120 protein-coding genes (2 of these 120 running past the window's edge) are annotated in these 115,343 nt (G+C 45.7%); 46 read left to right on the top strand and 74 right to left on the bottom strand.

All coding sequences use genetic code 11. The annotated features are described in order from the left end of the window. The 5 genes from KN811_RS14790 to KN811_RS14770 form a co-directional block, all read right to left on the bottom strand. On the bottom strand, positions 1–70 hold the beginning of the coding sequence (locus KN811_RS14790; protein ID WP_187966973.1) for a glycoside hydrolase family protein. Its footprint begins 1,055 nt before the window's first position; only the first 70 of its 1,125 coding nucleotides appear in the window; it begins with the start codon at positions 68–70; the stop codon falls past the left edge of the window. Between the two features lie 16 nt (positions 71–86). Beyond that, on the bottom strand, positions 87–1,145 hold the full coding sequence (locus tag KN811_RS14785) for a carbohydrate-binding family 9-like protein (RefSeq protein ID WP_247716503.1): 1,059 nt from the start codon (positions 1,143–1,145) through the stop codon (positions 87–89). A 142-nt stretch (positions 1,146–1,287) separates the two neighbouring features. Next, a complete protein-coding gene (locus tag KN811_RS14780; RefSeq protein WP_187966971.1) occupies positions 1,288–2,253 on the bottom strand; it encodes a glycoside hydrolase family 130 protein in 966 nt (321 codons plus the stop codon). A 44-nt stretch (positions 2,254–2,297) separates the two neighbouring features. Further along, positions 2,298–4,175: a sodium:solute symporter family protein gene (locus tag KN811_RS14775; RefSeq protein WP_187966970.1), complete on the bottom strand. Its 1,878-nt coding sequence runs from the start codon at positions 4,173–4,175 to the stop codon at positions 2,298–2,300. Between the two features lie 4 nt (positions 4,176–4,179). After that, entirely contained in the window at positions 4,180–6,459 is a 2,280-nt protein-coding gene (locus KN811_RS14770) for a GH92 family glycosyl hydrolase (protein WP_187966969.1), read from the bottom strand. Between the two features lie 318 nt (positions 6,460–6,777). Between KN811_RS14770 and KN811_RS14765 the strand changes: the two genes are divergently transcribed. Then, on the top strand, positions 6,778–7,866 hold the full coding sequence (locus KN811_RS14765) for a sensor histidine kinase (RefSeq protein WP_187966968.1): 1,089 nt from the start codon (positions 6,778–6,780) through the stop codon (positions 7,864–7,866). Between the two features lie 97 nt (positions 7,867–7,963). Continuing rightward, positions 7,964–8,692 (top strand): LytR/AlgR family response regulator transcription factor, encoded by a 729-nt coding sequence (locus KN811_RS14760; protein ID WP_187966967.1) that lies wholly within the window; start codon positions 7,964–7,966, stop codon positions 8,690–8,692. Between the two features lie 49 nt (positions 8,693–8,741). Here KN811_RS14760 and KN811_RS14755 read toward each other — a convergent pair whose 3' ends face one another. Both KN811_RS14755 and KN811_RS14750 read right to left on the bottom strand, forming a co-directional pair. Beyond that, positions 8,742–9,191, bottom strand: coding sequence for a hypothetical protein (locus tag KN811_RS14755; protein ID WP_187966966.1), 450 nt, complete (start codon positions 9,189–9,191; stop codon positions 8,742–8,744). A 63-nt stretch (positions 9,192–9,254) separates the two neighbouring features. Then, positions 9,255–10,772: a helicase HerA-like domain-containing protein gene (locus tag KN811_RS14750; RefSeq protein ID WP_187966965.1), complete on the bottom strand. Its 1,518-nt coding sequence runs from the start codon at positions 10,770–10,772 to the stop codon at positions 9,255–9,257. 82 nt (positions 10,773–10,854) lie between these two features. Here KN811_RS14750 and KN811_RS14745 point away from each other — a divergent pair, with 82 nt between their 5' ends. Further along, on the top strand, positions 10,855–11,487 hold the full coding sequence (locus KN811_RS14745) for a 7-carboxy-7-deazaguanine synthase QueE (RefSeq protein ID WP_187966964.1): 633 nt from the start codon (positions 10,855–10,857) through the stop codon (positions 11,485–11,487). Positions 11,488–11,559: 72 nt separating this feature from the next. Here KN811_RS14745 and KN811_RS14740 read toward each other — a convergent pair whose 3' ends face one another. Further along, positions 11,560–12,528: a GlxA family transcriptional regulator gene (locus KN811_RS14740; protein WP_187966963.1), complete on the bottom strand. Its 969-nt coding sequence runs from the start codon at positions 12,526–12,528 to the stop codon at positions 11,560–11,562. Positions 12,529–12,767: 239 nt separating this feature from the next. Between KN811_RS14740 and KN811_RS14735 the strand changes: the two genes are divergently transcribed. The 8 genes from KN811_RS14735 (at position 12,768) to KN811_RS14700 (ending at position 18,527) form a co-directional block, all read left to right on the top strand. Further along, positions 12,768–13,316, top strand: a complete 549-nt coding sequence (locus KN811_RS14735; RefSeq protein WP_187966962.1) for a DinB family protein — start codon at positions 12,768–12,770, stop codon at positions 13,314–13,316. A gap of 23 nt (positions 13,317–13,339) precedes the next feature. Further along, positions 13,340–13,795 carry a VOC family protein gene (locus KN811_RS14730; RefSeq protein WP_187966961.1) on the top strand — a complete coding sequence of 152 codons (456 nt, stop codon included), beginning with the start codon at positions 13,340–13,342 and terminating at the stop codon, positions 13,793–13,795. Between the two features lie 115 nt (positions 13,796–13,910). Continuing rightward, positions 13,911–14,345, top strand: coding sequence for an SRPBCC family protein (locus KN811_RS14725; RefSeq protein ID WP_187966960.1), 435 nt, complete (start codon positions 13,911–13,913; stop codon positions 14,343–14,345). Positions 14,346–14,390: 45 nt separating this feature from the next. Then, positions 14,391–15,827, top strand: coding sequence for an MATE family efflux transporter (locus KN811_RS14720; protein WP_187966959.1), 1,437 nt, complete (start codon positions 14,391–14,393; stop codon positions 15,825–15,827). A 99-nt stretch (positions 15,828–15,926) separates the two neighbouring features. Next, positions 15,927–16,430 carry a DinB family protein gene (locus KN811_RS14715; RefSeq protein ID WP_187966958.1) on the top strand — a complete coding sequence of 168 codons (504 nt, stop codon included), beginning with the start codon at positions 15,927–15,929 and terminating at the stop codon, positions 16,428–16,430. Between the two features lie 72 nt (positions 16,431–16,502). Further along, on the top strand, positions 16,503–17,306 hold the full coding sequence (locus KN811_RS14710; RefSeq protein ID WP_187966957.1) for an SDR family NAD(P)-dependent oxidoreductase: 804 nt from the start codon (positions 16,503–16,505) through the stop codon (positions 17,304–17,306). 84 nt (positions 17,307–17,390) lie between these two features. Further along, positions 17,391–17,810, top strand: a complete 420-nt coding sequence (locus KN811_RS14705) for a DoxX family protein (RefSeq protein ID WP_187966956.1) — start codon at positions 17,391–17,393, stop codon at positions 17,808–17,810. Between the two features lie 72 nt (positions 17,811–17,882). Beyond that, positions 17,883–18,527, top strand: a complete 645-nt coding sequence (locus tag KN811_RS14700; RefSeq protein WP_187966955.1) for a DinB family protein — start codon at positions 17,883–17,885, stop codon at positions 18,525–18,527. Between the two features lies 1 nt (position 18,528). On the opposite strand, the gene KN811_RS14695 is transcribed toward KN811_RS14700, so the two are convergent. Together KN811_RS14695 and KN811_RS14690 are read right to left on the bottom strand one after the other, a co-directional pair. After that, positions 18,529–19,182, bottom strand: a complete 654-nt coding sequence (locus tag KN811_RS14695) for a DUF2461 domain-containing protein (RefSeq protein WP_187966954.1) — start codon at positions 19,180–19,182, stop codon at positions 18,529–18,531. A gap of 79 nt (positions 19,183–19,261) precedes the next feature. Further along, positions 19,262–20,176, bottom strand: a complete 915-nt coding sequence (locus KN811_RS14690) for a DUF6268 family outer membrane beta-barrel protein (RefSeq protein ID WP_216334865.1) — start codon at positions 20,174–20,176, stop codon at positions 19,262–19,264. Positions 20,177–20,422: 246 nt separating this feature from the next. On the opposite strand from KN811_RS14690, the gene KN811_RS14685 reads away from it, so the two are divergent. The 3 genes from KN811_RS14685 to KN811_RS14675 all read left to right on the top strand — a co-directional run bounded on the left by KN811_RS14685 (position 20,423) and on the right by KN811_RS14675 (position 22,950). Then, positions 20,423–21,448 (top strand): sensor histidine kinase, encoded by a 1,026-nt coding sequence (locus KN811_RS14685; protein ID WP_187966953.1) that lies wholly within the window; start codon positions 20,423–20,425, stop codon positions 21,446–21,448. Positions 21,449–21,451: 3 nt separating this feature from the next. Then, the gene (locus tag KN811_RS14680) at positions 21,452–22,192 is read left to right on the top strand and encodes a LytR/AlgR family response regulator transcription factor (protein WP_187966952.1); all 741 of its coding nucleotides are present in this window, start codon (positions 21,452–21,454) and stop codon (positions 22,190–22,192) included. 134 nt (positions 22,193–22,326) lie between these two features. Beyond that, complete coding sequence (locus KN811_RS14675) at positions 22,327–22,950, top strand: response regulator (protein WP_216334864.1); 624 nt, start codon at positions 22,327–22,329, stop codon at positions 22,948–22,950. Between the two features lie 48 nt (positions 22,951–22,998). On the opposite strand, the gene KN811_RS14670 is transcribed toward KN811_RS14675, so the two are convergent. Both KN811_RS14670 and KN811_RS14665 read right to left on the bottom strand, forming a co-directional pair. Next, a complete protein-coding gene (locus tag KN811_RS14670; protein ID WP_187964783.1) occupies positions 22,999–25,050 on the bottom strand; it encodes a sensor histidine kinase in 2,052 nt (683 codons plus the stop codon). Positions 25,051–25,371: 321 nt separating this feature from the next. After that, positions 25,372–26,184, bottom strand: coding sequence for a hypothetical protein (locus KN811_RS14665; RefSeq protein WP_187964782.1), 813 nt, complete (start codon positions 26,182–26,184; stop codon positions 25,372–25,374). A 215-nt stretch (positions 26,185–26,399) separates the two neighbouring features. On the opposite strand from KN811_RS14665, the gene KN811_RS14660 reads away from it, so the two are divergent. From KN811_RS14660 to KN811_RS14630, 7 genes are all read left to right on the top strand, one after another. Further along, positions 26,400–27,761 carry a hypothetical protein gene (locus KN811_RS14660; protein ID WP_187964781.1) on the top strand — a complete coding sequence of 454 codons (1,362 nt, stop codon included), beginning with the start codon at positions 26,400–26,402 and terminating at the stop codon, positions 27,759–27,761. Positions 27,762–28,104: 343 nt separating this feature from the next. After that, positions 28,105–28,716 carry an SRPBCC family protein gene (locus tag KN811_RS14655; protein WP_187964780.1) on the top strand — a complete coding sequence of 204 codons (612 nt, stop codon included), beginning with the start codon at positions 28,105–28,107 and terminating at the stop codon, positions 28,714–28,716. 8 nt (positions 28,717–28,724) lie between these two features. Then, a complete protein-coding gene (locus KN811_RS14650; RefSeq protein ID WP_187964779.1) occupies positions 28,725–29,165 on the top strand; it encodes a DUF2062 domain-containing protein in 441 nt (146 codons plus the stop codon). After that, positions 29,165–29,956, top strand: coding sequence for an SDR family NAD(P)-dependent oxidoreductase (locus KN811_RS14645; protein ID WP_187964778.1), 792 nt, complete (start codon positions 29,165–29,167; stop codon positions 29,954–29,956). Before KN811_RS14650 ends, KN811_RS14645 begins: the two co-directional genes overlap by 1 nt. A 3-nt stretch (positions 29,957–29,959) precedes the next feature. Further along, the gene (locus KN811_RS14640) at positions 29,960–30,943 is read left to right on the top strand and encodes an NAD-dependent epimerase/dehydratase family protein (protein WP_187964777.1); all 984 of its coding nucleotides are present in this window, start codon (positions 29,960–29,962) and stop codon (positions 30,941–30,943) included. A 166-nt stretch (positions 30,944–31,109) separates the two neighbouring features. Then, the gene (locus tag KN811_RS22030; RefSeq protein WP_187964776.1) at positions 31,110–32,153 is read left to right on the top strand and encodes a histidine kinase; all 1,044 of its coding nucleotides are present in this window, start codon (positions 31,110–31,112) and stop codon (positions 32,151–32,153) included. Beyond that, a complete protein-coding gene (locus tag KN811_RS14630) occupies positions 32,134–32,883 on the top strand; it encodes a LytR/AlgR family response regulator transcription factor (protein WP_187964775.1) in 750 nt (249 codons plus the stop codon). Before KN811_RS22030 ends, KN811_RS14630 begins: the two co-directional genes overlap by 20 nt. A gap of 21 nt (positions 32,884–32,904) precedes the next feature. On the opposite strand, the gene sigZ is transcribed toward KN811_RS14630, so the two are convergent. Beyond that, on the bottom strand, positions 32,905–33,447 hold the full coding sequence (gene sigZ, locus KN811_RS14625; RefSeq protein WP_187964774.1) for an RNA polymerase sigma factor SigZ: 543 nt from the start codon (positions 33,445–33,447) through the stop codon (positions 32,905–32,907). 528 nt (positions 33,448–33,975) lie between these two features. On the opposite strand from sigZ, the gene KN811_RS14620 reads away from it, so the two are divergent. The 3 genes from KN811_RS14620 to KN811_RS14610 are packed head-to-tail and all read left to right on the top strand — an operon-like array spanning position 33,976 to position 35,068. Beyond that, a complete protein-coding gene (locus KN811_RS14620) occupies positions 33,976–34,539 on the top strand; it encodes an RNA polymerase sigma factor (protein WP_187964773.1) in 564 nt (187 codons plus the stop codon). A 3-nt stretch (positions 34,540–34,542) separates the two neighbouring features. Then, a complete protein-coding gene (locus KN811_RS14615) occupies positions 34,543–34,845 on the top strand; it encodes a hypothetical protein (protein WP_187964772.1) in 303 nt (100 codons plus the stop codon). After that, positions 34,835–35,068: a hypothetical protein gene (locus KN811_RS14610; protein ID WP_187964771.1), complete on the top strand. Its 234-nt coding sequence runs from the start codon at positions 34,835–34,837 to the stop codon at positions 35,066–35,068. The genes KN811_RS14615 and KN811_RS14610 overlap by 11 nt, the downstream gene beginning before the upstream one ends. Before the next feature lie 122 nt (positions 35,069–35,190). Here the strand turns inward: KN811_RS14610 and KN811_RS14605 are convergent, their stop codons facing one another. The 4 genes from KN811_RS14605 to KN811_RS14590 all read right to left on the bottom strand — a co-directional run bounded on the left by KN811_RS14605 (position 35,191) and on the right by KN811_RS14590 (position 39,457). Then, on the bottom strand, positions 35,191–36,084 hold the full coding sequence (locus tag KN811_RS14605; RefSeq protein WP_187964770.1) for a bifunctional 5,10-methylenetetrahydrofolate dehydrogenase/5,10-methenyltetrahydrofolate cyclohydrolase: 894 nt from the start codon (positions 36,082–36,084) through the stop codon (positions 35,191–35,193). Positions 36,085–36,205: 121 nt separating this feature from the next. After that, the gene (ffh, locus tag KN811_RS14600; RefSeq protein ID WP_187964769.1) at positions 36,206–37,543 is read right to left on the bottom strand and encodes a signal recognition particle protein; all 1,338 of its coding nucleotides are present in this window, start codon (positions 37,541–37,543) and stop codon (positions 36,206–36,208) included. 262 nt (positions 37,544–37,805) lie between these two features. Beyond that, complete coding sequence (locus KN811_RS14595; RefSeq protein ID WP_187964768.1) at positions 37,806–38,738, bottom strand: DUF4382 domain-containing protein; 933 nt, start codon at positions 38,736–38,738, stop codon at positions 37,806–37,808. Between the two features lie 38 nt (positions 38,739–38,776). Further along, positions 38,777–39,457: a hypothetical protein gene (locus KN811_RS14590; protein ID WP_187964767.1), complete on the bottom strand. Its 681-nt coding sequence runs from the start codon at positions 39,455–39,457 to the stop codon at positions 38,777–38,779. 332 nt (positions 39,458–39,789) lie between these two features. On the opposite strand from KN811_RS14590, the gene KN811_RS14585 reads away from it, so the two are divergent. From KN811_RS14585 to KN811_RS14575, 3 genes are all read left to right on the top strand, one after another. Next, a complete protein-coding gene (locus tag KN811_RS14585; RefSeq protein ID WP_187964766.1) occupies positions 39,790–40,302 on the top strand; it encodes an RNA polymerase sigma factor in 513 nt (170 codons plus the stop codon). A gap of 207 nt (positions 40,303–40,509) precedes the next feature. Further along, positions 40,510–41,424 carry a FecR family protein gene (locus KN811_RS14580; RefSeq protein ID WP_187964765.1) on the top strand — a complete coding sequence of 305 codons (915 nt, stop codon included), beginning with the start codon at positions 40,510–40,512 and terminating at the stop codon, positions 41,422–41,424. Further along, positions 41,408–43,948 carry a TonB-dependent receptor gene (locus KN811_RS14575; protein ID WP_187964787.1) on the top strand — a complete coding sequence of 847 codons (2,541 nt, stop codon included), beginning with the start codon at positions 41,408–41,410 and terminating at the stop codon, positions 43,946–43,948. Before KN811_RS14580 ends, KN811_RS14575 begins: the two co-directional genes overlap by 17 nt. Positions 43,949–44,147: 199 nt before the next feature. Here the strand turns inward: KN811_RS14575 and KN811_RS14570 are convergent, their stop codons facing one another. The 3 genes from KN811_RS14570 to KN811_RS14560 are packed head-to-tail and all read right to left on the bottom strand — an operon-like array spanning position 44,148 to position 48,021. Next, positions 44,148–45,362: an HmuY family protein gene (locus tag KN811_RS14570; protein ID WP_187964764.1), complete on the bottom strand. Its 1,215-nt coding sequence runs from the start codon at positions 45,360–45,362 to the stop codon at positions 44,148–44,150. A 7-nt stretch (positions 45,363–45,369) separates the two neighbouring features. Beyond that, entirely contained in the window at positions 45,370–47,529 is a 2,160-nt protein-coding gene (locus KN811_RS14565) for a TonB-dependent receptor plug domain-containing protein (protein ID WP_187964763.1), read from the bottom strand. Between the two features lie 42 nt (positions 47,530–47,571). Then, entirely contained in the window at positions 47,572–48,021 is a 450-nt protein-coding gene (locus tag KN811_RS14560; protein WP_187964762.1) for a DoxX family membrane protein, read from the bottom strand. Between the two features lie 150 nt (positions 48,022–48,171). Between KN811_RS14560 and KN811_RS14555 the strand changes: the two genes are divergently transcribed. Beyond that, positions 48,172–49,068 (top strand): DUF6607 family protein, encoded by an 897-nt coding sequence (locus KN811_RS14555; RefSeq protein WP_187964761.1) that lies wholly within the window; start codon positions 48,172–48,174, stop codon positions 49,066–49,068. Positions 49,069–49,183: 115 nt separating this feature from the next. Here the strand turns inward: KN811_RS14555 and argS are convergent, their stop codons facing one another. Then, the gene (argS, locus tag KN811_RS14550) at positions 49,184–50,965 is read right to left on the bottom strand and encodes an arginine--tRNA ligase (protein WP_187964760.1); all 1,782 of its coding nucleotides are present in this window, start codon (positions 50,963–50,965) and stop codon (positions 49,184–49,186) included. A 255-nt stretch (positions 50,966–51,220) separates the two neighbouring features. On the opposite strand from argS, the gene KN811_RS14545 reads away from it, so the two are divergent. Further along, complete coding sequence (locus KN811_RS14545) at positions 51,221–51,646, top strand: hypothetical protein (protein ID WP_187964759.1); 426 nt, start codon at positions 51,221–51,223, stop codon at positions 51,644–51,646. A 50-nt stretch (positions 51,647–51,696) separates the two neighbouring features. Here the strand turns inward: KN811_RS14545 and KN811_RS14540 are convergent, their stop codons facing one another. Next, on the bottom strand, positions 51,697–52,815 hold the full coding sequence (locus KN811_RS14540; protein ID WP_187964758.1) for a family 20 glycosylhydrolase: 1,119 nt from the start codon (positions 52,813–52,815) through the stop codon (positions 51,697–51,699). 132 nt (positions 52,816–52,947) lie between these two features. Between KN811_RS14540 and KN811_RS14535 the strand changes: the two genes are divergently transcribed. Next, positions 52,948–53,172 (top strand): hypothetical protein, encoded by a 225-nt coding sequence (locus KN811_RS14535; protein WP_187964757.1) that lies wholly within the window; start codon positions 52,948–52,950, stop codon positions 53,170–53,172. A 30-nt stretch (positions 53,173–53,202) separates the two neighbouring features. Here the strand turns inward: KN811_RS14535 and KN811_RS14530 are convergent, their stop codons facing one another. The 40 genes from KN811_RS14530 to rpsL form a co-directional block, all read right to left on the bottom strand. Next, positions 53,203–53,838: a phosphoadenosine phosphosulfate reductase domain-containing protein gene (locus tag KN811_RS14530; RefSeq protein WP_187964756.1), complete on the bottom strand. Its 636-nt coding sequence runs from the start codon at positions 53,836–53,838 to the stop codon at positions 53,203–53,205. A 4-nt stretch (positions 53,839–53,842) separates the two neighbouring features. Beyond that, positions 53,843–54,079 (bottom strand): DUF2061 domain-containing protein, encoded by a 237-nt coding sequence (locus tag KN811_RS14525; RefSeq protein WP_187964755.1) that lies wholly within the window; start codon positions 54,077–54,079, stop codon positions 53,843–53,845. A 75-nt stretch (positions 54,080–54,154) separates the two neighbouring features. Further along, positions 54,155–54,565, bottom strand: coding sequence for an RrF2 family transcriptional regulator (locus KN811_RS14520; RefSeq protein WP_187964754.1), 411 nt, complete (start codon positions 54,563–54,565; stop codon positions 54,155–54,157). Positions 54,566–54,673: 108 nt separating this feature from the next. Continuing rightward, complete coding sequence (ctlX, locus tag KN811_RS14515; RefSeq protein ID WP_187964753.1) at positions 54,674–55,612, bottom strand: citrulline utilization hydrolase CtlX; 939 nt, start codon at positions 55,610–55,612, stop codon at positions 54,674–54,676. Positions 55,613–55,706: 94 nt separating this feature from the next. Continuing rightward, a complete protein-coding gene (locus KN811_RS14510) occupies positions 55,707–56,621 on the bottom strand; it encodes a dimethylarginine dimethylaminohydrolase family protein (RefSeq protein ID WP_187964752.1) in 915 nt (304 codons plus the stop codon). Between the two features lie 100 nt (positions 56,622–56,721). After that, positions 56,722–58,005 carry a citrate synthase gene (locus KN811_RS14505; RefSeq protein WP_187964751.1) on the bottom strand — a complete coding sequence of 428 codons (1,284 nt, stop codon included), beginning with the start codon at positions 58,003–58,005 and terminating at the stop codon, positions 56,722–56,724. A gap of 354 nt (positions 58,006–58,359) precedes the next feature. After that, positions 58,360–59,649 (bottom strand): phosphopyruvate hydratase, encoded by a 1,290-nt coding sequence (gene eno / locus KN811_RS14500; protein WP_187964750.1) that lies wholly within the window; start codon positions 59,647–59,649, stop codon positions 58,360–58,362. 101 nt (positions 59,650–59,750) lie between these two features. After that, positions 59,751–60,875 carry a glutamine-hydrolyzing carbamoyl-phosphate synthase small subunit gene (carA, locus tag KN811_RS14495; protein ID WP_187964749.1) on the bottom strand — a complete coding sequence of 375 codons (1,125 nt, stop codon included), beginning with the start codon at positions 60,873–60,875 and terminating at the stop codon, positions 59,751–59,753. 203 nt (positions 60,876–61,078) lie between these two features. Further along, positions 61,079–61,666, bottom strand: coding sequence for a 50S ribosomal protein L17 (gene rplQ / locus KN811_RS14490; protein ID WP_187964748.1), 588 nt, complete (start codon positions 61,664–61,666; stop codon positions 61,079–61,081). A gap of 71 nt (positions 61,667–61,737) precedes the next feature. After that, positions 61,738–62,730 carry a DNA-directed RNA polymerase subunit alpha gene (locus KN811_RS14485; protein WP_187964747.1) on the bottom strand — a complete coding sequence of 331 codons (993 nt, stop codon included), beginning with the start codon at positions 62,728–62,730 and terminating at the stop codon, positions 61,738–61,740. Positions 62,731–62,751: 21 nt separating this feature from the next. Further along, a complete protein-coding gene (gene rpsD / locus KN811_RS14480; protein ID WP_187964746.1) occupies positions 62,752–63,357 on the bottom strand; it encodes a 30S ribosomal protein S4 in 606 nt (201 codons plus the stop codon). A 171-nt stretch (positions 63,358–63,528) separates the two neighbouring features. Next, entirely contained in the window at positions 63,529–63,918 is a 390-nt protein-coding gene (rpsK, locus tag KN811_RS14475; RefSeq protein WP_187964745.1) for a 30S ribosomal protein S11, read from the bottom strand. A gap of 120 nt (positions 63,919–64,038) precedes the next feature. Continuing rightward, a complete protein-coding gene (gene rpsM, locus KN811_RS14470) occupies positions 64,039–64,413 on the bottom strand; it encodes a 30S ribosomal protein S13 (RefSeq protein WP_187964744.1) in 375 nt (124 codons plus the stop codon). Between the two features lie 2 nt (positions 64,414–64,415). Next, on the bottom strand, positions 64,416–64,532 hold the full coding sequence (ykgO, locus tag KN811_RS14465) for a type B 50S ribosomal protein L36 (RefSeq protein WP_074978891.1): 117 nt from the start codon (positions 64,530–64,532) through the stop codon (positions 64,416–64,418). 76 nt (positions 64,533–64,608) lie between these two features. After that, complete coding sequence (infA, locus tag KN811_RS14460; RefSeq protein WP_011710675.1) at positions 64,609–64,824, bottom strand: translation initiation factor IF-1; 216 nt, start codon at positions 64,822–64,824, stop codon at positions 64,609–64,611. Positions 64,825–64,905: 81 nt separating this feature from the next. Further along, positions 64,906–66,249, bottom strand: a complete 1,344-nt coding sequence (secY, locus tag KN811_RS14455; protein WP_187964743.1) for a preprotein translocase subunit SecY — start codon at positions 66,247–66,249, stop codon at positions 64,906–64,908. A gap of 13 nt (positions 66,250–66,262) precedes the next feature. Continuing rightward, positions 66,263–66,715 (bottom strand): 50S ribosomal protein L15, encoded by a 453-nt coding sequence (gene rplO, locus KN811_RS14450; protein WP_187964742.1) that lies wholly within the window; start codon positions 66,713–66,715, stop codon positions 66,263–66,265. Positions 66,716–66,807: 92 nt separating this feature from the next. Then, a complete protein-coding gene (rpmD, locus tag KN811_RS14445; RefSeq protein WP_187964741.1) occupies positions 66,808–66,990 on the bottom strand; it encodes a 50S ribosomal protein L30 in 183 nt (60 codons plus the stop codon). 12 nt (positions 66,991–67,002) lie between these two features. After that, a complete protein-coding gene (rpsE, locus tag KN811_RS14440) occupies positions 67,003–67,527 on the bottom strand; it encodes a 30S ribosomal protein S5 (RefSeq protein ID WP_187964740.1) in 525 nt (174 codons plus the stop codon). A gap of 6 nt (positions 67,528–67,533) precedes the next feature. Continuing rightward, positions 67,534–67,890, bottom strand: a complete 357-nt coding sequence (gene rplR / locus KN811_RS14435; RefSeq protein ID WP_187964739.1) for a 50S ribosomal protein L18 — start codon at positions 67,888–67,890, stop codon at positions 67,534–67,536. A gap of 11 nt (positions 67,891–67,901) precedes the next feature. Continuing rightward, positions 67,902–68,444, bottom strand: coding sequence for a 50S ribosomal protein L6 (rplF, locus tag KN811_RS14430; RefSeq protein ID WP_187964738.1), 543 nt, complete (start codon positions 68,442–68,444; stop codon positions 67,902–67,904). 19 nt (positions 68,445–68,463) lie between these two features. Beyond that, positions 68,464–68,862, bottom strand: a complete 399-nt coding sequence (gene rpsH, locus KN811_RS14425; protein ID WP_187964737.1) for a 30S ribosomal protein S8 — start codon at positions 68,860–68,862, stop codon at positions 68,464–68,466. A 65-nt stretch (positions 68,863–68,927) separates the two neighbouring features. After that, positions 68,928–69,197 (bottom strand): 30S ribosomal protein S14, encoded by a 270-nt coding sequence (gene rpsN / locus KN811_RS14420; protein WP_187964736.1) that lies wholly within the window; start codon positions 69,195–69,197, stop codon positions 68,928–68,930. A 2-nt stretch (positions 69,198–69,199) separates the two neighbouring features. Then, a complete protein-coding gene (rplE, locus tag KN811_RS14415; RefSeq protein ID WP_187964735.1) occupies positions 69,200–69,751 on the bottom strand; it encodes a 50S ribosomal protein L5 in 552 nt (183 codons plus the stop codon). A gap of 2 nt (positions 69,752–69,753) precedes the next feature. Further along, entirely contained in the window at positions 69,754–70,068 is a 315-nt protein-coding gene (gene rplX / locus KN811_RS14410; protein ID WP_187964734.1) for a 50S ribosomal protein L24, read from the bottom strand. A gap of 14 nt (positions 70,069–70,082) precedes the next feature. Continuing rightward, positions 70,083–70,451: a 50S ribosomal protein L14 gene (gene rplN, locus KN811_RS14405; protein ID WP_187964733.1), complete on the bottom strand. Its 369-nt coding sequence runs from the start codon at positions 70,449–70,451 to the stop codon at positions 70,083–70,085. A gap of 2 nt (positions 70,452–70,453) precedes the next feature. Further along, positions 70,454–70,714, bottom strand: a complete 261-nt coding sequence (gene rpsQ / locus KN811_RS14400; RefSeq protein ID WP_187964732.1) for a 30S ribosomal protein S17 — start codon at positions 70,712–70,714, stop codon at positions 70,454–70,456. Between the two features lie 17 nt (positions 70,715–70,731). Continuing rightward, positions 70,732–70,923, bottom strand: a complete 192-nt coding sequence (gene rpmC / locus KN811_RS14395; RefSeq protein WP_187964731.1) for a 50S ribosomal protein L29 — start codon at positions 70,921–70,923, stop codon at positions 70,732–70,734. 15 nt (positions 70,924–70,938) lie between these two features. Beyond that, positions 70,939–71,358, bottom strand: a complete 420-nt coding sequence (gene rplP, locus KN811_RS14390) for a 50S ribosomal protein L16 (RefSeq protein WP_187964730.1) — start codon at positions 71,356–71,358, stop codon at positions 70,939–70,941. Between the two features lie 20 nt (positions 71,359–71,378). Beyond that, positions 71,379–72,089 carry a 30S ribosomal protein S3 gene (gene rpsC / locus KN811_RS14385; RefSeq protein WP_187964729.1) on the bottom strand — a complete coding sequence of 237 codons (711 nt, stop codon included), beginning with the start codon at positions 72,087–72,089 and terminating at the stop codon, positions 71,379–71,381. Between the two features lie 7 nt (positions 72,090–72,096). Continuing rightward, on the bottom strand, positions 72,097–72,504 hold the full coding sequence (gene rplV, locus KN811_RS14380; protein WP_187964728.1) for a 50S ribosomal protein L22: 408 nt from the start codon (positions 72,502–72,504) through the stop codon (positions 72,097–72,099). 10 nt (positions 72,505–72,514) lie between these two features. Next, positions 72,515–72,793 (bottom strand): 30S ribosomal protein S19, encoded by a 279-nt coding sequence (gene rpsS, locus KN811_RS14375; RefSeq protein ID WP_112369858.1) that lies wholly within the window; start codon positions 72,791–72,793, stop codon positions 72,515–72,517. A gap of 12 nt (positions 72,794–72,805) precedes the next feature. Then, on the bottom strand, positions 72,806–73,630 hold the full coding sequence (gene rplB, locus KN811_RS14370; RefSeq protein ID WP_187964727.1) for a 50S ribosomal protein L2: 825 nt from the start codon (positions 73,628–73,630) through the stop codon (positions 72,806–72,808). 12 nt (positions 73,631–73,642) lie between these two features. Continuing rightward, positions 73,643–73,933: a 50S ribosomal protein L23 gene (gene rplW / locus KN811_RS14365; RefSeq protein WP_187964726.1), complete on the bottom strand. Its 291-nt coding sequence runs from the start codon at positions 73,931–73,933 to the stop codon at positions 73,643–73,645. A 6-nt stretch (positions 73,934–73,939) separates the two neighbouring features. Then, on the bottom strand, positions 73,940–74,569 hold the full coding sequence (gene rplD, locus KN811_RS14360; protein ID WP_187964725.1) for a 50S ribosomal protein L4: 630 nt from the start codon (positions 74,567–74,569) through the stop codon (positions 73,940–73,942). After that, positions 74,569–75,186, bottom strand: a complete 618-nt coding sequence (rplC, locus tag KN811_RS14355) for a 50S ribosomal protein L3 (protein ID WP_187964724.1) — start codon at positions 75,184–75,186, stop codon at positions 74,569–74,571. Before rplC ends, rplD begins: the two co-directional genes overlap by 1 nt. A 292-nt stretch (positions 75,187–75,478) precedes the next feature. Further along, on the bottom strand, positions 75,479–75,784 hold the full coding sequence (gene rpsJ / locus KN811_RS14350; protein ID WP_072318085.1) for a 30S ribosomal protein S10: 306 nt from the start codon (positions 75,782–75,784) through the stop codon (positions 75,479–75,481). 11 nt (positions 75,785–75,795) lie between these two features. Next, positions 75,796–77,922, bottom strand: coding sequence for an elongation factor G (gene fusA, locus KN811_RS14345; RefSeq protein ID WP_187964723.1), 2,127 nt, complete (start codon positions 77,920–77,922; stop codon positions 75,796–75,798). A gap of 20 nt (positions 77,923–77,942) precedes the next feature. Then, positions 77,943–78,419 carry a 30S ribosomal protein S7 gene (gene rpsG, locus KN811_RS14340; RefSeq protein WP_187964722.1) on the bottom strand — a complete coding sequence of 159 codons (477 nt, stop codon included), beginning with the start codon at positions 78,417–78,419 and terminating at the stop codon, positions 77,943–77,945. Positions 78,420–78,495: 76 nt separating this feature from the next. Continuing rightward, positions 78,496–78,876 carry a 30S ribosomal protein S12 gene (gene rpsL / locus KN811_RS14335; protein WP_187964721.1) on the bottom strand — a complete coding sequence of 127 codons (381 nt, stop codon included), beginning with the start codon at positions 78,874–78,876 and terminating at the stop codon, positions 78,496–78,498. A gap of 643 nt (positions 78,877–79,519) precedes the next feature. Here rpsL and KN811_RS14330 point away from each other — a divergent pair. From KN811_RS14330 to KN811_RS14320, 3 genes are all read left to right on the top strand, one after another. Next, positions 79,520–82,711 carry a SusC/RagA family TonB-linked outer membrane protein gene (locus KN811_RS14330; RefSeq protein ID WP_187964720.1) on the top strand — a complete coding sequence of 1,064 codons (3,192 nt, stop codon included), beginning with the start codon at positions 79,520–79,522 and terminating at the stop codon, positions 82,709–82,711. A gap of 12 nt (positions 82,712–82,723) precedes the next feature. Further along, on the top strand, positions 82,724–84,172 hold the full coding sequence (locus KN811_RS14325) for a SusD/RagB family nutrient-binding outer membrane lipoprotein (protein ID WP_187964719.1): 1,449 nt from the start codon (positions 82,724–82,726) through the stop codon (positions 84,170–84,172). Positions 84,173–84,924: 752 nt separating this feature from the next. Further along, entirely contained in the window at positions 84,925–86,964 is a 2,040-nt protein-coding gene (locus KN811_RS14320; RefSeq protein ID WP_187964718.1) for a M3 family metallopeptidase, read from the top strand. A 41-nt stretch (positions 86,965–87,005) separates the two neighbouring features. Here KN811_RS14320 and KN811_RS14315 read toward each other — a convergent pair whose 3' ends face one another. Further along, positions 87,006–87,389 carry a rhodanese-like domain-containing protein gene (locus KN811_RS14315; RefSeq protein ID WP_187964717.1) on the bottom strand — a complete coding sequence of 128 codons (384 nt, stop codon included), beginning with the start codon at positions 87,387–87,389 and terminating at the stop codon, positions 87,006–87,008. A gap of 2 nt (positions 87,390–87,391) precedes the next feature. Further along, a complete protein-coding gene (locus tag KN811_RS14310; RefSeq protein WP_187964716.1) occupies positions 87,392–88,246 on the bottom strand; it encodes a UbiA prenyltransferase family protein in 855 nt (284 codons plus the stop codon). 217 nt (positions 88,247–88,463) lie between these two features. Here KN811_RS14310 and gcvP point away from each other — a divergent pair, with 217 nt between their 5' ends. The 3 genes from gcvP (at position 88,464) to KN811_RS14295 (ending at position 93,085) form a co-directional block, all read left to right on the top strand. Then, positions 88,464–91,316 (top strand): aminomethyl-transferring glycine dehydrogenase, encoded by a 2,853-nt coding sequence (gene gcvP, locus KN811_RS14305; RefSeq protein WP_187964715.1) that lies wholly within the window; start codon positions 88,464–88,466, stop codon positions 91,314–91,316. Positions 91,317–91,499: 183 nt separating this feature from the next. Next, a complete protein-coding gene (locus KN811_RS14300) occupies positions 91,500–92,558 on the top strand; it encodes a 3-oxoacyl-ACP synthase III family protein (protein WP_187964714.1) in 1,059 nt (352 codons plus the stop codon). Between the two features lie 2 nt (positions 92,559–92,560). Continuing rightward, positions 92,561–93,085 carry a methyltransferase domain-containing protein gene (locus tag KN811_RS14295; protein WP_187964713.1) on the top strand — a complete coding sequence of 175 codons (525 nt, stop codon included), beginning with the start codon at positions 92,561–92,563 and terminating at the stop codon, positions 93,083–93,085. A gap of 39 nt (positions 93,086–93,124) precedes the next feature. On the opposite strand, the gene KN811_RS14290 is transcribed toward KN811_RS14295, so the two are convergent. Beyond that, entirely contained in the window at positions 93,125–93,838 is a 714-nt protein-coding gene (locus KN811_RS14290; protein ID WP_187964712.1) for a class I SAM-dependent methyltransferase, read from the bottom strand. 41 nt (positions 93,839–93,879) lie between these two features. Continuing rightward, positions 93,880–94,386 carry a GNAT family N-acetyltransferase gene (locus KN811_RS14285; RefSeq protein ID WP_216334863.1) on the bottom strand — a complete coding sequence of 169 codons (507 nt, stop codon included), beginning with the start codon at positions 94,384–94,386 and terminating at the stop codon, positions 93,880–93,882. Positions 94,387–94,545: 159 nt separating this feature from the next. On the opposite strand from KN811_RS14285, the gene KN811_RS14280 reads away from it, so the two are divergent. Beyond that, on the top strand, positions 94,546–95,400 hold the full coding sequence (locus KN811_RS14280; protein ID WP_187964711.1) for a glycosyltransferase: 855 nt from the start codon (positions 94,546–94,548) through the stop codon (positions 95,398–95,400). A gap of 158 nt (positions 95,401–95,558) precedes the next feature. Here KN811_RS14280 and rsmG read toward each other — a convergent pair whose 3' ends face one another. Continuing rightward, entirely contained in the window at positions 95,559–96,182 is a 624-nt protein-coding gene (gene rsmG, locus KN811_RS14275; protein ID WP_187964710.1) for a 16S rRNA (guanine(527)-N(7))-methyltransferase RsmG, read from the bottom strand. A gap of 207 nt (positions 96,183–96,389) precedes the next feature. Here rsmG and KN811_RS14270 point away from each other — a divergent pair, with 207 nt between their 5' ends. The 4 genes from KN811_RS14270 (at position 96,390) to porT (ending at position 100,486) form a co-directional block, all read left to right on the top strand. Next, on the top strand, positions 96,390–97,493 hold the full coding sequence (locus KN811_RS14270; RefSeq protein ID WP_187964709.1) for a fatty acid desaturase family protein: 1,104 nt from the start codon (positions 96,390–96,392) through the stop codon (positions 97,491–97,493). A 30-nt stretch (positions 97,494–97,523) separates the two neighbouring features. Continuing rightward, positions 97,524–98,711 (top strand): pyridoxal phosphate-dependent aminotransferase, encoded by a 1,188-nt coding sequence (locus KN811_RS14265; protein ID WP_187964785.1) that lies wholly within the window; start codon positions 97,524–97,526, stop codon positions 98,709–98,711. A gap of 184 nt (positions 98,712–98,895) precedes the next feature. Next, a complete protein-coding gene (gene ubiE / locus KN811_RS14260; RefSeq protein ID WP_187964708.1) occupies positions 98,896–99,624 on the top strand; it encodes a bifunctional demethylmenaquinone methyltransferase/2-methoxy-6-polyprenyl-1,4-benzoquinol methylase UbiE in 729 nt (242 codons plus the stop codon). Between the two features lie 145 nt (positions 99,625–99,769). Next, positions 99,770–100,486 (top strand): type IX secretion/gliding motility protein PorT/SprT, encoded by a 717-nt coding sequence (porT, locus tag KN811_RS14255; protein WP_187964707.1) that lies wholly within the window; start codon positions 99,770–99,772, stop codon positions 100,484–100,486. Here the strand turns inward: porT and KN811_RS14250 are convergent. Beyond that, positions 100,473–101,021, bottom strand: coding sequence for a 2'-5' RNA ligase family protein (locus tag KN811_RS14250; protein WP_187964706.1), 549 nt, complete (start codon positions 101,019–101,021; stop codon positions 100,473–100,475). The genes porT and KN811_RS14250 overlap by 14 nt on opposite strands. 128 nt (positions 101,022–101,149) lie before the next feature. On the opposite strand from KN811_RS14250, the gene xerD reads away from it, so the two are divergent. Further along, positions 101,150–102,076, top strand: a complete 927-nt coding sequence (gene xerD, locus KN811_RS14245) for a site-specific tyrosine recombinase XerD (protein WP_187964705.1) — start codon at positions 101,150–101,152, stop codon at positions 102,074–102,076. A 103-nt stretch (positions 102,077–102,179) separates the two neighbouring features. Here xerD and KN811_RS14240 read toward each other — a convergent pair whose 3' ends face one another. Continuing rightward, complete coding sequence (locus KN811_RS14240; RefSeq protein WP_187964704.1) at positions 102,180–103,469, bottom strand: NAD(P)/FAD-dependent oxidoreductase; 1,290 nt, start codon at positions 103,467–103,469, stop codon at positions 102,180–102,182. A 175-nt stretch (positions 103,470–103,644) separates the two neighbouring features. Here KN811_RS14240 and KN811_RS14235 point away from each other — a divergent pair, with 175 nt between their 5' ends. The 3 genes from KN811_RS14235 to KN811_RS14225 all read left to right on the top strand — a co-directional run bounded on the left by KN811_RS14235 (position 103,645) and on the right by KN811_RS14225 (position 106,413). Continuing rightward, on the top strand, positions 103,645–105,072 hold the full coding sequence (locus KN811_RS14235; protein WP_187964703.1) for an amidohydrolase: 1,428 nt from the start codon (positions 103,645–103,647) through the stop codon (positions 105,070–105,072). Between the two features lie 223 nt (positions 105,073–105,295). Then, positions 105,296–105,790, top strand: a complete 495-nt coding sequence (locus KN811_RS14230; protein ID WP_187964702.1) for a sigma-70 family RNA polymerase sigma factor — start codon at positions 105,296–105,298, stop codon at positions 105,788–105,790. Positions 105,791–105,801: 11 nt separating this feature from the next. After that, entirely contained in the window at positions 105,802–106,413 is a 612-nt protein-coding gene (locus KN811_RS14225) for a hypothetical protein (protein WP_187964701.1), read from the top strand. Between the two features lie 78 nt (positions 106,414–106,491). Here KN811_RS14225 and KN811_RS14220 read toward each other — a convergent pair whose 3' ends face one another. The 4 genes from KN811_RS14220 to KN811_RS14205 all read right to left on the bottom strand — a co-directional run bounded on the left by KN811_RS14220 (position 106,492) and on the right by KN811_RS14205 (position 113,818). Next, positions 106,492–109,050 (bottom strand): adenosylcobalamin-dependent ribonucleoside-diphosphate reductase, encoded by a 2,559-nt coding sequence (locus KN811_RS14220; protein ID WP_187964700.1) that lies wholly within the window; start codon positions 109,048–109,050, stop codon positions 106,492–106,494. Between the two features lie 395 nt (positions 109,051–109,445). Next, a complete protein-coding gene (locus KN811_RS14215; protein ID WP_216334862.1) occupies positions 109,446–112,226 on the bottom strand; it encodes an alpha/beta hydrolase family protein in 2,781 nt (926 codons plus the stop codon). Positions 112,227–112,338: 112 nt separating this feature from the next. Beyond that, complete coding sequence (locus KN811_RS14210; RefSeq protein ID WP_187966543.1) at positions 112,339–113,160, bottom strand: lysophospholipid acyltransferase family protein; 822 nt, start codon at positions 113,158–113,160, stop codon at positions 112,339–112,341. Between the two features lie 94 nt (positions 113,161–113,254). After that, positions 113,255–113,818, bottom strand: coding sequence for an NUDIX hydrolase (locus KN811_RS14205; RefSeq protein ID WP_345725294.1), 564 nt, complete (start codon positions 113,816–113,818; stop codon positions 113,255–113,257). A gap of 76 nt (positions 113,819–113,894) precedes the next feature. Here KN811_RS14205 and KN811_RS14200 point away from each other — a divergent pair, with 76 nt between their 5' ends. Next, a complete protein-coding gene (locus KN811_RS14200; RefSeq protein ID WP_187966541.1) occupies positions 113,895–114,638 on the top strand; it encodes a peptidylprolyl isomerase in 744 nt (247 codons plus the stop codon). A gap of 116 nt (positions 114,639–114,754) precedes the next feature. Here the strand turns inward: KN811_RS14200 and KN811_RS14195 are convergent, their stop codons facing one another. Beyond that, positions 114,755–115,343 carry the final stretch of a sodium:solute symporter gene (locus KN811_RS14195; RefSeq protein ID WP_187966540.1) on the bottom strand. The gene runs 1,034 nt beyond the window's last position, so 589 of the gene's 1,623 nt are visible here — the last part of the coding sequence; its start codon lies off the right edge, out of view — the gene reads right to left on this strand; the stop codon is at positions 114,755–114,757.

Here is a 115,343-nt window from a genome sequence, read left to right as displayed (position 1 = left end):
TCTTTTCCTGCTTCGAACAGGAAACCAGGCCTGCGAGAACAAAAACCAGGGTGAGTTTTAAAATTTTCATAATGATTGATTATTTGTTAGTTGTTTTTACTGATGAATTTTCCATCTTCTTTTACAGTCAGCAGCCGGCCTGTGAAAGGGCTGGTCGCTGTTAAGTTCCATCCCATGCTGTGTAATTCCAGGGCAATTTTTACCGGTTTTCCATCTATGACCACCGATTTTCCAACGAGCTCCCTTAACGAATTCATCCATTTGCCATGCTCCTGGAAATGTTGTTTTTGTTTTCTGTACAGTTCGTACAACTTCCATTTTATCTTCTCGTCCTGAGGAATACTGTGATCTTCCTTTCCGCCGGGTTTTTCCGGAGAGAAATACACATATCCCCACCATTCGGGTTCGTGCATATTGATCACCCATTGGGGTGACCATACCCAGTTGTATTCGGGCAGGTATTTGCCATCTTTGCCTTTTTTGCGTTGGTATTTGCCGTCGACCAGCTCAAAATCCCAGTTTACACGGGAGAAATTGATACGCCAGAATTCGTTTTCGGGGGTGGTTGGAGACACACGGCCGTGTGCCTCTACGAGCACATTCCAGGGCATGGCGACCTCTACGCTCCATCCTTTGTCGGTATCATTCGGATTGTTTAATGTACCGTCTATGTGTACTGCGGTCTTTATTCCCTGAATGTCCCAGCTATCTATGACCGGGGCGCTTTCCCTGTATGGTTTTACCAGGTACAGATCCCATATCGTGTTCAGGGCGTTCATTTCGAACTCCATATAATTATGGGTGTCTCCGTCCGGATCTATGAATATCTCGAAATCGTTGTTGTAAAAGATCACAGTGTCCCGCTGCTTCAGGGTGGCCCAGACATGTGGTTCCTCCATTTCGGCATAAAAATACAGGTATTCGTCATCCCACAACATCTTGACTTTGGTTTTATAGGCCGGGGTCTTGTCGCCTTCGATATCTATAAAATCCTCACTCCAGGCCGTCTTTTGCCAGGATGCTTCAGCGCCCTTACCGTCTATGGTTATCCTTTCGGATGTTTTTTGTGCAATGTATTGCCTCGGGGCAACGATGTTTTGCTGGGCAAACAATGTTCCCGTATACACAAAACATACAGCGGCCAACAGGCTGATTTTTTTTAAACGGTTACGGCAGGTAGAGACACACGGCTCCCGAAAAACCGGGACAGGCCGTGTGTCTCTACGAGGACAGGGTTCTATGGGGACGATGTAGTGTGTTTTGGTCATTGTTTTCCTTTTTGGCAGGTTACAGGCTGTTTTCCTTGATAAAACGGACAATCTCGCTGATATGGCCGAAGGCCATGGCCGTTACCGTGTCTGCTGCGCCGTAATACAGGGCCAGCTTGTCTTCTTCATGGGAATGTAATGCTGCACAGGGGAATACCACGTTAGGGACATCGCCTGTCAGCTCGTACGGTTCAGCGGGGCCTAACAGGTAGGGTTGTGTTCTGTACTTTACCTTGTCCGGTTCATTTTCGTCCAGCAAGGCGGCCCCTACGGAATAGCGGAAACCGTTACAGGTGTTGATCACACCGTGATAGAACAGCAGCCAGCCTTCATCGGTAAGGATAGGCACGGGGCCCGCCCCGATCTTGGTACATTGCCATGCACTGTCTTCGAACGGGGTTACTTTCATCACGCAACGGTGTTCTCCCCAGTATTTCATATCGGGGCTATAGCTGATATAGATATCTCCGAAAGGCGTATGCCCGTTATCGCTGGGCCTGCTGAGCATGGCATATTTTCCGTTGATCTTCCGAGGGAACAACACACCGTTGCGGTTAAACGGCAGGAAAGCGTTTTCGCACTGGTAAAATTCCTTAAAGTCAAAAGTATAACCGATCCCGATGGTAGGGCCGTGATAGCCATTGCACCAGGTAATCCAGTAGCGGTCTTCTATAAAGGTCACCCTGGGGTCGTATTTATAGTCGGAATCGATCATTTGAGTATTGCCCGGGGCAAAGGATATGGGTTGGTGTTCTATATCCCAGTTGACACCATCTTTGCTGAACCCGGCAAATATATTCATCTGTACGGCCTTGTTATCACAACGGAACACGCCTGCATAGCCGTCTCCGAAGGGTACTACGGCACTGTTGAAAATACTGTTGGACGTGGGTATGGCATACCTGTCGATAATGGGATTGGCGTTGTATCGCCACATTACATCCTTACAATTTTCCGGTTTGTCCTGCCAGGGGATACTATTCATAGATATCAGATGTTAGATGTTAGATTTGATATTTTGTTTGTTTTTTAATCTTTGTATTTTCTTACTTTATCCAGCCAGGTGAACTTGAGTATTGCCGAAGTTACGGCAAATATTGCGAACCATAACAGGGCTTTGGGATAATCCCGTACCATAAAGAACACGGGGAGGAGGATCATACTGGACTGCCATACGATACCTATGGCACAGTTGAGCATATCCATTCCGAAATCCTTATTCTTTTCTACTTCGGCCCCTTCTTCTCTCAGTTGTTTGTATACGGGTTTCCACCAGCCCCAGGGGCGTATGTTGCTATAAAAGTTCTTTAAGGTTTCCCTGTCGGTTGCGGGGGTCAGCAGGGTGCCGAGAAAACATCCGAGCAACGAGAACAGGAATATCACGGGAAACAGATAAATGGCGGGGATATTTGCCGCTTCGTACAGGAACGACCCGGCTTCAAAATTGCCCTTGTTCTGATCGAGTAAAAACTGCAGGGTGGCAATGATCAGCCCGGCCAGCATACCCCAGAAATAGCCCCAGCCGTTAAAGCGCCACCATATCCATTTTAAAAAGTTTGCCGCCACATATCCACCGTAAAGGGCACTGGTGATCCACAGGGTAATGGAATTGATGGAATCGGCAAAAAAGCCCATGATCACACCCAGTGTCACCACAAAAAAGGAAGCGAGATGACTGGCCCTGATATAGTGTTTGTTCGATGCTTCGGGCTTAAAATATTTTTTATAGATATCATTTACGATATAGGCAGGGCCTGAATTGACAAAAGCTGAAAAAGTGGACATAAAAGCCGCCAGAAGCCCGGCAAGCAGCAATCCCTTAATCCCTACAGGGACATGGTGATTGATGACCTTCGGGAGTATCATCTCCAGATCGTTGGATGTAACCGAACCGGACTCCGCCATAGCAGGAGCCACATATACCAATCCTATAACCACGATCCCGGCAATAAGCAGGTAGCGCGGAATAAAGAGCACCAGGTTGGTAAAACCGCTCATATAGGCCGCATCCTTTACCGTCCGGGTAGACAGGATACGCTGCATATCATAACTGGGTGTGGGCCCCGCCACACTGGCAAAGAAGCCTTTGAGCAGGGTCATCCCGATAAAGGCCCCGAACATTTTGTAGCCCTGGGTGTCTATCAGCTCGTTAAAGGTGGCCAGTTTCCCGTCCCAGAACCCCTGCAACTCGTTTCCGAAGAAAATATTCTTCCATTCGGCAGGGATCAGCGCAGTAATCTCGGCATCACTAACGGTAATAAAGGCATATATCGCAACCAGGAGCCCGGCGAGGACCATAATGAGGTATTGCAATACTTCTGTCGCCACTACGGAATACATTCCGCCTTTTATCGTATATATAGTGGTCAGGAAAATAATGATAAGGGCATATCCCTGTGCAGAGGTAAACAGGAGCGTTTGCCCCACCGTCCAGGACAGGTCCCACGGTAGTATGATGGTCATAAACTTGCCGACCCCTTCAAAAAAGTAGGCAATAAACCCCACGGCTGCCACTACGGCAAAGACGGCAACAATAAGGTGTGAGGCCCTTCCTGCCCTGTCGTCGCCGAAGCGGGTGAGTATCCATTCAGAACCGGTCATGATATTGGACCTGCGAATCCATGCGGCCAGGAAAACCATGACAAAAATCTGGTTCCAGATGGGCCACATCCACATAAACATAAAGCTCTTTATACCATAGAGGAACAGTATCCCCACCATCCAGGCCGTTCCGGAAACGTCAAACATTCCGGAGCCGTTGCTCAACCCGAGGTAATACCACTTAATACTATTGCCTCCGAGAAAATAACCGTCCAGGCCTTTGGAAGCCTTTTTGGACACCCATACCCCGATGGAAAGGGTCAGGATGATATACAGGGCAATTATAAGAACATCAATACTATCCATTTATTTACTTTTCAGCGTCAACACCCCAGTTCTTGTTCGGTTCCGGCCCCATGACAAATTTCAGTTCGCCCCCGTTTGTCATTTCTTCATGAGTGATATAGGTACGGTTGAGCGCCGCCCCGTTGAGCGTGGCGGACTGTATGTATATATTTTTATCCGATACGTTTTCTGCCTTTATGGTAAATGCTACACCATCGGCTATTTTTATCACTGACTTTTCAAACAGCGGACTCCCGATCTGGTAAGTCCCTGACGAAGGATTATACGGGTAGATCCCCATGGCACTGAAGACGTACCAGGCCGACATCTGTCCGCAATCTTCGTTGCCGCTCAATCCGGCAGGAGTGGTATCGTATTGCGTTTTCATAATCTCCCTGACCCAGTATTGGGTACGCCAGGGCTGTCCGGCATAATTGAACATATAGGCTATATGATGACTCGGTTCATTGCCATGTGCATATTGCCCTATCAATCCTGAAATATCCGGGGAAGCATCTCCTCCTTTGATTTCGGAGCTTTCCGTGAACAGTTGTTCCAACATCGCAGTAAAGGGAGTTTCCCCACCGTGCAGTGCTATGAGCCCGTCAACATCGTGAAGCACAAACCAGCTGTGCTGCCAGGCATTGCCCTCGGTATAGTCTGTTCCTTTTCGGTGAATGGAAAGTTTCGGGTCAAAAGGTTCGTGCCATTGTCCTTTATCAGATTTACCCCGCATAAAGCCGGTTTTCGGATCGTACAGATGTTTGAAAGCTCCGGAACGATCTGAAAAATAGTCGTAATCGTCCTCTTTCCCCAGGGTTTTGGCCACCTGGGCAATACACCAGTCATCATAAGCAAATTCCAGGGTAATGGTCACGGATTCATCGAGCAGGTTATAGGGGACATAGCCGTGTTCCTTGTAGAATTTTACCCCGCGGCTTTCGTCGTCCTTCATCATGGTGGCTTTCATGGCGTCGTAGGCCTTGTTAACATCAAAGCCTTTTATACCTTTTAAAATCGCTTCGGTGATCACCGGGATCGCATGGTTTCCGGTCATGGTGTAGGTTTCATTGCCATAGAGCGTCCACACCGGAAGGGTTTTGTTCTCTTCGTAATACACCAGCATGGAGTTGATAATATCCGATACGCGTTCCGGATCGAGCAGCGTCATCAGGGGTTGTTCGGCCCGGAAGGTATCCCAGAGCGACATGGTGGAGTGAGCGGTATAATTTGCCGCAGTAACGATGCTGTCGTTTTGCAGGCGGAACTGTCCGTTGGCATCGCTGAAGGTCACCGGGGCCAGCCGGGTGTGGTAAAGAGCGGTGTAAAAAATAGTTTTCAGCGAATCTACCGGGGTTTCGACCTGTATTTTACCGAGGGCGCCATTCCATATTCCGGCGGCATCTTCCTGCACCTTATCAAAGTTAAACCCTTCGCGTTCTTTCATGTTTTCCCGGGCGTTATCCACACTTACCGAAGACAAGCTGAGCTTCACCTCTAATGTATCGCTGTTTTTTTCGTCAAAGAACAGCTGTGCCGAGGTCCTGGTACCGGACACTTCTTCTATGCCCTCCTGTATCCTGGCATCGGCATAAAGGTTTTTGGACTGTATCGGCTTGGAGAATTTTGCCACATAAAACACCTTCTGGTTTTTGGCCCACCCGGTACTGTGCCTGTACCCGCTTATGGTCGTTTCATCCTCCACGGTGATCTTTGTATCGGTAGGCTTGTCCCAGTTGATGGCAAAACCCAGGTCGATCACTACGGCCTGCGGATCGTTTTCCTTATAGGTATAGCGGTGAAACCCGGTCCGCCGGGAAGCGGTCAGTTCGGCATTGATGTCGTGATCTTCCAGGTACACCTGGTAGTACCCTGGGGTTGCTGTTTCGTTTGTGTGAGAATATTTCGATTTGTAAGGATAGTCGTCCCTCGACTCAACAGGGACAGAAAGGTCCACCTCTTTGTTGACCGGCATAAAGAGCAGGTCGGCCAGGTCACCGATACCCGTACCGCTCAGGTGCAGGTGGCTGAACCCTACGGCGATGGAATCTGTATAGTGATAGCCGGAACACCAGTCCCATCCGTTGGTCCCGTTGTCCGGGCTCAGTTGGATCATGCCAAAAGGCACCGTAGCCCCGGGATAGGTATGCCCGTGGTCTCCTGTTCCGATAAAGGGATCTGCATACCGGGTAAGCGCCTGAGGTTCTTTCTTTTGCGGTTTATTTTCCTTTTTCTCCCCCCCGCCGCAAGAGGCCAGGACACATAGCATGCCCAGCAACGCGTAAGAAGTACATTTTTTTTTCATACAACAGTTTGTCAAGTCCGTCTTTATTCGTTAATTGCATCCCTTGAGCCTACTTACCATTAACCCGATACTTCTTCTATCAAGCGATCTTTATATGAATCTGGTGTAAATCAAATCCGCGGGGATGTTACCAAATATTTATATTTTTGATAACTTATAGAATAAATTTAGACCAACAACATTTTTTAAAAGCCAAACGTCAAAAAAAAGTACGAAGTACAAGGTACAAAGTATGAAGTAGAAGCGCAATGCATTGCGGTTGAAATACGAAGTAGAGATGCACTTCTGTGCGTCTCAAACGGGGCCAAGAAACAACAAATGATACAACAAAAACAAATAGGCAGGTTTCTCAATTTTAATTCCTCCACCAATTACCGGATCTCGACAAAGCACCACATTATTTTCTGGTTGGTATATTTTCTCTTCAATACCCTGCGATGGGGGAGTTATTATCACGATTACTGGTATTCTTTGAAAACGAATATCATAGGGTTTCCCATACATATGACCCTGTGTTATTTCAATATCTACTTCCTGATGCCAAAGCTCATATACCGGAAGAAATTCGTGTTGTATACGGCGGGGATCCTCCTGGCCATTTACCTGATGGTCCTGCTGAAATTTTACCTCACCTATTTCCTGATCAGTACCAACGTATGGCCGGAAGGCCCGGAAGAGACCACTACCCTGTCGTTGAACTACGTGGTGCAGATGATGCTGGGGGAACTCTATGTCGTATCGTTTGTCACTGCCATAAAGATCACGGCCAACTGGCTTCGCGAGCACAAGAGAGCCACCGACCTGGAAAAGGTGCAGCTCGAAACCGAATTGCGGTTTCTGCGAACACAGGTCTCTCCCCACTTCTTTTTCAACACGCTGAACAACATCTATTCCCTTTCTATGGAACAGTCGAAAAAGACCCCGGAAACCGTCCTGAAGCTCTCTGAACTCATGCGGTACCTGCTGTATGAAACAAAGCAACGCAAACAAAGCCTGTCCAAAGAAATATTGTGCCTTCAGAACTACCTCGACCTGGAACGTATGCGCTACGGGGATTCCCTGAATATAAACATGAATATTTCGGGCGACATCGAAGGGAAGAAAATCCCACCGATGCTATTGCTGTCCTTTATCGAAAACTGTTTTAAGCACGGGGCCAACAAAAATATCGATGAGGTAAAGATCGACATCGATTTTAATGTGGAGGGCGATTTCCTGTACTTTAAAGTGGCGAATACCCTGCCAAAGGAAGAGTTCAGGAACCATTCCGAAAAACCAGCGGGAGGGATTGGCATAAAAAATGTAAAGAAAAGACTGGCGTTGGGATATAAAGAGAACGAATACGACCTTGACATTTACGAAAAGGACAACAGGTATATCGTGGAACTGAGGATCAAAGTGAGTTAAATAGTATTCGATGATCGGTATTCGGTTTTGATCACTATTTACTGATCACCGATTACTGAATACCGATCACCGGACACCCCGGAAAAACAAGGTAAAAATGGCTATACGATGTATTGTAATCGACGATGAGCCCCTGGCCATCAATGTATTGAAGAACTATATCGCCCAGACAAAGGGACTGGAACTGCTGAGCACGTTCAGCAATGCCCTGGACAGTATAGAGTTTATGCGCAATAACGAGGTGGACCTTATATTCCTGGATATAAACATGCCTGTGCTGGATGGCCTTAATTTTCTGAAGAGCATTAATGTAAAACCTTTTGTTGTCATTACTACGGCCTATGAAGAACATGCCGTGGAGAGCTATGAGCTCGAAGTGCTGGACTACCTGGTAAAGCCCATTCCTTTTCACCGTTTTGTTATGGCGGTGAACAAAGCCTTCCGTATGCAGGCCATTCAGCAAAAAAGTGACCTCTCCGATATTGGGGAAAGAAAATTCATCTTTGTAAAGGTCGACAAGAAGAAGATGAAAAAAGTATTCCTGGACGAGATCACGGTGATCGAAAGCCTGAAAGATTATATAAAGATCAATACGTATTCCGGTAAATATATCGTACACCAGACCCTGGGTAGTTTTACGGATGAGCTCCCGGCAGACAAGTTTATCCGTATACACCGTTCCTATACTGTTTCGCTCAATAAAATAGAGGCCCTGGAAGGCAATAGCATTGAAATAGGCGGATACAGGTATACCATAGGGCGAAGCTATTTTAACGAGGTAAGGAGTAAAATACTGAACAAACCGTTGGAAGATGATGACCTATAAAAAAAGCCGGGGATTTTCCCGGCTTTCTAATTTTTTACAAGGGCTTTATTTAATCGTAATACCCCAGCCTGATACTTCCGTTCCTAAAGACGACCTCACCATCTATGGCAACACCTGCCCTCCTTCTGTATCTGTATGGTGATTCTTCATAATAGTCATCGTCATAATCGTAATCGTAATAAACCGGATAGCCTCTTCCTTTTCCAGCATGTTTGGCATATCGTTTATGCATCTTCCTTTCGTGCTTCAGCTGTTTTTCATAGGCTTTTCTTTGCCGTTTTGCCCTTTCATGATAATATTCTTCCCTGTCTTTTCGCATTTCACGGGCATACTCCGCCTCGGCCTTGGCCCTTTCGCGATAATATTCTGCGTCGGCCTTCTGCATTTCCCTATGATACTCTTTGGCATTTTTACGGTATTCTTTTCCGTATGGTTGCGCCATTAAGCCCGCAAATGACATCACGGCTATTCCGAATAATATAATCCCTTTCGTTTTCATCTGTTCAAAATTTTTAATTCGTAACAAATGAGAAACAACTACCATGCCAAACGAAAAATACGATTATTTGGTCAACTTGTTCAAAACCCCGAAAACCCCGCGGATAAATGTAGCGCTGGTCAGCACTTTTACTATGGGGTTCATTCTTGTGCTTGTTCGCCGGGAGCTTGTTTTCTTCACTTTTTCGTGTTCTTGCTTTGCTTTTTGCTGCGCTTCTTCGGTCTCGGCCTGCTCTATTTTTTTATTCAGTATCTCATAAGCACTTTCCCTGTCTACAATCTCGTTGTATTTTTTGACGAGTTTGGAATTATCTATGATCTCCCCAATCTCGGTATCCGTAAGAACATCCATACGGCTCATGGGCGCGCGGAGCATGGTTGCTGCCAGGGGGGTAGGACGCCCCTTTTCATTCAGTGCGGTGATCAGGGCTTCTCCCGTTCCGAGAGAGGTCAGCACCTCGGCGGTATCGTAATACTCGCTTATGGGATAATTTTCGGCAGTAAGTTTTATGGCTTTTCTGTCCTTGGCCGTAAAAGCCCTGAGGGCGTGCTGTATCTTCAGTCCCAATTGCGATAACACCGCGTCGGGCACATCGGTAGGTAGTTGGGTACAGAAATACAGTCCTACTCCTTTGGACCGTATCAGTTTTACGATACTTTCTATTTGATCCAGCAATGCATCGCTCGCTTCGTCAAATATCAAATGTGCCTCATCGATAAAAACAACCAGTTCCGGTCGTCCGGAATCTCCCTGTTCGGGCATGGTGTTATAGATCTCGGCCAAAAGGCTGAGCATGAAGGTAGAGAAAAGTTTAGGCTTATCTTGTATATCGGTAAGGCGGACGATGTTTATATACCCTCTGCCATTCTCATCCACCCGCATCAGGTCATCGATCTCGAAAGAGCGCTCCCCGAAAAAGAGTTCGGCCCCCTGCTGTTCCAGTTCCACCAGCTTGCGAAGGATGGCCCCTGTGGAAGCCGTGGATATCCTTCCGTATTCCTTTTCTATTTCTTCCTTCCCTTCTCCGGTGATATACTGCAATGTTTTCCTGAGGTCTTTAATATCCAGTAATGGCAGCCCATTATCATCGCAATATTTGAATACCACCGACAAGACACCGGACTGCACATCGTTCAGATCGAGCATCTTCGACAAAAGCACCGGTCCGAACTCTGAAACTGTGGCCCTTAAGCGAACGCCGTCCTGTTCGGAAAGTGTAAGCAATTCAACCGGGGAGCCCTTTGCTTCATAGGGCAATCCTATTTTTGCATGCCGGTCTTTAATAAAGTCGGCTTCTTCTCCCGGTTTGGCAATACCGCTCAGATCGCCCTTGATGTCCATTTGCAGTACCGGGATACCCTGTTGCGACAAGTGCTCGGACAAGATCTGCAATGTCTTTGTCTTTCCTGTTCCCGTGGCCCCGGCTATAAGGCCGTGGCGATTAAAGGTTTTCAGGGGCAGCTTTACATAGGCCTCTTTCACGGGACTTCCGTCCAGCATAGCCGACCCTATGATTATGGCATCGCCCTTAGTGGTATATCCTTCCTTAATATGATCGAAAAAAGTCTCTTCCGTGCTCATGCGATTTAAATTTTGAATAAAAATAAAGCATTTTTTTTGAAAGGGCACAATGCATTGCGCTGCTACATCGTATCTTTGCCCCATGATAAAAGAAGATGTTACAGGATTGGTGAACAAAGGGGAAATGCTTCCCCTCATGGAAGAATTCTACACCATACAGGGTGAAGGCTATCACAAGGGTACTGCTGCTTATTTCATAAGGGTAGGCGGTTGTGACGTGGGATGTCACTGGTGTGACGTAAAGGAAAGCTGGAATGCGGAAACACACCCGCCAACAGCCGTGGACAGCATAGTGGAAAATGCTGCAAAATATTCCGATACCATTGTAGTGACCGGCGGAGAACCCCTGACATGGAATATGGAACCGCTTACTTCGCGGTTAAAGGCCAAAGGGCTGAAAATACATATTGAAACTTCCGGAGCTTACCCTCTTACCGGGACCTGGGACTGGATATGCCTGTCGCCCAAAAAAATAAAACTTCCCACAGGGGATATTTATGAAAGGGCAGACGAGTTAAAAGTTATTGTATACAATCAGCACGATTTTAAATTTGCCGAGGAGCAGGCAGAAAAAGTCAATAAAGACTGTATCCTTTACCTTCAACCCGAATGGAGCCGGCGCGATAAGATGGTGCCGGAAATCGTAGACTTTGTCATGAAAAACCCGAAGTGGAAGGTTTCGCTGCAAACGCATAAATACCTGAATATCCCCTAGTTACCAGAATCCGATATTCAGCATTCAATTTTCTGGTTTCAGCATCCGGTCCCCGAACGGAGTTGAGAGCCCTCACCCCCTACTATACTTCCTGCGATAATCCTGCGGTGTCAGCCCGGTAACCCTTTTAAAGACTTTACGGAAGGTTTTCAGGTCGTTATACCCTACATCATATATCACTGAATTAATGCTTTCGGCACTTTTTTCCAGTGCCTTTTTTGCCGCTTCTATCTTTACCCGTTGCAGGTATTCCAGGGGTGTGTTCTGTGTAGCATTCTTGAATCTCCGGATAAAATTTCTCTTGCTCATGTTTGCCCTTTCGGCAATCTCTTCAATCGATATCGGGGTGTAGTAGTTCTTTTCTATATATTTTTGTGCTCCCAGTACTTCCTTATCGTCGTGCTGATGTTGTCCCTGGAACACGCTGAAGTGGGCCTGGTTCACCCGGTCCATGTCTATGGAGAACATTTTACTTACCTGTACGCCTGTTTCCCTTCCGCAAAATTTCTCCACCAGGTACAATATCAGGTTCAGCGAAGAAAAGGCTCCCCCGCTCGTATAAACACCTTCCTGGTCTGTAATAACCATATCGGGCATCAGGTCAATGTCCTGGTAGCGTTGCCGCATGTCCGGAATGGCCAGCCAGTGCGAGGTACAGGGTTTTCCTGACAAGAGGCCTGCTTCAGCCAGAAAATAACTGCCGAAACAAAGGCTGGCTACTTCTGCCCCTTTTTCCCTCATGGTACTTATCCAGTTTACAAGGCCCCTGTTCTTTTCCAGTACGGCCCCTGCATCACCGTTAAATGCAGGTACGACGATGAGATCAGTCTGTTTGACCTCGGCCAGTGTCCTGTGGCAGATAAAACGGGCCGGGGCGAACAACTGTATATTCTTTGCCTTTTCACTGACCAGCTCCAGTTTAAAAGGCCCGGGGTTTCCCGAGGCTTCCATAAACCTGTTCGTACCGATAAAAATATCGACCGCCCCTGAGAGGGCAGACAATACGGCATCTTCATAAACGAGGAGAGATATTTTTTTCATTGTGTTTTTTTTATGGTTATCACTAATGCACTAATATTTTTTAGATAAAACCTGAATGCACCTATCACAACATAACTATCTTCCTTATACAGCAGTTCTGCCATAAACATCTGTGAATTAGCGACTTTAATCAAAAATACACTTTTTTTGTCACAAATCCCCCCTCAATATGGCAATTATGCACTTTATGATTTCCCGCTTTCTTTCCGAGATTTGTACAAACACTAAAGCCTATCATCATGAAAATGCAATTGTTAGCACAGTTCGACCTCCATCACAGGTTATATAATAATGTGCTGGAGGACCTGACTGACGAGGAAACCAATAAGAGGATCAACGGTAACACTCAGATGAACCACATCAAGTACCTGGCGGGGCACCTGCTCAATGCGCAATATGGCCTGGCCTTTCTGAGCGGAGTGCCTGTCGAAGTAAAATGGGACGATCTATTTGCCGGACCAGGCAAGACCAAAGCCAAAGATAATTTTCCGTACCCGGATATAGAAGATATTAAAAAAGAATGGAATGACATACACCATGAGATCCGGAACGGATTGAGCCAACTAAGTCCGGATATGTTAGACAACCTGCCTCCGGCCCCTTTAAACAACGTTATAGAAAACTCTCCCCTAAAAGGTCTCTTTAACAATTCCGTTGCCGGCTTGTGGGCTTTCTTTAACCATCACCAGGCCTATCATATCGGCCAGATCGGTATTCTCAGGCGTGGCCTGGGCAAACCCGCGATGCACTACAATGAAACCGGGATTTACAGCAGTGAAAACAAATAAAGTAACCCATAAAAATTTTAATCATGAAAACAGTAAACATCTATCTGAATTTTGAAGGCACCACCGAAGCGGCCTTTAATTTTTACAAATCCGTCTTCGGCGGTGAATTTATGGGCGGGATCATGCGCTATAAAGACTTTCCGCCATCTGAAGATATGCCACCTCTTTCTGAAGCAGAGAAAAATCTCGTAGGGCACGTTTCCCTTCCGCTGGGCAAACAAATACTCATGGGAACGGACATTGTGGAATCCCTGTGTAACGGCCATAAAACGGTAATGGGTAACAATGTCCTTCTCACCCTGGAGACCGATAGTATTGAAGAAACCGAAACCCTTTTCGGTAAATTATCCGAAGGAGGCCAGCCCCTAATGCCCCCGGCAGAAACATTCTGGGCAGAAAAATTCGGCTCCTGTACCGATAAATTCGGGGTACACTGGCAGCTCAATTATACCGGGAGTAAAGCACCGGAGCAGATGTAAACAGGTGGTCGGTATTCGGTAATCAGTGGTCGGTATAGCGGTATGGTATAATTTGACACCCCGACCACTGATTACCGATTACCAAAATTAATTGTTAACTTACTAAACTAAAATCATGGAAAAATTTCAGATCGCCATTGATGCGCCCCGGGAAAAGGTCTGGGACGTACTTTGGGACGAAGCCACCTACCCGGTATGGACCGCTCCTTTCAGTGAGAGCTCTCAGGTACAGACCGACCAGTGGGAAGAAGGCAGCAAAGTACTTTTTATTGACGGGAACTCCGGCGAAGGCATGGTCTCCGTAATAGCAAAGAACATCCCCGGAGAATTCATGTCCTTCCGGCATATCGGCATACTTAAGAACGGTGTGGAGGACACGGAAAGCAAACAGGCCAAAGAATGGAGCGGGGAAGAGAACTACACGCTGAAAACCGTAAAGGGAAAAACCGAACTGACCGTAGACATGGACATCGACGAACAGTATAAAAGCATGTTCGAAAATATTTGGCCCAAAGCCCTTCAAAAGGTAAAGGAACTGGCCGAAGGGTAAATTCATACAGATATCGTACCTCCTGAAAATTCCAACCAAAAAGCAATGGACCCCGTAGAAAACCACAAAAACATTCCTCCGGAAGAACCTGCTTCCAGGACTTCCATCTGGCAGAAACTCAAAGGCGCCATCATAGGTACGGAAGCCGACTATACGAAAGTAAGCCTGAAAAAGGCCATCTTTCTACTGGCCGTACCCATGATACTCGAACTGGTCATGGAATCCACTTTTGCAGTGGTAGATATATACTTTGTAGGCAAACTTGGCCCTTCCGCAGTGGCCACCGTAGGCCTTACGGAAACCTATCTGTTCCTCCTCTACTCCATAGCCATGGGACTATCTATGGCCGTTACCGCCATTATTGCCAGGAGGATCGGGGAAAAGAAAAAGGAAGATGCAGGGGTGTCTGCCATACAGTCTATCTTTATCGGGCTGCTGGCTTCCCTTCCCTTTGCGGTCGGCGGGATCTTCTTTTCAAAGGAACTGCTCACACTTATGGGCGGTGATCCGTGGAGCCTGGAACACGGATACAGGTATACGCAATGGATGCTGGGCGGCAATGCCGTGATTATGCTGTTGTTTGTGATTAATGCTATTTTCCGTGGTGCAGGCGATGCGGCCATTGCCATGCGTATCCTCTGGATATCCAACGGGATTAATATGATCCTGGACCCCATGCTGATCTTTGGGTGGGGGCCCATACCCTCCATGGGGATAGAAGGAGCCGCAATAGCCACAAACATCGGACGGGGGATCGGGGTACTCACCCAATTGTGGCTTCTTTTTAAAGGTGGAAAACACATTCGCGCCAAACTCTCCCAGCTATACTGGAACACCGCAATGATACGGAACATACTCCGTACTTCTCTGGGAGGGATAGGGCAAATGATCGTAGCCATGACCTCCTGGATCTTTCTCATGCGTATCCTTGCAGATGTAGGCAGCGAGGCCGTGGCAGGGTCTACCATTGCACTGCGCATTATGATGTTTACCCTTATGCCGGCGTGGGGGCTCTCCAACGCGGCTGCAACACTGGTAGGTCAGAACCTGGGTGCGGGAAATCCGGAACGCGCGGAATCTGCCGTATGGAAAATAGGTTTTTACAATATGATCTTCCTGATCGGGGTATCCGTGGTTTACTTTTTCTTTAATCAACCATTGATGAGCCTGTTCACAGACAACACCAGGGTCATTGCCATCGGGGGCGAATGGCTTCGCATCCTCTCCTATTCCTATTTCGTATACGGCTGGTGGATGGTATCTGTCCAGGCTTTTAACGGTGCAGGCGATACGAAGACCCCCACCAAGATCAATCTCATTTTTTTCTGGCTCATCCAGATACCATTGTCCTATTTATTGGCCATTACCCTGGGCTGGGAACATTCCGGCGTGTTCTGGAGCGTGTTTGTTTCCGAAACTGCCGTAGGGCTGTTTACACTGTGGTTGTTTAAAAAGGGAAAATGGAAAACCGTACAGGTATAGGAGATATCGGGATAAATGTCCATGAAATGATACTATCCTGTCTCACCTACACTACAGGCCTGGAGTATAAATCTCACTTCATCAGTAAAGCATAAAAAAATGGAAACAAAAACAACAAAAACCACCTTAATGGAAGCCTTTATCTGGCTATATGATAATCATACAAAGTCATACCCGAACGCCATCGAAGGAATTTCGGATAAAGATGCCAATAACCGCTTAGGCACTAAGGCAAACCATATGGCCTGGATCGCCGGCAGCCTCGTTCAGGAAAGATTCGCATTAGCCAATGCAATAGGCATTACACAGAAACAGACCTCAAATGAACTATTTCAGGATCACAAGGGAATACAGGATGGCATAACCTACCCGTCGCTGGCTGAATTTAAAAGTGACTGGGAGCAGATCAGCCCTGCATTGCGGAATGTTCTCACTCAACTGGGAGAGGAGCAACTAAATGCCGAGGATCCTTTTGGAATACCCGGAGGAGATTATACCTTGTTTGATCTCATTGGCTTTATCATAGACCGTGAATCGTATTGTATCGGCCAGATTGGGCTGTATCGCCGCCTTCTTGGATATGAAGCGATGAAGTGGACATAAACCTGAGGATCTCCACTTTAGAGAAAAAGCTATACAAACTGTTTTTCAACAACTTCTAAATATTAAAAACTCATGAACCTTCAAAATAAAAATGCAGTGATCTACGGTGCCGGACCTTCTTTGGGAGGTGCCGTTTCAAAAGCATTTGCCAATGCCGGGGCCAGAGTATTTGTTACCAATCACAAACTGGAAACTGCCCGGAAAATAGCAGATGAGATCAACCGGGCGGGGGAAAATGCGGAGGCGGCAGAAGTAGACGCAATGAACGAGGATGCCGTTAACCGTCATTTGGATGATATGATACGTACTGCGGGGACTGTTGACATTTCGTTCAATGCCATCAACTTACAGGATACGCAAAACATTCCCCTGATAAATATGTCCCTTACCGATTTTGAGCGCCCGGTAAACATTGCTACAAAAGCCCATTTTTTAACCGCAATTGCTGCGAGCCAAAGAATGACAACACAAAAATCGGGGATTATCCTTTCACTGACCGCAACCTCCGGGGGGATCGGATATCCTAATGTAGGTGGTTTTGGTCCTGCCTGTGCTTTTATAGAATGTTTTTCGAGAAACCTCGCCTGTGAATTAGGCCCTCACAATGTTCGCGTGGTCAATATCAGGTCTGCCGGCTCACCCGATTCCAGGCCTTTCAGGGAAGCTGCGGAAAAAAATCCCGAAGCGATGGAAGGTATGCTGAACAAACTGAAAGACGACACTATGTTAAAACAACTCCCCGTAATGGAAGACATATGCAATACTGCTGTGTTCCTGGCTTCCGAAAAAGCAGGGAAGATCACAGGAGTTACCATCGACCTGACCGTCGGCACCACCACAGCCCTAAACTATAAGCCCACCAATATTGCATTCTAGGCAAATAGTGAAAATTATAAGTATCTTTATATTAAAATTAACAACACCACATTTTCAAAAACAAACCATAAATCCAAAACAAATATGGAAACATCTAAAAAAACCTCAAAAAAAATGTTCTGGACCGGAAGGATCATCAGTATATTACTTATCCTCTTCCTGCTCCTGGATGCCATTATGAAGATCGTTAAAGCTACTCCGGCCGTAGAAGGTTCAATAGCCCTCGGCTATCCGGAAAGTGCCGTAGTGCCTATGGGTATTATTTTACTTATCTGTACCATCTTTTATATCGTTCCAAGAACTTCGATACTGGGAGCCATTTTACTTACGGGCTACCTGGGTGGCGCCACGACTACACATTTCCGGGTAGGCGAACCTGTCTGGTTTGCCGTCATCTTCGGAATACTGGTATGGCTCGCATTATATTTTTGCGATGAACGCCTGCGCACCCTTATCCCTTTCCGGAAAAAGGACACGGACAGGAATGACAATACAGTAGAATAACAGATTTACACACCAATTTCCGGGCAAACACCCGGTGTCTATTCAATTCACATCAAACTAAAATCAGGAACCATGAAAAAAGTAAGCATTCTTATCGCGGCCTTTGTTATACTGACCGCTTTCAGTCCCAATGACACCATCCGCGTCGATAATCGGGAAAATCCTGTTGAGATAACCTTCAAAAATGACAAACAGGCCCTGCTCGACTATTTTAAAGAGACCAACAAAAACCTGTTGAAAAATGTAAAAGGACTGAGCAGCGAACAGCTGCAATACAAGGCATCACCGGAAAAATGGTCGGTGGCCCAGTGCCTGGAACACATCATCCTCACCGAAGAATACATTTTCGGCATGGTGGAAAAACTGATGCAGGAGCCCGCCAATCCGGAGCGAAAAGAAGAGATAAAGATCTCCGGAGAGGACCTGATCAAAGGGATGACCGACCGTAGCAATAAGGCAAAAGCCCCGGAAGAAATACAACCTTCCGGTAAATATACCGATGTCAAAGAGGCTATCAAGGCCTTTGAGAAACAGCGTGCCGGGATACTGAAATATATTAAAAATGCCAAAGTCGAAGACATGCGCAACCATGTTACCGATTCGCCTTTCGGTGCTATCGATGGTTACCAGTTTGCACTGTTTATAGCATCGCACACCGCCAGGCACACACTCCAGATCGAGGAAGTAAAAGCCGACGCCGGTTTCCCTTCTGAATAGATTATACCGTGATCGCCTTACTGAGGTAATTGCGGAATGGAAGTAATTTCCTGTATACCGAGATCACTTCTTCCATAAACCCGGGAGAAGTGATCTCTTTTTCTGAAAGTTCATGGACCACCACATAGCTTTTGTAGCGCAGCAGCTCTATCTGGGGATGGTCTTTGGTATATCCTTTGGGATTGCCTTTGAGGCGGTCGTCATACAATCCTCCGCCAAACAGTTTTTTAAAAGACGGCTTTCCCAGTATTTTCCGGAGTTCTTCCCCGTCATAATCAATAGCGTCCCGGATACTCGCCAGGATATTCTTCTCCGGTCGGTAGAAACCACCGGCAATAAAACTTTCGGAAATACCGAGGTGTATATAAAACTCACTTTTAACCGGGGATTTGTCCAGCACCGCACCAAAATTGTCTTTATATACGGGCTTGTTGGGATGATACAGGAGGTTGTTATTGATCCTGTTCAGTGCCTTTCCGGCCGGGGTGTGCTCATAATCGGGGTCTGTGGCAGACAATTCCGCATCCAGCGTTTCCAGCCATTTTTTATAAGAATCCCGAACCGTATGATATTCTTTCCGGTGGGCATCCATCCATTCTTTATGATTATTAGTATTCAGGTCCCGGAGAAACCGGAACAATCGGGTAAAATCCATGGTACAAAATTTAAGGTTTAAACAGCTATGGACCCATAGCCGCATTTTGTCCCGGAAGATAATAAAAAAACAGAAGGTATCAGAATCCGTACTTCAGGCCCAAGGAAAAATAGGGAGCAGCGGTAAAACGAGGATCCCTTTTCTCATCATCGCTTTTAAAAACGGATTTTAAGTTTCTTTCCTGGTAATACGCATTGCGGCCGGCCGAAATACCTGCAGTAGCCGAGATAGAAAATGATTTGTTAATCATAAACTCGGGTTGAAGGCCTGCCACAAAGTATGAATGTGTAAACATCATCTTTTTACCGTTAATTTTTTCTAATGCAAGTGCCCCGTTGAGTTCTGCTATTAGTTTTAACATGAATTTTTCGCGTAGCTGCACCCCTGCTGAAACGGCAAGCCCGTTCATAGCGGAGGCTTTGAGTTCATAACGCCCGTTTAATTCCCAATTAAAGTAAATTCCGGGAAAGACCATGGGATATCCAAGCAAGGTATTGATAACAGGGCCCAACCCTAAATCCAGATTATCCTTTAAATGCCATATAAATATCACACCGCCATTGCCGAGGACATTATTTAATCCCACATCCGACACCTCAGTATGACTGGTATAAACCCCGGCACCCAGCATGGCCAGGATAGACCATCTTTCGCTAATGGGCCTCATATGGAACAGGCCTATCTGCGCATTCATTATTTCATCCGGGCCAAGAGCCCTGTCCATATTTTCGTTATTAAAGGAAGTATAACTTCCTCCTATGCTCATACCCCATACCGTAGGCCGGTTGTTTTCATTCATCTTTACCGAAAAGGGGATTCTGGCATTTACCGAAAATATTTTTGCATCTCCTTTGCCTCCTGTTTTTTTGTTGTCCTCATCCCTGAAACCGGAAGATCCTATATATTCTGTTCTCAGTTCTACCTGGGCATTTAACCTGGCCCCGAACAACAGGGTTAACAGAAGAATATAAAAAAGTCTTATCACTGTTATCATTAGTATTGCTTTTAATGGTTAAAATCTCATCCCGTATGGATTTGACACCGCAAATATTAGCTGTCATGCCTATTTAGTAAAATACAATTGACGAATGGCAATACGGCTTTGACAAACAGTAACAGACCAATAGTATTATCTGTTAATTTTGCAATATGAAAGCCCATAATGGGCATTTAAAAAAGAATGGCCAATATCAATCGACATAACCAAAGCCAGGTCAATGGCTTATGAATTTTTGTATAGATGAAAGATTATTTTTTTAAAAGTTATAACCGGGTCATTATCCTCATCTGGGCGATCATTGTTTTCCTGGTCTGGGTACAGTTCAAGGATCATTTCCCGCCTCTGCCGGCCCTTTTATTGATCGCATGTATTTTTATACCGACTATCCTGATCTCCTATTTTTTGAGCAACCGCCCGTTACAAAAGGCGATGTACCATAAAAAAATGAATGTTTTTCTCGGTTGGTTCATAGGGCTGTCCATACTTCTTTCATTTATAAATGCACTGACTTTCCAGGGGTTTATGCTATTGGAAGAAAAAGGTTTTTTCACCTCCTCACAATGGATATATAGAGATTCCCTGCTATTAGAATTTATAGGTGAATTACCAACTCCTCTCATCGTTAACCTCGGTTTTTGCGGATTGCGGTTTTATTACGAATACACCAAGCTGCAGGAGACACATTTAAGGAGCCAGTTACAAATTCTCCAGGAACAGATCAATCCGCATTTTATGTTCAATGTGTTGAACCACATTCACATTCTGATGCAAAAAGATGTGGAGCTGGCTTCTACCCTGCTGATCAAATATTCGGATATACTCCGTTACCAGCTTTATAACGGCAAAAAGAAATCGGTATCCTTAAACCAGGAAGTACAATTTCTCCGGGATGTCATTGAGGTGGAAAAAATGAGGTGGGGAGATGCGTTAAAGGTGCATTGTACCTGGGAGATCAAAGACGGGGAAAAAGAAATACAGCCTTTGTTGTTCATCACTTTTATAGAAAATGCATTTAAACACGTTTCCCGCTCCCTGTCGGAAAAAGGATATATCAATGTGCTTGCGGAACAAAAACGGAATTCGTTTTACCTGGAAGTAGAAAATTCAAAATCGACACAACAGCTACAAAAGAAAAATGCTTCCGCCTCGGGGCTGGGTTTGAAAAACATAAAGGAACGCCTGGATATCCTCTATCCTGGAAATCACAAACTACATATCAGGGAAACAGACCTGGCCTATACCATTCAATTAAACATTACATTATAGATCATGGAAGAACAAGCCGTAAACCCCGCTGACAACACCGTTTTAAAATGCCTGGTAACGGACGATGAGCCCATAGCCAGGGACGGGATCATTTCCTATATTGACAAACTGGACTTCCTGGAGGTCGCCGGGGTCTGTTCTTCTGCTATCGAAGCGGCCGAACACACCAAAAATAACGTCATAGACCTTATGTTCCTCGACATTCAAATGCCTAACCTCTCGGGGCTGGAATTCCTGGAATCCATGGATACTCCTCCCCTGACCATTTTAACCACGGCCCATTCGGAATATGCCCTGGAAGGTTTTAGACTGCAGGTGGTGGACTACCTGTTGAAACCCATTACGTTCAAGCGTTTTTTCCAGGCTTCATTAAGGGCCAGGGAGATCTTTAATTTACGGAATAACGGTGAAGACCCCGGTTCCCCGATGTACGTACGCCAGGGAGATTCTTTTATGAAGATCGCATGGCTCGATATACTGTATGTGGAAAGCATGCAAAATTACCTGAAATTGCACTTCAGGGATAAAGTCCTGGTCATACATCAAACCATGACTTTCCTTGAGAACATACTTCCCAAAGATTCTTTTTTCAGAATACACAAATCATACCTGGTACACCTTTCACACATTGATTTGATAAAAGGAAATCGCGTTTACATTAATCATAAGGCACTTCCTGTTTCCAGGCAGCGAAAAGATGAGTTTTTAAATACTGTGGTGTACAAGAATCTGATGAGTAAATGATATCCCGGCCCGTTATCCGGAAAAAATACCTGAAACCGGGGATTGCAGGAAAGCATTCTACACCCTACTTTTGTATACACTCAACACCTGGCACTTAACCGTAAGTTTATCTTTTTACTTTAAATACTGAACAATTGATACGAGTTTATATCACTGACGATCACCCGATTGTACTGGAAGGGATCAAAAACCTGCTATCTGCGAGAGACGAGATCGCCCTGACAGGGATTTTTCAAAACAGCAAGGATACGATGGATGCGCTTTCGCGGGAAGTACCGGACCTGTTACTGCTGGACATCAACCTGCCGGATATCAGCGGTATTGAATTGAGCAAACAGATCCGGGATATCTATCCCGACCTGAAGATCATCGTATTGAGCGTACACAACGAAAAAGCGGTGATAGGAAGCGTTCTGCAAAACGGTGTCAACGGGTATGTCCTTAAAAATTCCATCGGGGACGAGATCATCGAGGCCATTCACCAGGTCCTTGAAGGCCACATTTATATGTGCAAACAATCCAAAGAAATATATCACAACCAGGACAATAACGGCCTGGATACCATCCCTAAGATAACCCGCCGGGAAAAGGAGATCCTGCAACTGGTTACCGAAGGCCTTACTTCTTCGCAAATAGCGGAAAAACTCTTTATCAGCCCGCATACCGTGGAAACCCATCGCAAAAACCTGATGGAGAAGTTCGACGTGAACAACATGACGGCCATTATAAAATATGCCACGGAGTTTAAACTGCTTTGATCTGTCTCTCCCGAAGAAATCTTATTCTGTTTCCGGAACACCAAAGAACTATTCGTGAGCCATGGAACATTCCACGGTAACCGTTGTACCGGAGCCCTTTTCGGAAAGCACATCCAGGTTGCCGCCCAGGAACTCCACCCTGGCCCTGATATTGGTCCAGCCCGCACTTTGTTTTGCTTTTATCTCACCTTTGTCAAAACCGATGCCGTCGTCTTCAACGGTGAGGAATATTTTATCTTCCACCTGCTGTAACTGTACATAAATAAGGGAAGCCCGGGCGTGCTTCATGGCATTGTTTGCCAGTTCCTGCATAATGCGGTAAAGGACCATCTGCCGGGAATGGTCCATATCGTTGGTGTAATGGAATACCTGACACTCTATATTCACCCCGGAGGTCCTGAGCCGCTGGCAATATTCGCGGATGGCTTCTCCCAATCCGTATCTTATGAGTATCTCAGGCATCATACTATGGGCTATGCGGCGCAATTCGTTTACGGCATCGTCCAGATGTTCCATGGTCTTGTTCATAAGCTCGCGGCTCTCCGCTTTGATCAGGACGGTCTTTATGGTGGACATCTCTATTTTGATCCCAGAAAGCAGGCCTCCCAGGCCGTCGTGTAAGTCACGCGCCAGGCGGCTGCGTTCCTGTTCCTGTCCTTCGAGCATGGCCGAAAGCAGGGAAATACGACTTTTCTGTTCTATCTTACTGACCTCCATTTTGTGTAACTGCTTCTGCTGTTTCATAGCCCTGGTCCTTTGTTTATTGGCATAAACCAGGATAATAACCGCAATAAAACCTACGAGAGCCAGCCCGATATACAATTGGTTCAGTTTTTTGCCGTATATGATCTTTTCCTGCAATACGGCCAGTTCCCTTTCTTTTCTGCTGGCTTCGTATTGTGCTTCCAGTTTTTGGGCAAGCGTCATTTTTTCCAGGTCAAAAAGACTGGTATATTCGGCAATATACTGTTTGTAATAGCGCAGGGCTTCTTTCACATTGCCCTGTTTTTCCCGGATCAATGAATAATACCAGGATATCAGGGCCTTTATTCCGTGGTCTTCGGCCGGTTCCTGGTGAATGGCCATAATCGCATTCCCGATAAGGAGGTCTGCCCTGCCGTAGTCTTCTTCCGCGATAGCATATTCGGCAAGCATTAAATAGCTCCTTGCCAAAACACGGTTTGCCCCGGTTTTGATCCCTTCCTCTATGGCGGTGTCCAGGTAATTCAAAACCGTGTCCTTCCGGGACACAGGCATCTCTTTTAAATGTACCTTAGCAAGGTTATATGCAGCAACGGGCAGCCGGGTAAGGTGTACGACCCGGTCCCTGTTCTTCTTTAAAACGGATATGGAGTATTTGTAATAGTAAAGGGCCGAATCCAGCATAATCTGCCTGGAAGTGTCTTTTTTATACCGGTTTATAAAGCTGTTTGCCTTGCTGTGGGCCGCGGCAGTCTGTATGTCGGGATCATTGCTCTTCACCGCTTCCGACCAGCACAACCCGGCATATTTTTCCTCGTTGTGTGTATCGGCCCATTGGCTGTATATATCGGCCATTCCCGCATATATACTGCTTTTATAAGCGTAGGCTTTTTCTTTTTCCGTCAGGCGGAGCCCTTCCAGAAAACCGGCTATGGCCTCCCGGAACTTATTATCCCGAAGGTTTATCCTTCCCCGGGTATACTGTACATATCCACGGATCGTATTGTTCCGGGTGCGACTGCTGTAATACAGGGCACTGTCCAGGCTGTTCTTTGATCTCAGGAACTCCTGGTCATCCGCATATTGCCCGGCGAGGATCGCATACAGGTAGGCTTTGTACTCCCCGTCTTCCAGTTTTTCCGATAGTTGTATCGCCTTTCCGAGGATCGTATAGGCTTCCTTCTGGTCTTTCCTGTAATAGATAATACGGGCCAGCTTGCCCATAGCCATCACCTGCTCCTGTACCGGAAGGTCCTTGCGGGCGAGTACCAGCCTCAGCGAATCTTCTACAATATGTGCTCTTGCCGGGAAAAGACCTGCAACGAAACAAAGTCCTACCGAGAGCACATAGATCAAAAGTTTCCTGTGGAACGGAAAATAAAGGGGGTTACCGATCATTGTGATATATTAACTTCTGTTCAACATAAATCAATAGTCCAAAGACGTCACTTCGAGTAGGTGGTAGTTCAGAACACCCAAGTGTATTAAAATACCGTATCGAGAAGTGCTTGAACGCAAGGTCTTGATACACTGCTCCTGCGTCGCAGCTCCCGACCTGATGATAAAAAATTATTCTTATGTCGAACCAGGGTTATATTAGACATACTCCATCGCTGGTATAGCAGACAGAAATACAAATGTAACATGGTGTTTTCGAAACCACAATCCCTGAAAACTGGGATTTTGCAATGGAGCCTCTTTAACGGAGATGTACACAGGTCAGGGCCCGGCTTCCGGTATGGTAAAAGGCCCCTGATCTATGGGAGTCCCCACGGTAAAACGACGGGTTTTTAATTTTACGGTATACTTTTCCTTTTTCGTTTCTTTTTCCAGTATCATACTTCCCGGGGCGGCAAACCTTTCATCGGACGGCATTTCACTGAACCCCCATTTCCTTCCACCGGACCAGAGTACTTCTATGCTACCGTCCGGGTATGTCCACCGTACAGTGGGCTGCCCCTCGATCTCTCCTTCAGACCTTTCGGCGTTCAAAGCATCTTCTGGTTCCATTTCTTCGGTGTCCGGAGTTTCGGCCAAGGGCCGGAAAGGAAGCCCGAAGGCTTCAGGAATACCCTGTTCTTCTTCGGTGACGGTTTTCTCTGCCAGGTCGTATATCACGGTTTTACCCGGGACCTTAACCGTAAGCTCACCAGAATATACAAGGGTAAACCGGCATTCTCCCGGGTTGTAATAATGCCCGGTTGCACGGTATCCCCAGGATTCTTTGCGAAAGGCAACCTGCTGTGCAGTAATGGCGAGTTGATAACGCCTTACCCCCAGTTTCTTCACCTCCTCTTCCGAAAGTCCGCTGACCTTTTTACCAAGCGATCTGCATATTTCCACATTATCGCGATATTGTTTCCGGACAGCATTTTCCCCGTCCATGAAGGTTTCAGAAATCTGGTCTACGTAAATATCGGGAATGGTGTTTTCAGAACTGCATCCTAAAACGGCCAGGAAAAGTAACGGCAAGAGCAGGGGTACCCGGACAAAAAAACGGAAGAGAACCGTCGTTTTAACGGTTTTACACAAATTATTTCCTTTATGGTCACAGTTATCCACGGGCTAAAATTATTCCTTTTTCGAATAATACACAACTGCAATGGAATACCTGTAACCCAAAGAAATCCCGGTTTTCCACTATTTCGTTATTGTAACTCAAGATCGTACTTTTGTGGTTTGTGCTACAAAAACCTGCATTCATACAGGATTGGGCACCTCAACTATTTACTTTTATTGAACAGGGAATGAACAGATATTCTTTTAATTTTCAGAATGGAAAGTCTTCCAGATACTTACTCTTTGGGTTCCTCGGGGCTATTGCCGGTGTATCTTTATTTATAGCATCGGATGTCGTGAAGTTTATAGATTCTACAACCTTGGGTACGATACTTATTATCCTTACCCTTTTCGTCCCCATAGGAACCGGCCTTTATTTTTTTATTAAACACGGTAAGGCCAAAGATATCATCACAACCGACGACACGGGATTTACTTCAAAACATTACGGGAGGGTAGCATATGCCGATATTGTAAAAATATACAATTTCGGTCCGCTGGGAGCACCGCCGCCTTCGTTAAAGATGAGATTGAGATCCGGCAAAAAACTGGCCTGGTTCCTCACCAGGGAAGGCAGTAAGTACAATAAACCGGAAGACGCCGAAATCTTTGAAGGCTTTATCCTGGAGCTATCTCAAAGGCTCGAAAAAGTCCATGGAGAAGAACGCGAAGAGCTTCCCGAAACCCGGGGAACATCCGGAATAGAAAAGACCACAGAAGAAACGGGGGTTCAGGACGAAACTCCCGACAGGCAGATCAAAAAGGTAATCCGCCGAAATAACAAAGGGGTGTGGACCATCCCTCTCGGACTTGCATTCGGATTGCTTGCCCTGGCCCGTACCTGTGGCGATGACTGGTTTAAGCAGAAAGATCCCGATTTTATCAAAATAATGCAGGACAACAAGGAGTTGCACGATACTTACCTGAAGGAAGCAAAACACATCGTAAATGAAAAACTAAAAACGGAAGGAAGGCTTTTTCTCTATACCAATGATATGGATGCGAAACTCACCCTGCTCCCGCCGGTTCGCTATGACAACCCTTTGGGGATCCCGGCATTCCAATACAACAATGCCGTTAATGATCTGAGGGCCTTTATCCGCAACCCGGATTCGTTAAAACTTCCGCTGGTACTCATCACCGGCCAGAAGAATATCCGGGAACTAAAACCCGCACCGTGGAATATTACAGACAGTACGGACAAAGCGGTATTCTTCAGGATCTACGATCCCGAACACAGGATAAAACCCGCTTACGCTGCCAAAGAGATCGACAGCAGTGACTACCCGGTCCTGGACCTCACCTGGAAAGCCCCCCTTTACGATACCGTTCCGATTGCCAAATCAATTACCAGATCACTCCCGGGAATGGCCATGATGCTATCCCGGATAAAACATGGCTCACCCTCCTGTAAATTCTATATGGCGGCAAGAGAAAAGGACAGTATCACCGAAGGTCTGTTTAAACAATCGATAAAAGTCCTTAACAAACAGATGTACCGGGTAGAGGTAGACACTACGGCCTTTGTCCTGAAGGTCCAGGGGTCTTAGGGATCTCTGGGTTAATCTATCAAAACAATAATGTGTCATTAACGGACACAACATGTGCTGAAACCGTACAGTAACCACATCTCAAAACCACCATAACCGACTAAAATAAAGACCATTACACTTTTGGCATAATTATTCCTTATTACAATACAGGTGATTTAGACAGCACTTTCCGAAACAGTAAACCACAACAACCGATCGTGCCATAATATCAGAACCACAAATCACGATCATACCGTTCAGGTCCCGTTTTATTCCGATCAGCACAAAATACTGCCTCCGGGAAGAATCTCCATTGCAGCGTTGCCCGCTGTATATACATTTACGCTCTAATACAAACCCGATGAAACAGTTAGGGACTTCCTTATTTTTTATGTTCTTCCTTTTCGAAGCAGGATATCCGCAGGAGCCGGCTACGGAATGGAAAATGGCCAGGGATGAAAAAGACATTACCATCAGCTACCGGTGGGTCAGTATCCCGGACGGAAGGAAGGCAAGGGAAATGGAAGCCGTATTTATGATACATTCGGATATCGCCACGCTTATAGAGCAATTCACAAATGCCGAAAAATTCCTGCAATGGTCTGTAACGGCACACGACTGCGACATACAATTAAATTCTCCAACACAATGGCAGACCTATATACAATTTCGCCTTCCCTGGCCATTTCGCTCCAGGGACCTCATTACCCGAAACGAACTGACGGTCACCAGAAATGCCTCCATCATAAAAATGAACAGTACACCAAAGGCCAGGCCGGAATGGCAACATATAAAGCGGATCATGTCTTACCAGGCCACATGGAAGTTTATTCCGGTCCCCGACGGAAGAACAAAGGTGGTCCATCGGGCCATTACGGAAGATGAACCTGATTTTCCGAGAGCTTTCACAGACCCTGTGGTACAGGCCAAACTGATAGCGTCTGTTGAAAAATTGAGAAAACAAGTCCGGTAAACTTTTATATGAGCAGGGTTTTAACTATATTAAAAACAAAAATTTTCGCTCTTAAAGGCAGTCCGGAGCAGATTGCAAAGGGGTTTGCCATCGGCTCTTTTATTGGCATGATGCCCGTGCCGGGGCTACAAATGTTTATATCCCTGGGCATTGCATCCTGTATGAAAGTCAATAAGAAAGCTGCCTGCCTGGCCGTTTTTAATACCAACCTGTTCACCGGGACATTTATTTTTACATTCAATTACTGGCTGGGAAAAACAGTCCTGGGATTATCTTCCGATTTTGTCTTCCCGGACAAGATCGGCACAGATCTTTTACATATCTTGTGGTCCTCGGGGAAAAACGTATTGTATTCCTTGCTGGCAGGCGGGTGTATTACCGGTATTTTTTGTGCATGGGCCAGTTACTATGTGGTCCTGCTCTGGTTTAGAAAAAAATCACGTTGCTAATGCATAATCAAAACACATTTACAGTCATCACAGGCGCCAGCCAGGGATTGGGAAAAGCTCTGGCCGAAGTGTGTGCCAAACTGGGGCGAAACCTCATTCTCGTCTCGTTGCCAGGTGAGCATATGCATAGTATTGCAGAAGACCTTATGTCCCGATATTATGTTCATATTATCTGTTATGAAACAGATCTGACCAAAGCGGAGAATGTATCGAAAACCGTCAATCGCATAAAGAAATACAGCATTGATATTCTGATCAATAATGCAGGGACAGGCGGGACCAAAAGGTTTACGGATGCCTCCCTTGCTTATATTGACGATATTCTGTTTCTGAACATGCGTTCGCTGGTGGTCCTTACCCACCAGTTGCTCCCCATACTTAAAAAACAGAAAGAATCCTACATTCTGAACATTTCCAGCCTGGCCGCTTTCTCCCCTATGCCCTATAAAACTGTCTACCCCGCTTCCAAGGCTTTTGTCTATTCCTTTTCCCGGGGGCTCAATGCAGAACTGAAAGATAGCAACATTCACGTGGCCGTAGCACATCCCGGGGGAATGCCTACCAACAGCGATACTACCAACCGGATAAATTCGCATGGAAGGTTTATCCGGTCTACCATTTTGTCTGCCGAAACCACCGCAGCCATTTGTATGAAAAAATTACTTCAAAAAGAATCGATCATCATTCCCGGGAAAATGAACAGGTTCAGCTCTATCCTCCAACGGCTGATGCCTGTAAAATTCCAGTTAAAGATATTAAGCAGCAAATTACAACACGAGTTAAGACAATAAAAGATGACGGAAAAAACGGTATTGGTAACAGGTGCAAACGGTTTTCTGGGCAATCATATCGCGAGGGTATTGCTGCAAAGGGGATTCAGGGTGATCGCCATGGTAAGGCCCGCAAGCAATATCAGTGCCCTGAACGGACTGAATTGTACCATCTGCCGCGGCGAGCTCCACAATACGGACGATGTAACTTTGGCAGTAAAAAAGGCAGACTACGTGATCCATTGTGCCTCCATGACTTCCCAGAACACCACAGACTTCACCCCTTATAAAAAGGCCAATTTCACCTCTACCGAGCTCCTGGTCCGGGCCTGTGAGCAACACCACATCCGGCGCTTTGTACTGGTAAGCACGGCCAACTGCTTTACCAACGGGACCATAAGTGACCCGGGAAACGAAGAATCGGGCTTTATGAACTGGTTAAAGGACTCCGGTTATGCTTACAGCAAGTACCTGGCCCAAAAATATGTACTGGACAAGGCCCGTAAAAACAGTTTTCCTGCCGTGGTGGTAGCCCCTACTTTTATGACCGGCCCTTATGATACCAGGCCGTCCAGCGGTGCATTGATGTTGTATGCACTAAAGAAAAAGGTGCTGTTCTACCCGAAGGGAGGCAAAAGTTTTGTCGACGTCCGTGCCGCGGCCATCGCCACCGTCAACGCCCTGACCCTGGGCAGAACGGGAGAATGCTACCTGCTTTCGGGCACCAACCTGTCTTATAAAGCCTATTTTAAAAAAGTGCTGGATGTGGCAGGGCAACGCAAGTGGCTCATACCCATTCCCGGATTTACAAAAACCGCCTTTGGCCTGGCTCACCGTATCTTTCCCTCCAAAAGGCTCCGTTTGCTGAAAACCCATGTAAGAATGCTGTCCCTGGACAATTATTTCAGCAACGCAAAAGCCCGGAAACATCTGAACATGCGGGATACGGACATCAATGAATCCATAAACAACGCTGTAAACTGGTTTAAAAGTGAAGGATATTTTTAAATACTGAACCTGGTGGTATTGAAAGATTGAAGAAGATTGAATCCCGATGCTATCGGGAGATTGATTTAAAAGCGTTTCAATCTCCTTCAACCTTTTGCCTCCAAAATTGAGTTTTGCCACACGCTAAATAATAAACCTTAATTTTAAACATTCAATGGCACCGTAAGTGAAAAACAAAGCCCTACATACTTTTTTTGCCCGGCTGCTTCTCATTTACGGGTTGCACCTTATTATAAAATGGGGAGACGAAACCTTTCACCACTTTTTCGCCTTTACCCGCAGGGGCATCTATTTTTCCATCTTTGTTATCAGCCTGTGGATGTTGTGCCTGTATATACTGGATTTCCTGAAAAAGAAATGGTTTACCCCCCGAAAGCAACCCCTCGTATACCTGTTTTTCTGCCTGGGTTACGGTTATCTTTTTGCTTTAATAACCAATATCGTTTACCGTTATGTCGATGTTCACTATTTCAGAACGGACTGGGGAAACATAGGATATTTCAACCCGGTGCTTATCCTGGGGGTACTCGTCCTCTTTATGTCCGCCCTCAGTTTTTACGAATATTTCCAGACCGAACTGACCGTCAAGGAAAACCAGCTTCTTGCCGAAAAGTTGAAAAAGGAAAATGCCATAGCCCATTACAAGCTGTTAAAAGCCCAGATAGAACCCCATTTTCTGTTTAACAGCCTCAGCGTGCTCTCTTCACTTGTATACAAAGATGCCGACCTGGCTTCCGACTTTATCCTGAAGCTGTCCAGGATACTGCGCTTTTCCATAGACCGGAACGACCAAATGTATGTCAGCCTTGAGGAAGAACTGGATTTCGTAAACAATTATTTCTTTTTGATCCATACCCGATTCGGCGATGCTATAAGGCTCACAAACCACCTCGAGATAAGAGAACACGTTATAGTACCACCGGGGACCCTGCAAGTACTTACGGAAAATTCTATTAAACACAACAGCCATAACAAAACCCATCCCCTGGAGATCAGGCTATACAACGATCAGGACTTTATTTATGTCAGCAATAACCTCAATCCGGGCAAACCATCCCATGCCTCTACCGGAGTGGGGCTCATTAATTTGTCAAAACGGTTTTACCTGTTGTGCGGGAAAAATATCGATTATGGTGTAGTTGCAGGAGATTTTGTGGTAAAACTGCCTATTATTTTCAAAAACAACAGTGATGAGAATATTGGTCATTGAAGATGAAACACATACGGCTAATCGCTTATGCGACCTCCTGACGCAATATGACGACACCATCCGGATCGCCGCCATACTTGAGTCTAACGAAGCTGCCATTCATTGGTTCCGTACCCATAAAATGCCCGACCTGGTTTTCCAGGACATCGAACTGACCGATGGCAACTGCTTTCAGATATTCGACCGGGTAGAAGTCACAGCTCCTATAATATTTACTACCGCATACAGCAATTATGCCCTGAGATCTTTTGCCCTGAACAGCATAGATTACATCGTCAAACCCTACGGCCCTGAAGATATTGCCCGGGCACTCCGCAAACTGGAACGCCTGAAAGGTGCGTTCCGGCCTCCGGAAAAGGAAATGCTCAGGGCAGCGCTGAGCCCGAACACGATCAGGAACCGGTTGCTGATAAAGCTGGGAGATCAATACAGGTCTGTAAATACCGGGGAGATTGCCTATTTTAAATCGGAGAGCAGGCTTACCACAGCCTATACCTTTTCGGGAGAAAAGCACATTGTGGATCCTTCGGTAAACAAGCTGGCCCAGGAGCTGGATGCTTCGGTATTCTTCCAGGTGAACAGGAAGTTTATCCTGAATATTTCTGCCATAGGTTCTATAAAGCAATGGTTCAGCAATCGCCTGAAATTGACATTGAACGTCGGCGAGCGGGAAAATATCATTGTGAGCAGGGACCGCGTTAAATATTTTAAGGCATGGCTGGATCAATGATCCATGTCTGTCTAACATAAATCACGAATTACAGACCTTGCAGTCTTCCTGGTGCTCTCCCACAAGATATCCGTCTTCGTTGAGTTTGTAATTGCAGCAGTCCATATAGCCGTACTGCAAAAGCCTGCGCCCTCTTTGTATGCGGGATTTGGCCCCAGAAAGCGAGATTTGGAGTATTTCGGCAACCTCTGCCTGTTTCCGGCCCTCGATCTCACTGAGGAGCATGGCCCTCCGGTACGCTTCGGGCAAGTTGTGAATAAGTGGTAAAAGACAGTCTTTCGCCGTTAATTCTTCTTTTTCTTCTTCCATATCGGCAATGGCTCTTTCTTTCGGAAGGAGAACAGGGTGATCCCTCTTTCTGTAATGGTCCGTTACCGCATTGCGGGCAATCGTATACACCCAGGCTTTTACACGGGCTTCGTTCTGCACCTTGTGCAGGTTGATATGAACTTTGGCAAAGACTTCCTGCAACAGGTCCTCCACTGTTTCCGGGTCGTTTATCCTGTTACGGATATATCCCCTTACCCCTTCTGAAAATTGTTTCCACACCTCTGCTGTTTCCATAATACGAATATACAAAAAGCGTCACTGCAAGAGATAACATTTAAGTAACCGCATAAATTGTAATGACATTAAGCCCATGATCAAATCTTTGCGAAACTCTGTGAAACCTCTGTGTATCTCTGTGAAATAGTTATTACACAAAGTTGCTCAGAGGTTCCACAGAGAACCACAGAATAAAACATGTCATTGACAGAATTATCGTTTTTCGATTAAGGTTTGGGAAAATCGCAAGATCAAAACCAAACATTAACACTCACAATGGGCACAGTTACAATTCTTACAGGTACAGTCAGAACAGTTCCCTTCTTTACAAGACGCACACTGGCATTCGCAACGAGCTGTTGTTTTCATAATAATGAATTTTAAGTTACATTTATTAAGACGGAACATCACGTAAAAAGACGCATTTTATATTCATTTTTCAGCAAGGGGAAATGCCAATTCATAATAAAATGCAAAAAAAATCACCTATCTGTAAAATATTTCATCCGGTATTCCGACTATATAAGTATAACGCATTTCCACTGCATGGATCAACAGGCAAAAAATAGTGTCATAGAACGGGTAACTTTATCAGAAGAAGGCAGGTTGATCTATTTTCTGAGACAGTGGATCCCCAACCGGGAAGATGCAAAGGATATTGTTCAGGATGTCTTTTACAACCTGGTGCTGGGTTTTGAGGAGATCAAGGACATGGACAAGATCACTTCATGGCTTTACAGCACAGCAAGGTTCAAAGCCATTGATTTTATCCGTAAAAAGAAACCTACCCCTGCCTCTGACCTCACAAGGCCTTCGAATGACGAGGAGAACGAAAACAGCATTTTCGATTGGTTACAGGAACACATTCCGGCACACCAGGAAACCGAACTGTGGCAGGAAGAAGTATACCGGATTCTGGAATATACCCTGGAAATGCTCCCGAAAGAGCAACAGGATGCCTTTGCGCTCCACGAACTGGAGGGAATACCCGTAGCAGAGATCGCCAAAAGACAAAAAGTGTCTGTCAACACCGTGTTGTCCAGAAAAAGATATGCCGTGATACGGCTCAAAAAAGAACTGCAATTATTGTATAACGAATTAAACGATTGACCCATGAAAGCATTGAAAATCACAGGATTCGTAATCTTAAAACTGGCTGTTATTACCCTTTATGTCTTTGTAGTGATGCAGCTGTGGAACTGGCTCATGCCCATGATATTCGGTATCACTACGCTCACTTTCCTGCAAACCCTGGGGGTATTACTGCTGTGTAAGCTGTTATTCCTGGGAAGCGGCTGGAGATACAGACGGGGATACGGCCCTCCACGTCACATGAAGCATCGATGGAAATCCGGATTCCGTGAAAAATGGCAAGAAAAAATGTGTAACCGTCAAACCGATAGCAATGAACAATAGAACTGCCCCGTTAGAAGTACTGGTCTTTGCCACCAGCATAAACTCCACCAGAGAGGCCAATGCCATCCTGGAGGCCCTGCTGCTCCACGAGGGAGTAAAACAGGCCAATTTCGATCTCGAAGACGTGGATAATATCCTGCGGGTCGTTTCCTGTGGTATTACGGAAGTTGAAGTAGAACAGATACTGGAGCGTCAAAATAACCGTTGCGTAGCATTGGTATAGCCTGATATCATTAAAAAGGGGGGCTCAAAAACCTTGTTAACCGTCATGCTGATTGCTTGTACTCAGGGTAAAAGTTCAGGGTGACGAGAAAATCATTGCTTTTGAGGCCCCGTCGAAGTTTCTTAGTTCTTCCTCCCGTTGGTCATATGCCTTTCTCTGGCCAGCAGGGTGTTTTTCAACAGCATGGCAATGGTCATAGGGCCTACTCCACCCGGAACAGGAGTGATATAACTGGCTTTTTTGCTTACATTCTCAAAGTCCACATCGCCGGTGATCTTATATCCTTTGGACAAGGATTCGTCCGGCACCCGGGTAATTCCCACATCGATCACCACCACATCGTCTTTTACCATTTCGGCCTTCAGGTAATTAGGCTGCCCCAATGCCGTAATAATAATATCGGCTTGTGAAGTGATCTGTGTAATATTTTTGGTATGGCTATGTGTCAGGGTCACTGTTGAGTTTCCGGGGAATCCCCTTCTCCCCATGAGGATGCTCATGGGCCTTCCCACAATATGGCTCCGTCCAATAACCACGGTGTGTTTTCCTTTGGTCTCTACATTATAGCGTTCCAGCAATTCGAGGATCCCGAAAGGGGTAGCAGGAATGAACGTGGTCATGTCCAGGGCCATTTTCCCGAAATTCACCGGGTGAAAACCATCTACGTCCTTGTCAGGGTCTACCGCCATAAGTACTTTCTGGGTATCGATCTGCTCGGGCAGGGGGAGCTGTACTATAAAGCCGTCGATGTCCTTATCTTCATTGAGATCCTTGATCTTTTTCAGCAATTCCACCTCACTGATGGTGCTGGGAAGTTTTACCAAAGTGGATTCGAACCCTACTCTTTCGCACGCTTTTACCTTACTGCCCACATAAGTGAGGCTGGCACCGTCGTTCCCTACCAAAACAGCGGCAAGATGGGGTACTTTTTCCTTTTTTCTCTTCATTTCGGCCACTTCCGCGGCGATCTCATCCTTGATCTGGTTGGATATTTTCTTCCCGTCGAGTAATTCCATTTATGGTTTGTGGTTTATAGTTTCTGGTTTCAAGTTTCAGGTTGCAGGTTTTTATCAATCTCATTCAATCTCCTCTTCATCAGGCCCCCTACTTCTGACTTCCGACTTCGAACTTCTAGCTTTATCTCATCCCTTTCATCCCGCTCATCATCTGCATCATTTTGCGGCCGCCTCCGCCCTGCATCATTTTCATCATCTTGCTCATCTGGTTGAACTGTTTCAACAACTGGTTGATTTCCTGCACGGAGGTTCCCGACCCTTTGGCTATCCTCTTTTTACGGGTGGCATTCAGCACAGACGGGGTAGAACGCTCTTCCGGTGTCATGGAATGAATAATGGCTTCTATGTGCTTAAAGGCGTCGTCATCGATATCCACATCTTTCAGGGCCTTGCCTGCTCCGGGTATCATGCCCATCAGGTCTTTCATGCTTCCCATTTTCTTGATCTGCTGTATCTGGGAAAGGAAATCATCAAAACCGAACTGGTTCTTGGCTATCTTTTTCTGTAATTTCCGGGCTTCTTCCTCGTCATATTGTTCCTGGGCACGTTCTACCAGGGAAACCACGTCTCCCATTCCCAGGATACGGTCGGCCATACGGGAAGGGTGGAACACATCTATGGCATCCATCTTTTCGCCCGTACCGATAAACTTAATGGGTTTGTTCACCACCGATTTGATGGAAATGGCTGCCCCGCCCCGGGTATCACCGTCGAGCTTGGTGAGGATAACACCGTCAAAATCGAGCCGGTCGTTAAAGGCCTTGGCTGTATTCACAGCATCCTGACCGGTCATTGCGTCTACGACAAACAGGGTTTCATGAGGAGTGATCGCCTTGTGGATATTGGAGATCTCCGTCATCATCTCTTCATCCACGGCCAGGCGACCTGCGGTATCGATAATAACCACGTTGTGGCCATTGGCCCTGGCATGTGCAATCCCTGCCTTGGCCAGGGCCACGGGATCGTTATTGTCCCTGTCGGAATACACCTCCACTCCGATCTGCCCGCCTACTACATGCAACTGGTCTATCGCCGCCGGGCGGTACACGTCACAGGCTACGAGCAGTGGTTTTTTGGTCTTTTTATTTTTTAGAAAACTGGCCAGTTTGCCGGAAAAAGTGGTTTTACCGGACCCTTGCAATCCTGACATCAGTATCACGGACGGGTTACCGGACAGGTCTATGCCTTCGGCATCGCCCCCCATGAGTTCGGTAAGCTCGTCCTTGACCAGCTTTACCATAAGTTGTCCGGGCTGCAGCGTAGTGAGTACGTTCTGCCCCAGGGCTTTTTCCTTGACCGTATTGGTAAATTCCTTGGCTATCTTAAAGTTAACGTCGGCGTCGAGCAGTGCTCTCCTTACCTCTTTCAGGGTTTCCGCTACATTGATCTCCGTAATCTGCCCGTGCCCCTTGAGGACGTGAAGGGCTTTATCCAGCTTTTCACTTAAATTGTCAAACATAATTACCTGCTTCTTTTTTACACGAGTGCCGTTTAATTTCGGCGGCCCTGACGGCACCTGTACCGATAGGGAGGTGCAAATTTAAGAATTTGAACGGAAGACTACCAGACAGAAAGGTGAATTTTAAACATTTTTGCCTCTCGGTATCAGGAGCGTATATCATCGAAGAACAGCTATAAAAAGAAAAGAGGCCAAAATGGCCTCCTTTCCCGGCTGCCAGGCACCCCTACCCGACAGCCCAATCCAAACAACCTAAATTTTACTAGTTGACCGTTCCGGTTATCCTAACATTGACAGATAAGTTAACCGAGGACATCAATTTCAAATTCAAAATATTTAAATCCAACAGTGATTCTACTGTTAATGAGGATTGAAACTCCGCTTTTCCTGTAATACTGTTACGGGAATAAGACGCAAAGTGCAGTTCATATTCTCCTTCTTCCAGGAAAGTGAGTTTGTATTCGTCCATATCATTTACCAGAGCACTGGTCACAGCACCTGCAAAACGTATCCCCTCACTGTTTTCATTTTCTTCATTATCGCTGTATTCCCCTTTCTCATAAGCATACACGACGATCACGTCTCCATCGGCATTCGACCTGCCGGATACATTACCATTAATCTCAGCGGTCTCTGCTTTATTCACTACGCGGACAGCATTTTCCAACGTGGCTCCGGACACAAATTCAAATTCGGATTCCGCACTGCTTCGGATGGTCTTCCTCAGATCGAAATCCACTACAAGTTCGTTAGTGGTCTCGGCTATAATATCTACATCGTCGTCCAGGGTAATTTCATTGTTACCAGACTCCAGGGCATGTTTTACATCGGTAAGTATGTAACAGCCGGGAGCATTTCCCTGTGCATCTGTTTCATAGTCCAGTACCAGGGTTACATTGGCATCACCTCCGGCTTTCACCTCAAGGTCGCCAAGTAATTGTGTGTCACCATTCTGATATTGCATGAGGTCTATGGTCATAGCATTGAAATTCTCTACTGAAACCCCATCGACCTTTACATCGGTTATGGTAACAAAAGCCCCTTTCACTCCGGCATTGTCCACAGGAGCATCCGTTATATACACTTTGGCATTTGCAGTAGGCCTGTTATCGGTTCCATCGTCGTCGTCAGAACACGATACTACAAACACTACCAGTAACAAGGGCAATAACAAATTCAAAACTCGATTTTTCATAACATTGTTCATTTTCCGTTTATCATCAAAGCGTTTGTCTATCCGCCATCGGGCCGGCATACTTCCCCGGCTTGCCTTATAGCAGTTATCAATCCGCTGTTGCTATTTATGTTTATCTTCCCACCCGTGGTAAAATCTAACTTCACGGGATAGCTGATACTGGTGTGCAGGTTACCTATTTCTTTAATAAACAGGTAAAATTCCCTGTCGTCATTGATGGTTACACTGCCGTTGGATTGATTGTTGGCATTGTAAACAAGCATCTCCACCGGATACTGGAAACTCACACAGGCTATCCTGCCTTCCGGATTACTGCCACACGCCTGCCTCAACACTTCGAGCTCAGCTTCGGAATTTACCGTCACCTCAGTGTAATCTCCGGTAATGATAGTCACCGGGTATTGCAGGGTAACGGGCATATCCAATTGTTCAACGATCCGCTTTACGGTCTTCAGTTCGCTCTGGTTATTTACCATGCGTACGGCTCCGTTGAGTGTAATGGCAACGGGAAGTTTTACGGTCCCGCAACTGTATCCATCCATAAAATCGTCAGAACTTCCATTATTGGCTGTGGCCCTCTGTAACCACATAGCCATTTCCGAACCGGGAGTGATCACTGCATCCGGGTCTTCTCCTATCGTTTCATTGACCTCACTCTGGCACGAAAGAAACAAAAAGGAGATCATTATTACCCAAAGGCCTCCTGTATAATCATTCATGCTTTTTCCAGTACGTTTTGTATGTAAAACAGGTGCACCTCGAAATACCCTACCTCTCATTTTAACTTTTTTTTGGATTCGTCCCGGAAAAGGCCGTGCATCAACCATTTACAGGACACGTTTTTTTTACAACAATACTACTGCAATGTACACAGACCTCTTCCCCCGTACAAATCCGGAAGAAAAATAAAAACAGTTTGGCATTGAGATGTCTTTATAGGCATCATATAATATTACCAGGGATCATTCGTTCTCGTGCACAGGAGGTACCTTTCGTTTTTTTTCAGTTTTTTAAAATAAATATCTTTGTTTCACCATTAGTTATAAATTGTATGTCACAACAAAACAGTTCGGTATGTTCCGAAAAAACGTATATCACCCTGTACAACTCCCATGCAGAGACGTTGAGGAACTTTATCTATTACAAGTGCGGTGACAGCTACGAGGCCGAAGACATTGTTCAGGAGTCATTTATAAAGCTGTGGAAGAACTGCAGCAAGGTGCCGTTTGAGAAAGCCCGGTCGTTTTTGTACACCGTAGCGAACAACCTGTTTTTAAATATTGTGGCTCATCAAAAAGTGGTCCTCCGCTATGCGAGGGAAAAACCGGATGACACAGATCGTGAAAGCCCGCAATTTGTCCTGGAAGAAAAGGAATACATGGAAAAGCTGCAAACCGCCATTGCCAACCTGAGCGAAGCCCAACGGACCGCCTTCCTGCTGCACCGGATAGACGGAAAAAAATATGCGGAAATAGCGGAAATACTCGGTATTTCGGTAAAAGCGGTAGAAAAGCGGATACACAAGGCCCTGGTGAGCCTTAGAAAAGAAATAGAAGGGTTTTGAAAGTACGAAGTTAGAAGTACGAAGTTGGAAGTGTGGGGTTGATTACCGGGGATGGGGCGAGTGGGAGATAGACAGGGTATTTTGGGTGTATGAAAGAACTAAAGGATGAAATCAAAAATCCGCAATCTGAAATCGTCAATCGCAATTCGTAAATTCCCGGGGGTAGGGTTTTTACCCTTAAGATTGTTAAATAACTAAAGACCAACGATGAAGAACGATAATCTCTTAGCAAAATGGCTGAGCGGGGAGATCTCCGAAGAAGAGCTCAAGATCCTGAAAAGATCTGAGGACCTCTCTTTGTACGAGAAGATCATTGCCCATGCCGACAAGTTAGAAGCCCCGGCTTTTGACCGGGCTACTCTTTTGCAAAAAATACAGCAGCAGCAGAGCGCTTCTTCATCTAAAGTTGTGCCGCTCCGCCCCTGGAAATGGATGGCAGGGGTGGCCGCCGTCGCTGCGGTTATCCTGGTATCCTTTCTGTTCCTGGGAAACGGGGATACGGTGATCTCTACTGCCAATGCAGAGAAAACGGATGTCGTACTTCCGGACAAGTCTGAAGTTACCCTCAATGCAAGTTCCAGCCTGACCTACAACGAGAAAAAATGGAATAAAAAAAGACTGGTAAAACTGGATGGAGAGGGCTTCTTTAAGGTAGCTGAGGGCAATGCCTTTGACGTACAGGCCTCTTTGGGGACCGTTTCTGTACTGGGCACACAGTTCAACGTAAAAAACCGCAAGGATTATTTTGAAGTGAGCTGTTACGAAGGCAGCATACAGGTGGTCTATCAAAAAGACACTACAAGGCTGGCCCCCGGAAATACATTCAGGGCCCTGGGAGGAGAAGTCGTCCAAACAGGAGGCTTTGCCGATAATGTACCTTCGTGGATACGCAACGAAAGTTCGTTTAAAAGTGTGCCTTACCGCGAGGTGCTGAAAGAATTTGAAAGGCAATACAACGTTAAGATCAGGACCGATACGGAGACGAATCGCCATTTCACCGGAAGTTTTAGTAACCGGGATATAGAAACCGCCTTAAAAAGTATTACCTTGCCATTCCGTCTAAAGTACGAATTCACGGATGGCAAAAAAGACGAGATCATTATATATGCCGATAAAGACTGAACTGGTTAAGTTACTGACCTGTTTTCTGTTATTGTGCCTTTCCTCCAGCCTGTTTGCCCAGAAAAAAGATCCCCTGTCGCTGATACTGCCTGTACTGGAAAACCGCTTTCATGTAAAATTTTCCTATTCCGATGCGGACATCGCTCCTTACCGGGTTATTACTCCCAACCTCTCGGAGCAGTTGCCGCTTATCCTTTCCAAAATAGAGGCACAGACCGCGCTGGTCTTTGAAAAGCTGGACGAACGCTATTACGTCATAACCCGGAAGGGCGGGGAAGTCTGTATCAGCCTTAAGGATGCCACCACCGGCGAACCTGTAAGCGGGGCCACTGTGGAGGTCATCGGGAGCACTCGGGCAACGGTAACGGACAGCCTCGGTAATTTTCACTTCCCCAATGTTCCTTCAGATGCTGTGCTGCACCTCCGGTCGATGGGCTACAAAACAATCGATCTTCCGGTTGCCGGATGGATGGGCATGCCCTGTAAAAGCCTTCTTTTCCATCCCGAATATCAAAGGCTGGACGAAGTAGTGGTGCAGCAATACCTCACTACCGGGCTTCAAAAGAAAATGGACGGAAGCGTAAGCATCAGCACGGAAAAATTCGGTATCCTCCCGGGGCTTGCAGAACCCGATATCCTGCACACCATACAGGCCCTTCCTGGAGTGGAAAGCATCAACGAAACGGTATCTAACATCAATATCCGGGGGGGGTCTCACGATCAGAACCTCATCCTGTGGGACGGGATAAAAATGTACCAGTCCGGTCACTTTTTCGGCCTGATCTCTGCCTTTAACCCCTACCTTACCAGGGATGTTTCCGTCATTAAAAACGGAACCAGTGCACAATATGGCGACGGGGTGAGCGGCACCATCGACATGCATTCCGAAAACACTGTAAACGACAGCTTTACCGGGGGAGCAGGGTTTAACCTCATCAGTGTGGATGCCTTTGCCCGTATACCGTTGAACAAAAAACTCGCCGTTCACCTTTCGGCCCGGCGCTCTGCTACCGATTTTATTTCTTCGCCCACCTATAATTCGTACTTCCAAAGGGTGTTCCAGGATTCCAAGATCACGGACATTCACAACCAGGAAGTATCGGAAGACATTGAGCGGGAAGAGGATTTTTTCTTTTATGATACCAGCCTTAAAGTACTTTATGACCCCAACGAAAAACACAAGATACGGGCCAATGCCACCCTGTTCAACAACAGCCTTTTATACAACGAAAGCACTGTCTCCACATCAGAGTCTAAAGAAAGTTCCCTGGACCAGCAAAACCTGGCCTTCGGCGGCAGTATAGAAAGCCAGTGGTCTGACCGGTTCACATCGTTGCTGACAGGCTATTACACCAGGTACGACCTGGATGCAGTCAACTATACCCTTTTTACGGATCAGCGCCTGCTGCTTAATAATGAGGTACTGGAAAGCGGGGTAAAACTACACACGAATTACAGGCTGAGCAATGCACTTAACGTGAGCAACGGCTATCAGTTCTACGAAGTAGGCATCACCAACACAGACGACATCAACATCCCCAGGTTTCGCACCAAACAAAAGGATGTGATCCGGAACCATGCCCTGTTCTCGGAGGTCAACTACCAGTCGCCCGAACAGAAAACCTTTATCCGGGCGGGAGTGCGGCTCAACTACATCGGAAAATTCGATAAATTCATCGTAGAGCCCCGGCTGAATATCCGTCAGAAACTGTCGCGCTATATCGCAGTGGAATTTCAGGGAGAAACGCGAAGCCAGGTCACCAACCAGGTTATCGACCTGCAGCGCGATTTCCTGGGTGTGGAAAAAAGACGCTGGATACTGGCCAACAACAGCGATCTGCCCGTAACCATGAGCAAACAGATATCTCTCGGTATCAATTACAACAAAAGGAGCTTTTACACGGGCCTGGAGGGCTTTTACAAAACAGTGGACGGCATTACCACATCGGGACAGGAGTTCCAGAACCAGGGCCAGTTTCTCAGGACCTCCGGAAACTACACCTCCAAAGGGCTGGAATTCCTGATCAATAAAAAAGCAGGCAAATACAGTACGTGGTTGAGCTATACCTATGCCATAAACGATTACGAGTTCGGGGACCTGGATCCTTCCCGTTTCCCCAATAATCTCGATATCCGCCACTCCGTGTCCTTTGCAGGGACCTATATCATGAAAAACCTGAAGCTCGCCCTGGGGCTCAACTGGCATACGGGAAAACCTTATACACGCCCCCGGGAAGGTAATGAAGTTACAGAAAGAAAGACCGGGAATACGATCAATTACAATAGTTCTAACAGCGACAGGCTTCCCGAATTTATCAGGGCCGACCTCTCCTCTACCTATAATTTTTCCATCAGTGAAAAGGTAAGGGCTACCCTGGGGATTGCCATACTGAACGTACTCAACAAAGAGAACACCCTCGACATCTACTACCGGCTGGAAAATGATCAGAGTACCGAGGTACAGCAGGTGGAGAACCTTTCGCTGGGCATTACCCCCAATATGACGTTCCGGGTGTTCTTTTAAACACAAAACCCCGGAAACCATGACGGTCTCCGGGATTTCTGCAACTAAAAAATAAAAAACTTAAAAACTAACTAACTTCAAAATAATTGAATCCCATTAAATGGGTCTTATTCTCCGATGCTCTACATCGAAATGAGCTAAGGTCTGCTCGTTTGAATACCTCCTGGGCTTGCCCCGAGGTAGTTGATTATAACAAAGGTTACTCTAATAATTCGTATTTAAACTGGGGATATCCCCTTTCACCGCCCGCACTCATAAAGGCTGTGAACTGTAACTTGAAATAGTTTCCGGCAGCATCCTTTACGATATAATACCTGTCGTCTTTTACACGGTTCGTCGATCCCCCGAATCCGGCGGTTTCTCTCCAATCTTTTCCTATAACAGCCCTGTCGTCATATATAAATTCGGTTTCTGCGATATCGGCTTTGGTAAATTCTTCAAAAGAAGGTTCCCCGGTTTCTACGGTTTCCCCTTCTTCGGTTTTATGGGTAAAAATAGTATAGAGCCCTACATTTCCAAGGGTATTGTGCAAAGCGTAGTCGGAAAAAGTGACACCGGCAACTGTTCCGAAATAACTCCCGTAATAAGAATATACACTGGTAAAATTAATGTCCCATTCTTCTTTCACCGGCTCCACATTTACCTCGGCACCGTTTACCAGGCTAAAGGCTTTCAGATTATAAGCATCATCCTTACTGATCTGTACCTCCTGATGGTCTTCGGCATCCAGTTCGGCATATTGCAAGGTATATTCATTCCCGTCGGTCAACACTCTTATTTTGTAAAATCCCCTGTGATCGCCTGTGGTGTTTATAGAACCGGGATCTGCTGCTGCTGTCGGGATCGCACTTCCGGCGGAAACGATATAGACCTTGTTATCGGCATCGGTTGTGGAAACTTCGGCAATAGCAGTACCTTCCAGTGATCCTTCTTTGGTGTCCGTAAAAGATATCCCGCTTTCCGGATTACCGTACATACTATATCCCAACGGGAGCCCTGCCTTGAGCTCTTCTACATTATTTACCGTGACGTCAACAGTTTGCTGCGTTTGTAAGTCCAGTGACTTTAACTGCACAGGTGTTTCAAAAGCAGTATTGCTGTTTACCGCATCAATGTCCGTAAATCCCGAAAGTTCTGCGGCCGTCACCAGAATGGAAGTGTTCAGCACCACCCTGTTCTGTGATCCGGAATAAAAACCGAGTTCCCAGGCATCCCTTCGCACTAGGGTAGTATTGGACGTACTCAGGTCTATGTACACCTGGTTGGGTTCGTTGTCCCCTCCCGATTCCGCATCTATCGTGGCCGATTCCACTACGGGGACTTCGGGTGCTGTTCCCGGGCCGTCATCATCATTGCTGCACCCGGTGATCAACAGGCCCGCAAAAAAGGTTTGTAAAAGAAAAAAACGTTTCATACTAAGGTCAGAGTTTAAAATTATACAAAAGTTTCAGGTAAAAAGACCTCCCATACCCCAATAGTACAGTACCGGGAGGGGCACCATGGGCAGTTCCTGCAACGGCAGTTGTGTTCACACTTACCACATCGAGCAGGTTCCTGGCCCCTGCGGTGAGTTCCAGTGTTTTGTTTAAAAAAGATTTTCTGATACTGGCATCCCACCAGGTAAAGGCATCCTGTTCGCCTTTTACGAATATCGTTTCCCCGGTATCATTCGTTTGCTCCACATACTGGGGTTGCTTGCCGTTGTATTTGAATTGCGTGGTAAATATGGTCTGGATGGAAGGTATCGTATAGCTCACAGAAGCGTTTGCCGTAAAGTTGAAGAGGTAATCGTTCTTGCTATCATCCTCCGCTCCGAGTTCCTGTGCAATGCCGATATAACTGAGCCCCAGTCCGGCCCGGAGGTTTTTATAATACAGTGTATTCTCGAAGGAAGCTCCGAGTACCCGGTGCCTGTCTATGTTCATATAACGGAAACTTCCCCCGGGAGCATCATCGCCCACCAGGATAAGGCTTATTTTATCCTTGATATTAAAGTGAAATCCCTTAAGGGCATGTCTAAGCCTCACTTTTTCCAGGTCGGAACGCTTCTCTATCGAGACCAGGGCAGAAAGCCCGTCTTCCGGTTTCAGGTCGGGGTTGCCCTGCACGTCGTGGTTGGCGTCCACAAAATAGTAGAACAACTGAGGAAAGGTCGGGGTCTTATAGGCCGAACCGAACACTCCTTTTACATCTATATCATCGGACAACTTATATCCGGCAGTCAGTCCCCATATCCAGTGGGTATTGTAGCTGGAATTATTATTGAGCCGCAATCCGGGATAGAGGGCAAACCTGTCTGTAATATTCAGGTCGGCAGCGGCAAAAACATCGTAGTTTTCCAGCCGGTTCTCCACAATGTTTGTGGAATGGCCGCTGGCCGAAACATCATACCCTTTCTGATTCACGAGTTCGTAACCTACGGTAAGGTCAAAAAATTCCGATCCCGGGAAGATCCGGCTCAGCATTCCCCTCGAGAACAGCAGATCGCTGGACTGATCGGTAATATCCTGTGTCACTTCCTGTTTTCTCTGTTCTCCTACGTTATAGACATAATCCTCATTGTCACGCTCCTGCTTCTGAAAAGACAAGGCCAGAGTGTAGTTCATGGAGTTCCACTTGCCGTCTGCATAGAACTGGTGTAAAAAACGGGAGGTACGGTATTGGGTATCATTTGCCGTGATCTTGTATGTATTATCTTCTACCCTGGCATTGACTGCATGGTTATATATGTCCAGGGTTTCGTCGTAGTACCCGAATTTGTAATAGACATTAAAGCGAGGGGCCGTGTAGTACAGCCCTCCTGTGAGGTTGAGCTGTTCCTTGGGGTTCCACTCATAGCCCCGGAGCCCGTCATTGCTCACGGAATTGCCCTGTGTCTTAAAATAGTCCTTTCCCCGGAAATCGTTAAAAAATCCCTGGAAATCATTCCGGTTAAAACCTGCGGAAACATATAGTCCGTCAGCGATATTATGACCTATTCTCAGGGATTGAACATGCCGTCCCTTGTCAGACCAGTCATATTCTCCTCCGACGGTCTCTTCCTGAAGGGCCGCTGTCACTTCCCATTTTCCTTCTATCCCCTTTTTCGTCACTATATTGATCACCCCGGCAACGGCATTGTCCCCGTAGAGGACGCCCATTGCCCCTTCTACCACTTCTATCCGCTCCACCTCATCGAGATTGATCTGGGTGATGTCTATATTATTACCATAACCGTTATCGCTGACCAGGGGGATGTTGTCTACCAGTATCTTTACATACTCCCCGTCCAGCCCGAACATACGTACGGTAGACCTGCCCGACCGTGCATCGGGAACAATATCGATATTCAGCTGGTAATGGAGTATATCCGCCAGGTTGTTTCCGGCCAGTTGGTCTATATCTTTCCGGGTTATTTCGCTAACCGTAAACAATTTTCCGGATACGCTTCCCCTTTTGTACTGGTCTGTTACTATAACCTCGTGGAGCTCATTGACTTTCGCGGAGGCCGTATCCACCTCAGCTTGGGAATAAGCCTGATAGAATGCCAGTATACCGGGGAAAAAGAGTAGAATTTTATGTCTTTGCAGATATGCGTTCATTGCAGTTAGTTAGTTCATAAAGTTTTGTTCCGGACCTGCTATTTACCATATTTTTTTATCGATGAGTAAGGGCTTCCAACGGGAATAAGCTGCGGCAATAAGCCATATGTTTATCGCCAGCAGCCCAAGGGTCTGCAACAGGCCGGGCATATCGCCGGGCTTCAGGAAAAAGTGAAACAAAAAGATATTCAATGTCACGGGCAAGGCTACGATCGCTCCCAGAGCACCAAACACCTGGCTGAGCAGCAATATTCCGGCAAGAAATTCTACAATACCCAGGAACGGCCAGAAATATCCGGTTTGCTTCATCCCGAAAATATAATTCCTCATTTTCAGGAGATCGATATTTGAGGTCAGGTCTTCCCCTTTTTGTACCTGTTCTATTATTTGGGTAGGTTCGGGAACAGGTTTTGAGAACTTGGCAAATCCCCCGTATACCAGCATGCCTCCCAGTATTAACCTTAACACAATGTGGATGATCTTTAATGGCATGTTATTTTTATTTAGAATAATTATTAATAAATTTGAGGCAAATATATAATTTATTTTTATTCAATCTAAATAAAATTATTAAATTTGTCCACGGCTCCCCGCCTCGGTTTGGGGGACTCTGATATCTAACTTTTAATTAAACCATATCATATGATGAAGAACTCCGTTTTGTTTAAGGCACTGTTGGCATTTGGCATAAGTGTGGCCGGGTATGCCCAGACCGCAAAAGAAAAGGATACAAAGGCCATAAAGGACATGTGCGGCTGTTACGAGGTGAGCTTTAATTTTGCCGAGACCTTTGCCCCGGACAAGGATTATAAATTTCACGACCGTTATGCTTCAGGTGCCCTGGAATGGGTAACCCCGATTGAGGATAGCGACAATAAGATCGTCCTTCAGCACCTGCTTATTGTAAACGACACCATGATCATCAAGCATTGGCGGCAGGACTGGCTTTACGAGAACACCGGGCTTTACACCTACTACAAGGACAACGAATGGCGTTATAAAAAACTGGACCCTAAGGATGTAAAAGGCCAATGGACCCAGAAAGTCTACCAGGTAGACGACAGCCCGCGCTATGAAGGCTCGGCCACCTGGGTACATGTAGACGGCAGGCACTACTGGCAGAACACCACAGACGCCCCCCTCCCGAGAAGGGAACACACCAAGAGAAGTGACTACAACGTAACCCGGCGCACCAACCGCCATGAGATCACCGACTATGGCTGGCTGCACGAACAGGACAACGACAAGGTGATACGCAGCGCTGAAGCCGACAAGGTACTCGCCCAGGAAAAAGGGCTTAATTATTACAGAAAAGTGGATGATTCCAAGTGTGATCCCGCAAAGAAATGGTGGAAGGAAAACCAAGCCTACTGGGCCAGGGTCCGGACGGAATGGGACCATCTCTTCCAAAGGCACGCCGACCTGAAACTACAATCCAAAGCAAATGATAAAAAACTGTACGAAGTATTGTTCGACCTGGACAACAGCGCTTCGGCCGACGATATTAAAAATGCAATAGTGCCCTTTATTGCCAATTAGTTTTCATCTATGGTTAACTATGACCGTCCTACCTTGTGTGGGGCGGTTTTTTTTAGTTTTGAAGGCTTGGAGTTTGAAATGTAATCTCTATTTCTGATAAACTCCCAAACTCCCTCTACATCCTTTCCGGCACATCAATGCCCAGAAGGCGCAGGCTGGAGGCTATGACCTCTCCCACTTTCTGCGAGAGCTGTACCCGGAATTTTTTTCGTTCTTCATCTTCCGCACCCAGGATAGATACGTTCTGGTAGAAAGAGTTAAATGCCTTCACCAGGTCGTAGGCATAATTGGCAATAACGGCAGGGCTGTAATTTTCTGCTGCATTGCGAACAACTTCAGGGAATGCCTCGAGTTGTTTTAGCAGTTCCTTTTCCTTATCGTGCAGGGGGAGCCCTTCAATATTTTTTGTAAGGTCGAGCCCTTCGGCTTTTCGCAGGATAGACCGGATACGGGCGTAGGTATATTGTATAAAAGGCCCTGTATTTCCGGCAAAGTCTACCGATTCTGCCGGGTTGAACAATATCCGTTTCCGCGGATCTACTTTGAGGATATAGTATTTCAGTGCCCCAAGGCCTATGATCCTGTACAGTCTCTGTTTTTCTTTCCCGGAATAACCGTCCAGCTTACCGAGTTCTTTGGAAATTTCCTCGGCTGTTTCCGTCATTTCCACAATGAGATCGTCGGCATCCACTACGGTGCCTTCCCGGCTCTTCATCTTTCCGCTGGGGAGGTCTACCATGCCATAGCTGAGGTGATACAGGCTTTTGGCCCAATCGTAACCGAGCTTTTGCAGTATAAGAAAGAGCACCTTGAAGTGATAATCCTGTTCATTTCCAACGGTATACACCATACCGCCTATATCGGGATGGTCCTTGACACGCTGTATGGCCGTTCCGATGTCCTGTGTCATATAAACCGCAGTACCGTCGGCCCGCAAAACGATCTTTTCGTCCAGGCCTTCATCGGTAAGGTCTATCCAGACACTTCCGTCCCCCTTTTTGAAAAATACGCCCCGGGCCAGGCCGTCTTCTACGACGTCTTTTCCCAGGAGATAGGTATTGCTCTCATAATAATAGGAATCAAAGTCGACTCCCAGGTTTTTATAGGTGATATCGAAGCCGTCATATACCCATTGGTTCATAGTCTTCCACAGGTTTACGACCTCTTCGTCCCCGGCTTCCCACTTTCGCAACATTTCCTGGGCTTCGAGCAGCAGGGGGGCTTTTTTCTCTGCCTCTTTCTTCGGCATTCCGCCGGCAACCAATTCTTCTATCTCTTTTTTATAGGCCTTGTCAAAAGCAACGTAGTAATTCCCTACCAGCTTGTCCCCTTTCAATCCGACAGACTCCGGGGTCTCGCCATTTCCAAATTTTTTCCAGGCGAGCATGGACTTGCAGATATGGATTCCCCGGTCATTGATGATCTGGGTCTTGTATACCTTTTTCCCGGAGGCTTTCAGTATTTCCGACACCGAATACCCAAGCAGGTTATTACGTATGTGCCCCAGGTGCAGCGGTTTATTGGTATTGGGGGAGGAATACTCCACCAGGACCGCTTTTCCATCCGGATCGGGAGTTACATACCCGTAATTTTCCTGGTCTTTTATCGCCTTGAAAAATTCCAGGTAATAACGATCGCCTATCACCAGGTTCAGAAACCCCTTGACCACGTTGAAACGGGTTACTTCTTCTACATTTTCTTCAAGAAAAGCGCCTATCTGCTCTCCAATAACCTGAGGATTTCCTTTGAGCACGCGAAGCATGGGAAATACCACTACGGTAACATCGCCCTCAAAATCCTTGCGGGTGGGCTGGAGTTCCACGGCTTCAAGTTCGGCATCGAATAGGTGCTTTACGCCTTCTTTTACTTTAGTGATGATAAGGTCTTGTATATCCATCTGCATATTTTTTGTCCTGTACAGGCCTGCAAAGATAAAAAGACTTTAGGGTTTTTAGGGGGGAGATTTTAGATTTTAGAGGTGAGATTTCAGATAGGGGATTTTAGATACGGAATAAACCATGGATCTGGCAAATACCGAGCATTGCCTGTATGGTAACATTATACCGCAACAAATTAAATCCCCGCTTATATCTCACATCTAAAATCTCATTTCTCATATCTAAAAAAAGAGTATCTTTATAACAAAAATTCCATGCTTCTCTACGCTTCCTGTAACGATATCCCAAATAAGAAAAAGATCGAAACAGCGGTGGGTAAGCCTTTTATCATAGCCGAGCGGGTGAAGATCGGGGGCATACATTCCCCGAAAATGGACATTGTGGCTTCTTCCGTACAACTCCACAACCTGTTGATCCTGAACCAGGCAGACAGCACCTGTACCATAGAGCTGCGCCCCAGGGGGATTATCCTTAAATTTACGGCCATACTGGACAGGTATGCCCTGGTGATCCCTTACCACAAACTATCCATACTCAAAGTAAATACCAATATTTACACGATTTACAAAGACGACTATTATCTTAAGGTAGATGTCAGGAACGAAGCAGGCCGCGATTTTATAAAAAAGATCCTCAAGTCAAAATCCGACAGCTATCCGACTTTTATAGACGACCTCTAAAGAATTACGATTTCGGTTCCCGGGTACTTTGACTTTAGTTTATCCTGGGTTTAGTCAAAGGGCTCAGCACGGGCTTCGCCGAGGGAATTTATCTCATCAAACAACACTTTAAAACAATCTGCCTGGTCTCCCTGTTTATCTTTATTTTTTGTTTTACCGTAATACAGGTCCAGGAAACTATCGGCATCTGTCCAGATGGTATGTATCATTCCCCGGAACCTCTTTTTCATTTCTGGCGTAGCATTGGCCCGGTAGCCTGTCATTTGCGACAGTTGTTTCTTTGCGACCTCCTTCTTACGCCAGGGGCAGGTGGCCACATCAAAGCCTTTCATGGCAAAATACACCGCGGTAGGGTCGGCGCGTTCGTAGTGCCAGTCGCATATCATCACATCCCGGGGAATAAGGTCTATGGCCCGGTGGGTGTTGTTCATACTGGCTTCCCACATGCCCATTCCCGTTGATTTACCATCGATAAGGCGGTCGCCCCATATCCATAACCTTTTGCCTGTTTGCGCCAGGTGGTTCCGTATCCGGGTCACTTCGCCTGCATAGAGTTCGGCCTTGTCCCTGCCCCCGCACCTGGGGCATTTTTCGTTGCCTATGTAAAAGACCTCATCCATTCCGGCATGAAAGGCATCCGCTTCAAAGGCTTTCGTTATTTCATCCACCAACGCAAAGACCACCTTGTGTACTTCCGGGTGCAGGGGGCAGTAGCTTTTGCAATACAGCCCGTCCTCATTCGGCCATTCGTAGTTTTCGGGCATCTCCACCTGAGGGGTTTCGTCAAATTCGGGATAGACCTCCAGGAGCTTGCCCAATGTTCCGGCCCAGGACTGGTGCCCCAGAAGATTGATCTGCGGAACGATACGGATGTTGTGCCGTTTGCACACCTTCACTATACTTTGTACATCTGCTTTGGAAAGCGCATTGCTTTCCGCCAGTTCGGGATGGGAGGTATATTGATAGTTATAGTCCACTCTCAGGATCAGGGTATTTACGTTCCGGGGGGCGAGTTCCTCATCGATAAAACGAACAAACCGCTCTACCCCATCAGGCTTCGGGGCCGCGATGGCAAGTCCTCGTACAGGTAACAAACTGTCCAGGTTTTGTTGCGGAAATACGGATATGACAGAAAGAGCGCAACAAAATAAAAAAAGTATTTTTTTCATTTTTTTAATGTTTTGGTTGCAGGATCTATAATCGTACAACCAAAAATAGTACATTTTTCCCGGTTTATCAGAAATATAAGCGCGATCATAAAGCACTGAAAATAATTATATTTGTCATTATGCCAACTTTATATGATGAAAAAATCGCCGAAGGATATCCTATACGATCTGCAGCATGAAAATAGCGAAAGGTCATTTGAGACCTTCTTCAGCAAATATCACAATCATGTACTTTTACAGGCAAACAGCATGGTTAAGGCCCCGGACATAGCCAGGGACACATTGTCCAGGACTTTCTATTCGATTTCCGGACATAAAAAACCCGGGACCGCCAAACCGGTGCCCGGGTATATATAAAGATTAAATTATTATGGGATTTTCAACAGATCAGGAAGAGACTGTTTGTTTTTGTGCAGGTATGTGCAGGCCGCACTCCCTGTTTTCCAGTACTTTGGTAGGGTCGAAATATTTAAATTCGTTTTCGAGCCGGTGTTCTTCGAGATACTCGTCCAGCTCTTCATCGGTCCAATAAAAGAATGGCGATACTTTTAAAACTCCATCACTGCCCAGGGTTACAATATCCAGGGAATCCCGGAACGCCGTCTGCCCTTTTCGCAGGTTGGTAAACCACACATCCGGTTGATGCGCACTCATGGCCCTTCGAAAGGGTTCCAGCTTTACCTGCTCGGTAAACTCTTTGTGCAAGGGCGAATCTATATCGGGAATGCCCATAACCACATCGCGATGGGCGCTGGTTTGCCTGGGAACATACAAGTCAATATTAAGGCCGAGGCTTTCTATGAGCCTTTCGGCATGTCTGTATGTTTGCGGGGTGTTGTACCCGGTATCGCACCAGATCACGGGGATATCACTTTTTACTCCGGTAGTGGCATGCAGGATAGCAGCTTCGTAAGGTCTGAAATTCGTGGTTACCACCGGGCGGTTGGCAGTCTCCAGTGCCCATTCCACGATCTCGCCGGGGGACTTGTCCCTCAAAAAATCATTTATCTTTTTCAAATCCATAATCCTATTTTTTTGTGATTTTCAGCCAGGCTCTTTCGTGCAGATAGTAAAGTATCATTTTCGATACTATTTCAATACTTCCGATCCCCAGGGCCACTTTTATATCCCCGGTGAGGATATAGGAGATGACCATAGTGTCTATCGTACCTACAACTCTCCATGAAACAGCCTTTAAAACAGACACTCTATGACTGTCTGATGCAGGCTTTAACTTCTGTGTTTTTAATAAATCGAGTATCATAGTAATCGTAATAGAGAGCAAATATACTATTAATCTATCGATTTACTAGACTTTTGAGTGATTTTTTTTTTTGTCTTACCCGGAAAGGTCTGCAAGGGTCCTTTTTTCAAGGACATTGAGCATACTGTCCCTTACTTCTATCATTACTTTGTTCAGGGAGCAGTCTTCCTCGGTCTTGCAATCGCTGCATTTTTCATAAAAATGCAGGCTTACGCAGGGAAGCGGTGCTATGGGGCCTTCGAGTATTCTTATCAGGGCAGCAATGGTGATCTCACCGGGCTCTTTGAGCATATAATAGCCACCGCCCTTGCCTTTTTTTGATCCGAGAAAACCGGAGTTCTTCAATTGTAATAGTATTATTTCCAGAAATTTCTTGGAAATATTTTCGCTTTCCGCTATTTCCGATATCAATACGGGTTTGCGGTCCTCTTTCCTGGCCATATACACCAGTGCTTTCAGCCCGTATTTGGTCTTTTTTGATAACATATACTTATAAACTGCCGTGTTCTCGGGTATGCGGGTATACGGTTTTTTTACTCGAACACCCGTACACTCGTATACAATTTAGCCCTAATATAACAATTATTTTTCTCTCTATACGGTTTCCAGGAATACCTCGGCCATCATGCACCTTGCGCTTCCGCCTCCGCAAGCCTCTATCACATCGAGGGGTGAAGACAGGATATCACAGTATTTTTCGATGGCTTTCTTCTGTTCCGGAGACAGGCTTTTATGTGCCGCATCGCTCATCACCAGGTATTTTTTGTCCTGTTTTCCAGCAACCTGAAGCATGTTTCCCGCAAAACTGTTGACCTGGGCTTCACTGATCGCAATGATCTCTTTGCCATCTTCTTTGAGATGTTTTATAACGTTCTTACGTTCTTTCTTATCGTCTATGGCATCCAGACAGATCACGGCAAAATCCTCCGCAACACACATCATCACATTGGTATGGTAGATCGCCTTTCGCGCTCCTTCAACGGTTTGCCATGCGGTAAAGACCACCGGTGTATATTCGAAGTTTTCGCAAAATTCAATAAACAGCTCTTCATCGGCACGGGGGGAAAGTGCGCAATAGGCCTTCCGGTTCACCCGGTCGAGTATCATGCTACCGGTGCCTTCAAGAAATACACCATCGTCCTCGGCCGAGGTATAATCGACAATACTGTCTATTTTGAACCCTTGTTGTTCTACGGCCTCCAGTACCTCTTCGCGCCGTTCCAGCCTGCGGTTTTCGGCAAACATGGGATAGAGGGCTACCGTGGCATTTTCGTGAAAGGAGATCCAGTTATTGGGAAATATCGAATCGGGGGTGTCCGGTTCCCTGGTGTCTTCCACCACGATCACGTTTACCCCGGCTGCCTTCAGCTTTTCGACAAAGGCATCGAATTCTTCGCGTGCCCGGGCCTGTACGGTTTCAGGCAACAGCTCATCCAGCACTTTCTGGTAATAATTGTTCACCGCTGTCTGCTCGTTCATCCGGAAGTTCACCGGACGGATCATCAGTATGGTATTGGTTATCTGTTCTTTCATCTGAGTAAAATTTACAAACCGTCGGATATTCTTTATTTATATCGATCGGCAATGGCCTATATCAATAAATAAATGCCCATTATGGCTTTCATAATTATTCCCTGATCAATGGCATGGTTGAACAGCGGAACAGTCCTTCCTGTTTGGAAATCTCTGCATAGGCGACTTCTTCCACTACAAAACCGTTCTCCCTGAGCCAGTTGTTCAAACGTTTAAAATTGCGTTCGGAAACCACTACATCGGTATCTATTGAAAACACGTTGGAAAACATGTAATACATTTCGTCCCTGGTGATGTGAAAAAGGTTTTCTTTGCCGAACAGCTTCACAAGATATTCATAATCTTCTTTCCGGTAGAATCCTCCTTCGTATATAATGCCCTTGTCCCTGCCCACGGGTTGAAAACAGCAATCCAGGTGCAGGGCATTGTCCCTTGCCTCGGTTTTGGACTTTACGAGGTCGAATTCCCTGACTTCTTTGTCCGGGAAAAGCTCCCGGATAAACTGCACCCCGTGCATATTGGTCCTGGCCGTGATCTGGTCGGGGTAGTCCTCCCCTTTATAGGTACCCACAAAGATATGGTCGTTCCACAGCATTACATCCCCGCCTTCTACATGGACTTCTTCCGGCGGCGTAATGACCTTTTCGGGCGCTATCTTGTCCATGACATATTGAATAGCCTTCAGTTCCTTTTCCCTGTCCGGGAGTATATTCGACTTTATAAAGAAATCGTCTATGACAAAAGCGATATCCCTGGCAAATATCTGGTTGTAATCCGGAATGATCTCCGGCCGGAAGATCTCTACATCATATTTTCGGAACACTTCGGCAAGGCCTTCTATTTCTCTCACCATATCTTCTTCCTTCGGATAGGTCCCGGCCAGAATGTGTTCCAGCGATTTGGGATCATAGGTTTCTTCGGGAGCAGGCACGGGCCCGTTGTTCTTCGCCGTACCCAATACCAGTGTTTTTAGCCTGGAGGTCTCGTTTTTTACATTCAATTTCAACATAAAGATGATGATTTGTTACAAATATAAAAAAGCAGAGACGCACGGCCGTGCGTCTCTACCTGTTTTTCCGAAAAAATTTCGATTTATTATTCTGATTTTCCTATCGCTTTTCGATATCTGCAAACGGACGTTGAGTTTCACCGATATACACCTGTCTCGGCCTTCCGATCGGCTCGTTGCGCAGGCGCATTTCTCTCCACTGGGCAATCCATCCGGGCAGTCTTCCCAGGGCAAACATCACAGTGAACATTTCTGTGGGGATACCCAGAGCCCTGTATATGATACCGGAATAGAAATCTACATTGGGATAGAGTTTCCTGTCTACAAAATACTGGTCTTCGAGAGCTTCTTTTTCCAGCCCCTTGGCAATATCCAGTACAGGATCTACAACACCCAAGTCGCCCAGCACTTCGTCTGCGGCTTTCTTGATGATCCTTGCCCTCGGGTCGAAGTTTTTATACACCCTGTGACCGAAGCCCATAAGCCGGAAAGGATCGTCCTTATCCTTGGCCTTGGCCATGTATTTTTTGGTATCTCCTCCGTCGGCCTTGATGCCTTCGAGCATTTCTATCACTGCCTGGTTGGCGCCTCCGTGAAGCGGTCCCCAAAGTGCAGAGATCCCGGCAGAAATAGAAGCGAACAGACCTGCATGCGACGATCCTACGATCCTTACGGTAGAGGTAGAACAGTTTTGCTCGTGGTCTGCGTGAAGTATCAGTAGCTTGTCCAGTGCGTTGATCACAATATCATTTTTCTTGTACTCCTTGTTAGGCTTTTTGAACATCATCTTGGCAATGTTCTCTACATATCCTAGGGTATCGTCACCGTAATCCAACGGGAGCCCTGATTTTTTGCGTAATGTCCACGCTACGAGTACAGGGAACTTGGCCATGAGTTTTACAATGGCCCGGTACATGTCTTCATCAGAAGATACATTGACCGAAGAAGGGTTAAAGGCAATAAGAGCACTGGTCAGTGATGACAGTACTCCCATAGGGTGGGCAGATTTGGGGAAGCTGTCGAGGATCTTTTTCATTTCCTCGTCAACCACAGCCTGGTCCCTTATATCGTCGTGGAATTTCTCCAGCTGACTTTTTGTTGGCAACTCACCAAAAATCAAAAGATATGCAACCTCAAGGAAATCGGCTTTCTCGGCCAGTTCTTCGATCGTATAACCGCGATAACGCAGAATTCCCTGTTCGCCGTCGAGGTAGGTAATAGCGCTCTCACACGACCCTGTGTTCTTATAACCCGGATCGAGAGTTATGATACCACTCTTTCCCCGGAGCGTCTTTATATCTATCGCTATTTCATCTTCCGTTCCGACGGTTACGGGAAATTCATATTTCTCACCGTTATACTCTAAGGTAGCAGTTTTTGACATAATAATTATACAGATTTTTTGATTCAATAATATCCATATCGCCATTAGCCGGGAGAGACCGGAACGAGTGATATGAACGAGAGTTGCGAAAATACAAAATTATGTGTTAACATAAGGTTAATTAGCACTATTTTTGACTGTTTTACAGCATAAAAGCCAGTGATTTTGTAACAAGCCCCGGTATGTCTCGGGGGGGGGGCTGAAGTAAGGGGGTACGTATTATGTGTTCGGATTATAAAAAACTCCGGAGCATAATGCTTCCGGAGTTTGTATATGGTTGTGCTGCGGGAAACTATTCGAACGTAGTTCCGCTTAGGCCTAACGGCACCATTTTGGGTGGCACCCGAGCCGGCGTTATTTTACTTTAAACGCTTTTTCCTTCGGGTAGTAAGCCACATCCCCGAGTTCTTCCTCGATACGCAGCAACTGGTTGTATTTGGCCATACGGTCGCTCCTTGAGGCCGACCCGGTTTTGATCTGCCCGGTATTCAGGGCCACAGCGAGGTCTGCGATGGTGTTGTCTTCAGTTTCTCCGGAACGGTGAGACATTACAGAGGTATAACCTGCATTATGCGCCATATTTACGGCTGCAATGGTCTCGGTAAGGGTTCCTATCTGGTTGACTTTGATAAGGATGGAATTGGCAATACCGTTCTCAATACCTCTTGATAATCTTTCGACATTGGTCACATAGAGGTCATCCCCTACCAACTGTACTTTGTCCCCGATCTTTTCGGTAAGGTATTTCCATCCTTCCCAGTCGTTCTCGTCCATACCGTCTTCGATGGATATGATGGGGTATTTGCCCGCCAGTTCAGCGAGGTAGTCGGCCTGTTCCTCGGAAGTCCTTACCTGGCCTTTGTCGCCTTCGAACTTGGTGTAATCGTATTTTCCGTCCACATAAAATTCGGCAGAAGCACAATCCAGGGCGATCATTACCTCGTCCCCGGCTTTATACCCGGCCTTTTCAATGGCTTTGATAATAGTATCCAGAGCATCTTCCGTACCCTCGAGCGTAGGGGCAAATCCTCCTTCGTCACCAACGGCGGTGCTCAGCCCCCTGTCGTGCAGGACTTTTTTGAGGTTGTGGAATATTTCAGTACCCATTTGCATGGCGTGGGTAAAGTTATTTGCTTTTACAGGCATGATCATAAACTCCTGGAAAGCGATCGGAGCATCGGAGTGCGATCCTCCGTTGATAATGTTCATCATGGGCACCGGAAGTGTATTGGCACTAACACCACCTACATAACGGTACAAAGGCATTCCCAGCTCGTTTGCTGCGGCTTTGGCTACTGCGAGGGAAACACCGAGTATGGCATTGGCTCCCAGCTTGGATTTGTTCGGTGTACCGTCCAGCTCTATCATCTTTTTGTCGATGGCGTTCTGTTCAAAAACAGATGTTCCCACCAGTTCTTCGGCCAGTACATTGTTTACGTTGTCTACGGCTTTGGACACGCCTTTACCCATATAGGACGAACCGCCGTCTCTCAGTTCCACGGCCTCGTGTTCTCCCGTAGATGCTCCGGATGGCACTGCTGCCCTTCCCAGTATCCCGTTTTCGGTAACTACATCTACTTCTACGGTAGGGTTACCTCTCGAATCTAAAATTTGCCTTGCATGAACATTAATAATGATACTCATAATACTACTTTGTTATAATCCGTTTTTTCTTTTTCCTTTTTTTTGATACCCTGTACATTAATACGGATGCAATGCATTGCATCCCCACAGGATTGGCCGGTTTAACCGGCATTGTTTACCGCGGTCCTGCTGGCCACCATTTCGATGAACTGGTCAAAGAGATAGGAGGCATCGTGAGGGCCCGCGCTGGCTTCCGGATGATATTGTACCGAAAAGCAGCTCTTGTTCTTTATCCGGATACCTGCAACAGTATTGTCATTGAGATGGATATGGGTGATCTCCACATCGGGATGTGTTTCTACTTCTTCCCGGTTAATGGCAAATCCGTGGTTTTGGGAAGTGACCTCTCCTTTTCCGGAAAGCAGGTTTTTCACCGGGTGGTTGATCCCCCTGTGACCGTGGTGCATTTTATAGCTGGATATTCCCTGCGACAGGGCAATGATCTGGTGCCCCAGGCATATACCGAAAAGCGGCAGGTTTTCGTCTATTATTTGCCTGGCCACGCCAATAACCTCTTCCAGCGGTTCGGGATCTCCGGGACCGTTGGACAGGAAATAGCCGTCCGGCTTCCATGCCCGCAGTTCTTCGAAGCTCGTGTTGTACGGGAATACCTTAATGTAGGCATCTCTTGCCGCCAGGTTGCGGAGAATGTTCTTTTTGATCCCCAGGTCCAGTGCGGCAATTTTATAAGTTGCATCGGGATTACCGACAAAGTAAGGTTCCGTGACAGAAACCCTGGAAGCCAGTTCCAGCCCTTTCATGTCAGGTACCTTTGTCAGTTCGGCCTTTAATTCGTCAATCTTGTCCACTTCGGTAGAGATAACGGCATTCATTGCCCCGTTATCCCGGATATAGCTTACGAGTGCCCTGGTATCTACATCAGAAATGGCAAAAAGCCCGTTCTTGTCCAGGAACTCTTCCAGGGATCCGGAGGCATCTTTCCTGGAGTAATTATAGCTGAAGTTTTTGCATACCAGGCCGGCGATCTTTACGGAATCGGACTCTACTTCTTCCTCGTTGACCCCGTAGTTTCCGATATGGGCATTGGTAGTGACCATGATCTGCCCGAAATACGATGGGTCAGTGAAAATTTCCTGATAACCGGTCATCCCGGTATTAAAACAAACTTCCCCAAAGGCAGTCCCTTCTTTTCCTACTGCTTTTCCATAAAAAATGGTCCCATCCGCAAGGATAATGACCGCTTTTCTTCTTGATTGATACTTCATGTACGGATAAGTATTTAAAAAAAGTCCTTCTGAAGTTGTTTCCGTATGGAATTTGTTTTCTCCGGCTTCCCTGATCATTGCCCGGGTTTACTGCCGGAACGGAATTTTTCGAAGAACTTTTAAAAGTTTTACAAAATAACATAAAAAAAAGGATAAACTAAAATGTTTATCCTTTTGATATGTAATGATTCTGTTATCATTTGTTATTCCTCAGATGAAGGTTTTTTATCTTCTCCTTCTGCCGGTTTATCGGTCTTTTCGGCCTTGGGCTCCTTCTTCGGGGCTTCGGCTTTTTTCTCTTTTGCCGGCTCGGCAGCTTTTTCTTCTACTGCAGTTTCTGCTGAAGCTGCTTCATCTGTCTTTGCAGTGGATTTTTTAACCCGTCCACGTCTTGTAGACTTTTTCTTGGCGGGTTTTCCTGCATCATAGGTTTCGTTGTAATCAACGAGTTCTATCAATGCCATATCGGCATTGTCACCGAGACGGTTGCCCAGTTTTATGATCCTGGTGTATCCGCCGGGGCGGTCTGCCACCTTAACGGCCACTTCCCTGAAAAGCTCAGTTACCGCATATTTATTTCTGAGCTTGCTAAACACTATTCTTCTGTTGTGGGTAGTGTCTTCCTTGGACTTGGTAACCAGCGGTTCTACAAATTGCTTGAGTGCCTTTGCCTTGGCCACAGTGGTGTTGATACGCTTGTGTTCTATCAAAGAGCACGCCATATTGGCCAGCATTGCCTTTCTGTGCGCCGATTTCCTACCTAAGTGGTTTATTTTCTTTCCGTGTCTCATCTTAATTCCCTAATTGTTCTTTTCCGGTAATGTACTCCCCTTTCGGGGAATACATTCGAAAAAGGAAAAGATTAATCTTTATCTAATTTATATTTTGACAGATCCATACCGAAACTCAGCCCTTTCACGCTTACGAGTTCTTCCAGCTCAGTCAGGGACTTTTTACCGAAGTTCCGGAACTTCATCAGGTCGTTCTTATTGAAAGATACCAGGTCGCCCAGGGTATCAACCTCTGCTGCCTTCAGACAGTTCAGCGCACGTACGGACAGGTCCATATCTACCAGCTTGGTCTTGAGCAACTGCCTCATGTGCAGTGACTCTTCGTCATAGGTTTCCGTTTGTGCGATCTCATCGGCCTCGAGGGTTATTCTCTCATCGGAGAACAGCATAAAGTGATGGATCAGTATCTTGGCAGCCTCAGTCAGGGCATCTTTGGGGTGAATAGATCCGTCGGTGATGATCTCAAAAACCAGCTTTTCATAGTCGGTCTTCTGTTCCACACGATAGTTCTCTATGCTATACTTTACGTTCTTGATAGGTGTAAAGATAGAGTCCGTAAAGATGGTTCCTATGGGCACGTTGGGCTTTTTGTTCTCTTCTGCAGGAACATACCCTCTGCCTTTTTCTATGGTGAGTTCCAGGTTGATGTTAACACTGGATTCCATGTTACAGATCACCAGATCCGGGTTCAGTACCTGAAAGCCGGAAATGAATTTCTGAAAATCTCCTGCCGTGAGCTGTTCTTTGCCGGTAATGGAGATCGAAACTGTTTCGTTCTCCACATCGTCTATCTGCCTTTTAAAACAGATCTGTTTTAAATTCAGGATGATCTCCGTTACGTCTTCTACTACACCAGATATGGTAGAGAATTCGTGCTCTACGCCTTCTATTTTTACCGATGTAATAGCAAAACCATCCAACGAAGCCAGCAAGACTCTTCGCAATGCGTTACCAACGGTCAATCCGTATCCGGGTTCCAAAGGGCGGAATTCAAACTTCCCTTCGAAATCGGAAGAATCGATCATTATAACTTTATCGGGCTTTTGAAAATTGAATATTGCCATAATACGACAGCTGTCTGATTATTATTTAGAGTATAACTCGACGATTAATTGTTCCTTGATGTTTTCCGGAATTTGTATTCTTTCCGGTACGGCTACGAATGTTCCTTCTTTCTTCTCTGTATTCCAGGTGATCCATTCGTATACGCTGGAGTTATTGGCCAGGGAATTCTCGATCACTTCCAGGGATTTGGACTTTTCACGAACTCCCACGACATCGCCGGGCTTTAAAGTGTATGAAGGGATGTTTACGATTTCCCCGTTTACGGTAATATGACGGTGCGACACCAATTGCCTTGCACCTCTCCTGGAAGGAGAAACACCCATTCTGTAAACTACATTATCCAGGCGTGACTCGCACAACTGAAGCAGCACCTCACCAGTAACTCCCTTGCTTCGGTTTGCTTTTTCGAACAGGTTCCGGAATTGTTTTTCCAGGATACCGTAAGTGTATTTTGCTTTCTGCTTCTCCATCAACTGGATAGCATATTCAGATTTTTTTCCTCTCCTACGATTGTTTCCGTGTTGCCCGGGAGGGTAATTTTTCTTTTCAAAAGATTTGTCGTCTCCAAAGATCGGCTCTCCGAATTTCCTCGCGATCTTGGTTTTTGGACCTGTGTATCTTGCCATGTTATAAATATTTAAGGGGATGATTATGAATTAAGGCTTATCCTTCGATAATCGTTAACTATCCCCGTTTTTTGAATTACGTTTACAAATTACGAGTTAAGATTTGCGATTTACGAATTACGAAGTCTAAAATATCAAATCAAAAATCGTAAACCGTAAATCTAAAATAAATCAGACTCTTCTTCTTTTAGGCGGACGACATCCGTTGTGCGGCAACGGTGTAACGTCTATGATTTCTGTGACTTCTATACCTGCATTGTGAATGGTACGGATGGCAGATTCCCTTCCGTTACCGGGTCCTTTAACATAGACTTTCACTTTTCTGAGGCCAGCTTCCTGAGCTATTTTAGAAGCATCTTCTGCGGCTATCTGGGCAGCATAGGGAGTGTTTTTCTTTGATCCTCTAAAGCCCATTTTTCCAGCAGACGACCAGGCTATCACATCACCTTTCTTGTTGGTCAGGGATATGATAAGGTTGTTAAATGATGCCGTAACGTGTGCTTCTCCTACAGATTCTACAACGACCTTGCGTTTTTTAGAAGTTTTTGTTGACTTTGCCATTTTTTATAAGTATCAGGTATTAAGTATTAAGTATTAAGTGGTCAGACTGCCATGTTGGGATTATATCCAAAAATATCAAGTGTCTTTGTACTTAATACTAAATTCTAAATACTAATTACACTATTTAGTTGCTTTCTTCTTGTTGGCAACAGTTTTTCGTTTACCTTTTCTTGTCCTGGAATTGTTCTTGGTCCTTTGACCTCTCAGCGGCAATCCGATCCTGTGACGGATACCCCTGTAACATCCTATATCCATCAGACGTTTAATGTTCAACTGTACTTCGGAACGCAATTCCCCTTCGATCGTGTAAACACCAACGGCTTCGCGAATACGGTTAATTTCTTCATCGGTCCAGTCAGACACTTTGGTATCTTCATTTACTTTAGCCTGAGCCAAGATCTCTTTAGCCCTGCTTTTGCCAATACCAAAAATATAGGTCAATGCAATAACCCCTCTTTTGTATTTTGGTATATCTACTCCTGCGATTCTTGCCATAATTACCCTTGTCTTTGTTTAAATCTAGGATTCTTTTTATTAATTACGTACAATCTCCCCTTACGACGCACAATCTTGCACTCGGGACTTCTCTTCTTTAATGATGCTCTTACTTTCATGATAATTCAAAGTTCAAGGTTCAAGGTTCAAGGTTTAAATTCAGCATGGAACTTTAAACCCGCAACCTGAAACTATTTAGTATCTATAAGTGATTCTTGCTTTAGTAAGGTCATACGGGCTCATTTCCAGCTTCACCTTATCGCCAGGCAACAATTTTATGTAATGCATACGCATTTTACCGGATATATGAGCAGTAACTACATGACCATTTTCCAGTTCTACCCGAAACATTGCGTTAGACAATGCTTCGATGATGGTTCCGTCTTGTTCTATTGCTGCTTGTTTAGCCATTTTTGATTTACGATTTACAATTTACGATTTACGATTTGATTTTTTAATCTGACACCGCAAATCGAAAATCCAAAATATCATTTATGCCACTACTTTTCTGTTCTTGCCCGTTTTCATCAGGCCGTCATAATGCCTGTTGAGCAGGTAGGAGTTTACTTGCTGTATGGTGTCTATCGCAACTCCCACCATGATCAGCAAAGATGTCCCTCCGTAAAACAGGGCCCAGCCTTGTTGCATTCCGATAATTTTTACCACAAAGGCCGGTAAAATAGCGATTATCGCCAGGAATATCGACCCTGGAAACGTGATCAGTGACATTATTTTGTCGAGATAATCACCGGTTTCTTTTCCGGGTTTTATTCCGGGAATAAAGCCTCCGCTTCTCTTCAGGTCATCTGCCATTTTGTTCGTAGGCACAGTTATGGCGGTGTAAAAATACGTAAAAACTATGATCAGCAAAGCAAAGACCAGATTGTACCAAAAACCGAAAATATCCATAAAAGCTGCTTTTACAGACTGTGCGGCATCTGAATTGGACAATCCTGCCAATGCTCCCGGCACAAACATGATAGCCTGTGCAAAGATAATGGGCATTACTCCGGACGCATTCAGTTTTAAGGGTATATACTGCCTTGAACCGAATACATTTTTTTCATATCCACCCGAAGCTGTTCTCCTCGCATACTGTACCGGTATCTGCCTTGTGGCCATTACCAGCATAATGCTGGCCAGTATAACCACGAACCAGATGACCAGTTCAATAAGGATAAGCATCAGCCCTCCGTTGTTTTCAGACACTCTGGAAACAAATTCCTGTACAAAGGACAGCGGTAACCGGGCTATAATTCCCACCATGATCAACAGTGAAATTCCATTACCGATACCTTTATCCGTAATTTTTTCACCGAGCCACATAGCAAATATGGTACCGGTTACGAGAATAATAACCGACGGAATGATAAAATCGAGCCCTTTACCTAGCAGGAAAGCGCTATCGGGCACACCGAGCGCTCCCAGGCCATAGAGGTATGCAGGTGCCTGCACTACACATATGGCAATGGTCAGCCAGCGGGTGATCTGGTTAATGGTCTTCCTGCCACTCTCTCCCTCTTTTTGTAGTTTTTGCAGGTAAGGAATAGCAATTCCCATTAACTGCACTACAATAGAGGCCGAGATATATGGCATTATACCCAAAGCAAAAACGGAAGCGTTGGCAAAAGCCCCTCCCGTAAAAGCATTAAGTATTCCCAACAGACCGGTGTCTGTCTTGCTGGACAACTCCGCCAGTTGTACTGAATCAACACCCGGAAGAACGATCTGTGTACCTAAACGATACACCAACAGCAACCCGAGGGTTACCAGTATCCTGCCTTTAAGCTCTTCTATCTTCCAAATGTTGCTTAGTGTCTCAAAAAATTTCTTCATGGTAGGTTTTTTCTTATAAAGCTACCGCTTCGCCTCCTGCCTTTTCAATGGCTTCTTTAGCGCTGGCGGTAAATTTATGTACAGATACTTTTAACTTTGTTTTCAGTTCGCCTCCGCCGAGTATTTTTACCAGGTCGGAACGCTTTACTACTTTGTTGTTGATCAAAATATCCATATCCACAGTGTCAGTGATCACACCTTTATCCACCATGTCCTGTAATTTACCCAGGTTTATCCCTACGTATTCTTTGCGGTTAATATTTTTAAAACCGAATTTAGGGACACGCCTTTGAAGTGGCATCTGCCCTCCTTCAAAACCGATCTTCTTGGAGTATCCGGAACGCGACTTGGCTCCTTTATGACCACGTGTTGCAGTACCACCTTTTCCGGAACCCTCTCCCCGGCCTACTCGCTTTCCGTCCTTGTGTACTGAACCTTTTGCTGGTTGTAAGTTACTTAAGTTCATACTTAAAAATTATTTACGATTTACGACTTACGACTTACGATTTACGATTGTTGATTTTCTCAATCTAAAATCCAAAATCGTCCATCTAAAATCTATTTAGTCTCTTCTACAGAAACCAAGTGTTTAACTTTATTTACCATACCAAGGATATTTGGTGTAGCGTCGTGTTCTACTACCTGTCCTATTTTTCTAAGGCCAAGAGCTTCAAGGGTCCTCTTTTGATCCTGGGGACGCTTGATGTTGCTCCTTACTTGTGTAACTCTGATCTTTCCCATTTTTATCCTTGTTTACCCTTTAAAAACTTTTTCTAAAGAAATGCCTCGTTGTGCGGCTACCGTATTGGCACCCCTCAACTGCAACAAAGCGTCGAAAGTAGCTTTTACCACATTGTGAGGGTTGGAAGAGCCCTGGGATTTAGACAATACGTCGTGTACTCCCACTGCTTCGAGAACCGAACGCACTGCCCCACCGGCAATAACACCGGTACCGTGAGAAGCGGGTTGAATGTACACTCGTGCACCTCCGTATTTCCCTTTTTGCTCATGAGGCAGGGTTCCTTTGTTCAAAGGAATACGAACGAGGTTTTTCTTAGCATCCTCAACGGCTTTGGATATGGCATCGGCAACCTCTTTGGATTTGCCCAGGCCGTGTCCTACAACACCGTTTTCATCTCCTACTACCACTATAGCAGAAAAGCCGAATGCTCTACCTCCTTTAGTAACCTTAGTAACTCTCTGTACGCCAACCAAGCGGTCTTTCAATTCCAGTCCGCCGGGTTTTACCAATTCTGCGTTTTTGTATTTCTGAAACATAATTTCTTAGAATTTTAGTCCTGCTTCCCTAGCACCTTCCGCTAATGATTTTACTCTTCCGTGATACAGATACCCTCCTCTGTCGAAGGAAACGATCTCTATCCCGGCTTTCAATGCCTTTTCGGCTATTGCTTTTCCAACCAATGCAGATACTTCTGTTTTGGTGCCTTTTGAGCCGGCAATCTCTTTATCCCTGGAAGATGCCGCTACAAGGGTTACTCCTTTTACATCGTCTACCAGTTGTGCATAAATCTCTTTATTGCTCCTAAAAACAGCCAGCCTGGGTCTTTCTGCAGTACCGCTGATCACCTTCCTGATCCTGTTCTTAATACGTTGTCTTCTTTCCGTCTTTGATAATGCCATAATGCTAATTATTAAGCTGATTTACCTGCTTTTCTCCTTAATTGCTCACCGACAAACTTAACTCCTTTACCTTTATAAGGCTCCGGTTTACGGAACGAACGGATCTTTGCCGCTACCTGGCCCACCAACTGTTTATCAGATGATGTAAGTTTTATAATGGGGTTTTTCCCTTTTTCGGAAACGGTTTCCACCTTTACTTCCGGCGCCAGTTCCAAAACGATGTTGTGAGAAAATCCGAGAGCCAGGTCGAGCTTCTGCCCCTGGTTGCTGGCCCTGTAACCTACACCTACCAATTCCAACTCCTTGGTAAATCCGGCCGATACCCCTTCTACCATATTATTGATAAGGCTTCTGTACAGACCGCTCTTGGCATTCTGGTCTTTGGTATCTGCAGTGGTTTCTATCACAATTTGTCCATCCTCTTGCTTCACAGCAACGTCTTTAACTTCCTGAGTTAATTCGCCTAATTTACCCTTAACGGTTACCTTGTTACCATCAATAGTTACGGTAACACCATCAGGTATATTGATTGGACTTTTCCCTATTCTTGACATTTTTCCTTGTCTTTATAATTTAGTAAACGTAACACAATACTTCACCACCCACCTTCTCATTCTTGGCCTGCTTGCTGGTCATCACTCCGTGAGAAGTAGACACTACAGCTATACCAAGGCCATTCAATACTCTGGGCAGATCTGCAGAGCTAACATACTTACGCAGCCCGGGCTTACTCACACGCTGTATTTTTTTGATAACGGGCTCTTTGGTAGCCTTGTCATACTTCAGGGCGATCTTTATAGTTCCCTGTACGGTGTTGTCTTCAAACTTGTAGCTCAGGATATACCCCTGATCGAACAGGATCTTGGTGATCTCTTTCTTCAAGTTAGAAGCAGGAATCTCTACTACCCTGTGCCCAGCGCTATTAGCGTTCCTGATTCTTGTCAAATAATCTGCTATCGGATCTGTAAACATCTGTATCTATTTGCGGTAACAGTTTTCGGAACGATCATATCCCGAACTTACTACCAGTTAAAATTTTACCAACTTGCTTTCTTAACCCCGGGGATCAGTCCCTGGTTTGCCATTTCGCGGAAGGTTACACGAGAAATACCGAAGACCCTCATATACCCTTTAGGCCTACCTGTGAGCTTGCATCGGTTGTGCAGCCTTACAGGTGAAGCGTTCTTGGGCAGTTTTTGCAATGCCTCGTAATCGCCGGCCTCTATCAGCGCCTTGCGTTTAGCGGCATATTTGGCAACCAGCTTTTGTCTCTTCACCTCGCGGGCTTTCATGGATTCTTTAGCCATACTTAATTCTTTTTAAAAGGTAATCCTAATTCACTTAACAATGATTTTGCCTCTTTATCGGTATTGGCAGAAGTTACAAAGGTAATATCCATACCGGAGATCTTGTTCACCTTGTCAATATCGATCTCGGGAAATATGATCTGTTCGGTGATACCGAGGTTATAATTTCCCCTACCGTCAAAACCTGTGGCCTTGATACCGTTAAAGTCTCTAACCCTTGGCAAAGCTGAAGTGACCAGCCTGTCCAGGAATTCGTACATTTGTTCTCCGCGAAGGGTCACTTTTGCCCCAATCGGCATTCCCTTACGAAGTTTAAATGAAGCAACGTCCTTTTTAGATACAGTAGATACGGCTTTTTGCCCGGTAATCTTACCCAGTTCATCTACCGCGTGGTCGATCAACTTTTTATCCGCAACGGCAGCTCCGACACCGCGACTAAGCACGATCTTTTTCAGCTTAGGCACTTCCATGACATTCTTGTACCCAAATTCTTCTGTAAGAGCAGAAATAACTCTCTCCTTATACTCTTGTTTCAATCTCGGAATGTAAGCCATAACTAAATTACTTCATTAGATTTCTTGGAAACTCTCACTTTCTTGCCATCTCTTACTTCATATCCTACCCTTGTAGCTTCTTTCGACTTCGGGTCGATCAAAGACAGGTTGGATATGTGCAGAGGAGCTTCTTTCTTAACGATCCCTCCCTGAGGACTTTGTGCACTGGGTTTCTGATGTTTGGAAACCATGTTCACACCCTCTACGATCGCCTTGTTCTTTTCACGATCTACTTTAAGGACCTTCCCTTCTTCACCTTTGTGCTCTCCGGCAATAACCCTTACTGTATCTCCTGATTTTATCTTTAGCTTTATCATTTTTACCAAATGTATTACAGCACCTCAGGCGCTAATGATACGATCTTCATAAACTGCTTGTCGCGAAGTTCTCTGGCTACCGGTCCGAATACACGGGTTCCGCGCATTTCTCCGGTGGCATTTAACAGTACGCAAGCATTGTCATCAAAACGGATGTAAGAGCCATCGGGCCTTCTTACTTCCTTTTTGGTACGAACAACCACAGCTGTGGATACCTGTCCTTTCTTTACGTTTCCGTTAGGTGTGGCTTCTTTTACGGTAACCACGATCTTATCTCCTACGGAAGCATATCTTCTTTTTGTACCTCCGAGAACGCGAATAGTCAGGACTTCCTTGGCCCCGGTATTATCGGCTACTTTTAATCTTGATTCTTGCTGTACCATAATTACTTCGCTCTTTCAATGATTTCAACTAACCTCCAACACTTGGTTCTACTTAACGGACGGGTCTCCATTATTTTAACAGTATCTCCAATGTTGCAATCGTTCTGTTCGTCGTGTGCGACATATTTTTTAGTCTTCAACACGAATTTTCCGTACATAGGGTGTTTTACCCGCTTTACTTCAGAAACCACTATGGATTTTTCCATTTTGTTACTGGTAACAACACCTATTCTTTCTTTTCTTAATTTTCTTGTTTCTTCCATCTTAAAGCAGCATAGAATTATTGTAATTCTCTTTTAGTGAGCTCAGTGGCCAACCTTGCAACCGTTCTTCTAGCTTTTCTGAGCTGAAGCGGATTTTCCAGAGGAGTGATGGCATGAGCCATTTTCAGGTCTGCATAATTCTTCTTGAATTCACCAAGCCTTTCCTGCAGCTCAGCAACAGATAATTCTTTAATTTCTGACTGTTTCATTGTTCCTCAAATTAATTAAGCTGAATAATCCCTTGCTACAATGAATTTTGTTTTTACCGGAAGTTTTTGAGCGGCCAGACGCAATGCTTCTTTAGCCACGTCCATCGGCACTCCTCCGATCTCGAACATAATTCTGCCTGGTTTTACTACTGCAGCCCAGTATTCTACTGCACCTTTACCTTTACCCATACGTACTTCAAGAGGCTTCTTGGTGATCGGCTTGTCCGGAAATATCTTTATCCACAACTGCCCTTCCCTTTTCATATAACGGGTAGCTGCAATACGTGCAGCTTCTATCTGACGCGCTGTAATGAATGATGAATCCAGAGATTTTATACCAAACATTCCGTTAGAAAGTTCATGCCCTCTCTGGGAAATCCCTTTCATACGCCCCTTCTGCTGTTTACGATATTTGGTTCTTTTTGGCTGTAACATTTTTTCCTAACTTTAAAAAATTACTTTCTGCGACGAGCTTTTTTGGCACCGCCTTTTCCTCCCTGCTGTTTTTTGGACATACCAACCAGCGGAGACAGTTCTCTTTTGCCGTAAACCTCGCCTTTCATGATCCACACTTTTATACCGAGCCTACCATAAGTGGTGTGCGCTTCGTGCAGTGCGTAATCAATATCAGCTCTAAAGGTAGACAGAGGTATCCTTCCATCTTTGTAAGATTCTGAACGCGCCATTTCAGCACCGTTCAGACGGCCGGAGATCTGTATCTTAACTCCTTCTGCATTCATCCTCATCGCCGCAGCAATAGCCATTTTTATCGCACGTCTGTAGCTGATCCTGCTTTCTATCTGACGGGCGACACTTGCTGCTACAAGATTAGCATCCAACTCAGGCCTTTTGATCTCAAAGATGTTGATCTGAACCTCTTTGTCGGTAATTTGCTTGAGCTCTTCCTTCAGCTTGTCTACCTCCTGACCGCCTTTACCGATAATGATACCGGGACGTGCGGTGGTGATAGTAACGGTTACAAGTTTCAGGGTGCGCTCAATGATTACCCTGGATACACTAGCTTTCGATAAACGAGCGTGAACATATTTTCTTATCTTATCGTCTTCGGCGATCTTGTCACCGTAGTCCTTGCCTCCGTACCAGTTAGATTCCCATCCTCTGATAATCCCAAGGCGATTTCCGATTGGATTTGTTTTTTGTCCCATTTATCTCCTAGCTTTGTGTGTTATTATTAGCTCCAAGTACCAGTGTTACGTGGTTGGAACGTTTTCTTATCCTGTGCGCACGACCCTGGGGAGCAGGACGAAGCCTTTTCAGCATGCTTCCTCCGTCTACGCGAATCTCTTTTACGTACAGGTCTGCTTCTTCAATATCAGCATCTTCGTTCTTGGCCTGCCAGTTGGCTATTGCAGACAACAACAGTTTTTCCAGACGACGGGATGCTTCTTTTTGGCTGAATTTCAAAATAGCAAGCGCTTTTTCTACTTTCTCACCTCTTACCAAATCCGCCACCAGGCGCATTTTTCTGGGTGAAGTAGGGCAGTTATTCAACTTTGCAAATGCTAACTCGCGTTTAGCCTCCTTTATTTGCTCTGCTCTTTGTCTTTTGCGAACTCCCATAGCTTCCTACTTATTTTTTTCCTTTATTCTTTGCACCGGCATGCCCCCGGAAGGACCTTGTCGGTGAAAATTCTCCTAACTTATGCCCCACCATGTTCTCTGTAACATATACGGGAACGAACTGACGACCATTGTGTACTGCTATAGTCTGTCCTACAAAATCCGGTGTAATCATAGAAGCTCTGGACCAGGTTTTAATAACCGTTTTCTTTCCAGATTCTATGTTTTGCTGTACTTTCTTTTCCAGACTATAGTGAACGTAAGGTCCTTTCTTTAACGAACGTGCCATCTGTAATTTCTTTTATTTCTTTCTACGTTCTACAATATACCTATTACTTGCCTTGGTTCGGGAACGGGTCTTGAAGCCTTTGGCCGGGATTCCGTTTCTGGACCTCGGATGTCCTCCGGAAGCCCTTCCTTCACCACCACCCATCGGGTGATCTACCGGGTTCATGGCCACAGGCCTTGTTCTCGGTCTTCTTCCGAGCCATCTGCTCCTACCGGCTTTCCCGGAAACGATCAATTGGTGATCGGAGTTAGACACTACTCCAACGGTAGCAAAGCAAGCCCCCAGGACAAGCCTGGTTTCCCCTGAAGGGAGTTTTATGGTAGCGTACTTCCCTTCCCTTGCCATTAACTGTGCAAAGGCACCGGCACTACGAGCCATTACAGCTCCCTGTCCCGGACGCAGTTCTATACAAGAAACTACAGTACCCAATGGAAGTTCAGAAAGCGGCATAGCATTACCGATCTCGGGAGCACTTCCCGAGCCGGAAACCACTGTCTGGCCAACTTTCAAACCATTCTGAGCAATAACATATCGCTTTTCACCATCACTGTACTTCAGCAGAGCGATAAACGCCGTTCTGTTCGGATCGTACTGAATAGATTCCACCGTAGCCTCAACACCTGTCTTATCTCTCTTGAAGTCTATAATACGATACTTTCTCTTATGACCACCACCTCTGTAGCGCATGGTCATTTTTCCTTGACTGTTTCTACCCCCGGTCTTTTTTAACGGAGCGAGCAAACTCTTCTCCGGCTTATCAGTAGTAATCGCGTCAAATCCGTTTACTACTCTAAAACGCTGCCCCGGGGTTACGGGTTTTAATTTTCTAACTGACATTTTTGTCTTTCCTTATATATTACTATAAAAATCAATAGTATCTCCTTCAGCTACCTGAACGACTGCCTTTTTAATGGCATTCGTCTTACCGTATTGTATTCCGGCCTTGGTATAGCGAACACTTCTCTTAGGACCGTAATTCATGGTTCGAACTTTCTCAACAGTAACACCATAAGTTGCTTCTACAGCATCTTTGATCTGCAGTTTGTTGGCATTACTGTCTACAATGAAACCAAAACGATTGTTGATCTCGCTATCAGCGGTCGCTTTTTCCGTAATTATAGGCTTAATTAACACACTCATGGTTTCTTATTTGCTTAAATTCGACTCAATTCCTTCCAATGCTCCTTCAAGAAGCACCACATTGCTGGCATTCAGAATTTTATAAGTGCTTAATTCTGAAACACTTACAACCTCAGAGGTCTTTAAATTGCGTGACGACAAATATACATTTTTATTTGGCTCACCCAATACAAACAGCGATTTTTTACCCTCTAACCCTAAGGCTTTCAGGACAGAAGTGAGATCTTTGGTTTTCGGAGCATCGAATTTGAGATCTTCCACAACCACGATCGCCTCTTCTTTAGCCTTTATGCTCAGGGCTGATTTTCGGGCAAGGCGCTTCACGTTTTTGTTGAGTTTCTGAGTGTAATCTTTCGGCCTTGGACCGAAAATTCTTCCTCCTCCTACAAAAACAGGAGATTTGATGCTTCCCGCACGTGCAGTACCGGTTCCCTTCTGCTTCTTGATCTTTCGGGTACTTCCGGCGATCTCTCCTCTTTCTTTGGATTTATGTGTTCCCTGACGCTGGTTGGCCAGGTAGCGCTTCACGTCGAGATAAACAGCATGATTGTTTGGCTCTATCGCATAAACAGCATCGGAAAGGTTCGCCTTTCTGCCTGTTTCTTTTCCGTTTATATCTAATACTGCTACTTCCATTACTTCTGAACTATTACATAAGCGTTTTTATGTCCCGGAACACAGCCTTTTACCACGATAAGGTTCTTTTCCGGAACCACTTTCAACACTTTCAGGTTTTCTACTGTTACTCTTTCGGCTCCAGTCCTACCGGCCATTCGCATTCCTTTGAATACCCTGGAAGGATAAGACGCCGCACCAATGGATCCCGGTGCCCTGAGACGGTTGTGCTGACCGTGAGTAGCTTGCCCTACTCCGGCAAAACCGTGTCTCTTAACAACACCCTGGAATCCTTTTCCTTTGGAAGTCCCGGCCACATCTACGAACTCTCCTTCTACAAAGTGCTCTACCGTAATGGTGTCTCCCAATTTAAATTCTCCTTCAAAGCCCTGGAACTCGACGATCTTTTTCTTAGGCGAAACCCCTGCTTTCTTAAAGTGGCCAAGTTCGGCCTTACTAGCACGTTTTTCTGCCTTGTCATCGAAACCAAGCTGAAGAGCCTCATACCCGTCAACCTCTTTGGTTCTGACTTGGGTAACCACGCATGGACCAGCCTCGATAACGGTACACGGAACATTCTTTCCGTTCTCGTCAAAAATGCTGGTCATGCCTACTTTTTTACCAATTAACCCAGACATACTGATTTTTAGATTTTAGATCCTAGATTTCAGATTTCAGAACCCGGTTCTGACCATCCAAAACCCAAACCTTCGTTATTAATAAATTTACTTATCAAAAAATTCAGGGTCAAAAAACATATTTCAACCCTGAATATATTTTTTGTTACCGTTTTTCCTTCGCGAATCGCTCCGGACATGTCCTTCGGCTCCGCTCAGGAACCGATGATCTGCTTGCATCGACAATTATCGCACAACCTAAGCTACCCCGGTGACGGATGAAGCCCTTCAGTTGCCGAGCACAGCCGAGGTATCAGACCTTGATCTCTACCTCAACTCCACTCGGTAATTCGAGCTTCATCAGGGCGTCGATGGTCTTGGAAGAGGAGCTGTAAATATCGAGCAACCTCTTATAAGAACTCAACTGAAACTGCTCCCTGGATTTTTTGTTCACGTGTGGTGAACGCAATACAGTAAACAGTTTTTTATGAGTAGGTAACGGGATAGGACCTGTTACCACAGCTCCGGTAGTTTTTACTGTTTTTACAATCTTCTCTGCAGACTTGTCTACCAGATTGTGATCGTATGATTTTAATTTTATTCTAATTTTCTGACTCATCTTCGTAAAATTTAGGCTTCAACCCCTTTTGCTTTCTTAATCACTTCTTCAGCTATATTCGCAGGAGTTTCCGCATAGTGAGAAAATTCCATAGTTGAAGTTGCCCTACCTGATGACAGGGTCCTCAACGAAGTTACATAACCAAACATTTCAGACAACGGCACTTCAGCTTTGATCACTTTAGAACCAGCCCTGTCATCCATATTGTTCACCTGGCCACGACGACGGTTAAGGTCACCTACAATATCACCCATATTTTCTTCGGGGGTAAGCACCTCGAGTTTCATGATGGGCTCCATCAATACAGCTCTCGCTGCCTTAGCAGCAACTTTATAACCTAATTTCGCAGCCAATTCAAAAGACAGGGAATCGGAATCCACAGGGTGGAAAGATCCGTCTTTCAGTGTAACTTTCATGGCATCCATTTCGAATCCGGCCAAAGGTCCGTTTTTCATCGCCTCTCTGAATCCTTTTTCTACGGATGGAACATATTCTTTCGGGATATTACCCCCTTTAATCACATTAACGAACTCCAGACCGGACTTGCCTTCTTCTGCAGGTTCCATAGTAAATACAATATCGGCGAATTTACCACGACCACCGGTTTGCTTCTTGTACACTTCCCTGTGATCTGCTGAACCAGTGATAGCTTCCTTGTATTCTACCTGAGGCTGTCCCTGGCTTACTTCCACCTTGAATTCACGCCTCAGACGATCAACGATAATATCGAGGTGCAGCTCTCCCATTCCTGAGATAATGGTCTGCCCTGATGCTTCGTCGGTCTTCACCTGGAATGTCGGGTCTTCTTCCGCCAGCTTGGCAAGTGCCATACCCAGCTTATCGACATCGGCCTTGGTTTTAGGCTCAACAGCGATACCAATCACCGGATCCGGGAAGTCCATACTTTCTAAAACTATGGGGTGTTTCTCGTCACACAGCGTGTCTCCGGTTTTTATATCCTTAAATCCTACTGCAGCTCCGATATCTCCGGCAGCAATGGAATCAATAGCGTTCTGCTTGTTAGAGTGCATCTGGTAGATACGGGAGATCCTCTCTTTTTTACCGGAACGGGAGTTCAATACATAAGAACCTGCGTCCAGTTTTCCGGAATACGCCCTGAAGAATGCCAGACGCCCCACAAAAGGGTCGGTAGCGATCTTAAATGCAAGCGCTGCAAAAGGCGCTGTAACATCGGGCTTTCGCGTCACCTCTTCTTCAGTATCAGGATTAGTTCCTATAATGGCATCTTTATCCAAAGGAGAAGGCAGGTATCTGCACACTGCATCTAAAAGAAACTGTACTCCTTTGTTTTTAAACGACGAACCACAGATCATAGGTATGATACTCATATCCATAACCGCAGCACGCAAAGCAGCATGTATTTCATCTTCGGTGATGGAATTTTCATCCTCAAAGAATTTTTCCATCAGGCTCTCGTCATATTCAGCCACGGCCTCTATCAACTGAGCCCTGTACTGGTCAACTTCTTCCTGCATATCGGCAGGGATATCCACCACGTCGAAAGTAGAACCGAAATTCTCGTCATGCCACACTACAGCCCTGTTCTTCACCAGGTCCACAATACCTTTAAAATCAGCTTCGTCTCCGATAGGCAACACGATCGGCACCGCATTAGACCCTAACATCTCCTTAACCTGCTTACACACATTAAGGAAGTTAGACCCCTGACGGTCCATCTTGTTCACAAATCCCATTCTGGGCACCTTATAGTTATCGGCAAGCCTCCAGTTGGTTTCAGACTGCGGCTCCACACCATCTACGGCACTAAACAAAAAAACCAATCCATCGAGAACCCTCAACGATCGGTTTACTTCTACCGTAAAATCTACGTGGCCGGGAGTATCTATAATATTAAAGTTGTACGGCTTTGTCTCCGGAGTAGGCTTGGCATTTTCCATTGGAAAATTCCAGGTACAGGTGGTCGCAGCAGAGGTAATGGTAATACCACGCTCCTGCTCCTGCTCCATCCAGTCCATGGTCGCAGCCCCATCGTGCACCTCTCCTACTTTATGACTAACACCGGTATAAAACAATATACGCTCTGTCGTTGTTGTTTTCCCTGCATCGATGTGTGCAGCAATACCGATATTTCTAGTATATTTTAAATCTCTTCCCATTTTATTGATATTCTTAGCTATTAAAACCTAAAGTGAGAGAATGCTTTGTTAGCTTCAGCCATTTTGTGCGTATCCACTCTTTTCTTCACCGCAGCTCCCTCTTCTTTGGCAGCCGCCAGAACTTCAGCCGCAAGTTTCTGAGCCATAGATTTCTCATTTCGCTTTCGGGCAAACCCGATGAGCCACTTCATAGCCATAGACACCTTTCTGTCCGGCCTGATCTGCATAGGGATCTGGAAAGTTGCACCTCCCACACGGCGGCTTCTCACCTCTACGTGCGGCATTACGTTAGACAACGCATCCTTCCATATATCCAGAGCGGCCTTTTCGTCGTTTTGCTTTTTTTCTTCTACGATATCAATAGCATCGTAAAATATCTTGAATGCTACGGACTTCTTACCATCCCACATCAGGTTGTTCACGAAACGCGTTACCAACTGGTCATTAAACCTGGGATCCGGTAAAAGAGGTCTCTTTTTTGCCTTTCTTTTTCTCATGTCTTTACATTAATTGTTTTTGACTAAATCGCTAAAGACACACGGCCGTGCGCCTCTACTGATCGCCGTGGAACGATTACTTTTTGTCCTTAGGACGTTTTGCACCGTATTTAGACCTTCTTTGCGTTCTTCCCTGTACACCGGCAGTATCCAGCGCACCGCGAACAATGTGATACCGGACACCCGGCAGGTCTTTTACCCTTCCGCCTCTTACCAATACTATCGAGTGCTCCTGGAGGTTGTGCCCCTCACCCGGGATATACGCGTTCACTTCATTACCATTAGTCAAACGCACACGAGCAACCTTACGCATCGCAGAGTTTGGCTTTTTAGGTGTAGTAGTGTAAACACGCGTACAAACCCCTCTTCGTTGAGGACACGAATCCAAAGCAACCGATTTACTCTTCTTGGTAATACTGGCCCTTCCTTTTCGTACTAATTGTGAAATTGTTGGCATAATTTACTTTACGATAATTGTTTAAATTAAATAAACCCTCTTTTTAGAGGGTGGCAAAGGTAGAAATATTTTTCAAAAATTCAAATCATAAATAATTAATTTTCTTTCATGTAGGTCCGTTTCGCGCCCCTCGCACAAAAAAATCTACAAACCATACACAATAAGTATATATAACACCCTCTTTCACCCTTTAGGAAATTTTCCGCATCCAAACCACATACCAAAACCACAAAAGACAGTTTCCTGCAAAACTAATCACCTTTTTTAGCTACTCACAAAAAAACACTGCTGCAACACCTCATCCTGTTACAAAAATAGCTTTTGGAGGCACCATACTCAGAAACTTTCACAAGAACGACATATTTTACGTTCAATTCACATAAAAGGAGAACTTTTCCTACTAAAAAATAAAAAAATTAACAACTAAATTGACATAGTATATTTTTACAAATTATTTCAGTTTTTAAGTTTTAAAAGAGTAAAAATACCAACATTTAAATGTTTTAACATCGCAATAACAATATTTAAGTTAATATTCAGAAAACAAGGCTTCGCGTTTCATTGCAAGTCGTGATTAAGAAATTGTTAACGTTAGGTTTTTTGCACATATTTGGGGCACTAATTCAAAATAATTGTCACAAACATGAGAACAAAATTTAGCGGAATCTTAACGCTTTTTCTGGCGTTAATGGTGCAAATTGGTCTTGCACAGGAAAAAACGGTTTCCGGCACAGTCACCAGCGCAGCTGATGGCATGCCACTACCCGGAGTAAACATCCTGGTAAAAGGGACCAGCACGGGAACTCAGACGGACTTTGACGGTAACTTTACCATCGATGCGAGTGAAGGACAGACTTTAGTGGTGTCCTATATCGGAATGAAGACTACTGAAGTAGTTATCGGTGCATCTTCTGCTGTAAATATACAACTGGAAGAAGATGCCCAGGCTCTCGAAGAAGTTGTTGTTACTGCTCTTGGGATATCCAGAGAGAAAAAGCAACTCGGATATTCTTCCCAGGAAGTAGGAGGCGATGCTGTATCTACAGTACAATCCGGAAACGTTGCCAACGCTCTTTCCGGAAAAGTTTCTGGTTTACAGATTAAGAGGAACAACAACATGGGTGGTTCTACCAATGTGGTTATCCGGGGATCCAACTCCATAACAGGTAACAACCAGGCTTTGTGGGTTGTTGACGGGGTTCCGATCGATAACAGCAACATTAACGACAACACCCAGTTAAGTGGTGGCAGTGGTTTTGACTTTGGAAACGGAGCTTCGGACATTAATCCGGACGACATAGAGAGCATGAACGTCCTCAAGGGAGCTGCTGCGACAGCCTTATACGGTTCCAGGGCCGCAAATGGTGCCATTATCATCACCACAAAAAAAGGGAAGAAAGATCAAGGCCTGGGTGTAACCATAACCAACAGTACCATTATCGGGAAGATCGACAAGAAGACATTCCCCGAATACCAAAAAGAATATGGTGCAGGTTATGGCCCTTCTTTCAGGGAAAATGTGGACTTCGACGGAGATGGTGTTAATGACAAAATAGTACTTACCGGACACGATGCCTCTTACGGCCCTGCTTTCGACCCTAATTTAATGGTATACCAGTGGAACTCATTCGACCCTGCATTGCCCACGTACATGCAGAAAACCCCATGGGTTGCAGCAAAAAATGGTGCGGCGGCTTTTTTCGAGCAATCCGTTACACAAACCAATAGTGTTTCCGTATCCGGAGGTACGGACGAATCGTCTTTCCGACTATCCTACACCCGTTTGGATCAGGACGGAATATTACCTAACAGTAAATTGAAAAGACACACCATTAATTTCAGCGCTTCACATAACCTGTCTGACAAGATCACCGTATCGGGTGCCGCCAACTACATAAAAACAAATGTTACGGGACGGAATGAGACCGGGTATAGCGATAATATTGTATCTGCTTTCAGACAATGGTGGCAAACCAACGTAGATCTGAAAGAACAGCGTAACGCCTATTTCTCAACAGGAAGAAATATTACCTGGAATACCAAAAGCCAGAACGACCTCGTTCCCGCTTATCATGACAACCCTTATTTCCAGAGATATGAAAGCTATGAAAGTGACAGAAAAAACAGGTTCTTTGGTTTTGGAGCCGTAAATTATGATGTGAATGACTGGTTCTCCATCACAGGTAGGGCTTCTGTGGATACCTACGACTATATTCAGGAAGAAAGGGTAGCCGTTGGCTCTAACCGCCCGTCCCAGTATCAAAGATACAACAGGAACTTTACAGAATTGAACTACGATCTGTTACTCAATTTCAACACCAATATATCTGACAGGATAAGTTTTACAGGTTTATTGGGTATGAACTCCAGAAGAAGCTATCTCAATACCATTCTGCAGAGTACCAACGGAGGCTTAAAAGTACCTGGGTTATATGCATTGAACAACTCGGTAAACCCTATATTGCCACCAACAGAAACAGAAGAAAAGAAGGCTGTTGATGGAATTTTTGCAAGTGCTTCATTCGGATTCGATAACATGCTGTTCCTGGAAGGGACCATTCGACGCGATGTGTCATCTACCCTGCCAAAAGACAATAACACTTATTATTACCCGTCAGTTACAGCCAGCTATGTATTCTCCAATGATATTGAATGGCTGACCTTTGGTAAACTCCGGGTAAACTATGCCGAAGTAGGTAATGACGCACCATTTGCCTCCATTTTGGACACTTATGACAAAGATCCTTTATTCGGCGATAATGCCACAATGTTTTCTGTCAGTGACGAAAAAAGAAACCCGGACCTGAAATCGGAAAGGACCAAAAGCTGGGAAGCGGGGCTTGAATTACAATTCTTCCAAAGAAGACTGGGACTTGACCTGTCTTTCTACCAAACCAATACAGTTGACCAGATCCTTCCGGTACCGGTAACCGTAGCTACAGGATATTCAAGACGGTTTGTAAATTCCGGAGAAGTCAGGAACCGCGGAGTAGAAGTAAGCCTTAACGCCACTCCCGTAAAAACCGAAGACTTTTCCTGGGACGTAGGTGTTAACTGGTCTTTGAACAGAAACAAGGTATTGGAACTGTATGATGATATTGACAATATTGTTTTATACAGCTACCAGTCCAATGTAACCTACAATGTTGAAAAAGGTCAGCCTCTTGGCGTTTTGAAAGGTACAGATTTTGTTTACGACGATCAAGGTAACAAAGTGGTGGGAGAAGACGGATTATACCTCGTTAACACCTCTACCACCAACGAAATAGGAAATGTAAACCCCGATTGGATGGGAGGTTTGTCCAACACCTTCCGGTATAAAAACTTAGCACTGAACTTTTTGATCGACATGCAAAAAGGAGGAAGCGTTTATTCCCTGGATATGTGGTATGGTACCGGAACAGGGCTCTATAAGGAAACAGCAGGCCTCAACGACCTCGGTAATCCTAAAAGAGCGCCACTGGCAAATGGCGGGGGAATCATCCACCCAGGAGTTAAGGAAAATGGCGAACCCAACGATGTAAGATTGGACATGAGCGACTATGGAAATCTGGGATACGAACAAATGCCCAATAGAGCCTATGTATATGATGCTTCCTATATAAAGTTAAGAGAAGTTTCCCTGACCTATACCCTACCCAAGAAATACCTGGAAGATTCATTCTTCAATAATCTGGAATTATCTCTCGTAGGTTCCAACCTGTGGATCATCCACAAAAACCTTCCGTATGCCGATCCTGAAGCCGGTTTGAGCTCAGGAAACAGCCAGGGCTTCCAGTCAGGTGTATTACCGACTACAAGGGACGTTGGATTTAATGTAAAACTTCAATTTTAATTCCTAATGAAAATGAAAAAGATCATATATATAATATTGGTGGCAACTATATTCACCTCCTGTGAAGTAGATCACCTGAATAAAGATCCGAAAACCACGCCCGAAGCTCCGGGGTCTACCCTGATGAGTAGTGCACAAAGGGAGCTTTTCAGAGCGTTGAACACCCCTAATGTAAACATCAATAACTATAGATTGTTTATTCAGCACTGGACTGAAGTAACCTATATCCAGGAAGAACAATACAAGATTCAAAGGCAAATTCCGGAAAACCTCTGGGAAGCCTTTTACAAGGATGTGATCAAGGATCTGGACGAAGCTACCAAAAACATCGAAAACGAGGAAGTCCTTAACGATAATGACCAGGGCATTAAGACCAATCAACTGGCCATTATAGAACTACAGACGATACTGACCTATCAATACCTGGTAGATATGTTTGGTAATGTACCTTATACAGAATCCCTGGATATTACCAATGTCACGCCGAAATATGATGATGCTGAGGCTATCTATAACGACCTTATCGAACGGCTGAACACTGCTTTAAGTAACCTGAACACTGACTACGGTACAGGAGATTTTACCGATCAGGACCTGGTGTACCACGGGGATATTTCCAAGTGGATAGCTTTTGGTAATGCACTGAAGTTAAAGTTCGGCATGACATTGGCAGATTTTAACCCGGACCTTTCAAAGACCCTGGTCGAAGAAGCTGCTCCAAACGTGTTTGTATCTAACGAAGGTAACTTTGCTTTTCAATATCTGGGAACATTGCCCAACACCAATCCCGTTTGGGAAAATATCGTTTACTCCAACAGGGATGACTTCGTACCTGCAAAAACATATATCGACAAAGTCAATGAGCTTGAAGACCCGAGAAGGACAATTTTCTTCTCCACCGTAAATGGCAAATATATAGGCGGGATAAACGGAGAAACCATAGATGATTATAATAGTGTATCTCACCTCGGGCAGGAAGCCGATGGAAGTATCTTTCGGGATCCGCAACTGGAGGGCTTAATATACAGCGCAGCAGAAGTGAATTTCTACCTGGCCGAGGCAGCAGAAAGAGGATATAGTGTTGGAGGCAATGCCAAGGACTTCTATACCGCAGCTATCCGGTCTAACATGGAGTACTGGGGAGTATCACAGGCAGATATAGACACCTACCTGTCTAACCCTGCCGTTGATTACGATTCTGCTGCCGGTGACTATAAGCAGAAGATCGGAGATCAAAAATGGGTGATCCTGTTCAACAGAGGATATGAAGCCTGGACAGAATACCGAAGGTTAGACTACCCTCAATTGATCGCTCCCGAAACTGCCGAACTCGACCAGCTCCCCACAAGGATGATCTATCCGAGAACAGAGCAGAATCAAAATGGTGATAATTATAACGAGGCATCATCTGCTATCGGTGGAGATCAGTTAGACACTAAATTGTTCTGGGACGTAAACTAAAAAAAACGTTTTAACGACACTCACTTCAGAACGTGTAAAGTTAAAACCAGAATAATAGCTTTATAAAAATCCTGTAAGATCCATAGTGGTTTTACAGGATTTTTTTATTGTAATTAACTCAAGACAACAAACCCGGCATAAGAACGCTCCCTTCCTATGGTCGGGCCGGTTTCTTCCACACAGGAGTAGTGCGTTGCCCTAAATCCTTCGACGGGACTCGGAATGAATTAAAGTCGAAGAGTCTCAAGGCATTTTGGAATACGCCCTAAGGGAGCAAAAACATATGGAATATTGCACTTTATCGATAAAATCATACACTTTATCGATTTTCTCAAATGATTAGACCGCCAAAATCCGTAAAAAACAAACATATCGGATATTTGGATTGTAATTCTTTAACACCCTAGAACAGGGACCGAAAGAAGAACAACAAATATAGAACATACAATTCAACATATACAAGTTTTGGATTAGTTAGTTGTTTTAAGATTCATGGTTGGTTTAGACTTTTACTGTTGTTTATTTTTGGGGTAGTTTAACATGAAAATGTTAATTTAATAAGCACAGTAAGTTCGGGGAGCTGTCGTAAGGCAGCTCCCTTTTTTATGCCCTCACATTAAGCCCCTCCCATCAATCACCTGATTTCTGAGCTCTTAAAACCGGCACGTTTTGTAACTCCCAACTCCATAACTCCAAAACTTTTTCTTCTAATACAGATACCCTATATTCGTAGATTGTAAAAACTTGTATCCATGAGCAACACCAAAGAACTCTTTAATAATCCGTACGGCTTTGCTCCTTTCAGCAAAATACAGTCCGGAGACTACTTATCCCTCATAGAGGACGAAATCGAAAACGCGAAAAAGGAAATAGACCAGATCACCTCCAACCCCGAACCGCCGGGTTTTGAAAATACCATAGCGGCCATGGACTACTCCGGTGAGTACCTGGACCGCATAACAAGTATGTTCTTTAACCTCAACAGTGCCGAGACCAATGACGAGATCCAGAAACTGGCCCAGAAGGTCTCTCCCCTGCTTGCCGAATTCGGTAATGACATACGCCTCAATACCGAGCTGTTTAAACGCGTCGAAGCCGTTTACCGGCAAAAGGATACACTCCACCTGACCCCAGAGCAGCAAACCCTGCTGGACAAACGCTACAAAACCTTTGCCCGGAATGGTGCCGCACTGCCGGAGGAAAAGAAAAAAAGACTCCGGGAGATCGACAAAGAACTCTCTTCCCTGAGCCTTAAATTCGGAGAAAACGTCCTGGCCGAAACCAACAGGTTTGAACTTCACCTCACAGACGAAAAAGATATTTCCGGGCTTCCCCCAGGAGCAGTAGAAGCCGCCCGGAATCTGGCCGAAAGCAAGAGTAAGGACGGATGGATATTTACGCTGGACTATCCCAGCCTTGTCCCCTTTATGACCTATGCCGACAACCGGGAACTTCGAAAAAAAATGTCACTGGCTTCCGGCAGTAAAGGTTTTCACAATGACAATCTCGACAACCAGGACATTGTACTGAAAATTGCACGCCTGCGGTTTGAACGTGCCAACCTGCTGGGATATAAGACCCATGCCCATTACGTCCTCGAAGAACGCATGGCAGAAACCCCGCAAAAGGTAACCGGCTTCCTCAACGAACTGCTCGAAAAGGCAAAACCCGCTGCCCAGAGAGAATTCGAACAATTACAGGAATTTGCCCGGGAAGAGGACGGCATCGACCAGCTTCAGAAATGGGACGGGGCCTACTATACGGAAAAGCTCAAGCAAAAACGTTTTAATCTCGATGACGAAAAGCTAAAACCCTATTTTAAACTGGAAAATGTCATTGACGGAGTGTTTACCGTAGCCCACAAGTTATACGGCCTGAATTTTGAAGAGGTTCACGATATCGACAAATATCACGAAGACGTTAAAACCTATAAAGTAACCGATGATAAGGGCCAATTTACAGCACTTTTCTACGGTGACTTTTTCCCGCGGCCCGGAAAACGCAACGGCGCCTGGATGACGTCATACAAACCACAACGCATTGAGAACGGGGTCAACGAACGCCCGCACATATCCATAGTATGCAATTTTACGAAGCCCACAAAAACCAAACCTTCCCTGCTAACCTTTAACGAGGTAACCACCCTTTTTCACGAATTCGGCCATGCCCTTCACGGTATGCTGGCCAATACCACCTACCCCACACTGAGCGGTACCAGTGTGTACTGGGACTTTGTAGAACTCCCCAGCCAGGTACTGGAAAACTGGTGCTATGAAAAAGAAGCCCTGCAGCTATTTGCCAAACATTACGAAACCGGGGAAGACCTCCCCATGGAGTACATAAAAAAGATCAAAGATTCTTCTAATTTTATGGAAGGCATGCAAACCTTGCGCCAGTTGAGTTTTGGCCTCCTCGATATGAACTGGCACGGCATAGACCCCACGTCTGTAACCGATGTAAAAGAACACGAAACACAGGCCTTTGCGTTTACCGACCTTTATCCGAAAACTCCGGAAACCTGTATGAGTACCGCCTTTTCCCATATATTCCAGGGTGGGTACTCCTCCGGGTATTACAGTTACAAATGGGCGGAAGTACTCGATGCCGATGCTTTCGAACTCTTTAAGGAAAAAGGTATATTCAATAAGGAAGTAGCTGACAGGTTCAAGGACAATGTGCTCTCTAAAGGAGGAACAGAGAACCCGATGGTCCTGTACAAACGTTTCAGAGGGCAGGAGCCCAAACCCGACGCCCTGCTGAGAAGGGCAGGTTTGCTGGAAAAAGTATCCTGAAGCTGATTCCGTATAAAACAAACAACCCGGATACGACCTGTTTATTCTCTATCGTTTCCGGGTTTTTTCTTGTCCTTTGCCTTTTTCCAGGCCCGGTATCCCCCTTTCAGGTTGAATATTTTCTCAAATCCCAGGGAATCCAGCACCCCGGCCGCTTTGGTACTTCGCTTGCCAGACCCGCAATACAGGTAAACAGGCGTTTCCCTGTCTATATCTTTCCATTGCGCCGCAAAATCAGGGTCGTCATAATTGAGGTTCAGGGCCCCTTTGATATGTCCTTCGGCAAATTCTTCCGGAGTACGTACATCCACAAGGAATTTACCGGTCATCTCCCTTTCCTTTATTGTGGTTATATCCACATTTTTCACCTGCCCGCTCACACCGATAACGGACAACAGGAACAGCAGTACTATCCAATACTTCATTTTTATGTTTTTAAAGTGATCAAATTGTTCAAAAGCAACAACAGCAAGCCCCATAAAACAGGTATGCCCTCCACCCAGAAACTGCAATAATACTTGTTTTGTTTTACCTGCGAATACCTCAGGGCCAGGACCATCAAGACCAGGATCACAGACAAAGATACGACATCCGGCCAAAAACTGTTTTTTTTAAGGAATTCCACCACCAGGACCAGGCATAGCAACAAAATCGCAACCGATTTGGCATTCCCGATCCCTATTTTTTGCGGTATGGTCCCCAATGACAGGTCGTCCACTGCCATATCCCTGATCTCAAAAGGAATGGTAAGCACAATGACGAACAGGAAGCGCTGCAACCATTCAATCCCCACATCCCTGACCGCTCCGCCACCGGCCCGGAACAGATCATAATGATTCACAACGGGCAGCCCCACCGTGACCCCGCTCCATACCAGGGCTACAATAAATATTTTTATTCCGGGAGAATTTCGGATGTTCCGTACCGAGGTATAAAAAGGCACAGCGTAGAAAAAAGACAGCACTACCAGCCCTCCCAACAAAACAAGGGAAGAAACCGACAATTGAAGCACATAATACACACACAGAGCAAAACAGATAAAACTGAAATATTGTATGGTCTTTACATGCCGGGTCTCCACCATATAGAACCGTCTGGCCTCGCTGCCATACTTGATGAAATTATAGCCCACAATAGTTCCGTAAAAAACCGCGTAGCAGACATTTTCGTCATAGGGCATATCAAAGTTCAGCAAGGTAATCACGGTCAGCGCATAAACCGACAGGGCCACATGCACACTTGCCTCAATATAGAAGTTGAACACCCTTGTTAATAGCTTCATCTGACAAAAATAAAGATAATAGGATAATTCGATAATATGCCAATCGGTCAATTCGTTAATATACTACTTATCGAATGGGCACATTGGCTGATTATCACGTGGACTGACCCGGTTAAAAACTTTGTGTACAAGAACACCGAAAACGTTATATTTAATAAATATAATATGTACTTTTGCGCCGCAAACACAACTTATTTACACACACTAATTACAGAGCATGAGAACAGATTCCTTTGCAGTACGCCATATAGGCCCGAGAGAGGGAGACCTCGATAGCATGTTGAACGTTATCGGAGCGGAAAGTCTGGATCAACTGATCTACGAAACCATCCCGGACGACATTCGTTTAAAAAAAGACCTGGATCTTCCCAGGGCCCTCAGTGAAAACGAGTTCCTGTACCATATCCAGAAACTCGCTGCCAAGAACAAAATGTTCAAATCTTATATCGGACTGGGATATCACGAGACCTTTACACCTTCTGTAATAAAGAGAAATGTACTGGAAAGCCCGGGCTGGTATACCGCATATACCCCTTACCAGGCAGAGATCTCACAAGGAAGGCTGGAAGCACTGCTCAATTTCCAGACCATGGTCTGCGATCTGACGGGCATGTCACTGGCCAACGCTTCACTGCTCGACGAAGGTACCGCTGCGGCCGAAGCCATGGCCATGCTCTTTGAACTGAGGTCAAGGGACCAGAAAAAATCGGGAGTTGTTAAGTTTTTCGTGTCTGACGAGATCCTCCCGCAAACCCTGTCTATCTTACAGACCAGGGCTATCCCTCTCGGTGTGGAACTCGTTACCGGTGATCACAGCACCTTCGATTTCTCTTCCGGTTTCTTCGGGGCTATTTTACAATATCCCGGAAAATACGGACAGGTTTACGATTACGGGGAATTTGTTTCCAAAGCCACGGAAAACAACATCAGAGTAGCTGTGGCAGCAGATATTCTCAGCCTGGTAAAACTCACCCCACCCGGTGAATTAGGGGTTGATGTGGTCGTGGGCACTACACAGCGTTTTGGCATCCCTATGGGTTATGGCGGGCCACACGCCGCATATTTTGCAACCAAAGAAGAATACAAAAGAAATATTCCCGGAAGGATCATCGGGGTGACCAAGGATACCAACGGCAACCGTGCCCTCCGAATGGCATTGCAGACCCGTGAACAACACATCAAAAGAGACAGGGCCACTTCCAACATCTGTACTGCTCAGGTACTACTGGCCGTAATGGCCGGGATGTATGCCGTATATCACGGCCCGGAAGGCCTCCGGTATATTGCAAACAAGGTACACCGTTCTGCCGTGACGCTCTCCGGAGCCCTGGAACAACTCGGCTACGAACAGACCAACACATCTTACTTCGACACCCTCATTTTTAAAGGTGATGCCGCCAGGGTACGCGAAGTCGCCGAGAACAACGAGATCAACTTTTTATACTTAGATAACAATACGATCTCCGTAGCGGTGAACGAAGCCACTTCTACAGACGATCTCAACGATATCATCGCCATTTTCGCCGAAGCGGCCGGAAAGGAAACCATTACACTGGAGGCCCTGGAAGAAACGACCGTGATCCCGGAGGCCCTGCAAAGAACATCCTCCTTCCTCGAGAACGAGGTGTTCAATGCCTATCACTCCGAGACCGCATTGATGCGCTACCTCAGAAAACTGGAACGCAAGGACCTTTCGCTCAATCATTCCATGATATCCCTCGGATCCTGTACCATGAAGCTGAATGCAGCATCCGAAATGCTCCCCATAAGTATGGCTCAATGGGCCAATATCCATCCCTTTGTTCCCGTAGAACAGGTAGGAGGTTACCGGGAAGTACTTCAGGAACTCGAGCAACAGCTCAATGTCATTACCGGGTTTGCCGGAACCTCGCTGCAACCCAACTCGGGCGCCCAGGGAGAATTTGCCGGGCTTATGGTTATCCAGGCCTATCACAAAGCCAACGGAGACACCGACAGGAACATCTGTCTTATCCCTGCGTCGGCACACGGCACCAACCCCGCCTCTGCAGTAATGGCCGGAATGAAAGTAGTGGTGACCAAAACCGATGAAAAAGGAAATATAGATGTCAACGACCTTCGCGAAAAGGCCGAAAAACACAAAGACAAGCTCGCCGCCCTTATGGTCACTTATCCCTCTACACACGGGGTATTCGAATCCTCCATCAGGGAGATCACCAGGATTATACACGACAATGGCGGACAGGTGTATATGGACGGCGCTAACATGAACGCCCAGGTAGGCCTTACCAACCCTGCAACCATCGGGGCCGACGTATGCCACCTGAACCTGCACAAGACCTTCTCCATTCCCCACGGCGGTGGCGGGCCCGGAGTAGGCCCTATCTGTGTAGCTGAACACCTGGTAAAATTCCTGCCCTCTAACCCTGTGATAAAAACCGGCGGGGAAAATGCCATTACAGCTATTTCCGCAGCCCCCTGGGGAAGTGCCCTGGTATGCCTCATCTCCTATGCCTATGTAAAAATGCTGGGGGTTAACGGCCTTACCAATGCCACCAAACACGCCATCCTCAATGCCAATTACATCAAGAACAGGCTAAGCGGGCATTTCGACGTGCTCTATACAGGTGAAAGAGGAAGGGCTGCCCATGAGATGATCGTCGATTGCAGGCCTTTTAAGAAAAACGGTATTGAAGTGACCGACATCGCCAAACGGCTGATGGATTACGGCTTCCACTCCCCCACCGTATCGTTCCCCGTAGCAGGGACCCTGATGATCGAACCTACGGAAAGCGAGAATAAAGAAGAGCTCGACCGTTTTTGCAACGCCATGATATCCATCCGGGAGGAAATAGACAAGGTTAGTGCGGACGACACGAACAATGTGCTGAAAAACGCACCGCACACGCTCGAAATGGTTACGGCCGACGAATGGAACCTGCCGTATACCAGGAAGGAAGCCGCTTACCCACTGGACTATATCGCGGAAAATAAATTCTGGCCTTCCGTAAGACGGGTAGACGATGCCTATGGCGATCGTAATCTGATGTGTACCTGTGCACCTATAGAAATATACGCTGAAGCCGAATAATATTTTCAAAATCCAATATTCACAGGGCTTTTCGATGTAGTGTCGAAAAGCCCTTTTTTATTTTTCTTCCTGTTTTGTCGGTTTTTACTGAATAAAAACTGCAATTGGGCATCGTATTTTTGTTATGCGCGCATAACAAAAGAAAAAACATTTCCATATCTTTAGCCCAAATCAGTCAATCCGATGAATATCAAGATCACGGGAACGGGATGTTATATTCCCTCCGAAACCGCATTGAATTCCAGTTTTTATCAGCATGAATTCCTGGATGCCAACGGAGTAAAACTCGACCCTCCCAACCAGGTTATCATAGACAAGTTCAAAGCCATAACCGGTATTACGGAAAGGCGGTATGCCAAAGATCACCTCAACACTTCAGACCTCGCCTTTTTTGCCGCGGAAAAAGCCATTGAAGACGCAAATGTAGACCCGGAAACGCTCGATTATATCATTGTAGCTCACAACTTTGGCGATGTAAGACAGGGTTCCATACAGGGTGATACTATTCCCTGTCTCGCTGCAAGAGTAAAGCATTCCCTGCAGATCAAGAACCCGAAATGTGTGGCGTACGACCTCCTTTTCGGTTGCCCCGGCTGGGTAGAAGGGCTTATCCAGGCCCAGGCCTTTATACGTGCCGGCATGGCCAAAAAGTGCCTGGTGATCGGTGCCGAAACCCTCTCCAGGGTTATCGATAAGCACGACCGGGATGCCATGATATTCTCTGATGGCGCAGGAGCTACCGTGGTAGAAACCTCTGAAGGCGACGAAGGTATCCTGGCCTGCGAATCTGCGAGCTACACCAGGGACGAGGCTTATTTTCTCTACTATGGCACTTCCTTTAACAAAAGCCTTTGTCCCAACACCCGCTATATTAAAATGTACGGGAGAAAAATATATGAGTTCGCCTGTACCCATGTTCCCCAGGCCATGAAAGAATGCCTGGATAAAAGCGGTGTGTCCATAGACAACGTAAAGAAAATATTTATCCACCAGGCCAATGAAAAAATGGACGAAGCCATTCTAAAACGCTTTTTCCGACTCTACAAAAAGGACGTACCTCAGGGTATCATGCCCATGAACATCCAGAAGATGGGCAACAGTTCTGTGGCCACCATCCCTACCCTGCTCGATATGGTCAAAAAGGGAGAGATCGAAAGCCAGTCTGTAAATAAAGGAGATGTTGTTATCTTTGCAAGCGTCGGCGCCGGGATGAATATCAACGCCGTGGTCTATAAATGCTAACTATGTACGAAAACAACTTTCCAAAGAAAAGGTATAAAATAACACTCGATTTTCTTAAAGAACATATTCCCGCCAACGCCAATATATTGGATCTGGGTACACCCAACCCTTTTTCGGACATTATGAAAAAGGAAGGCTTTAAGGTCACCAATACCAAAGGAGAAGACCTGGACACCGACGTCAGCACCGTGACCGCCGAAGGATATGATGTAGTCACCGCCTTCGAGATATTCGAGCACCTCGTAGCCCCTTTTAATGCGATCAAAGCCATAAAAGCCGATAAACTTGTGGCTTCCATCCCCCTCCGGTTGTGGTTTGCACCTGCCTACCGCAGCAAGACCGATATGTGGGACCGGCACTATCACGAATTCGAAGACTGGCAGTTCGACTGGCTCCTCGAAAAAGCCGGCTGGGAGATCAAGGCCCGGAAAAAATGGACCAACCCGGTGAAAAAAGTAGGTATAAGACCGCTATTGCGTTACTTCACCCCCCGGTATTATGCCGTTTATGCGGAACGGAAAAAATAATAGAGGTAATAAATAAAGTCCCCCGAACTAAACCGGTCATTACCTTATTTTTCGCCCCTTGATTCCACTGGCACATCCATAAAAATATTCCACATATTCTACTTCAAAACCAGATTGTGCAAAAATCCGATATACATTTTCCGAATTACCAAACTCCTGGGTATAAATACCCAGCATTTTGTAGGTTTCGGGATTACCCAGAAAAAGTTTACCCAGAACCGGTATTATATTTTTCAGGTAGAACATATAAAACCATTGCAGCAGTCTGTTCTTCGGAACCGAAACATCTATAAGTGAAAATCTGCCATCGGGTTTAAGTATCCGATCAATTTCACCGGCCAGGTTTTTCAGTTGTTTATTATCAAATGTTTTCAATCCGAAACCCGAGATTACAAAATCAGCAACCTGATCTTCTATTGAATTTCCAAACACGTTCTCCTTAAAGATAGTAATAGCAGAGTTATTGAATTTGGTTTTATTCTGTTCCGCCCTTCTAACCATTTCCGTTGAGAAGTCCACCCCGATCAACTTTGAGCCTTCATCACTGCTTTTCAGGATATGTTTCCAGCACTCTCCCATTCCGCACATTAAATCAACCACGGTCTTTCCTTTCTGAATACTTATCTCTGCCACACACTGTCTCCTCCATCTTTCACTGAACCCAAATGAGGTTATATAATTCATTCTGGAATATGAACTACTCATATTATCAAATAACCCCTCAACAAATTTCGGATCGTAAATGTTTTTCATACAACATAATTAACACTTGTTACTATTCGTGTTTTCCATTTTTAAGTGCTGTACAACAACAATTCTTCTTCATCTTCCTTCCGGTAGATCTTTTGCCTGAATTTTAACCCGATTTTCTCCATCAGGGCAATGGACCTTTTATTATCGGTTAAAGTTATGGCACAAATTGTCGGTATATGCAATTGATCTCTGGCATAAGCCAGGGTAGCGCTCGCTATCTCATAAGCGTAGCCACGGCCATTAAATTCTGGCAGAAAAGCGTAGCCAATATCAGGGTTTTCCAAACTGTCCCTTTTTAGTATACCGCACATACCTATGGCTCTTTTCCCGTCCTTTTCCTCCACCAGCGAAAGGCCATAACCGTTTTCCCGGTAACTTTTTATCGGTCCGTTTTCCAGATAGTCTCTAGCCTGTTCCTCCGTTCTTACATTTTTATCCCCGATATACCGTATCCATCCGGGAGTATTGAGGAGTTCTAGAACAAATTCCGTATCGTCCAGGGATAGCTCTCTCAGCCTTAACCTGTCGGTTTCAATAATATATTTCACGGTTCTGATATGTCATTAAACTAAATTTTCATTTTCACCTGATCCGGTGCACCCGGAAAAGGCGTGAACAATTTACCACCATTTCCCGTGTTTTCAAACCCATACTATCCTTACTTTTGTATCTTTCCGTTTTCTAATAAGTATTGGCATAACCAAAGCGTGAATTACTACATCATCATACCCGCCCACAATGAAGCTCAATTTATTGGCCGTACTCTGAATTCGGTAGCGGAACAGACGCTTTTGCCCAGAAAACTGGTGGTGGTCAATGATAATTCCACAGACAATACTTCACAGATAGCCGCTGAATTTATCGCAAAACATTCCTGGGCCGAAATGATCACCAATACCGATACTCCGGCCGAACACCTTCCGGGTGGCAAAGTGGTCCGTGCTTTTTACAAGGGGCTGGAAATTGTGGACAAGGATTATGACTTTATCGTAAAGATGGATGCCGACATCATTCTGCCCCGAAATTATTTCGAGACCCTTGCAGCCATCTTCCATCAGGACAATTCCACAGGTATAGCCGGCGGATTGGTCCATATACAACAGGGAGATCACTGGGCCTACGAAGCCATTGCAGACAAGACCCATGTCCGCGGCCCGGTAAAGGCCTATTCCAAAAACTGTTTCGAAAAAATCGGAGGGCTGAAGCCCGCCATAGGCTGGGACACCGTAGACACCTTACTGGCAAAATATCACGGCTTTAAGGTACACACGGACCACAACCTGAAGATAAAGCACCTCCGCCCTACCGGGGGCTCTTATACCAAAAAAGCCCGGCTCCTGCAGGGGCAGGCCATGTATACCATGCGCTATGGTTTTCTCATCACTTTCATTGCATCGGCCAAGACCGCGTGGCGGCAGAAGAAATGGAGTGTCCTGAAAGACAACCTCCGGGGATATTTCAGTGCCCGGAAACGCCGCATTCCTTTCCTGACCACTGAAGAAGAAGGCAACTTTATCCGTAAATACAGGTGGCGGGGTATTCTCAAAAAAATCGGGGTTTGATCACTTTATGAAAAAACGGAAAATGCCAGGGAAACATGGGATGATGAATTAAAAAAAACTCCTTTTTGTTTTGTTACTTAACGTGAATAATCTTTAAAAAAGGATTTCAAATACAACCTTTATTTGAAATCCTTTTTCTTGTCCATTATTCACGTTACTTATAACGGCAGGTGCACTATTTTCTTGGTCTCAAAAAAGTCTTCCTCAAAATAATCGGAAAGTAAAAACTCTTCAGCTTTAGGGAAAAGGCGTAATTCTTCGGCAAGATCCCCTCCTTTCAGGTATAAAATACCATTTTCAAGACTGTGTTTTTGCTTCCTTGAAGTTTTGTGGCGCACCCATTTTACAAAATCGGGCATGTTGGTCACGGCCCGGCTTACGATAAAGTCAAACTGATCTTTTATTTTCTCTGCACGGATGTGTTCAGCCCTTACATTTTTAAGCTCCAGGGCTTCGGCCACTGCCTGCACCACTTTGATCTTTTTTCCGATAGCATCCACCAGATAAAATTCGGTTTCGGGAAACAGAATGGCAAGGGGTATACCCGGAAAACCACCTCCCGTCCCCACATCAAGTATGCTGCTGCCGGGATTAAAGGGCTGTACCTTTGCGATCCCGAGCGAATGCAATACATGACGTATATACAACTCCCCGATATCTTTTCTGGAGATCACATTTATCCTGGCATTCCATTCGGTATATAATGTCCCTAACTGCTTAAACCTTTCGACCTGTTCTTCCGGAAGCCCGGGAAAATATTTCAGGATAATATCAATAGACATGGGCGATGTTTTGGGCAAAAGTAAGCAAAACAAAAATTTGTTCGCTCTCCATACATCCTGTCTGTTATGAATTAGTTAATTTTGAAAATCCGTAACAGGTTGTTCTTTAACCGGCCAAACCGAAATTTAGCCACAACTCCTGTCAGGTTCTGTCGCCCCCCGAAAGCCGGGGATGTAAGTATTTATTATTTAGCACATATTATTTGAATGGAAAACAAAACACTGAGATTTTCGAGAAAGGACACCCAAAACTTTTTCAAAACGCTGAATAAACGCGTTAATGCCTATTTCAAGGAAAATAATATCAAAAGAACCGGGAACTGGAAACTTTACTTAAAAACAGCGATCATGTTTTCCATCTTTCTCACCCCTTATTTCCTTATTCTCACCCTTGACATCAACCAATGGCTGCAATTATTGCTCACCGTTGTAATAGGCATTGGCATGGCGGGTGTAGGCATGAACGTGATGCACGACGGCAATCACGGTTCCTATTCTACCAAACCCTGGATAAACAACCTCACGGGAGCCAGTATATACATCCTGGCGGGCAATGTGTACAACTGGAAGGTACAGCACAACGTACTGCACCATACCTATACCAATATTCACGGACATGACGAGGACCTGGACGCCGGGAGGATCATCCGTTTTTCCGAACATGCCAAATGGCGGCGGTTCCACAAGTTTCAGCATTATTATTCCATATTGCTGTACGGCCTGCTCACCATCAACTGGGCCATCACCACAGACTTCCGGCAGATGCGGCGCTATATGAAAAGAAAACTGTCGTACGGAAAATTCCCCAGCCCGGTAAAGCAGTGGAGTGTACTTATTATCACCAAACTCATCTACGTCTCCCTCTGGATCGTACTTCCCATGTTAGTCCTCGATATTGCCTGGTGGAAAATACTCATCGGCTTTTTTACCATGCACTATACTGCCGGGCTTATCCTGAGCATCGTATTTCAGTTGGCGCATATTGTAGAAGATACCGAGACCCTGATGCCGGACAAGACAGGAACCATGAAAAACACCTGGGCCATTCACCAGTTGTTTACCACGGCCAACTTCTCTACCCGGAATAAGGTTGTCAATTGGTTTACAGGAGGATTGAACCACCAGGTTGAACATCATATTTTTCCCAATATCAGTCATATACATTACACAAATATTGCTAAAATTGTTAAACAGACGGCCAGGGAGTTTAATTTGCCTTATTATGAGTATAAATCCACCAGAAAAGCTATAATTTCGCATTTCAGACATTTAAAAGCACTGGGCAAAAAACCCGTATATATTTATAATTAAGAACTATTACAACCGATGGAACAACAACTTATGGAACAACAGCTATCAGAGAGGATCCTGAACATGTCAACTTCCGCCACACTTGCCATGGCAGCCAAAGCCAGGGAACTGCGTGCAGAAGGAAAGGATATCATCGGACTGAGCCTGGGAGAACCCGACTTCAACACTCCCGATTTTATAAAGGAAGCAGCCATACAGGCCATTAACGATAACTATAACAGCTATTCGCCCGTAGATGGCTATGCCGATCTGAAGGATGCCATCATTACCAAATTCAAACGGGATAACAACCTTACCTACACGCCCAACCAGATCGTGGTATCTACCGGAGCCAAACAGTCGCTGGCCAATGTGGCTTTGGTGACAATCAATCCCGGAGACGAAGTAATACTCCCCGCTCCGTATTGGGTGAGCTACTCCGACATTGTTAAGATCGCAGAAGGGATCCCTGTTGAAGTACCGACTTCCATAGAGAACGACTTTAAAATGACCCCGGAACAACTGGAAGCAGCCATTACGCCCAGGACCAAAATGATCTGGTACAGCTCTCCCTGTAACCCCAGCGGCTCCGTTTACAGCAAAGAAGAACTCGAAGCCCTGGCCGAAGTATTGAAAAAACACCCGCAGATCTATGTGGTCTCTGATGAAATATACGAACACATCAATTTCTCCGGAGGCCATGTAAGCATGGCAGGCATAGACGGCATGTATGACAGGACCATCACCGTAAACGGCGTATCCAAAGCCTTTGCCATGACCGGATGGCGTATAGGCTATATCGGCGCTCCTGCATGGATTGCCCGTGCCTGCAACAAAATGCAGGGACAGATCACCAGCGGCGCCAACTGTATCGCACAAAGGGCCACCATCACCGCCCTCGAAGCTCCGGTGAGCAAGATACAATATATGATCGACGAATTCCGCAAAAGAAGGGACCTGGTATTAAAACTCCTCGGTGAGATCGACGGTTTCCAGGTGAATGTACCGGAAGGTGCTTTTTATGTATTCCCTAACATCTCGTCTTTCTTCGGGAAGACATTACGCGGCAAAAAGATAGAGAACGCTTCAGACTTCTCACTCTATCTGCTGGAAGAGGCTAATGTGGCCACAGTTACCGGAGAAGCCTTCGGAAACCCGAACTGTATCCGTATTTCTTATGCTGCCTCAGAAGAAGAACTCAGGGAAGCACTGCGAAGAATCAAAGAGGCTCTGGCATAAGGCCAAGACCTGAAATCTTATATAGAATCAGCCACGGATTAATCGATTAATCCGTGGCTTTTTTATTTTTCATTTCTGATTTAAGGCATAATGTATGTGGGGATAGAATATAATGTGGGGGCGCAATGCATTGCGCCCCTTCGTATTTCTAACTTTGTATCGTATCTTTGTCAAAAAATTTTTGATGTCAGAAAATGTTACCCCTTATAAAGATTCCGATCTGGGGAAAAAGGAGCAGGTCACCAAAATGTTCGATACCATTTCCGGGAAATACGACGGACTGAACAGGGTCATCTCTTTTGGAATTGATGTAAAGTGGCGCAAAAAGGTGGTAAACATCGTTGGGAAAAACAAGCCGGAGACCATACTGGATATCGCCACCGGGACCGGAGACCTGGCCATTAACCTGACCCGCACCGGGGCAAAAAAGATCACAGGCCTGGACATTTCTCCCGGAATGCTCGAAGTAGGCAAAAGAAAAGTCGCCGAAAAAAAACTGGAAGGCACCATAGAAATGGTATTGGGCGACAGTGAAAACCTTCCCTTTGACAACAATACTTTCGATGCCATTACCGTGGCTTTCGGGGTACGCAACTTTGAAAATCTCGAAAAAGGCCTTGCCGAAATATTAAGGGTCCTGAAGCCCGGGGGATGTTTTGTGATCCTGGAGACTTCCGTTCCCACCAAGACGCCCTACAAACAGGGCTATAACCTGTATACAAAATACATTCTTCCCCTTATCGGGAAACTCTTTTCCAGAGACCGTTCGGCCTATACATACCTGTCTGAATCCGCTTCTGTTTTTCCTCACGGAGAAAAACTGAACAATATTTTGACGAAAATCGGGTTTATAAATGTAAAACACCATCCCCAAACTCTTGGTGTGGCTACCATTTATGTAGCTTCAAAATAAATATGCCGATTTGCCCAATGTGCCGATGAGTCCATAAACCGGAGACAGGATATAACGAACTCATTATCAGATCAGCGAATTGGCGCATTGCCTAATTAAAACAATATGCTATGCCATACAGTATCAACCCGGAAACTTTAACCGTATGAACAAAAAACTACTTTGGGCCCTGGTGCTGGCCCTGTATAGCCATAGTGCTTTTTCACAGCTCAATGAAAATCCGTTGCTGAACCTTCAGAATTTTGACAAGCAACCGCTCCACTGGGGGTATTTTCTCGGTATTAACCAGTACGATTTTAAATTTGATTACGATAGATATAACAACCGGGAAGGCCTTCGTGATGTTCAGGTTGCCAAGAATATAGGCTTTAATGTAGGCCTTATAGGTGACCTTCGCATCAACGAATATATGAACCTCCGCCTGGAACCGGGGCTTTACTACACTCAGCGCGATCTGTATTTTCCGCATAGCGATCTCTCAGGTGAAGATGAGCGCCTGCGGGAAGTCAAATCCACCTATATCCATGTTCCCCTGCTCTTAAAAGTCAGTACCAAACGCATAGGAAATGTCAAACCCTATATTGTAGGCGGGTTGTCCTCATCCATCAACCTGGGAAGTAATAAAAACAGCAAGGAGGATAACAGGCAAGGGACATTCCGGATGGAAAAACAGGCCTATTACTACGAAGTGGGCTTCGGTATCGATTTCTACCTTTATTACTTTAAATTCTCACCGTCCATACGCGGTGTGTTTGCCTTCAACGACGAACTAAAACCTGACGATGACCCCAACAGTCCCTGGACCGGGAACATCAACGGCATGTACAGCCGGGCCATATTTATCAACCTTACTTTTGAATAAAGCCGAACTCCCTGTACTCTTCCCAGCATTTGCCGTTGTGTTTCAGCAGGCATAGGCTGCTGGCCGTAAAAGAAGCGGTGAGCTCCCGCTTTTCGTATTCCGGCCATGCTTCGCGAAACAGGGCTTCGGTCAGGTCGCGTGTGGCAATGGTCATATGCGGATGGAACCTATGGGTGATCTCTTTTTCGGTAAAGTTCAGTTTTCCGGTCAATATATGCCGTAAACCGGCATGAAGCTCCACGATCGGAGCGTGATCTTCCACTTTTACGAATATCACCCGGGGCGAAAAACAGTTAAATCCCGATAATATCACGGGAAAAGGGCGTTGCAGGCCGGCAAACTCTTCCAGAGCGTTTACGATCCGCGATTCGTATGCCGCAACCCGTTTAAACGGCATTTGCAGGGTGATATGAGCCGGGGATTTAAGAGCGTGCTTTACGCCATATTTGTCTTTCAGCTCTTCCTTGAGGCTTTTTACCCGTTCCTTAAGGCCGTCAGGTGGTACGATAGCTATGAAGTAGAGATTTTGATACATGGTCTGAGTACAAAGTATTAAAAATAAGAAAGTAAAAAATTCTGAGCAATGAAATACCCGGCTACGGCATGCTTGTATTTCTTTTTATAAATTTGTGTAAAAATAATGCCGAACATCATCCAAATCAGGTGAACTGGGAACAAGCACTAAAAGACTATCGCCATTATCTACGAATAGAACGGGGGCTGGCCGTCAACTCCCTGGAAAACTATTCCCTGGATGTAAAGAAACTCATGCTTTTTTTAAAGGAACGCTCCATATCCTTTTCTCCCGCTACTATCCCGGCCGAAGTGGTTCAGCAGTTTATCTACGAAACAGCCAAAGAGGTCAATGCCCGTTCACAGGCGAGGATACTTTCGGGGCTGCGCAGTTTTTTTAACTACCTCATCTTCGAGGATTACCGCAAAGACAATCCGATGGAGCTTATCGAATCGCCGAAGATCGGCAGGAAGCTCCCGGACACCCTTTCACAGGAAGACATCGACAAGCTCATCGCCACCATCGACCTCAGCACTCCGGAAGGCGAACGCAACCGGGCCATGCTGGAAACACTGTATAGCTGCGGGCTTCGGGTATCGGAACTCACCGCATTGAAAATATCGGACCTCTTCTTTGACGAAGGCTTTATCAAGGTCACCGGAAAAGGTGACAAACAACGCTTCGTACCGATCGCGAATGCCACACAAAAACTGATTGACATATACAAAAATGAAGTCCGGGTACACATCACCACCCAGAAAGGACACGAAGACATTTTATTTCTCAACCGAAGGGGAAAACAACTCACCCGCGCCATGATATTCACCATCATCAAACGGCTGGCAGAAAAGACCGGGTTGCACAAAAACATAAGTCCGCACACTTTCCGGCATTCTTTCGCCACTCACCTGCTGCAAAACGGTGCAGACCTGAGGGCCATACAACAGATGCTGGGACACGAAAGCATTACCACGACCGAAGTATATATGCATGTAGACCGCTCTCAACTGGCAGAAGTGGTGCATAAATACCATCCGCGGTCCCTCGGCGAAGCTGGTGCTGAACCCTTCGACTAAACTCAGGATAAACTAAAGCCGAAATGCCCGGGAACCACACGACTCCGACGAAGAACAGTTTGAGCCGGACCAGGATACGAAAGAGTGATGTCCCCGGAATTACCTATTTGACCGACTCTTTTTCCTTCTTATATGGCCTTATAATAAGCCTTGCTTCCCTGTCGAAACGGATATAATTGTACAGCCAGTTTACAAAGACCACCATCTTATTCTTAAAACCGATCAGGGCAAACAAATGGACAAAGATCCAGACAAACCAGGCAAAGACCCCCTGGAATTTCCACCGCGGAAGGTCTACCACAGCTTTGTTCCTTCCTACGGTAGCCATGGATCCCTTGTCAAAATACCGGAAAGGTTTCATGGGTTTGCCGCGTAGATATTTTATAAGATTGTTTCCCAGAAGTTTTCCCTGTTGTATGGCCGGCTGTGCCATCATGGGGTGTCCGTTCGGGTATTTTTCGGTTGGCATATAAGCCACATCCCCGATGGCAAAAATATCGTCGAAACCTTCGACCTGGTTAAATTCGTTGACTTTTACCCGGTTTCCCCGGGCTATCAGATCTTTCCCGTCCACTCCTTTAAGGGTAGCCCCTTCTACTCCGGCAGTCCATATCAATGTTTCCGTTTCAAAAGAAATATCCCTGTTCGTGGTCACTGTATAACCGTCGTAATTGGTAACAAAGATCTCTTTCCACACATTTACCCCCAGCTTCTCCAGGAACTCTTCTGCCTTTTTGGAAGCCTGCGGGCTCATGGCATCCAATACCCTGTCCGTACCCTGAACTAGGTTGATTTGCATCTGGCGTATGTCCAGGTCCGGATAGTCCTTGGGCAGTATCCCTTTTTTTATCTCTGCCAACGCTCCTGCCAGCTCCACTCCCGTAGGGCCCGCACCCACAATGACAAAATTCATCAATGCATTGCGTTTGTCCAGGTTATTGGTAAGCAGGGCCTGTTCAAAATTTTCCAGGATAAGGCTCCTGAGGTTCAAAGATTGCGGGATGGTTTTCATGGCCATTCCGTTATGCTTCACGTTCTCGTTACCGAAATAATTGGTCCTGGACCCTGTGGCTATCACCAGGTAATCATAGGTAATCTCTCCTATATCGGTCTTTACGGTCTTTCTTTCTGGTTCTATATGCTCCACATGGGCCAGTCGAAAATAGGAATTCGGATAGTTTTTCAACACCTTCCGGATAGGATATGCTATGGAATCGGGTTCCAGCCCACCGGTGGTCACCTGATACAGCAGCGGCTGGAACGTATGGTAGTTATGCCTGTCGAGCATGACTACCTGCACGTCTTGCTTTCCTAATCGCTTTGCTAATTCAAGGCCCGCAAAACCTCCCCCGATAATAACTATTCTGGAAAAACTGGTCTTTGGAATATTCATAAAAAGAAGATATAGATTGTACCTTACAAAGGTAAGTTTTCTCTGCCTCTTTATAATTGAAGCAGTTTAATTTATTCGGTCCTGAATGGTGAAATTCACATATTTTTATAATTATACAGCTCCCGGCCCGGCAGTTATACTTTTTATTTTAAATTTATATCAAAAATACCTCCTCATGAAAATATCAAACACTATTCCTTTAACATTTTTACTATGTACAATACTGTGTTTTTCCCAAAAAAGAACAGATCAAATACTATCGGACTTAGATAATAAAAGTGAATTTTACGGCAATATAGCCCAAACCATCTGGGGGTATGCCGAAATGGGCTACCAGGAAGAAAAAAGCGTCGCTCTTTTACAAAAAACACTAAAGGATGAAGGTTTCTCGATAAAAGCGGGAATAGCGGGTATCCCCACTGCGTTTGTCGCTGAGTACAACAACGGAGGGCCTGTGATCGGTATCCTGGGAGAATACGATGCCCTTCCCGGGCTTTCGCAGCAGGCGGTCCCGGAGAAGAAACCGGCCGGGAAAGCTGCGGGGCACGCTTGCGGTCATCACCTCTTCGGTACGGCTTCTGCGGCTACGGCCATTGCCGTCAAAAACTGGTTAAAGAAAAGTAAGGTCAGGGGCACTGTGCGTTTTTACGGATGCCCTGCAGAAGAAGGCGGTTCGGGAAAAGTCTATATGGTAAGGGAAGGTGTATTTGACGATGTAGATGCCGTGATCCACTGGCACCCCTCTTCCGCAAATGCGGCCAATGCCGGTGCCGCACTCGCCAACAAATCGGCTAAATTCCGGTTTCACGGGGTTTCCGCCCATGCCGCAGCCGCTCCGGAAAAAGGGAGGTCTGCCCTCGATGCGGTAGAAGCCATGAACTATATGGTGAACATGATGCGCGAACACATCCCTTCGGATGCGAGGATACATTACGTCATTACCAACGGAGGCAAAGCCCCCAATGTGGTTCCCGATCTTGCCGAAGTGTATTACTACGCCCGGCATATGAAAAGGGAAGTGGTCACAGATATCTTTGACCGTATGGTAAAAGCTGCCGAAGGTGCCGCCCTGGGTACCGGGACCACCATGGACTACGAGATGATCGGGGGAACCCATGAGCTGCTTCCCAATCTCACCTTACAGAAAATAATGTATGACAACCTAGTCACTGTCGGCGGTATCGATTATACGGAAACAGAAAAAGCCTTTGCCGATAAAATAGGCAAGACCCTGGGCGTTGAGAACGTCAATTACGAAACAGCCAAAAATGTTATGCCCTACCAGGAACAAGGCAGCCCGATGGGATCTACCGATGTAGGCGACGTGAGCTTTGCCGTGCCCACCGTTGGCCTGGGCACCGCAACCTGGGTGCCCGGAACGCCCGCCCATAGCTGGCAGGCCGTTGCTGCAGGCGGCATGAGCATCGGAAAAAAGGGGATGATGGTCGCCGCCAAAACTATGACACTAACCGCTATAAGCCTGTTCTCCGCCCCGGACATCCTCGATAAGGCCAAAGCGGAATTCCTGGAAAAAAGAGGTCCGGATTTCAAGTATGTCCCCATGCTGGGCGACAGGGCTCCTGCGTTGGATTACAGGAAATGATAGTGTCGTTTTTTCATGGTTCAAGGTTTAAAGTTCAAGGTTGCAGGTTACAGTTTTTTGGTTTTGGAATTCGAAGAGGGTTTTAATTTTATTTCCAAACTCACCAACTCCAAAACTCCTCAACCCCGTGACAGGCCAGAATTTAGAGTTTATCATTTTATCTCCCTTATTTTTGTAACAATTTTCGGGCATACACTACTAATCACTAAACACCGTTTAATTAGTGGACAAAGAACTGGAACATAGTTTCGTTACAAAACTGGAAAAAAACCAAAACATCGTGCACAAAGTGTGCAGATTGTATACCTCTACCCCTGACGAGCACAACGACCTGTTCCAGGAGATCGCCATACAACTCTGGAAGGCCTACCCCAAGTTCAGAGGAGAGGCGAAATTCAGCACCTGGATGTACCGGGTAGCCCTCAATACTGCCATTACGCTATACCGCAAATCCAAAAACTCCATCCCCACCCAAAACTACGAGAACGTGCTGAACAACCTCAGGGCAAAGGAGTATAACGATGAAGAAGAACAACAAGTAAAACTGATGTATGATGCCATAAAACAACTGAGTGACGTAGAAAAAGCTTTGATCTTCCTTTACCTGGAGGACAAGAACTACAAAGAGATATCCGATACCCTCGGAATTACGGAAGTCAATGCCAGGGTGAAAATGAACCGGATAAAGTCGAAATTACGAACGATATTGAAACCATAGATATGGAAGGTATGGATGAGCTAGAGCTATTAAAAAAGGACTGGAAGAAGAGGGAAGCCTCCCTCCCCAGGCTGTCGTACGAAGAGATATATAAAATGATCTGGAAAAGATCTTCCTCTAACGTAAAATGGATATTTATAATAAGTGTTATTGAATTTACGCTCGGTATTGCACTTTTTTTCTACAGTCCTTCGTATATGGAAGAAATGGAATACCCCGAAATGGACTATTTCCTCTACATCACCTATCCCGTTCTGCTATATTTTATCTACCGGTTCTATCACAATTACAAAAGAATTTCTACCACATCGTCCGTCAGGGAGCTTATGCGATCCATCATAAGGGCGAGGCGGACCGTAAAACACTATATTATCTTCAACCTCATCGTGATCGCCATAACATCTATAACTACTTTTTTTCTGGTCTATGTAGAAAAAGCCGGGGGATGGGAAACATACAACCAGTCCTCTCACCTCAGCGATCATCTCATTCTCGTATCTTTTGCCATACTCATAACGGCTATTATCCTTGGTATATGCCTGGGCGTATACCTGTTGCTGTACGGATTTTTACTGCGCCGCCTCAACAGGAATTACAAGGAACTGAAGCAACTGGAAGTTTAGCCGATACATCAAAACAAAAGAGGTTGCCCGATCATCATCAAACAACCCCTTTATACTATTTACCTGTTTTTTCAGGGTTTATCCGCATTTGGAAGAACCGCAGTTTTTACAGGTCAAACACCCTTCCTGGTACATCAGGTCGGGACTGTTGCAATTGCTGCACTTCTGCCCTTTGGCTTCGGTACCATCCGGAACATAACGTTTTAAAGCCCTGGCCACACCGTTCTTCCACGTATTGATGGACTCGTTGTCCAGTTGGAGGCTATTGATGAGATTCACAACACGGTCAATAGGCATTTCATGCCGTAATGTACTGGATATCAATTTAGCATAATTCCAGAATTCCGGATTAAACTTATGCGACAATCCTTCGATAGTGGTTTTATATCCACGTTTGTTTTTATATTGAAAGTCATAGCGCGATGTACCATCTTCATTCCTGTTTTTGATAATACGACCGTGCTCCACCCATCGGGGCAGCAATATCCCGTCTTCATCATCGGCCAGTCCGGTAAATATCTCATAGGGTTTTCCATCGATAAGGCCGATAAAGGCGATCCATTTCTCTTTGTTGTTCTGAAAGCGGACTACATCGGTTTCTAGCACCTGCGGACGCTTGGTCGGGAAAGAAGACCTATTCTCTTCTTCCTCTTTTTCTCCCTTTGTTTCATCGCTGGAGATCAGCACCCCGCTCCTGGAGCCATCGCGGTATACGGTAACTCCCTTACACCCCGCTTTCCAGGCTTCCAGGTATAATTGGCCCACGAGTTCTTCCGATACGTTATTCGGCAGGTTGATGGTAACACTGATAGAATGGTCTACCCACTGCTGCACACTGCCCTGCAAATGCACCTTGCTCAACCAGTCAACATCGTTGGAGGTTGCTTTGTAGTAAGGCGATCTTTTAATCAGCTCATCTAATTCCGTCTGACTGTAATTTTTGTCCGCATCTATTCCGTTGACTTCCATCCACTGTTTGAAACGGTGGTGGAACACCATGTATTCTTCCCAGGAATCTCCCACTTCGTCCACAAAATCCACACGGACATCCTTATCGTTCGGGTTTACCTTCCTTCTTCTTTTGTATACCGGAAGGAAAACAGGTTCTATACCCGATGTTGTTTGTGTCATAAGACTTGTTGTTCCGGTAGGGGCAATAGTCAGTAATGCAATATTCCTGCGGCCGAATTCCAGCATTTCGTAATACAACTTTTCATCGGCCTCCCTGAGCCGGAGAATAAACGGGTTGTCTTTTTCCCTTTCTGCGTCAAAAATAGCAAAGGGGCCGCGCTCTTTGGCGGTATGGACCGACGCCCTGTAAGCTTCCAGGGCAATGGTTTTGTGTACTGTTACAGAAAACTCATTGGCCTTCTCTGTTCCGTACCGATATCCCAGGCCGGCCAGCATATCGCCTTCAGCAGTGATCCCGATCCCGGTCCTTCTTCCTTCGTGTGCTTTTTTACGGATGTTCAGCCAAAGGTTTTTTTCTACATGTTTCACCTCATCGCTCTCCGGATCGGCTTCGATCTTGGCCAGGATAGCATCGATCTTTTCCAGTTCCAGGTCTATGATGTCATCCATGATACGCTGCGCATAGGCCACGTGTTTTTTGAAAAGTTCAAAGTCAAAAGAGGCCTTGTCCGTAAACGGATCTTTTACATAGGAAAACAGGTTGATGGCCAACAGGCGGCAGGAGTCGTACGGACATAAGGGGATCTCCCCGCACGGGTTGGTCGATACCGTTTTATAGCCCAGGTCTGCATAGCAGTCCGGCACCGACTCCCTGGAAATGGTGTCCCAGAAAAGGATCCCCGGCTCTGCCGATTGCCATGCATTGTGAACAATTTTGCCCCAGAGCTTCCCCGCATCGATCTCCCGGGTATATTTCGGATCTTCACTCTGAATGGGATATTTCTGTACATACGGGTCCCCGGATGCCACGGATCTCATAAAATCATCGTCTATACGCACCGACACATTGGCCCCGGTAACCTTCCCCTGCTCCATTTTGGCATCGATAAAATCTTCTGAATCGGGATGATTTATGGAAATCGAAAGCATCAACGCCCCGCGGCGGCCATCCTGCGCCACCTCTCTGGTAGAATTGGAAAAACGCTCCATAAACGGAACGATCCCGGTAGATGTCAGGGCCGAATTTTTTACCGGGGAGCCCTTGGGGCGGATATGGGAAAGGTCGTGCCCTACACCTCCGCGGCGTTTCATGAGCTGCACCTGCTCCTGGTCTGTTTTCATAATGCCGCCATACGAATCGGAAACCCCGTCATTGCCAATAACAAAACAGTTAGAAAGCGAGGCGATCTGATAGGGGTTGCCTATCCCCGCCATCGGGCTTCCCTGTGGCACTATGTATTTAAAGTCCCTGATCAATTCGAAAACCTCATCTTCCGACATGGGGTTGGGATACTTCTTTTCCACCCTCGCGATCTCTTTGGCTATCCTCCTGTGCATATCGTCGGGAGTACCTTCGTAGATATTTCCATCGGAATCCTTCAGCGCATATTTGTTAACCCATACCCTGGCGGCCAAATCATCCCCTTTAAAATATTTTAAAGACGCCAGGAACGCTTCCTCCTGCGTATACGTCTTTGCTGTCTTTGAAGTGTTTGTAATCTGCATTTCCTATATCAATGATTTTTCAAGTAAAACGATACATCAAATGTAAACAAAATAGAAACATCAAATAATTAATAATTTAAAAAGTTTACAAGAAAATAAGCATAAAAAGTTTATTTTCAGATATTTAAAAAATTACTAACACTGAAAAGTTGACAATTTTCATCATTTTCAAACAAAAACATCCTGATAGAATAATTCTTTTATGTATACACAAAAAACGGGAAGAACGAAGGTTGTAAAAGGCCTTTTTGCATCTTATATGAATACCGTATCAAACAAAAAAACGTCAGTTTGGAAGAGGTAATTCTCCCTAACTGACGTTTTTACACAAACGCTTTTAAAATCGCGTTCACATTATTTTAGGCGGACAAGATGCTCAACCTGCCATGACCGCATCAATATGCCTTATTGTATTCTTTTTGCAATGCCGGGCGGCCTTTTTTCATCCATTCCGGGACTTTCTTCCCTTTCAGGTAGTGATCAAAGAACTGCATCATACGGATGGACAGGTCTTTCCGGTTGCCCCAGCTACTGTTTTTGAGGTTGTGGGGCTCCCCGTTGTATGTAAGCATCCATACAGGCTTGTCCAGCCTGCGCAGGGCCACGAAGTACTCTATACCCTGATACCACGGCACGGCCCCGTCATTGTCATTGTGCATCATCAGTAAGGGGGTATTCACCCTATCGGCATAGAACAAGGGGGAATTTTCCATATAGAGGTCGAGTTTTTCCCAGAGGGGGCCGCCGATGCGGCTTTGTGTATGTTCGTACTGGAACATCCTGCTTAAACCGGTCTGCCAGCGGATACCTCCGTAGGCACTGGTCATATTGCTCACCGGGGCACCGGCCATTGCGGCAGCAAATATATCGGTCCGGGTAATGAGGTATGCGGTCTGGTAGCCTCCCCAGCTCTGCCCCTGGAGGGCGATGTGGGAATCATCTACATAAGGATAGTCGGCCATCAGTTTTTCCACTCCGCTTACAATACAGTCGTAAGCGCTTTGTCCCGGGTATCCTTCTTTATAGACAATATCGGGCACAAACACCAGGTAGTCATTGCTGGCATAGAAAGTCTTGTTGATAATGGAGCGGCTCGGGGTCGGGATGTAATGCTGGTGAAGGTCGTCCGAACTCAGTTCGTAGAAATACACCACCACCGGGTATTCCTTTCCGGAATCGAAATTTTCCGGTTTGTAGAGCAATCCCTGCAGGGGAACGTCGTCATAGTTCTTCCATTCTACCAGGGACACACTACCCCATTTATAGTCTTTTTGCTGTGGATTTGCCGCGGTAAGTTTTTCAGGGGAATCCATCGCGGTAGTGGTCACCCAGATATCCGGGTATTCGTTGTAGGTTTCCTTTGTAAAAAATACTTGCTCACCATTTTTCGCCTTCCGGGGATAATTAAGCCTGTAATCACCGGCCATGATCACTTCAGGCGATTTTTTCCGGTTCAGGTCGGCAAAGGCATATCCCGCTTTTTTGGTCTCTTCTTCAAAAGAGGACAGCAACGCTTTTTTTTCGGTGTCTATGAATTTTTCATCCCAGTCGAGCTGCAGGTAGCGGTATATGGTTTTGGTCTTCCTTCCGTTTTTGGTCACCCTTATCGGTTTGTTTTCTCCTTTGGGGTCGAGTTTCCAGATATCATACCGGTCATAAACATAAATCGCTTTATCGTCCTTAGCCCATCCGGCAACTCCATAGGGCCAGGGTTCACTGGGTGTATCATGTCTTTCATTGTAGAATGGGACATCGATCTCTTTGGTCAGGGCCACCTGCTTGTTGGTTTGCAGGTCCACAGAATAATAAATGCTGTCCTTGCGATTGTAATACACGGCATATTTCTGGGAGCTTCCTACCCACATCCGGTTCTGTTCTTTTACCAGGAGAGTCTTTTTTCCGGTTTGCAGGTCAATGCTGTAGAGATCTCTGATCCGCAGCCCGGTCCATGAAGAGGCTCTTTGATATTTGCTGCCGTCACTCCCCAGCACAAACTTTCCGTCACCCTTATCGAGGACCGTTATTTCGGCGACTGTACTGTCTGCCAGCTGTAAGGCCTGCCCTGTTTCGAAATCGTATACGGCCAGATAGTTTTTTTTCCGGTCCTTCTGGAGGTTCACTTTCTGCCGGGGCTGCAGTTCCTTGTCTGTCCAGGCCCAGACATCGAGCGTGGCGCGTTCGTTGTTCAGCAGGGTATCTTTCGGGTGTTCGGTTTCCGGGAAAGCGGTACCGAAAAACATTCTTTTGCCGTTTTCGGAAAAGTAGATCCTGCCATTTTCCGAAGGCACCCACTTCGCAGGGATATCCCGGATATCTTTTCTTCCAAGTTCTGAAACGGTTTCTTTTGTGCCTTTATACAGGCGGTAGGTTTTGATCTTTGTGGTGTCTTCTGAAAACAAAAAACCGAGCTTTGTACCTTCGGGCCCAAGGGCTATTTTATTCACCGTCCCCGTTTTAGCGAACAGCGTATCTGTTTTTCCGGCCTCCGCATCGAAATACACCACGGCCGACCGGGTTGTGGTGCTGTCTTTCTTCTCCGTCCTCAACAACAACTTATTGGCCTTGCTGGCCCAGGTATAAGCCTTGACATGTTTAAACACCGTACTGTCTTTTCTCAAGGGGTTCAACACGACCACCAGGGTATCGCTATCCTTCTTCTTAGCGGTTTCGACAGTATCTTTTTTCTCCTTTTCCCTGTCCTTTTCCGAAGCGGTTTTCAATACAGTCTTATAGGCCAGCCACTCCCCTCCTTCTGCAGGAAAATCGAAATCTTTCATATCCGGGTATTTCTGTACCTCTCCGGTTTTAAGCACATAAATCCCGAGGGAATCGGACGGGAGTTTGTCTTTTTTCCATTTTGCAGTTTCGGCCTTTCTCCGAAGGGCGATCTGTGGTTTTATCCTGAATGCCACAAAAGAGCTGTTACCACTTATCCGGGCATCAGTGCTCCGGGCTATGGTATCAGATGTTTTGGTCTTTGTATTGGTAATAACCAACATACCATCTCCTTTTCCGGGCTTGTATTCATAAACGAGATAGTTCCCGTTTTCGGAAAGTTGCGGTTTTTCGATATGCATCCAACTGTCGAAATCGTCTACGGTAAGAGACTTTTTTTGTGCCGACAACAGTCCTGCGGATAAAAATAGTAACGTAAACAGGTATGACTTTTGTTTCATGTTTCTGGTTATAGTTATTTTTAGTTTTTTGAGCTTTATGGGACGGATCCCCCTCCCCCTTGGGGGGAGATGCCAAAGGCAGAGGGGGACTCCATTATCACATTGGCACATTCTAACTCCCATTCTTATCCTTATAACTCCATCGTCGTTTCTGGTTCAGGGCTTCGGCCAGTTTCAGGTCTTCTTCGGGTATGACCTTCAGGAAGGATGGATGTTGCTCAATGGCGTATTCGAGCTTTTCCACGATCTCTTCTACGGTGTCATTCTCATAATCTATGTTTAGCGGTTCCTTAATGACCATCGATTGCAGTATACCTTTCTTTTTTACCCATAGCCCTTTTTTATCGAAAGAACGCCGGAAGCCGTCTATCACCACGGGGATCACTACCGGTTTGTATTGTTTTATGATATGTGCCGTTCCCTTCCTTATGGGTTTCCACGGTTTGGTAGTTCCCTGCGGAAAGGTGATGACCCAGCCATCTTCCAGGGCCCTACCTATATTCTCGGTGTCATTGGGATTTACTTCGCGCTGTATCTTTTTCCCTTTTTCCCTCCAGGTGCGTTCTACGGTGATGGCTCCTGCATAAGACATAATCCTGGCCAGAAGCCCCGCCCTCATGGTCTCTTTTGCAGCTACATAATAGATGTTCAGCTTCGGCCTCCAGATATAACCGACGTTCTTTATGGAATCGACCCGATGGGTGAGACTGGCATTGAACACGTGGAACATGGCCACCACATCGGCAAAATAAGTTTGATGATTGGATACAAACAACACATCTTTTTCGGGCAATTCCTTGATGATCTCCGATCCTTCTATCTGCAATTCGTTAAAGCCGCGGTATCTACGGTGCGTAAGTATACCGAATATCCTGATCAGCCATTTTTTCAGGAACAAAATATGTCCGAAAGGATTTTTTCTGAACAATCCCATGGTGTTATTTGTTGTTTGTAGTTTTTTGTTAAAGGTTTATGGTTCTTAACTGTCACACCCCCCCTATCAATTTCAATCTCTCCCATCTTCTTGTCTATTCCAGCGCAATTTTCAACAAGTCCTTCACTTCACTCAACATGGCTGCCGTAGCTCCCCAAACCACATGTTCATTGAAATTGAACACCGGCACATCGACATTCACCGCATATGAGGTGGTGATGGTTTTCCTGGATACCAGATTATCGTCCAGCACATCATCCAAAGGGACTTCTATGAGCTGCTCCACCTCTTCTTCCTGTGGAAAGAAGACCGGGGGCTCTCCGGTTATTCCCAGAAAGGGCTGTACCAGGAAATTGCTGGGTGGAATATAAAGTGTGGTCATGGCACGCACCACTTCGATCTTCTCTGATGCGATGCCTATTTCTTCGTGGGTTTCCCTCAGGGCGGTGACCTGAATATCAGCATCTTCCTCTTCGACCTTCCCGCCGGGAAATCCCACCTGATTGGAATGTACGCCTTCATATTCCTTTCGCAGGAGCAGGACAATATGTGTTATATCTTGCCTATCGGGATAGAACAGGGCCATAACCCCGGCTTTCTTCGGAGCTTTGACGGCCATATCAACGTTTCGCAACTCCCTTGCCGGTATGGAAGCCATTTTATACTGGGATTCCTGTCCCGGTAAAGGTAGATTTTTTATTTTTGGGACTAACTCTAAAAATTTATCAAAATTCATGTTACGTTACAAACTGAGTCTTTTTACAATAATACTACTTATATTTTTAACCGGATGCCAAGAAAAACCTAAAAAATCTGCGCAGGATAACGAACACGGGGCCATAAAAACCGATACGGTCAAAAAGCAGAAGCAGGACACCATGGGTTCGAAAGACACACTTCCGGCAAATGTCAAAGTAGAGGACACCATTGTCCTGAATGATGACAACGCCATCCCTTTCTTTTTCGAATACAACAAAAAGCACAAGGAAAACAAGGTAAGAATATCTACCAAATATGGCGATATCATTATTGAACTTTTCCGGGAGACCCCTTATCACCGATCCAATTTTATTTATCTGACCAAAAAGGGATATTTTAACGACACCTATTTTCACAGGGTGGTCAAGGATTTTATCATCCAGGGCGGTAATTCCGACAGCAGGGAAACATCGCGAAAACGAAATAAAATAGGGCGATACCTTCTTCCTCCCGACACCAAAAAAGGCTTTAAACACGACCGGGGCGTGATCTCCATGCCCAGCAGTGACGAGGTGGACAATCCTCACAAGCTGGCCTCTCCCTACGAATTCTTTATCGTGGTACAAAGCCCCGGGGCCTATCACCTCGACAGCAATTATACGGCCTTCGGCCGGGTTATCCAGGGCATGGATGTTGTAGACAAGATCAGCGAATTACCTACGGACGGACGGGAATGGCCGCATGAAAGCGTAAGAATGAAAGTTGAAATCATAGAATAATAACTATAAGATAGAGACGCACGGGCGTGCGTCTCTACAAGGCGGCAAAACCTCCGCAAATTGAAGCCAGCCCATGCGTCTCCACGAGATATTCCCTTATTAGAATGATCCGGTGATCACCCGGTAAAATACAGCATAATCGCGGTGATAATAACCACAATAAGCCCTGAAGTTACAATATCTACCCAGGAATAACTGTTTTTCACGTCTGCTTTCTGCTCATCCGTAAGGGTTCCCAGAGCCAGCCCTTCCACCTGTTTGGCCGAAGGCTTTGCCGAAGAAAGGCTTACGCCCACCAGTATACAGAGCGATATTACAAATATGATAATAGCGAAGTGAGAGAATGGTATGGCTATGATGTCTCCGAGTATTCCAGAAAATTCACGGCCGGGATTAAAGGTTACCATGGTATCCAGAACAAGCCGGAAAAGTCCGATACCGAAACCGATATACAAGGTGGCCATAGCTCCTTTTGCGTTGATCCTTTTGGAGAGTATTCCCAGCAGGAATACTGCGGTAATGGGTGGCGCTATATACGATTGTACGGATTGCAGATAGTCATACAGGGTGCCGGGAGCATTCTTCATAACAGGTATCCATGCAAACCCGAGGACAACGATCACTGCGGTAGCTATTTTACCAATGCGAAGCAGCCTCGTTTCGCTTTCCGCCGGTCTTAACTTCTTATAAATATCGATAGTGAAC

Origin of the sequence: Sinomicrobium weinanense (genome assembly GCF_018863395.1) — a bacterium.
GTDB classification, from domain to species: Bacteria; Bacteroidota; Bacteroidia; order Flavobacteriales; family Flavobacteriaceae; genus Sinomicrobium; species Sinomicrobium weinanense.
The sequence above is the reverse complement of the archived record's forward strand: the minus strand, read 5'-3'. Positions and strand labels throughout refer to the sequence as shown.

Bases quoted from the DNA above. Each gene is read 5' to 3' on its own strand.
- KN811_RS14605 (WP_187964770.1), bottom strand. From the start codon at position 36,084: ATGGAATTACTCGACGGGAAGAAAATATCCAACCAGATCAAGGATGAG.
- rpsH (WP_187964737.1), bottom strand. From the start codon at position 68,862: ATGTTTACAGATCCGATAGCAGATTATTTGACAAGAATCAGGAACGCT.
- KN811_RS14720 (WP_187966959.1), top strand. From the start codon at position 14,391: ATGGACCCCGTAGAAAACCACAAAAACATTCCTCCGGAAGAACCTGCT.
- KN811_RS14210 (WP_187966543.1), bottom strand. From the start codon at position 113,160: ATGGGATTGTTCAGAAAAAATCCTTTCGGACATATTTTGTTCCTGAAA.
- KN811_RS14240 (WP_187964704.1), bottom strand. From the start codon at position 103,469: ATGAATATTCCAAAGACCAGTTTTTCCAGAATAGTTATTATCGGGGGA.
- KN811_RS14235 (WP_187964703.1), top strand. From the start codon at position 103,645: ATGAAAATATCAAACACTATTCCTTTAACATTTTTACTATGTACAATA.
- KN811_RS14620 (WP_187964773.1), top strand. From the start codon at position 33,976: ATGGATCAACAGGCAAAAAATAGTGTCATAGAACGGGTAACTTTATCA.
- infA (WP_011710675.1), bottom strand. From the start codon at position 64,824: ATGGCTAAACAAGCAGCAATAGAACAAGACGGAACCATCATCGAAGCA.
- KN811_RS14545 (WP_187964759.1), top strand. From the start codon at position 51,221: ATGCTTCTCTACGCTTCCTGTAACGATATCCCAAATAAGAAAAAGATC.
- fusA (WP_187964723.1), bottom strand. From the start codon at position 77,922: ATGGGAAGAGATTTAAAATATACTAGAAATATCGGTATTGCTGCACAC.
- rplD (WP_187964725.1), bottom strand. From the start codon at position 74,569: ATGGAAGTAGCAGTATTAGATATAAACGGAAAAGAAACAGGCAGAAAG.
- rplF (WP_187964738.1), bottom strand. From the start codon at position 68,444: ATGTCAAGAATAGGGAAAAGTCCAATCAATATACCTGATGGTGTTACC.
- rplE (WP_187964735.1), bottom strand. From the start codon at position 69,751: ATGGCTTACATTCCGAGATTGAAACAAGAGTATAAGGAGAGAGTTATT.
- rplC (WP_187964724.1), bottom strand. From the start codon at position 75,186: ATGTCTGGGTTAATTGGTAAAAAAGTAGGCATGACCAGCATTTTTGAC.
- rpmD (WP_187964741.1), bottom strand. From the start codon at position 66,990: ATGGGAAAGATCAGAGTTACACAAGTAAGGAGCAACATCAAGCGTCCC.
- rplP (WP_187964730.1), bottom strand. From the start codon at position 71,358: ATGTTACAGCCAAAAAGAACCAAATATCGTAAACAGCAGAAGGGGCGT.
- KN811_RS14560 (WP_187964762.1), bottom strand. From the start codon at position 48,021: ATGCCATTAAAGATCATCCACATTGTGTTAAGGTTAATACTGGGAGGC.
- KN811_RS14565 (WP_187964763.1), bottom strand. From the start codon at position 47,529: ATGAACGCATATCTGCAAAGACATAAAATTCTACTCTTTTTCCCCGGT.
- argS (WP_187964760.1), bottom strand. From the start codon at position 50,965: ATGGATATACAAGACCTTATCATCACTAAAGTAAAAGAAGGCGTAAAG.
- ctlX (WP_187964753.1), bottom strand. From the start codon at position 55,612: ATGAAAGAACAGATAACCAATACCATACTGATGATCCGTCCGGTGAAC.
- KN811_RS14640 (WP_187964777.1), top strand. From the start codon at position 29,960: ATGACGGAAAAAACGGTATTGGTAACAGGTGCAAACGGTTTTCTGGGC.
- KN811_RS14525 (WP_187964755.1), bottom strand. From the start codon at position 54,079: ATGATACTCGATTTATTAAAAACACAGAAGTTAAAGCCTGCATCAGAC.
- gcvP (WP_187964715.1), top strand. From the start codon at position 88,464: ATGAGAACAGATTCCTTTGCAGTACGCCATATAGGCCCGAGAGAGGGA.
- KN811_RS14725 (WP_187966960.1), top strand. From the start codon at position 13,911: ATGGAAAAATTTCAGATCGCCATTGATGCGCCCCGGGAAAAGGTCTGG.
- KN811_RS14330 (WP_187964720.1), top strand. From the start codon at position 79,520: ATGAGAACAAAATTTAGCGGAATCTTAACGCTTTTTCTGGCGTTAATG.
- rsmG (WP_187964710.1), bottom strand. From the start codon at position 96,182: ATGTCTATTGATATTATCCTGAAATATTTTCCCGGGCTTCCGGAAGAA.
- KN811_RS14585 (WP_187964766.1), top strand. From the start codon at position 39,790: ATGTCACAACAAAACAGTTCGGTATGTTCCGAAAAAACGTATATCACC.
- rpsM (WP_187964744.1), bottom strand. From the start codon at position 64,413: ATGGCAAGAATCGCAGGAGTAGATATACCAAAATACAAAAGAGGGGTT.
- KN811_RS14530 (WP_187964756.1), bottom strand. From the start codon at position 53,838: ATGGATTTGAAAAAGATAAATGATTTTTTGAGGGACAAGTCCCCCGGC.
- KN811_RS14710 (WP_187966957.1), top strand. From the start codon at position 16,503: ATGAACCTTCAAAATAAAAATGCAGTGATCTACGGTGCCGGACCTTCT.
- KN811_RS14320 (WP_187964718.1), top strand. From the start codon at position 84,925: ATGAGCAACACCAAAGAACTCTTTAATAATCCGTACGGCTTTGCTCCT.
- KN811_RS14220 (WP_187964700.1), bottom strand. From the start codon at position 109,050: ATGCAGATTACAAACACTTCAAAGACAGCAAAGACGTATACGCAGGAG.
- rplR (WP_187964739.1), bottom strand. From the start codon at position 67,890: ATGGCATTATCAAAGACGGAAAGAAGACAACGTATTAAGAACAGGATC.
- KN811_RS14680 (WP_187966952.1), top strand. From the start codon at position 21,452: ATGGAAGAACAAGCCGTAAACCCCGCTGACAACACCGTTTTAAAATGC.
- ykgO (WP_074978891.1), bottom strand. From the start codon at position 64,532: ATGAAAGTAAGAGCATCATTAAAGAAGAGAAGTCCCGAGTGCAAGATT.
- KN811_RS14485 (WP_187964747.1), bottom strand. From the start codon at position 62,730: ATGGCAATATTCAATTTTCAAAAGCCCGATAAAGTTATAATGATCGAT.
- rplB (WP_187964727.1), bottom strand. From the start codon at position 73,630: ATGTCAGTTAGAAAATTAAAACCCGTAACCCCGGGGCAGCGTTTTAGA.
- rplQ (WP_187964748.1), bottom strand. From the start codon at position 61,666: ATGAGACACGGAAAGAAAATAAACCACTTAGGTAGGAAATCGGCGCAC.
- KN811_RS14520 (WP_187964754.1), bottom strand. From the start codon at position 54,565: ATGTTATCAAAAAAGACCAAATACGGGCTGAAAGCACTGGTGTATATG.
- KN811_RS14580 (WP_187964765.1), top strand. From the start codon at position 40,510: ATGAAGAACGATAATCTCTTAGCAAAATGGCTGAGCGGGGAGATCTCC.
- rplV (WP_187964728.1), bottom strand. From the start codon at position 72,504: ATGGGAGTTCGCAAAAGACAAAGAGCAGAGCAAATAAAGGAGGCTAAA.
- KN811_RS14265 (WP_187964785.1), top strand. From the start codon at position 97,524: ATGGAACAACAGCTATCAGAGAGGATCCTGAACATGTCAACTTCCGCC.
- carA (WP_187964749.1), bottom strand. From the start codon at position 60,875: ATGAAGTATCAATCAAGAAGAAAAGCGGTCATTATCCTTGCGGATGGG.
- KN811_RS14770 (WP_187966969.1), bottom strand. From the start codon at position 6,459: ATGAAAAAAAAATGTACTTCTTACGCGTTGCTGGGCATGCTATGTGTC.
- KN811_RS14505 (WP_187964751.1), bottom strand. From the start codon at position 58,005: ATGTCAAAAACTGCTACCTTAGAGTATAACGGTGAGAAATATGAATTT.
- KN811_RS14575 (WP_187964787.1), top strand. From the start codon at position 41,408: ATGCCGATAAAGACTGAACTGGTTAAGTTACTGACCTGTTTTCTGTTA.
- KN811_RS14705 (WP_187966956.1), top strand. From the start codon at position 17,391: ATGGAAACATCTAAAAAAACCTCAAAAAAAATGTTCTGGACCGGAAGG.
- KN811_RS14685 (WP_187966953.1), top strand. From the start codon at position 20,423: ATGAAAGATTATTTTTTTAAAAGTTATAACCGGGTCATTATCCTCATC.
- KN811_RS14700 (WP_187966955.1), top strand. From the start codon at position 17,883: ATGAAAAAAGTAAGCATTCTTATCGCGGCCTTTGTTATACTGACCGCT.
- KN811_RS14570 (WP_187964764.1), bottom strand. From the start codon at position 45,362: ATGAAACGTTTTTTTCTTTTACAAACCTTTTTTGCGGGCCTGTTGATC.
- KN811_RS14655 (WP_187964780.1), top strand. From the start codon at position 28,105: ATGAAACAGTTAGGGACTTCCTTATTTTTTATGTTCTTCCTTTTCGAA.
- KN811_RS14535 (WP_187964757.1), top strand. From the start codon at position 52,948: ATGATGAAAAAATCGCCGAAGGATATCCTATACGATCTGCAGCATGAA.
- rpsQ (WP_187964732.1), bottom strand. From the start codon at position 70,714: ATGGAAGAAACAAGAAAATTAAGAAAAGAAAGAATAGGTGTTGTTACC.
- KN811_RS14590 (WP_187964767.1), bottom strand. From the start codon at position 39,457: ATGAATGATTATACAGGAGGCCTTTGGGTAATAATGATCTCCTTTTTG.
- KN811_RS14630 (WP_187964775.1), top strand. From the start codon at position 32,134: ATGAGAATATTGGTCATTGAAGATGAAACACATACGGCTAATCGCTTA.
- rpsK (WP_187964745.1), bottom strand. From the start codon at position 63,918: ATGGCAAAGTCAACAAAAACTTCTAAAAAACGCAAGGTCGTTGTAGAA.
- KN811_RS14610 (WP_187964771.1), top strand. From the start codon at position 34,835: ATGAACAATAGAACTGCCCCGTTAGAAGTACTGGTCTTTGCCACCAGC.
- KN811_RS14510 (WP_187964752.1), bottom strand. From the start codon at position 56,621: ATGTTGAAATTGAATGTAAAAAACGAGACCTCCAGGCTAAAAACACTG.
- KN811_RS14315 (WP_187964717.1), bottom strand. From the start codon at position 87,389: ATGAAGTATTGGATAGTACTGCTGTTCCTGTTGTCCGTTATCGGTGTG.
- KN811_RS14555 (WP_187964761.1), top strand. From the start codon at position 48,172: ATGATGAAGAACTCCGTTTTGTTTAAGGCACTGTTGGCATTTGGCATA.
- rplO (WP_187964742.1), bottom strand. From the start codon at position 66,715: ATGAACTTAAGTAACTTACAACCAGCAAAAGGTTCAGTACACAAGGAC.
- KN811_RS14745 (WP_187966964.1), top strand. From the start codon at position 10,855: ATGATAAAAGAAGATGTTACAGGATTGGTGAACAAAGGGGAAATGCTT.
- KN811_RS14760 (WP_187966967.1), top strand. From the start codon at position 7,964: ATGGCTATACGATGTATTGTAATCGACGATGAGCCCCTGGCCATCAAT.
- KN811_RS14715 (WP_187966958.1), top strand. From the start codon at position 15,927: ATGGAAACAAAAACAACAAAAACCACCTTAATGGAAGCCTTTATCTGG.
- KN811_RS14765 (WP_187966968.1), top strand. From the start codon at position 6,778: ATGATACAACAAAAACAAATAGGCAGGTTTCTCAATTTTAATTCCTCC.
- KN811_RS14215 (WP_216334862.1), bottom strand. From the start codon at position 112,226: ATGAAACAAAAGTCATACCTGTTTACGTTACTATTTTTATCCGCAGGA.
- KN811_RS14740 (WP_187966963.1), bottom strand. From the start codon at position 12,528: ATGAAAAAAATATCTCTCCTCGTTTATGAAGATGCCGTATTGTCTGCC.
- KN811_RS14660 (WP_187964781.1), top strand. From the start codon at position 26,400: ATGAACAGATATTCTTTTAATTTTCAGAATGGAAAGTCTTCCAGATAC.
- KN811_RS14780 (WP_187966971.1), bottom strand. From the start codon at position 2,253: ATGAATAGTATCCCCTGGCAGGACAAACCGGAAAATTGTAAGGATGTA.
- KN811_RS14595 (WP_187964768.1), bottom strand. From the start codon at position 38,738: ATGAAAAATCGAGTTTTGAATTTGTTATTGCCCTTGTTACTGGTAGTG.
- KN811_RS14250 (WP_187964706.1), bottom strand. From the start codon at position 101,021: ATGTATCAAAATCTCTACTTCATAGCTATCGTACCACCTGACGGCCTT.
- KN811_RS14540 (WP_187964758.1), bottom strand. From the start codon at position 52,815: ATGAAAAAAATACTTTTTTTATTTTGTTGCGCTCTTTCTGTCATATCC.
- KN811_RS14270 (WP_187964709.1), top strand. From the start codon at position 96,390: ATGGAAAACAAAACACTGAGATTTTCGAGAAAGGACACCCAAAACTTT.
- rpsL (WP_187964721.1), bottom strand. From the start codon at position 78,876: ATGCCAACAATTTCACAATTAGTACGAAAAGGAAGGGCCAGTATTACC.
- rpsG (WP_187964722.1), bottom strand. From the start codon at position 78,419: ATGAGAAAAAGAAAGGCAAAAAAGAGACCTCTTTTACCGGATCCCAGG.
- KN811_RS14650 (WP_187964779.1), top strand. From the start codon at position 28,725: ATGAGCAGGGTTTTAACTATATTAAAAACAAAAATTTTCGCTCTTAAA.
- ffh (WP_187964769.1), bottom strand. From the start codon at position 37,543: ATGTTTGACAATTTAAGTGAAAAGCTGGATAAAGCCCTTCACGTCCTC.
- porT (WP_187964707.1), top strand. From the start codon at position 99,770: ATGAACAAAAAACTACTTTGGGCCCTGGTGCTGGCCCTGTATAGCCAT.
- rpsS (WP_112369858.1), bottom strand. From the start codon at position 72,793: ATGGCACGTTCGTTAAAGAAAGGACCTTACGTTCACTATAGTCTGGAA.
- rplX (WP_187964734.1), bottom strand. From the start codon at position 70,068: ATGATAAAGCTAAAGATAAAATCAGGAGATACAGTAAGGGTTATTGCC.
- KN811_RS14325 (WP_187964719.1), top strand. From the start codon at position 82,724: ATGAAAAAGATCATATATATAATATTGGTGGCAACTATATTCACCTCC.
- KN811_RS14750 (WP_187966965.1), bottom strand. From the start codon at position 10,772: ATGAGCACGGAAGAGACTTTTTTCGATCATATTAAGGAAGGATATACC.
- rpsC (WP_187964729.1), bottom strand. From the start codon at position 72,089: ATGGGACAAAAAACAAATCCAATCGGAAATCGCCTTGGGATTATCAGA.
- KN811_RS14205 (WP_345725294.1), bottom strand. From the start codon at position 113,818: ATGGCTTCCATACCGGCAAGGGAGTTGCGAAACGTTGATATGGCCGTC.
- KN811_RS14755 (WP_187966966.1), bottom strand. From the start codon at position 9,191: ATGAAAACGAAAGGGATTATATTATTCGGAATAGCCGTGATGTCATTT.
- KN811_RS14730 (WP_187966961.1), top strand. From the start codon at position 13,340: ATGAAAACAGTAAACATCTATCTGAATTTTGAAGGCACCACCGAAGCG.
- KN811_RS14735 (WP_187966962.1), top strand. From the start codon at position 12,768: ATGAAAATGCAATTGTTAGCACAGTTCGACCTCCATCACAGGTTATAT.
- rplN (WP_187964733.1), bottom strand. From the start codon at position 70,451: ATGGTACAGCAAGAATCAAGATTAAAAGTAGCCGATAATACCGGGGCC.
- sigZ (WP_187964774.1), bottom strand. From the start codon at position 33,447: ATGGAAACAGCAGAGGTGTGGAAACAATTTTCAGAAGGGGTAAGGGGA.
- rpsD (WP_187964746.1), bottom strand. From the start codon at position 63,357: ATGGCAAGATACACAGGTCCAAAAACCAAGATCGCGAGGAAATTCGGA.
- rpmC (WP_187964731.1), bottom strand. From the start codon at position 70,923: ATGAAACAGTCAGAAATTAAAGAATTATCTGTTGCTGAGCTGCAGGAA.
- KN811_RS14690 (WP_216334865.1), bottom strand. From the start codon at position 20,176: ATGATAACAGTGATAAGACTTTTTTATATTCTTCTGTTAACCCTGTTG.
- rpsJ (WP_072318085.1), bottom strand. From the start codon at position 75,784: ATGAGTCAGAAAATTAGAATAAAATTAAAATCATACGATCACAATCTG.
- KN811_RS14670 (WP_187964783.1), bottom strand. From the start codon at position 25,050: ATGATCGGTAACCCCCTTTATTTTCCGTTCCACAGGAAACTTTTGATC.
- KN811_RS14225 (WP_187964701.1), top strand. From the start codon at position 105,802: ATGGATGAGCTAGAGCTATTAAAAAAGGACTGGAAGAAGAGGGAAGCC.
- rplW (WP_187964726.1), bottom strand. From the start codon at position 73,933: ATGAGTGTGTTAATTAAGCCTATAATTACGGAAAAAGCGACCGCTGAT.
- ubiE (WP_187964708.1), top strand. From the start codon at position 98,896: ATGTCAGAAAATGTTACCCCTTATAAAGATTCCGATCTGGGGAAAAAG.
- KN811_RS14615 (WP_187964772.1), top strand. From the start codon at position 34,543: ATGAAAGCATTGAAAATCACAGGATTCGTAATCTTAAAACTGGCTGTT.
- rpsE (WP_187964740.1), bottom strand. From the start codon at position 67,527: ATGTTTCAGAAATACAAAAACGCAGAATTGGTAAAACCCGGCGGACTG.
- KN811_RS14200 (WP_187966541.1), top strand. From the start codon at position 113,895: ATGTTACGTTACAAACTGAGTCTTTTTACAATAATACTACTTATATTT.
- KN811_RS14775 (WP_187966970.1), bottom strand. From the start codon at position 4,175: ATGGATAGTATTGATGTTCTTATAATTGCCCTGTATATCATCCTGACC.
- KN811_RS14695 (WP_187966954.1), bottom strand. From the start codon at position 19,182: ATGGATTTTACCCGATTGTTCCGGTTTCTCCGGGACCTGAATACTAAT.
- KN811_RS14300 (WP_187964714.1), top strand. From the start codon at position 91,500: ATGAATATCAAGATCACGGGAACGGGATGTTATATTCCCTCCGAAACC.
- eno (WP_187964750.1), bottom strand. From the start codon at position 59,649: ATGAGTATCATTATTAATGTTCATGCAAGGCAAATTTTAGATTCGAGA.
- secY (WP_187964743.1), bottom strand. From the start codon at position 66,249: ATGAAGAAATTTTTTGAGACACTAAGCAACATTTGGAAGATAGAAGAG.
- KN811_RS14645 (WP_187964778.1), top strand. From the start codon at position 29,165: ATGCATAATCAAAACACATTTACAGTCATCACAGGCGCCAGCCAGGGA.
- KN811_RS14290 (WP_187964712.1), bottom strand. From the start codon at position 93,838: ATGAAAAACATTTACGATCCGAAATTTGTTGAGGGGTTATTTGATAAT.
- KN811_RS14295 (WP_187964713.1), top strand. From the start codon at position 92,561: ATGTACGAAAACAACTTTCCAAAGAAAAGGTATAAAATAACACTCGAT.
- KN811_RS14310 (WP_187964716.1), bottom strand. From the start codon at position 88,246: ATGAAGCTATTAACAAGGGTGTTCAACTTCTATATTGAGGCAAGTGTG.
- rpsN (WP_187964736.1), bottom strand. From the start codon at position 69,197: ATGGCTAAAGAATCCATGAAAGCCCGCGAGGTGAAGAGACAAAAGCTG.